Annotated in this window: 96 protein-coding genes, 1 tRNA gene and 1 pseudogene (1 of these 98 cut by a window edge); 54 read left to right on the forward strand and 44 right to left on the reverse strand. The window is 61.5% G+C overall.

The features are described 5' to 3' along the window. Nucleotides 1-499: 499 nt before the first annotated feature. The 6 genes from apbC (at nucleotide 500) to SJQ66_RS18905 (ending at nucleotide 10,476) form a co-directional block, all read left to right on the forward strand. Complete coding sequence (gene apbC / locus SJQ66_RS18880; protein ID WP_320535158.1) at nucleotides 500-1,618, forward strand: iron-sulfur cluster carrier protein ApbC; 1,119 nt, start codon at nucleotides 500-502, stop codon at nucleotides 1,616-1,618. 17 nt (nucleotides 1,619-1,635) lie between these two features. Further along, nucleotides 1,636-2,520, forward strand: coding sequence for a superoxide dismutase family protein (locus SJQ66_RS18885; protein ID WP_024902716.1), 885 nt, complete (start codon nucleotides 1,636-1,638; stop codon nucleotides 2,518-2,520). A gap of 148 nt (nucleotides 2,521-2,668) precedes the next feature. Further along, nucleotides 2,669-3,238 (forward strand): dCTP deaminase, encoded by a 570-nt coding sequence (gene dcd, locus SJQ66_RS18890; RefSeq protein ID WP_024902717.1) that lies wholly within the window; start codon nucleotides 2,669-2,671, stop codon nucleotides 3,236-3,238. A 283-nt stretch (nucleotides 3,239-3,521) separates the two neighbouring features. Beyond that, entirely contained in the window at nucleotides 3,522-5,789 is a 2,268-nt protein-coding gene (locus SJQ66_RS18895; protein ID WP_024902718.1) for an arginine/lysine/ornithine decarboxylase, read from the forward strand. A gap of 240 nt (nucleotides 5,790-6,029) precedes the next feature. Further along, nucleotides 6,030-8,747: a bifunctional lysylphosphatidylglycerol flippase/synthetase MprF gene (mprF, locus tag SJQ66_RS18900; RefSeq protein ID WP_407691549.1), complete on the forward strand. Its 2,718-nt coding sequence runs from the start codon at nucleotides 6,030-6,032 to the stop codon at nucleotides 8,745-8,747. Between the two features lie 85 nt (nucleotides 8,748-8,832). Continuing rightward, nucleotides 8,833-10,476, forward strand: a complete 1,644-nt coding sequence (locus tag SJQ66_RS18905; RefSeq protein WP_320535159.1) for a virulence factor family protein — start codon at nucleotides 8,833-8,835, stop codon at nucleotides 10,474-10,476. Nucleotides 10,477-10,563: 87 nt separating this feature from the next. Here SJQ66_RS18905 and SJQ66_RS18910 read toward each other — a convergent pair whose 3' ends face one another. Both SJQ66_RS18910 and argH read right to left on the reverse strand, forming a co-directional pair. Further along, nucleotides 10,564-12,345, reverse strand: coding sequence for a S8 family serine peptidase (locus SJQ66_RS18910; protein ID WP_024902722.1), 1,782 nt, complete (start codon nucleotides 12,343-12,345; stop codon nucleotides 10,564-10,566). A gap of 376 nt (nucleotides 12,346-12,721) precedes the next feature. Continuing rightward, complete coding sequence (argH, locus tag SJQ66_RS18915) at nucleotides 12,722-14,140, reverse strand: argininosuccinate lyase (RefSeq protein ID WP_024902723.1); 1,419 nt, start codon at nucleotides 14,138-14,140, stop codon at nucleotides 12,722-12,724. 554 nt (nucleotides 14,141-14,694) lie between these two features. Between argH and hemC the strand changes: the two genes are divergently transcribed. From hemC to ppa, 4 genes are all read left to right on the forward strand, one after another. Then, nucleotides 14,695-15,819, forward strand: coding sequence for a hydroxymethylbilane synthase (gene hemC, locus SJQ66_RS18920; RefSeq protein ID WP_024902724.1), 1,125 nt, complete (start codon nucleotides 14,695-14,697; stop codon nucleotides 15,817-15,819). After that, nucleotides 15,816-18,206, forward strand: coding sequence for a fused uroporphyrinogen-III synthase HemD/membrane protein HemX (gene hemDX / locus SJQ66_RS18925; protein ID WP_052738491.1), 2,391 nt, complete (start codon nucleotides 15,816-15,818; stop codon nucleotides 18,204-18,206). Before hemC ends, hemDX begins: the two co-directional genes overlap by 4 nt. Nucleotides 18,207-18,211: 5 nt before the next feature. Continuing rightward, on the forward strand, nucleotides 18,212-19,402 hold the full coding sequence (locus SJQ66_RS18930) for a heme biosynthesis HemY N-terminal domain-containing protein (protein ID WP_024902726.1): 1,191 nt from the start codon (nucleotides 18,212-18,214) through the stop codon (nucleotides 19,400-19,402). 88 nt (nucleotides 19,403-19,490) lie between these two features. Further along, nucleotides 19,491-20,021 (forward strand): inorganic diphosphatase, encoded by a 531-nt coding sequence (ppa, locus tag SJQ66_RS18935; RefSeq protein WP_046154149.1) that lies wholly within the window; start codon nucleotides 19,491-19,493, stop codon nucleotides 20,019-20,021. Between the two features lie 127 nt (nucleotides 20,022-20,148). On the opposite strand, the gene SJQ66_RS18940 is transcribed toward ppa, so the two are convergent. Then, nucleotides 20,149-21,258, reverse strand: coding sequence for an L-histidine N(alpha)-methyltransferase (locus tag SJQ66_RS18940; RefSeq protein ID WP_320535160.1), 1,110 nt, complete (start codon nucleotides 21,256-21,258; stop codon nucleotides 20,149-20,151). 262 nt (nucleotides 21,259-21,520) lie between these two features. Next, complete coding sequence (locus SJQ66_RS18945) at nucleotides 21,521-22,879, reverse strand: GNAT family N-acetyltransferase (RefSeq protein ID WP_320535161.1); 1,359 nt, start codon at nucleotides 22,877-22,879, stop codon at nucleotides 21,521-21,523. 123 nt (nucleotides 22,880-23,002) lie between these two features. On the opposite strand from SJQ66_RS18945, the gene SJQ66_RS18950 reads away from it, so the two are divergent. Further along, the gene (locus SJQ66_RS18950) at nucleotides 23,003-24,799 is read left to right on the forward strand and encodes an NAD+ synthase (protein ID WP_024902730.1); all 1,797 of its coding nucleotides are present in this window, start codon (nucleotides 23,003-23,005) and stop codon (nucleotides 24,797-24,799) included. 53 nt (nucleotides 24,800-24,852) lie between these two features. Next, on the forward strand, nucleotides 24,853-25,191 hold the full coding sequence (locus tag SJQ66_RS18955) for a P-II family nitrogen regulator (RefSeq protein WP_024902731.1): 339 nt from the start codon (nucleotides 24,853-24,855) through the stop codon (nucleotides 25,189-25,191). Here SJQ66_RS18955 and SJQ66_RS18960 read toward each other — a convergent pair whose 3' ends face one another. Both SJQ66_RS18960 and trxB read right to left on the reverse strand, forming a co-directional pair. Beyond that, nucleotides 25,192-25,872 carry a Smr/MutS family protein gene (locus SJQ66_RS18960; protein ID WP_320535162.1) on the reverse strand — a complete coding sequence of 227 codons (681 nt, stop codon included), beginning with the start codon at nucleotides 25,870-25,872 and terminating at the stop codon, nucleotides 25,192-25,194. It lies immediately after the preceding gene. Between the two features lie 10 nt (nucleotides 25,873-25,882). Then, nucleotides 25,883-26,860 carry a thioredoxin-disulfide reductase gene (gene trxB, locus SJQ66_RS18965; protein WP_024902733.1) on the reverse strand — a complete coding sequence of 326 codons (978 nt, stop codon included), beginning with the start codon at nucleotides 26,858-26,860 and terminating at the stop codon, nucleotides 25,883-25,885. Between the two features lie 553 nt (nucleotides 26,861-27,413). On the opposite strand from trxB, the gene SJQ66_RS18970 reads away from it, so the two are divergent. The 3 genes from SJQ66_RS18970 (at nucleotide 27,414) to SJQ66_RS18980 (ending at nucleotide 31,827) form a co-directional block, all read left to right on the forward strand. After that, a complete protein-coding gene (locus SJQ66_RS18970) occupies nucleotides 27,414-29,696 on the forward strand; it encodes a DNA translocase FtsK (RefSeq protein ID WP_407691562.1) in 2,283 nt (760 codons plus the stop codon). Nucleotides 29,697-29,758: 62 nt separating this feature from the next. Beyond that, a complete protein-coding gene (gene lolA, locus SJQ66_RS18975; RefSeq protein WP_253462795.1) occupies nucleotides 29,759-30,496 on the forward strand; it encodes an outer membrane lipoprotein chaperone LolA in 738 nt (245 codons plus the stop codon). 5 nt (nucleotides 30,497-30,501) lie between these two features. Beyond that, nucleotides 30,502-31,827, forward strand: coding sequence for a replication-associated recombination protein A (locus SJQ66_RS18980; RefSeq protein WP_024902736.1), 1,326 nt, complete (start codon nucleotides 30,502-30,504; stop codon nucleotides 31,825-31,827). Between the two features lie 303 nt (nucleotides 31,828-32,130). On the opposite strand, the gene SJQ66_RS18985 is transcribed toward SJQ66_RS18980, so the two are convergent. The 13 genes from SJQ66_RS18985 to SJQ66_RS19045 form a co-directional block, all read right to left on the reverse strand. Beyond that, on the reverse strand, nucleotides 32,131-32,445 hold the full coding sequence (locus SJQ66_RS18985; RefSeq protein WP_024902737.1) for a hypothetical protein: 315 nt from the start codon (nucleotides 32,443-32,445) through the stop codon (nucleotides 32,131-32,133). Nucleotides 32,446-33,101: 656 nt separating this feature from the next. Beyond that, entirely contained in the window at nucleotides 33,102-34,703 is a 1,602-nt protein-coding gene (locus SJQ66_RS18990; protein WP_024902739.1) for a class I adenylate-forming enzyme family protein, read from the reverse strand. Next, nucleotides 34,700-35,629 (reverse strand): VOC family protein, encoded by a 930-nt coding sequence (locus SJQ66_RS18995; protein ID WP_036008791.1) that lies wholly within the window; start codon nucleotides 35,627-35,629, stop codon nucleotides 34,700-34,702. The genes SJQ66_RS18990 and SJQ66_RS18995 overlap by 4 nt, the downstream gene beginning before the upstream one ends. A gap of 50 nt (nucleotides 35,630-35,679) precedes the next feature. Beyond that, complete coding sequence (locus SJQ66_RS19000; protein ID WP_024902741.1) at nucleotides 35,680-36,117, reverse strand: PaaI family thioesterase; 438 nt, start codon at nucleotides 36,115-36,117, stop codon at nucleotides 35,680-35,682. A gap of 124 nt (nucleotides 36,118-36,241) precedes the next feature. Then, nucleotides 36,242-37,243: a quinone oxidoreductase family protein gene (locus SJQ66_RS19005; RefSeq protein WP_176025953.1), complete on the reverse strand. Its 1,002-nt coding sequence runs from the start codon at nucleotides 37,241-37,243 to the stop codon at nucleotides 36,242-36,244. Between the two features lie 20 nt (nucleotides 37,244-37,263). Further along, complete coding sequence (locus SJQ66_RS19010) at nucleotides 37,264-38,325, reverse strand: ABC transporter substrate-binding protein (protein WP_081764837.1); 1,062 nt, start codon at nucleotides 38,323-38,325, stop codon at nucleotides 37,264-37,266. Between the two features lie 82 nt (nucleotides 38,326-38,407). Next, complete coding sequence (locus SJQ66_RS19015) at nucleotides 38,408-39,370, reverse strand: ABC transporter permease (RefSeq protein WP_320535163.1); 963 nt, start codon at nucleotides 39,368-39,370, stop codon at nucleotides 38,408-38,410. A gap of 2 nt (nucleotides 39,371-39,372) precedes the next feature. Then, on the reverse strand, nucleotides 39,373-40,212 hold the full coding sequence (locus SJQ66_RS19020; protein ID WP_024902745.1) for an ABC transporter ATP-binding protein: 840 nt from the start codon (nucleotides 40,210-40,212) through the stop codon (nucleotides 39,373-39,375). Further along, on the reverse strand, nucleotides 40,209-41,156 hold the full coding sequence (locus tag SJQ66_RS19025) for a GntR family transcriptional regulator (protein ID WP_236693442.1): 948 nt from the start codon (nucleotides 41,154-41,156) through the stop codon (nucleotides 40,209-40,211). Before SJQ66_RS19025 ends, SJQ66_RS19020 begins: the two co-directional genes overlap by 4 nt. 294 nt (nucleotides 41,157-41,450) lie before the next feature. Further along, entirely contained in the window at nucleotides 41,451-41,909 is a 459-nt protein-coding gene (locus tag SJQ66_RS19030) for an Lrp/AsnC family transcriptional regulator (protein ID WP_024902747.1), read from the reverse strand. Between the two features lie 83 nt (nucleotides 41,910-41,992). Further along, entirely contained in the window at nucleotides 41,993-43,525 is a 1,533-nt protein-coding gene (locus SJQ66_RS19035; protein WP_081764844.1) for an efflux transporter outer membrane subunit, read from the reverse strand. Between the two features lie 32 nt (nucleotides 43,526-43,557). Next, nucleotides 43,558-45,156: an MDR family MFS transporter gene (locus tag SJQ66_RS19040; RefSeq protein ID WP_024902749.1), complete on the reverse strand. Its 1,599-nt coding sequence runs from the start codon at nucleotides 45,154-45,156 to the stop codon at nucleotides 43,558-43,560. After that, nucleotides 45,149-46,432 (reverse strand): HlyD family secretion protein, encoded by a 1,284-nt coding sequence (locus tag SJQ66_RS19045; RefSeq protein ID WP_024902750.1) that lies wholly within the window; start codon nucleotides 46,430-46,432, stop codon nucleotides 45,149-45,151. Before SJQ66_RS19045 ends, SJQ66_RS19040 begins: the two co-directional genes overlap by 8 nt. Nucleotides 46,433-46,570: 138 nt before the next feature. Here SJQ66_RS19045 and SJQ66_RS19050 point away from each other — a divergent pair, with 138 nt between their 5' ends. The 3 genes from SJQ66_RS19050 to SJQ66_RS19060 all read left to right on the forward strand — a co-directional run bounded on the left by SJQ66_RS19050 (nucleotide 46,571) and on the right by SJQ66_RS19060 (nucleotide 49,147). Further along, complete coding sequence (locus SJQ66_RS19050; protein ID WP_186303509.1) at nucleotides 46,571-47,398, forward strand: CerR family C-terminal domain-containing protein; 828 nt, start codon at nucleotides 46,571-46,573, stop codon at nucleotides 47,396-47,398. Between the two features lie 205 nt (nucleotides 47,399-47,603). Continuing rightward, nucleotides 47,604-48,896 carry a serine--tRNA ligase gene (gene serS, locus SJQ66_RS19055; protein WP_320535164.1) on the forward strand — a complete coding sequence of 431 codons (1,293 nt, stop codon included), beginning with the start codon at nucleotides 47,604-47,606 and terminating at the stop codon, nucleotides 48,894-48,896. Nucleotides 48,897-49,057: 161 nt separating this feature from the next. Further along, a tRNA-Ser gene (locus tag SJQ66_RS19060) sits at nucleotides 49,058-49,147 on the forward strand. 147 nt (nucleotides 49,148-49,294) lie between these two features. Here SJQ66_RS19060 and SJQ66_RS19065 read toward each other — a convergent pair. The 3 genes from SJQ66_RS19065 to SJQ66_RS19075 form a co-directional block, all read right to left on the reverse strand. Next, nucleotides 49,295-50,329 carry a glycoside hydrolase family 191 protein gene (locus SJQ66_RS19065; protein WP_320535165.1) on the reverse strand — a complete coding sequence of 345 codons (1,035 nt, stop codon included), beginning with the start codon at nucleotides 50,327-50,329 and terminating at the stop codon, nucleotides 49,295-49,297. A gap of 370 nt (nucleotides 50,330-50,699) precedes the next feature. After that, nucleotides 50,700-51,857, reverse strand: a complete 1,158-nt coding sequence (locus tag SJQ66_RS19070) for a GAF domain-containing sensor histidine kinase (RefSeq protein WP_244141659.1) — start codon at nucleotides 51,855-51,857, stop codon at nucleotides 50,700-50,702. A gap of 242 nt (nucleotides 51,858-52,099) precedes the next feature. Continuing rightward, the gene (locus SJQ66_RS19075; protein WP_320535166.1) at nucleotides 52,100-53,002 is read right to left on the reverse strand and encodes a LysR substrate-binding domain-containing protein; all 903 of its coding nucleotides are present in this window, start codon (nucleotides 53,000-53,002) and stop codon (nucleotides 52,100-52,102) included. 239 nt (nucleotides 53,003-53,241) lie between these two features. On the opposite strand from SJQ66_RS19075, the gene SJQ66_RS19080 reads away from it, so the two are divergent. From SJQ66_RS19080 to SJQ66_RS19105, 6 genes are all read left to right on the forward strand, one after another. Further along, nucleotides 53,242-54,138: an ABC transporter permease gene (locus tag SJQ66_RS19080; RefSeq protein ID WP_096335538.1), complete on the forward strand. Its 897-nt coding sequence runs from the start codon at nucleotides 53,242-53,244 to the stop codon at nucleotides 54,136-54,138. A gap of 21 nt (nucleotides 54,139-54,159) precedes the next feature. Continuing rightward, a complete protein-coding gene (locus tag SJQ66_RS19085) occupies nucleotides 54,160-55,341 on the forward strand; it encodes an ABC transporter ATP-binding protein (protein WP_082102548.1) in 1,182 nt (393 codons plus the stop codon). A gap of 200 nt (nucleotides 55,342-55,541) precedes the next feature. Beyond that, complete coding sequence (locus SJQ66_RS19090) at nucleotides 55,542-56,579, forward strand: extracellular solute-binding protein (protein WP_320535348.1); 1,038 nt, start codon at nucleotides 55,542-55,544, stop codon at nucleotides 56,577-56,579. Nucleotides 56,580-56,593: 14 nt separating this feature from the next. Then, nucleotides 56,594-57,427, forward strand: coding sequence for an ABC transporter permease (locus SJQ66_RS19095; RefSeq protein WP_320535167.1), 834 nt, complete (start codon nucleotides 56,594-56,596; stop codon nucleotides 57,425-57,427). Between the two features lie 70 nt (nucleotides 57,428-57,497). Continuing rightward, a complete protein-coding gene (locus SJQ66_RS19100) occupies nucleotides 57,498-58,061 on the forward strand; it encodes an SLOG cluster 4 domain-containing protein (RefSeq protein WP_036008858.1) in 564 nt (187 codons plus the stop codon). Nucleotides 58,062-58,279: 218 nt separating this feature from the next. Continuing rightward, nucleotides 58,280-58,486 (forward strand): hypothetical protein, encoded by a 207-nt coding sequence (locus SJQ66_RS19105; protein ID WP_157684960.1) that lies wholly within the window; start codon nucleotides 58,280-58,282, stop codon nucleotides 58,484-58,486. Between the two features lie 9 nt (nucleotides 58,487-58,495). Here SJQ66_RS19105 and SJQ66_RS19110 read toward each other — a convergent pair whose 3' ends face one another. Next, the gene (locus SJQ66_RS19110) at nucleotides 58,496-59,389 is read right to left on the reverse strand and encodes a YihY/virulence factor BrkB family protein (RefSeq protein WP_320535168.1); all 894 of its coding nucleotides are present in this window, start codon (nucleotides 59,387-59,389) and stop codon (nucleotides 58,496-58,498) included. 156 nt (nucleotides 59,390-59,545) lie between these two features. On the opposite strand from SJQ66_RS19110, the gene SJQ66_RS19115 reads away from it, so the two are divergent. The 7 genes from SJQ66_RS19115 to SJQ66_RS19145 all read left to right on the forward strand — a co-directional run bounded on the left by SJQ66_RS19115 (nucleotide 59,546) and on the right by SJQ66_RS19145 (nucleotide 67,757). Further along, the gene (locus SJQ66_RS19115; protein ID WP_024902764.1) at nucleotides 59,546-60,241 is read left to right on the forward strand and encodes a GntR family transcriptional regulator; all 696 of its coding nucleotides are present in this window, start codon (nucleotides 59,546-59,548) and stop codon (nucleotides 60,239-60,241) included. 241 nt (nucleotides 60,242-60,482) lie between these two features. Next, complete coding sequence (locus SJQ66_RS19120; RefSeq protein WP_320535349.1) at nucleotides 60,483-61,781, forward strand: MFS transporter; 1,299 nt, start codon at nucleotides 60,483-60,485, stop codon at nucleotides 61,779-61,781. Nucleotides 61,782-61,908: 127 nt separating this feature from the next. Beyond that, a complete protein-coding gene (locus SJQ66_RS19125) occupies nucleotides 61,909-62,304 on the forward strand; it encodes an RcnB family protein (protein ID WP_024902766.1) in 396 nt (131 codons plus the stop codon). 52 nt (nucleotides 62,305-62,356) lie between these two features. Continuing rightward, nucleotides 62,357-63,766: an arsenic transporter gene (locus SJQ66_RS19130; RefSeq protein ID WP_036008800.1), complete on the forward strand. Its 1,410-nt coding sequence runs from the start codon at nucleotides 62,357-62,359 to the stop codon at nucleotides 63,764-63,766. A 369-nt stretch (nucleotides 63,767-64,135) separates the two neighbouring features. Then, on the forward strand, nucleotides 64,136-64,999 hold the full coding sequence (motA, locus tag SJQ66_RS19135) for a flagellar motor stator protein MotA (RefSeq protein ID WP_024902767.1): 864 nt from the start codon (nucleotides 64,136-64,138) through the stop codon (nucleotides 64,997-64,999). Further along, a complete protein-coding gene (motB, locus tag SJQ66_RS19140; RefSeq protein WP_253462800.1) occupies nucleotides 64,996-66,069 on the forward strand; it encodes a flagellar motor protein MotB in 1,074 nt (357 codons plus the stop codon). Before motA ends, motB begins: the two co-directional genes overlap by 4 nt. A gap of 185 nt (nucleotides 66,070-66,254) precedes the next feature. Beyond that, on the forward strand, nucleotides 66,255-67,757 hold the full coding sequence (locus SJQ66_RS19145; protein ID WP_024902769.1) for a YihY/virulence factor BrkB family protein: 1,503 nt from the start codon (nucleotides 66,255-66,257) through the stop codon (nucleotides 67,755-67,757). A gap of 117 nt (nucleotides 67,758-67,874) precedes the next feature. Here SJQ66_RS19145 and SJQ66_RS19150 read toward each other — a convergent pair whose 3' ends face one another. After that, nucleotides 67,875-68,171 (reverse strand): hypothetical protein, encoded by a 297-nt coding sequence (locus SJQ66_RS19150; protein WP_046152703.1) that lies wholly within the window; start codon nucleotides 68,169-68,171, stop codon nucleotides 67,875-67,877. 400 nt (nucleotides 68,172-68,571) lie between these two features. Here SJQ66_RS19150 and minC point away from each other — a divergent pair, with 400 nt between their 5' ends. From minC to minE, 3 genes are read left to right on the forward strand one after another with little or no spacing between them, the layout of a single operon-like run. Further along, complete coding sequence (gene minC, locus SJQ66_RS19155) at nucleotides 68,572-69,408, forward strand: septum site-determining protein MinC (protein WP_253462801.1); 837 nt, start codon at nucleotides 68,572-68,574, stop codon at nucleotides 69,406-69,408. 43 nt (nucleotides 69,409-69,451) lie between these two features. Then, nucleotides 69,452-70,267: a septum site-determining protein MinD gene (minD, locus tag SJQ66_RS19160; RefSeq protein WP_024902772.1), complete on the forward strand. Its 816-nt coding sequence runs from the start codon at nucleotides 69,452-69,454 to the stop codon at nucleotides 70,265-70,267. Nucleotides 70,268-70,276: 9 nt separating this feature from the next. Next, complete coding sequence (gene minE, locus SJQ66_RS19165) at nucleotides 70,277-70,531, forward strand: cell division topological specificity factor MinE (RefSeq protein ID WP_024902773.1); 255 nt, start codon at nucleotides 70,277-70,279, stop codon at nucleotides 70,529-70,531. Here the strand turns inward: minE and SJQ66_RS19170 are convergent. The 9 genes from SJQ66_RS19170 to SJQ66_RS19210 form a co-directional block, all read right to left on the reverse strand. After that, on the reverse strand, nucleotides 70,522-71,949 hold the full coding sequence (locus SJQ66_RS19170) for a chloride channel protein (protein WP_320535169.1): 1,428 nt from the start codon (nucleotides 71,947-71,949) through the stop codon (nucleotides 70,522-70,524). The two genes, minE and SJQ66_RS19170, sit on opposite strands and share 10 nt — an antisense overlap. 65 nt (nucleotides 71,950-72,014) lie before the next feature. Continuing rightward, on the reverse strand, nucleotides 72,015-73,943 hold the full coding sequence (locus SJQ66_RS19175) for a PglL family O-oligosaccharyltransferase (RefSeq protein ID WP_024902775.1): 1,929 nt from the start codon (nucleotides 73,941-73,943) through the stop codon (nucleotides 72,015-72,017). A gap of 182 nt (nucleotides 73,944-74,125) precedes the next feature. After that, complete coding sequence (locus SJQ66_RS19180; protein WP_157684961.1) at nucleotides 74,126-75,343, reverse strand: OpgC domain-containing protein; 1,218 nt, start codon at nucleotides 75,341-75,343, stop codon at nucleotides 74,126-74,128. A gap of 405 nt (nucleotides 75,344-75,748) precedes the next feature. Beyond that, the gene (moaC, locus tag SJQ66_RS19185) at nucleotides 75,749-76,189 is read right to left on the reverse strand and encodes a cyclic pyranopterin monophosphate synthase MoaC (RefSeq protein WP_320535350.1); all 441 of its coding nucleotides are present in this window, start codon (nucleotides 76,187-76,189) and stop codon (nucleotides 75,749-75,751) included. Nucleotides 76,190-76,388: 199 nt separating this feature from the next. Further along, a complete protein-coding gene (locus SJQ66_RS19190) occupies nucleotides 76,389-77,147 on the reverse strand; it encodes a DUF2946 family protein (RefSeq protein WP_320535170.1) in 759 nt (252 codons plus the stop codon). A 1-nt stretch (nucleotide 77,148) separates the two neighbouring features. Further along, on the reverse strand, nucleotides 77,149-78,291 hold the full coding sequence (locus SJQ66_RS19195; RefSeq protein WP_407691550.1) for a YheT family hydrolase: 1,143 nt from the start codon (nucleotides 78,289-78,291) through the stop codon (nucleotides 77,149-77,151). Then, on the reverse strand, nucleotides 78,209-78,649 hold the full coding sequence (locus SJQ66_RS19200) for a nuclear transport factor 2 family protein (protein WP_024902779.1): 441 nt from the start codon (nucleotides 78,647-78,649) through the stop codon (nucleotides 78,209-78,211). The genes SJQ66_RS19195 and SJQ66_RS19200 overlap by 83 nt, the downstream gene beginning before the upstream one ends. A gap of 57 nt (nucleotides 78,650-78,706) precedes the next feature. Continuing rightward, nucleotides 78,707-79,732, reverse strand: coding sequence for a lipopolysaccharide heptosyltransferase II (waaF, locus tag SJQ66_RS19205; protein ID WP_024902780.1), 1,026 nt, complete (start codon nucleotides 79,730-79,732; stop codon nucleotides 78,707-78,709). A 139-nt stretch (nucleotides 79,733-79,871) separates the two neighbouring features. Continuing rightward, nucleotides 79,872-80,066, reverse strand: coding sequence for a zinc-finger domain-containing protein (locus SJQ66_RS19210; protein WP_024902781.1), 195 nt, complete (start codon nucleotides 80,064-80,066; stop codon nucleotides 79,872-79,874). Between the two features lie 313 nt (nucleotides 80,067-80,379). Here SJQ66_RS19210 and SJQ66_RS19215 point away from each other — a divergent pair, with 313 nt between their 5' ends. The 6 genes from SJQ66_RS19215 (at nucleotide 80,380) to SJQ66_RS19240 (ending at nucleotide 87,378) form a co-directional block, all read left to right on the forward strand. Then, the gene (locus SJQ66_RS19215) at nucleotides 80,380-81,609 is read left to right on the forward strand and encodes a phosphoglycerate kinase (protein WP_320535172.1); all 1,230 of its coding nucleotides are present in this window, start codon (nucleotides 80,380-80,382) and stop codon (nucleotides 81,607-81,609) included. A gap of 126 nt (nucleotides 81,610-81,735) precedes the next feature. Further along, nucleotides 81,736-83,184, forward strand: a complete 1,449-nt coding sequence (gene pyk / locus SJQ66_RS19220; RefSeq protein WP_390173995.1) for a pyruvate kinase — start codon at nucleotides 81,736-81,738, stop codon at nucleotides 83,182-83,184. Nucleotides 83,185-83,306: 122 nt separating this feature from the next. Further along, nucleotides 83,307-84,371, forward strand: a complete 1,065-nt coding sequence (gene fba, locus SJQ66_RS19225) for a class II fructose-bisphosphate aldolase (RefSeq protein ID WP_024902784.1) — start codon at nucleotides 83,307-83,309, stop codon at nucleotides 84,369-84,371. A gap of 314 nt (nucleotides 84,372-84,685) precedes the next feature. Further along, nucleotides 84,686-85,579 carry a phosphoribosylaminoimidazolesuccinocarboxamide synthase gene (locus SJQ66_RS19230; protein WP_024902785.1) on the forward strand — a complete coding sequence of 298 codons (894 nt, stop codon included), beginning with the start codon at nucleotides 84,686-84,688 and terminating at the stop codon, nucleotides 85,577-85,579. Between the two features lie 36 nt (nucleotides 85,580-85,615). Beyond that, nucleotides 85,616-86,140, forward strand: coding sequence for a 5-(carboxyamino)imidazole ribonucleotide mutase (gene purE, locus SJQ66_RS19235; RefSeq protein WP_024902786.1), 525 nt, complete (start codon nucleotides 85,616-85,618; stop codon nucleotides 86,138-86,140). An 11-nt stretch (nucleotides 86,141-86,151) separates the two neighbouring features. Then, entirely contained in the window at nucleotides 86,152-87,378 is a 1,227-nt protein-coding gene (locus SJQ66_RS19240; protein WP_024902787.1) for a 5-(carboxyamino)imidazole ribonucleotide synthase, read from the forward strand. 59 nt (nucleotides 87,379-87,437) lie between these two features. Here the strand turns inward: SJQ66_RS19240 and dacB are convergent, their stop codons facing one another. Further along, nucleotides 87,438-89,183 carry a D-alanyl-D-alanine carboxypeptidase/D-alanyl-D-alanine endopeptidase gene (gene dacB, locus SJQ66_RS19245; RefSeq protein ID WP_320535173.1) on the reverse strand — a complete coding sequence of 582 codons (1,746 nt, stop codon included), beginning with the start codon at nucleotides 89,181-89,183 and terminating at the stop codon, nucleotides 87,438-87,440. 208 nt (nucleotides 89,184-89,391) lie between these two features. Here dacB and SJQ66_RS19250 point away from each other — a divergent pair, with 208 nt between their 5' ends. The 6 genes from SJQ66_RS19250 (at nucleotide 89,392) to SJQ66_RS19275 (ending at nucleotide 94,398) form a co-directional block, all read left to right on the forward strand. Further along, complete coding sequence (locus tag SJQ66_RS19250) at nucleotides 89,392-89,952, forward strand: nucleoside 2-deoxyribosyltransferase (protein ID WP_081764848.1); 561 nt, start codon at nucleotides 89,392-89,394, stop codon at nucleotides 89,950-89,952. Beyond that, on the forward strand, nucleotides 89,952-90,710 hold the full coding sequence (locus SJQ66_RS19255; RefSeq protein WP_082102551.1) for a response regulator: 759 nt from the start codon (nucleotides 89,952-89,954) through the stop codon (nucleotides 90,708-90,710). The genes SJQ66_RS19250 and SJQ66_RS19255 overlap by 1 nt, the downstream gene beginning before the upstream one ends. 7 nt (nucleotides 90,711-90,717) lie before the next feature. Beyond that, nucleotides 90,718-92,097 carry an ATP-binding protein gene (locus SJQ66_RS19260; RefSeq protein WP_046152754.1) on the forward strand — a complete coding sequence of 460 codons (1,380 nt, stop codon included), beginning with the start codon at nucleotides 90,718-90,720 and terminating at the stop codon, nucleotides 92,095-92,097. A gap of 121 nt (nucleotides 92,098-92,218) precedes the next feature. Further along, complete coding sequence (locus SJQ66_RS19265) at nucleotides 92,219-93,775, forward strand: DegQ family serine endoprotease (RefSeq protein ID WP_024902791.1); 1,557 nt, start codon at nucleotides 92,219-92,221, stop codon at nucleotides 93,773-93,775. A gap of 16 nt (nucleotides 93,776-93,791) precedes the next feature. Continuing rightward, the gene (locus SJQ66_RS19270; protein ID WP_260843803.1) at nucleotides 93,792-93,926 is read left to right on the forward strand and encodes a hypothetical protein; all 135 of its coding nucleotides are present in this window, start codon (nucleotides 93,792-93,794) and stop codon (nucleotides 93,924-93,926) included. A gap of 4 nt (nucleotides 93,927-93,930) precedes the next feature. Then, nucleotides 93,931-94,398: a carboxypeptidase-like regulatory domain-containing protein gene (locus SJQ66_RS19275; protein WP_024902792.1), complete on the forward strand. Its 468-nt coding sequence runs from the start codon at nucleotides 93,931-93,933 to the stop codon at nucleotides 94,396-94,398. A gap of 1 nt (nucleotide 94,399) precedes the next feature. Here the strand turns inward: SJQ66_RS19275 and SJQ66_RS19280 are convergent, their stop codons facing one another. Together SJQ66_RS19280 and SJQ66_RS19285 are read right to left on the reverse strand one after the other, a co-directional pair. After that, nucleotides 94,400-95,572: an XdhC family protein gene (locus SJQ66_RS19280; protein WP_320535174.1), complete on the reverse strand. Its 1,173-nt coding sequence runs from the start codon at nucleotides 95,570-95,572 to the stop codon at nucleotides 94,400-94,402. Nucleotides 95,573-95,774: 202 nt separating this feature from the next. Continuing rightward, nucleotides 95,775-96,443 carry a TetR family transcriptional regulator gene (locus SJQ66_RS19285; RefSeq protein ID WP_024902794.1) on the reverse strand — a complete coding sequence of 223 codons (669 nt, stop codon included), beginning with the start codon at nucleotides 96,441-96,443 and terminating at the stop codon, nucleotides 95,775-95,777. A gap of 434 nt (nucleotides 96,444-96,877) precedes the next feature. On the opposite strand from SJQ66_RS19285, the gene SJQ66_RS19290 reads away from it, so the two are divergent. The 4 genes from SJQ66_RS19290 to fghA all read left to right on the forward strand — a co-directional run bounded on the left by SJQ66_RS19290 (nucleotide 96,878) and on the right by fghA (nucleotide 104,034). Continuing rightward, nucleotides 96,878-98,182, forward strand: a complete 1,305-nt coding sequence (locus tag SJQ66_RS19290; protein ID WP_024902795.1) for an efflux RND transporter periplasmic adaptor subunit — start codon at nucleotides 96,878-96,880, stop codon at nucleotides 98,180-98,182. 19 nt (nucleotides 98,183-98,201) lie between these two features. Continuing rightward, a complete protein-coding gene (locus SJQ66_RS19295) occupies nucleotides 98,202-101,390 on the forward strand; it encodes an efflux RND transporter permease subunit (protein ID WP_024902796.1) in 3,189 nt (1,062 codons plus the stop codon). Between the two features lies 1 nt (nucleotide 101,391). Continuing rightward, on the forward strand, nucleotides 101,392-102,996 hold the full coding sequence (locus SJQ66_RS19300; protein ID WP_320535175.1) for an efflux transporter outer membrane subunit: 1,605 nt from the start codon (nucleotides 101,392-101,394) through the stop codon (nucleotides 102,994-102,996). A gap of 168 nt (nucleotides 102,997-103,164) precedes the next feature. Then, entirely contained in the window at nucleotides 103,165-104,034 is an 870-nt protein-coding gene (fghA, locus tag SJQ66_RS19305; protein ID WP_024902798.1) for an S-formylglutathione hydrolase, read from the forward strand. A gap of 43 nt (nucleotides 104,035-104,077) precedes the next feature. Here the strand turns inward: fghA and SJQ66_RS19310 are convergent, their stop codons facing one another. The 3 genes and pseudogenes from SJQ66_RS19310 to SJQ66_RS19320 form a co-directional block, all read right to left on the reverse strand. Further along, nucleotides 104,078-104,950 (reverse strand): metal ABC transporter permease, encoded by an 873-nt coding sequence (locus tag SJQ66_RS19310; protein ID WP_024902799.1) that lies wholly within the window; start codon nucleotides 104,948-104,950, stop codon nucleotides 104,078-104,080. Next, a pseudogene (locus SJQ66_RS19315) lies at nucleotides 104,949-105,761 on the reverse strand (metal ABC transporter ATP-binding protein); the annotation flags it as partial. The pseudogene SJQ66_RS19315 and the gene SJQ66_RS19310, both read right to left, overlap by 2 nt. Before the next feature lie 25 nt (nucleotides 105,762-105,786). Beyond that, nucleotides 105,787-106,686 carry a metal ABC transporter solute-binding protein, Zn/Mn family gene (locus tag SJQ66_RS19320; protein WP_390173996.1) on the reverse strand — a complete coding sequence of 300 codons (900 nt, stop codon included), beginning with the start codon at nucleotides 106,684-106,686 and terminating at the stop codon, nucleotides 105,787-105,789. A 314-nt stretch (nucleotides 106,687-107,000) separates the two neighbouring features. Here SJQ66_RS19320 and SJQ66_RS19325 point away from each other — a divergent pair, with 314 nt between their 5' ends. Continuing rightward, nucleotides 107,001-107,444, forward strand: coding sequence for an NUDIX hydrolase (locus tag SJQ66_RS19325; RefSeq protein ID WP_051504320.1), 444 nt, complete (start codon nucleotides 107,001-107,003; stop codon nucleotides 107,442-107,444). A gap of 7 nt (nucleotides 107,445-107,451) precedes the next feature. Here SJQ66_RS19325 and SJQ66_RS19330 read toward each other — a convergent pair whose 3' ends face one another. After that, nucleotides 107,452-107,703, reverse strand: coding sequence for a GlsB/YeaQ/YmgE family stress response membrane protein (locus SJQ66_RS19330; protein ID WP_024902803.1), 252 nt, complete (start codon nucleotides 107,701-107,703; stop codon nucleotides 107,452-107,454). Nucleotides 107,704-108,108: 405 nt separating this feature from the next. On the opposite strand from SJQ66_RS19330, the gene SJQ66_RS19335 reads away from it, so the two are divergent. Beyond that, nucleotides 108,109-109,383, forward strand: a complete 1,275-nt coding sequence (locus SJQ66_RS19335) for a hypothetical protein (protein ID WP_320535176.1) — start codon at nucleotides 108,109-108,111, stop codon at nucleotides 109,381-109,383. Nucleotides 109,384-109,393: 10 nt separating this feature from the next. Here SJQ66_RS19335 and SJQ66_RS19340 read toward each other — a convergent pair whose 3' ends face one another. Genes SJQ66_RS19340 through SJQ66_RS19355 form a run of 4 tightly spaced genes read right to left on the reverse strand, consistent with a single transcriptional unit; the run spans nucleotide 109,394 to nucleotide 114,273 of the window. Then, nucleotides 109,394-111,151, reverse strand: coding sequence for an ABC transporter permease (locus SJQ66_RS19340; RefSeq protein ID WP_253462809.1), 1,758 nt, complete (start codon nucleotides 111,149-111,151; stop codon nucleotides 109,394-109,396). Continuing rightward, entirely contained in the window at nucleotides 111,148-112,161 is a 1,014-nt protein-coding gene (locus tag SJQ66_RS19345; RefSeq protein WP_024902806.1) for an ABC transporter substrate-binding protein, read from the reverse strand. Before SJQ66_RS19345 ends, SJQ66_RS19340 begins: the two co-directional genes overlap by 4 nt. Then, nucleotides 112,158-113,102 (reverse strand): ABC transporter ATP-binding protein, encoded by a 945-nt coding sequence (locus SJQ66_RS19350; protein ID WP_253462811.1) that lies wholly within the window; start codon nucleotides 113,100-113,102, stop codon nucleotides 112,158-112,160. Before SJQ66_RS19350 ends, SJQ66_RS19345 begins: the two co-directional genes overlap by 4 nt. Continuing rightward, nucleotides 113,044-114,273 carry a porin gene (locus tag SJQ66_RS19355; RefSeq protein ID WP_253462813.1) on the reverse strand — a complete coding sequence of 410 codons (1,230 nt, stop codon included), beginning with the start codon at nucleotides 114,271-114,273 and terminating at the stop codon, nucleotides 113,044-113,046. The genes SJQ66_RS19350 and SJQ66_RS19355 overlap by 59 nt, the downstream gene beginning before the upstream one ends. Before the next feature lie 441 nt (nucleotides 114,274-114,714). Between SJQ66_RS19355 and groES the strand changes: the two genes are divergently transcribed. Together groES and groL are read left to right on the forward strand one after the other, a co-directional pair. Further along, nucleotides 114,715-115,005, forward strand: a complete 291-nt coding sequence (groES, locus tag SJQ66_RS19360) for a co-chaperone GroES (protein WP_024902809.1) — start codon at nucleotides 114,715-114,717, stop codon at nucleotides 115,003-115,005. A gap of 189 nt (nucleotides 115,006-115,194) precedes the next feature. Then, a protein-coding gene (gene groL / locus SJQ66_RS19365; RefSeq protein ID WP_024902810.1) for a chaperonin GroEL crosses the window boundary here: on the forward strand, nucleotides 115,195-115,343 show its 5' portion. It continues 1,501 nt past the right edge of the window; only the first 149 of its 1,650 coding nucleotides appear in the window; its start codon is at nucleotides 115,195-115,197; its stop codon lies off the right edge, out of view.

Here is a 115,343-nt window from a genome sequence, read left to right on the forward strand (position 1 = left end):
TGCTGGCAGGACGGACAGCCGCACGCCGCGGCGAGCTCCAGTGCGGTGAGCGGCGCGGTGCGGGGTGCCGGCCAGGGGTTGACGGGCGAGTAGGGTCTTGCGATTCATCTGAAACTCCTATTGCGGACACGGATACGATGGTCCTGGCAGCGCCAAGAACTGCGCGTTGCCAGGCAACGGAGCCGACTGCGCCATGATGCCGTCGGGCATGCCGCGCAGATCGGCTCGGAAAGAATGGCCGGCTCGACATACAATGCTGCGATCAACCGCGGACGCGAGGCTATGCGGTACATCGAGGGCGGCAACGGCCGCAAAGACGTCGGTTGCTTACCGGGTTTTCCTTACGGGGTCTATCAGACCTCGCACGCCCGATGCGCGACCATGTGCGTAGATGCGGCGGGCTTTTATCCTATCAGGAGCTTGCCGTGCTGCGCTTGCATATGCAATCGATGTAACAGTGCCTTGCAAAATAATCGCCGCGAGCAGGCAGGAGAACAGGATGGTGAACCAGCAAATCGTCGAGGCCGCCGTGGCGGCAGTGCTCGACCCTTATACCGGCGCGCCGCTCGGTGCGGCCAAGGCGGTGCGAGACGTCGTCGTCACCCCCGAGCGCATCACGCTGCGCGTCACGGTCGGCTATCCGTCCGTGTCGGCGGCGCCGACGCTGCGGGCACGCGTGGAGGACGCCGTGCGGGCGGCGATCCGGACGGCGGGAGGGGCTGACGGACAGGACGGCGCGTCGCCTGACGTGCAGGTGGCAATCGACCATAAGATTGTCGCGCACGCGGTGCAGAGGGGGGTGAAGCTGTTGCCGAACGTGAAGAACATCATCGCGGTGGCGTCCGGCAAAGGTGGCGTGGGCAAGAGTACGACGGCGGCAAATATCGCCTTGGCGTTGGTCGCCGACGGTGCGCGCGTAGGGGTGCTGGATGCGGACATTTATGGTCCGTCGCAGCCGTTGTTGCTGGGCATTTCGGGGAAGCCGGAGACGACCGATGGCAAATCGATGGAGCCCATGACCGGTCATGGCCTGCAAGTCAATTCGATCGGTTTCCTCGTGGCGCAGGATAACCCGATGGTCTGGCGTGGTCCGATGGTGTCGTCTGCGCTTGATCAGCTTTTGAACCAGACGAATTGGCAGGACCTCGACTACCTGATCGTCGATATGCCACCCGGTACCGGCGACATTCAGTTGACGCTGGCGCAGAAAGTGCCGGTGACGGGCGCGGTGATCGTCACCACGCCGCAAGACCTGGCGCTGCTGGATGCGCGCAAGGGGCTGAAAATGTTCGAGAAAGTGGGAATCCCCATCCTCGGCATCGTAGAAAACATGAGCATTCATGTATGCTCGAATTGCGGCCATGCCGAACCTATCTTCGGCAGCGGCGGGGCCGAGCGGATGTGTGGTGACTACAATGTGGATTTTCTCGGCGCGCTGCCGCTGGATATCGCCATCAGGCAGCAAGCCGACGCAGGCGTCCCGACGGTCGTGGCGGCGCCGGATGGTGCGATTGCCGGTGCGTATCGGGATATCGCGCGTCGGATAGCGGTGTCGGTTGCGGCGAAGCATCGCGACATGTCCGCGAAGTTCCCGACGATCGTCGTGCAGAATTCTTAGGCAGCAGGGGAGGATAGATGACCGAATGCAAGCAAGCGAACCGTGGCGATGATCTGCATGAAAGACGGCAGGTTGCGGCCCCGCTTGCAGGGTCGGATGCCTTGGCGGGCGTGCCGGCGAAGGGCGCGGCGATGAGGTCGGGTAGATGGTGGCGCCATGCGCGGGCGGCGTGCATGGCCGGCGCTGCCAGCGTGGCGCTCGGCGGGTGCGCCGTTTTTGTGACCCACCCCCTGCGCGCCGATGCGACATTGCGTCCCACGCCTGGGCATACGGCACGTGGCACGGTGGCGCTGACGCAGCGTCCCGAGGGCGTGCAGGTGACATACGACATCGTCGGGCTGACGCCGAACACCGCCCACGCGTTTGCCTTGCATCAGGGGGGCGATTGTGGCGGCCCCGACGCCGGTCACGTCGGGCCGCGTCTGGAGCTGGCCGATATCGTTCCGCCCGGCACGGCGCTGGCGCGCCAGCGGGAAAGCAGCGGCGGTGTCGGGTTGACCCGCGACGCGATCAGTCCCGCCTGGCAGGATGACGCGCTGACACGGATATGGGCGGATGCCACCGGCACGGCCGTGGGATTCTTCGTGCTGCCGGAGATGTCGTTGGACGGCCTGCGGTCCATTGTCGGACGGACCCTCGTCGTGCATGAGGGGTATGTCGATCGTGCGAGCCTTGCCGAGGAGCAGGCCAGGCAGCAGGCCGGCGACGCCGCGGAACGGTCGGCGGCGAAGCGGTCCGGAAAGCCCAGTGGCAAGAAAGGGGCGCCGTCATCCGGCAAACGCAAGCCGGGTGACGCGGATCTGCCGGGCGACTCTCCGGACAGCGTCCATCTGCGCTGGCCGGTACCACCCACGAAGGACCCGGCGGGAGGGGTGCTGGCCTGCGGCGTCGTGCATCGTTGAGCGGCCCGCGACACCGCAGTGGTTTGCGGGTATCTGCTCCCTCCCCCGCAAGCAACGTCTTTACCGCGTGGCAATCGAGTAGAATGCCGCTTTTATCGATCCTGCCGTGCGGTGCGTCCGCGCGGTTGCTCAAGACGCTTGCCCCGAGATGACGATTAAATCCGATAACTGGATTCGCCGCATGGCGGAATCCGACAAGATGATCGAGCCGTTCGAACCCGACCAAGTCAGGGTGGGCGAGCATGGCCAGAAGGTCGTGAGCTATGGCACGTCGAGCTACGGCTACGACATCCGTTGCGCTGACGAATTCAAGATTTTTACCAATATCAATTCGACGATCGTCGATCCGAAGAATTTCGACGAGAAGTCGTTCGTCGATTTCAAGGGCGATGTCTGTATCATCCCGCCGAATTCTTTCGCGCTGGCACGTACCGTCGAATATTTCCGCATCCCGCGTAACGTGCTGACGGTGTGCCTCGGCAAGTCGACCTATGCGCGTTGCGGCATCATCGTCAACGTGACGCCGTTCGAGCCGGAGTGGGAGGGGTATGTCACCCTCGAGTTTTCGAACACCACGCCGCTGCCGGCCAAGATCTACGCCAATGAGGGTGTGGCGCAAGTGCTGTTTTTTGAAAGCGACGAGGTCTGCCAGACTTCGTACCGGGATCGTGGCGGTAAATATCAGTCGCAGGTAGGCGTGACCCTGCCGAAGACCTGAGCGGCGTTGGTTTGGCCCGGAGCCGCCGGCACAGCCGAGACGGACGGCACCGGATCGATCCGGTGAACGGCGCGTGTCGTGGCACCCGCCCGGGCCGCATCGTGACATGGCTTTGCTTTTGTCGCACGGGCTTCACATTATTCGTCCAGGCTTTCTCGTTCTTATTTTCGTCGGGCGCACGTGGTGGCCGGGTTTCTTCGGTATGCCACGCTTTCCTTGACGCGTTTTTCGTCCATCCCGAGTGGCTTCGCTTGCCATCGGCGCTTTCGACGGAGTTCTCCGCATGAAATTTCGCTTTCCCGTCGTCATTATCGACGAGGACTTCCGTTCCGAGAACATCTCGGGTTCCGGCATCCGCTCGCTCGCCGAGGCGATTGAAAAAGAAGGCATGGAAGTACTCGGCCTCACCAGCTATGGCGACCTGACATCGTTTGCGCAGCAGGCGAGCCGGGCATCCTGCTTCATCCTGTCGATCGACGATGACGAATTTGGTCTGGTGGACGACAACGAGGCCGGCGAACTGGCGCACGCGATCGTCGCGTTACGTGCATTCGTGGATGCGGTGCGCCGTCGCAATGCGGACCTGCCGATTTTCCTGTATGGGGAAACGCGCACGTCGCGGCATATTCCGAACGATGTGTTGCGGGAGTTGCACGGCTTCATTCATATGTTCGAAGACACGCCGGAGTTCGTCGCGCGTCACATCATTCGCGAGGCGAAGACCTATCTCGACTCGCTGGCGCCGCCGTTTTTCCGTGCCCTTACGCATTACGCGGCCGATGGTTCCTATTCGTGGCACTGCCCGGGCCACTCGGGTGGCGTGGCATTCCTGAAGAGTCCGCTGGGGCAGATGTTCCACCAGTTCTTTGGTGAGAACATGCTGCGTTCGGACGTCTGCAACGCGGTGGACGAGCTTGGCCAGTTGCTGGATCACACCGGCCCGGTGGCACGCTCCGAGCAGAACGCCGCGCGGATCTTCTCGGCCGATCACCTGTTCTTCGTCACCAACGGCACCTCGACGTCGAACAAGATCGTCTGGCACGCCACCGTGGCGCCGGGCGACATCGTGCTGGTGGACCGTAACTGCCACAAGTCGATCCTCCATGCGATCACGATGACGGGTGCGATTCCGATTTTCCTGACGCCCACGCGGAACCACTACGGCTTGATCGGTCCGATTCCGCTCGACGAGTTCCGCCCGGAGAACATCCGCAAGAAGATCGAGGCGAATCCGTTCGCGCGCGAGGCCTTGCAGAAGAATCCGTCGATGAAGCCACGCATTCTGACGATCACACAGAGTACCTACGACGGGGTGGTGTACAACGTCGAGATGATCAAGGACCTGCTCGGCGATCTGGTGGATACGCTGCATTTCGACGAAGCCTGGCTGCCACACGCCGAATTCCACAGCTTCTATAAGAACATGCATGCAATGGGGCATGACCGGCCTCGTACGCGGGCGCTCGTGTTCGCCACGCATTCGACGCACAAACTGCTGGCCGGCATCTCGCAGGCCTCGCAGATCCTGGTGCAGGATTCGGCGCAGTCGACGTTCGACAAGCACCGCTTCAATGAAGCGTATCTGATGCACACGTCGACCAGCCCGAACTACGCGATCATCGCTTCGTGCGACGTGGCGGCCGCGATGATGGAAGCGCCGGGCGGCACCGCGTTGGTGGAGGAGTCGATCGCCGAAGCGTTGGACTTCCGTCGCGCCATGCGCAAGGTGGGACACGACTACGCCGAAGACTGGTGGTTCTCTGTATGGGGGCCGGACTCCCTTGCGAACGAAGGGATCGGCGACCGGGAGGAGTGGATGCTGCGCCCCGGTGATCGCTGGCATGGCTTCGGTAACCTGGCTGACGGTTTCAACATGTTGGACCCGATCAAGGCGACCATCGTCACGCCGGGCCTCGACATCGACGGCGAGTTCGGCGAAAGCGGCATCCCTGCCGCGATCGTGACCAAATATCTGGCCGAACACGGCATCATCGTCGAGAAGACCGGTTTGTATTCGTTCTTTATCATGTTCACCATCGGCATCACCAAGGGCCGCTGGAACAGCATGGTCACCGAGTTGCAGCAGTTCAAGGACGACTACGATGCGAACCAGCCATTGTGGCGTGTGCTGCCGGAGTTCGCGGCTCAATTCCCGCAATACGAGCGAGTAGGGCTGCGCGATCTGTGCAACCAGATCCACAGCGTCTATCGTGCGAACGATATCGCACGGGTGACCACGGAGATGTATCTGTCGAATATGGAGCCGGCGATGAAACCGGCAGATGCCTTCGCGAAACTGGCCCACCGGGAAATCGATCGGGTACCCATCGACGAATTGGACGGACGCGTTACCAGTATCCTGCTGACGCCGTATCCGCCGGGCATTCCGTTGCTGGTCCCCGGTGAGCGATTCAACAAGATCATCGTTCAGTACCTGAAGTTCGCACGCGATTTCAACGAGCGCTTTCCAGGCTTCCATACCGACATCCATGGTCTCGTCGGCGAGGTGATCAACGGTCGCATCGAATATTTCGTCGACTGCGTGCGTTGATCGTTTCGCACACTGCACCGTCGGCGCTACGCTGCGCCGATGTCTCTTACGACAGCGGCGCCGTGTCGTTTTTTCACCGCATCGGCATTGTCGTTCCCTTCGGAAATCCCATGCAAAACCCTGCCGCGCCGTGCGTTTTCCACACGCAGGCGCACCGCAGCGACGATCTTTGAGATACTTGTCTGAAATATTGATATTCGCGCCGGCGCCAGGCGCCGGTCTGCACCGCCTGGAACGACGATGAAATCGCCCGAAGACCTCACTGTTTCCGCGCGCGCCGCATGGCGCAAGCCATTCGTGTTCATGCACGGCTCGGCTCGGCGGTTCGTCGGTCCATTGGCGGCGTTGGCGCTTTGCGTGGTCTTGCTAGTGGTGTTCCAACATATCTTGCGGCGTGTCGACTACCCGCAGATCGTTCGCGAGCTCCGTGCACTGAGTCTGAATGTCTGGGCCGCCTCACTGGCTGCCACGGCGGTGAGTTATGTCGCGCTGGTGGCGCGCGATTGGGCAGGACTGCGCTACGTGGGCGCCACCGTCAGCCGCACGAACCTGTGGATCGGCGCGAGTGTCGGTTCCGCGCTTGGTAACGTGACCGGTTTCGGCGCATTGACGGGGGGCGCGGTACGCTTGCGCGTCTACGGGGCGAACGGCGTGCAGCCCGCCCAAGTTGGTCGCTTGACGGCGTTCACCAGCGTAACGCTGGCGCTGACCCTGGCAGTGATGACCGGTGCCGGCATGTGGTTCAGCGCGACCCACCTGGCACCGATGTTCCGTCTGCCGGCATGGATGCTCCGGATCATGGGCGGGATGATCGTGCTCGCCTTCGTCGCCTTGGTGATGGGCTGTGGCAAGGAAGCGCGGGCAGTGCGATTAGGCGCGACGCGCCGCACGGCCAACGCGGTCGAATTGGTGGGTGAGCCCATCGAGATCGTGGCGGGCTTCGATGGCGGCGCCGCACCCGCGGTCGCCTCGCCGGCGCCGTCATTGCCGCGCTGGATGCGATGGTTCAACGCGCTCGGCTTGTCGGTGCCGGCGCGTAATGTGTTGCTGGCGGAAATGGTGTTCTCGATCGCCGATGTCGTGACCGCCGGGCTCGCGCTATGGGTCATCTTGCCGCACGCCGATGTCGGCTTCATCAATTTCGTTGCGATTTATGCGGCCGCGCTACTGCTCGGCATGATCGGCCATACGCCGGGCGGTCTCGGTGTGTTCGAGGCCGCGATGGCTTTCGCGCTGGGCCGTAGTGTGCCGTTGTCGTCGATCGTCGGCGCGTTGCTGGCCTATCGGGTGATCTATTTCGTCCTGCCGCTGCTGCTTTCCGCGGCGCTGCTGGCGGTCTTCGAAGGGAGGATGCTGAAGTCGAAGCTGGCGCCGGTGCGAATCGGCTGGCTGGCCCCGGTGTTTCTCAGCACGCTGACATTCGCCGTCGGGAGCATGCTGGTGCTCTCGGGCGCGGTGCCGGCTTACAAGACGCGCTTGTCGGTGTTGAAGGACTGGTTGCCGCTCTGGGTGCTGGAAAGCTCGCAGATACTGGCCAGCTTGTTCGGCGTGTTGCTGCTGTTCGTCGCGCGGGGACTGTTGCGTCGGCTCGACGGTGCGTGGTGGCTCGCAACCATTATCGTGTCGATCAATCTCGCCTTGTCGGTAACGAAGGGGCTAGCGTTCTTCGAGGCCGGGGTGTTGCTGGTCATCCTCGCGTTGCTGCTCTTGTCGCGGCGGCAATTTAATCGATCGTCCTCGCTGTTCGCGGAGCGCTTCACGTTTGGCTGGATGGTGTCGGTCGGCATTGTCCTCGCGCTGTCCGTCTGGCTCATGTTTTATGCGTTCCGTAACGTGCCATACACGGACGACCTGTGGTCGGCTTTTGCGTTCGACGAACGCGCTCCGCGGGCATTACGGACCGTGCTGGGGGCGGTGCTACTTGCCGCGGCGTTGTCGGTCTGGCAATTGCTGCGGCCCGCGCGCGGCCGGTTTGTCGCGCCGCCGCTCTCGGATATCGCGGATGCGGGCCGCATCGTGCGCGCGCAGCCACGTAGTGATGCCGGCCTTGCCATGATGGGCGACAAGAGCTTTCTGTTTTCCAAGTCGCGAAAGGCCTTTCTGATGTATGCCAAGCGTGGCCGCACGTGGGCCGCGTTGCATGATCCGGTCGGGGCACGCGACGAATGGGCCGGGTTGATTCGCGAGTTCGTGGCGTTGGCGCATGCGCATGGTGGCCGCGCGGCGTTTTATCAGGTGCGGGCCGAGGCGCTGCCGTTGTATCTCGATGCGGGTCTGACGCTGGTCAAGCTCGGAGAGGAGGCGCAGATCGACCTGCATGCGTTCGAGATGACGGGACCGCATCGCGCCAATTTGCGTTATGCGATGAAGCGGGGTGAAAAAGATGGTCTTTCCATGCAAGTAGTGGACAAGGCGCACGTCCATGCGTTCGTGCCAACCTTGCGCCGTATCTCGGATACCTGGCTGGACAGCCGTTCGGCAAAAGAGAAGAGTTTTTCGGTCGCCGCGTTCACACCGGAATATCTGGCGTCGCAGAGCGTGATCGTAATTTCGCAAAATGGCCTGCCCGTGGCGTTCAGCACGTTCATGACGACCGATTTAAACGAAGAGGCGACCATCGGCGTCATGCGGCATTTGAATGAGGCTTCGCCGTACACGATGGAATACCTGTTCACGTCGCTGGCCTTGCATCTGAAAAAAGCGGGTCTGCGCACGTTGAGCCTCGGCATGTCGCCATTGTCCGGCATGACGCCCAGCCCGTTGGCCTCGCCGTGGTTCCGTCTGGGTGCACTGACGTGGCGATTCGGCGGGCGTTTTTACAACTTCCGCGGTTTGCGCGCGTTCAAGAACAAGTTCACGCCACAATGGGAGCCCCGTTATCTGGCCGCGTCGGGATCGGTGGGCGTGTTGTTTACGCTCGCGGACCTGTCGTTGCTCGCTGGCGGGTGGCGCTCCTGATCGCGGTGCGGCGCAAGGCACACACAGATACCATCACGCCGACGTTTGACGTTGGCATCATCTCCAGAAGGAACGAGGGTCGAGCATGAGCGGGGCAGAAGGTTGGCGCGCGGCGCCACAGCAGGCGGAAGAATATGCAGTACCTGTGGCAAGGAACGGTAGGGTGGGCCTGACAGCGGAATGGGCTGCCAACTGCGTCATCCACGCGCAGGATGGTATGTCTAGGCACGCCGTGCATCGCACACGCCATCCCATGAGGGTGGTGCGCGCGACGTGGTTGTCGGCGCTGCGTGGTGCGCTGCTCGGGTGGATCGTGTTTGCTGGGCCGGCGGCGATGGCGGCCGGCGGCCACGGCGGTGGCGGCCACGGTGGCGGTCCGGTTGGCATGCGTGCGGCGAAAACCACGACGCCGCCGAACAGCGCCTCCGCTCCGGTAGTGCCCCAACCCACTGCGACAGGAGAAAAAACCATTTCAGGCGGCTTGTTCGGCGACGTCACGTACTACGCGCCTGCCGGTTCACTACGCGGGTTCGTCGTGCTCTACTCCGGCAAGAGCGGCTGGCAAGCGTCGGATCGTGATGCGGCGCAAGCGCTCGCTAAAAACGGCGCGATGGTGGTGGGGGTGGACACACAGCGCTACGCCGCGCGTCTCTCTCACGAAAAAGAGGACGCAAGCGGTTGCCACTACCTGGTCGGCGATGCCGAGGCCGTCAGCCATCAATTGCAACGCGAGGCGCACTCGTCGCGTTATTTTTTGCCAATTCTTGCCGGTAGCGGGCAGGGCGCGCTAGTAGCCGAGCGTGCCTTGGGCCGTGCCCCGTCGAACACCTTGGCAGGTGCGATCGTGGTGGATCCGGATGGGACCTTGGACGCGCGCTTCGCCCCCTGCCCGAACGATCAGATGAAAGAGGGCAATGGTCCCAGCGGCTTCCTGAGCGCGGCGTCCACCAGCGGTGAAAGCGTCATGCCGGCAATTTCCACCGGGGGCCGGCCGTTGGTCACCAAGTATTTTCCGAAGGGAACGTCCGATGCCGATGTGATGAGCACGTTGGTGATCCCGCATCTGGCACAGACCGGCACGCCATCGAACGACGACGTATCCGATCTGCCGCTGGTGGCCATGCCCTCGTCGCAGCCGAGCGACCTGTTGGCGATTGTGATCTCGGGTGACGGCGGCTGGCGTGACCTCGATAAATCGGTGGCCGAGGCGATGCAGAAACGGGGCGTGAACGTGGTGGGTGTGGATGCGCTGCGCTACTTCTGGAGCGAGCATACCCCGGAGCAGACGGCGCATGATATTGCCCGGATCATCGAGGTGTATGGCAGGCGTTGGCACACCCAGCATGTGGCGTTGATAGGTTACTCTTTCGGCGCGGACGTGATGCCGTTTATGTATAACCGCTTGCCGTTGGAAGACAAGGTGCAGGTGTCGCTGATCGCGTTGATGGGTTTCTCGCCCAGGGCGGATTTCCAGATCCGCGTAACAGGCTGGCTGGGCATGCAGGCCAGCAGCAAGGCGTTGCCGACGCTTCCCGAGGCCGCGAAGATCCCCACACCGTTGCTGCAGTGTTTCTACGGTGTTGAGGAAGACGACACCGCCTGCCCGGAGCTGGCCAAGCGAGGTGTCAACGTGGTCAAGATGGAAGGCGGCCACCATTTCGGGGGCAGCTACGATGATTTGGCGTTGACGATCCTGAACCGCTGGAAGGCGCAGTTCAGCACGAAGTGACGATGCGATGGCGGGCACGTCGTGCCTGTCCGCCCGCCTTCAGCGTTTTAACGGCCCGTCACCGCGACGGATATCTCAGTCCCGCCCTCAGGTCCGTGACTGCCATGTTTGCGCAAGTTCGACCGCGCGGCGCGCATTGATGCGACCGTATCCGTAATAAGGACTGTGGCCGGTCGCATTGTACGTCACGCCGTCGGTTGCGTTACCGGGCGCGTCAATACGGTCGCATGCAGCAGCAAGAATACGGCGTAAGTCCTTTAGCGTCAGTTCATTTGCGATGGATAGAACCAACGCCGCCACGCCCGCTGCGCCGGGTGCGGCGCTCGATGTACCGCCGAAGTCGCTGCTGTACGCCGCAGTTATGCCGTTTCGCGTACCCAGTGTTACGGGTTGACTCCTGGCACCATTATGCCGTTGCGCGGCGCCAGGGAATTCGCTGCGGGTGATTGTCGGTGCCCAAATGCCGTAGGTACGCAGCGCTTGTCCACTCTGCCGCCGCTCCGGTAGTGTTGGTTGCTCGTCGTCACTCGGGAAGACGGCCAGCAGACGCGGACCGAAATTACTGTATTGCGATCGCTGCCCGTGCTCGTTGCAGGCTCCGATTGAGAACACCGCGGGATGGTTGTCCATTGCGTTTTTGTCAATGCAGCTGTTCGAGTTGCCCGACGCAAAAAAAATGGCGCACCCGAGTCCGCGGCGGCCCTTGGTCGTGGCGTGGTGGATAGCCTCGCGGAAGTAGGATGCCAATGGCGGCAAGCGCACATAGTGATCTGGGTCGTGTGGGTTCGACCAATAACCTGTAGGTATTCCCCAGGAGCAAACAATGACGTCTGCGCCGTGATCCGCCGCCCAGGCGAACGCACGTGCGCCGCCGAGATCGGATTCAAAGCCCCATTTCAATGGCATCAGCTTCGCATCGGGTGCGACGCCGCACGCACCATGCACGCCCGATGCACATGCAACCCCTGCTACTTGTGTGCCATGTGAGTGGCCTGGCGAAGTTGGCCTGACCTCCGCATGCTCATCGTACTCCGCGAAAGTTTGCGGTGCGACGAGTTTTTCCCAACTGCCGGCGAATTCCGGGTGGTCGATGTCGAAGCCGTCATCAATGACGGCGATGGTGATTCCCTTCCCCGTCGCTATGAGGTGTGCATCGACGACGTTCGCGCTGTTATCAATCGTAATGTCAGCCGCGTATTGGGTTTTTCTGAGGTGCCACTGTCGGCGGTCGATGATGCGTTCGCCTTGTGACGGCGGCCATTCTTCGAGGGTGTGCGGGGTGGCAGGGGTTTCGGCATGGACTTTACGACCACTTTCCATTCGCGATAGAGGCCAAAGCAAATCAGGGGTCGCGTACTCGATTTCCTCGTCGTTCAGTAATGTAAGCGCGATATCGAAAACCGCTTTGGGCGAGCCGATGGCACGGCCGGAGAAACCATTCGGGCTAAATGCCTCCGTGCGTATGTCGCTCAGTCCCGCTTCACGAAGATAGGCCGTCGCGGCCTCTTCGGCCCGCGCCGTTCTGAATTTGACGAAGATCGCGCCGGAGTAACGCGGCGGTTGCCCGCTCTGTGAGTCCACCAGCGCCCGAGCGACAAATGCCACCTCAGGCCAGTCAGCGATGATTTGCTTGGCCTGGGTCAGGCTGGATGCCGAGCCTGGCGCGAGTTCGACCAGAAATGTATTCGGCATACCCGTACGATCCTCATCCGCATCACGCATTCGGAAAGGCCATGGACCAGAGTCGATGCGCAAAAGCAAGGCGGCATTTTGGGCTGGCGCGCATCCCACGATCAGCAGCGTGTTGCTTTTTTCCAGATATAAGCAGCCTTCGTCTTTGCTACCCAAATAAACCGGGATTTTTTCCATCTATGTCTCTCCTTGTGCATGCACCACGCTAATGTGGGAGCATCGGCCTGGTGCCGATTTGGCCGGCATTGGCCCACGTTCATTGGCGCGCTCTTGCACCGTCCTTGCATTTGAGGCACGGACTTCTCAAGCGCGGGTCGAATCGAACATCGGAAGAATTATAAATAGGATTACGAAATAAAAATGGTGTCAAAAGGCGGGTACGGGTCTGATTCCGTGGCGAGGTGAGAGGGCCTGTCCGTTGCTGAAAGCGGATGGGCGTCCGCCATCAAAAGATTTCCAGGCGATCAAGCGTGCGTTGCGTGTTGCGCCTGCCGCATCGCGCGGCCTGGGCGCCATGTGCTGCGAGAATATGGCCGGCGAGCGCAGCGCGTGCTCAGTCTTTCGCGTTCAGCGCCGCGCGCGCCTGGGCCGCTGCTGCCCTGACCTGTTCTGGCGCGGTCCCGCCGGGATGATTCCGCGCGGAGACCGAGCCTTCCAGCGTCAAATACTGTGGCACGTCGTCGCCGAGCAAATGGGCGACGGCGGGCAGTTCGGTACGCCATTCGGCCACGGACAAGTCGCCCAGATCACAGCCCCGGTCGACACAGATTCGCACCGCGTGCGCCACGGCTTCGTGTGCATCGCGGAACGGCAGGCCACGCTTGACCAGGTAATCGGCTAGATCGGTTGCCGTCGAGAAACCTTGTGCGGCGGCGTGACGCATGGCGTCGGCCTTGACGGTGATGCCGGCAGCCATTTCAGCGAAGATCCGCAACGTGTCGACAACGGTGTCGACGGTGTCGAACAGGGGTTCCTTGTCTTCTTGATTGTCCTTGTTGTACGCCAAGGGCTGCCCTTTCATCAGCGTCAGCAAACCCATCAGGTGGCCGGTGACGCGACCGGTCTTGCCGCGCGCCAATTCCGGCACGTCCGGGTTCTTCTTCTGCGGCATGATCGACGACCCGGTGCAGAAGCGGTCGGCAATATCGATAAAGCCGATACGCGGACTGATCCACAGCACCAGCTCTTCCGAGAAGCGCGAGACGTGCGTCATCACCAATGCCGAGGCGGCGGTGAATTCGATGGCGAAGTCACGGTCCGAGACGGCGTCGAGTGAGTTGGCGCAGATGCCGTCGAAACCGAGTTGCGCGGCCACGAAGTCGCGATCGATCGGGTAAGTCGTGCCGGCCAGAGCCGCCGCGCCCAGGGGCAGACGATTGACGCGCTTGCGGCAGTCGCGCATCCGCTCGGTATCGCGGGTGAACATCTCGACATAGGCCAGCAGGTGATGGCCGAACGTGACCGGCTGAGCGACCTGCAAGTGGGTGAAGCCGGGCATGATCGTGTCGGCGTGTTGCGTCGCGAGATCGATCAATGCGGCGCGCAGCGCGCCGAGCAGGTCGATGATCGTGTCGATCTCCCCGCGCAGCCACAGGCGGATGTCGGTGGCGACCTGGTCATTGCGTGAACGACCGGTGTGCAGGCGCTTACCTGCATCGCCGATCAACGCCACCAGGCGCGCCTCGATGTTCAAATGCACGTCTTCGAGATCCAGCTCCCACGTGAATTCGTCACGCTCGATCTCGCCGCGAATCTGGGCCATACCGCGCTCGATGGCTGCCAAGTCTTCCTGGCCGATGATCTGCTGCCTGGCGAGCATGGTCGCGTGTGCGATCGAACCGGCGATGTCGACCAGGGCCAGGCGCTTGTCGAAAAAGACCGATGACGTGTAGCGCTTGACCAGATCGGACATCGGTTCGTTGAAGCGCGCGGACCACGCTTCGGCTTTCTTGGCAAATTGGGAGGTGGTCATGGCGGCGGCAGGTTTGTTCTAGCGGGGGCGCGGCGAGGCGCGGCGACCGCGGTTACGATAAGCGGAAATACGGGGAGATCGGGCGGGTTCGAGCCGGATCATTTCATTGCGGAAGCAAGCAAAAACCGTCCACGATAAAGCGGGCCATTATAGCAAGCAAGGCAGATGGCGAAAATCGCATTTTGTTGTGAAAAGAGAGGGTGATAAGGGGAGGCAGTGGCATTCCCTAACGCACTTCGGGTCAATGAACTGAAAACCTTGCTTTTGCGAACGAACCGACGCGCTCGACGTGCGCCAATCCTGGTAGCGGTTCGTTCGTTATACGTGCCGCGCGCAAGTTGCCGGGCGGCGCGTGTGCCCGTGCTACCATGCGGGACGTAGCGCGCAGGTCGTCCACGCCCATTCGGCGGGCCTTCTGCGACTTTTATGTTGTCAATCGTGTAGTCAGATCGCCCGTTCGGCGTGGGGGCGCAACGCATCGCATCGGCAAATTGGCCCCTGCGTTGACCCGGCGGTATTGTCCGGACATGTCCTCCTGCCGTGGCGCCAAGTTGATGAATGTCTCTTCTTCCTTGTTCGATGGTGCGTCCGCGCAACCACCCGCCAGCCTGACCATCGCGTCGCGCGAAAGCCGACTGGCGATGTGGCAGGCCGAATATGTCCAAGCCGCGTTGCGCGCGCTCTATCCGGCATGCGATGTCCGTATCCTCGGGATGACCACGCGCGGCGACCAGATTCTGGATCGTACCCTGTCCAAGGTGGGCGGCAAGGGCCTGTTCGTCAAGGAGCTGGAGGCCGCGCTGTACGCGGGCCGCGCCGATCTCGCCGTCCATTGCGTCAAGGATGTGCCCATGCAATTGCCGGACGGTTTTCTGATGACGGCGGTCATGGCGCGCGAGGATCCGCGCGATGCGTTGGTGGCGCGCCAGGGGACGATGTTGACCGCACTGGGCGATCTGCCGCCGGGTGCGGTGGTCGGCACGTCCAGCTTGCGCCGGGAGTCGATGATCCGCGCCCGTTATCCCCATCTTTGCGTGGCGAGCCTGCGCGGTAACCTCGACACCCGCCTGGCCAAACTCGATCGCGGCGATTACGCGGCAATCATCCTGGCCGCGGCCGGTCTGAAGCGGCTGGGCATGGCGCATCGGATCAGTGCGCTGCTCGACACGGACACGAGTTTGCCGGCCGTCGGGCAAGGTGCGCTATGTATCGAGATTGCAGCGGCCCGCCCGGACCTGTCGCGTTGGCTGGCGCCGTTGCATCACGCGCCGACGGCGTCGGCCGTGCAAGCCGAACGGATCGTCTCGCGGATGCTCGGTGGCAGTTGCGAAGTGCCGATCGCGGCCTTTGCGCGCTGGTCCGATGCCACGGACGCCGAAACCGGTTCCGGAGGGGGGCAGGGTAGCTTGCAACTACGGGCGCGTGTTGCCATGCCCGACGGGTCGCGCGCCTTGCACGCGCAGGGCGAGGGTGCGGCGACGACGCCGGACGCGGCCGAATCGATTGGCCGACATGTCGCGGAATCGCTGATCCAGCAGGGCGCGCTGGAAATCGTCAATGCGCTGGTATCCGCGGGTGGTGATCGGAATCCGTCCGCGCCGCCCGCCGCCGGACACCGTGCCGTCGGTGGCGACGTCAAGGACGCCGATACGGACGGCAAAACGGATCCCGGCGTGTGAGTACGCCGCGCGATCTCCCCGTGACCGAGCCCGCGGCATCCGCCGTGCCGGAAGGGCCTGTCGCCGATAACCGTGCCGTGAACGCCGCATCGCCGATTTTCACGGCAATCCTGACGCGGCCAGCGGGTCAATCGGCTCCGCTGGCGAAGCGATTGACCGACGGTGGTGTGCCCTCGATCGATTTTCCGTTGATCGGGATATTGCCGGCCGAGGATACCGCGCCGTTACAGGCGGTGCTGGCCGCGGTTGAAGCGTCGCCGATTGCGTATCGGCTGATCTTCTTTGTATCACCGAATGCCGTCACGCACGCGTTTGCCTATGCTGCCTCGCAAGGGGTCGATCTGGCGCGGATATGGGCATTGCAGGCGGCCTCGGCATCACCATCCTTAGCCAATGACGATGGCGATGGCGACGATCCGATGCAGGGTGTCCAGCACGCCAATGCCAATACTTCCCTGACGTCTCCCGCCACCGAACGGGGCGTCGCGCCAGCATCCGTGTCATCGGCCGTACGCCACCCTGCGTTCACCGGAGCGCCGTGGATAGCCGCTGTCGGCCCTGGCACGCTCATGGCATTGGCTCATCACGGTATTCACGCGAGCAGCCATCGACTGGTGTCCCCAGATGGCGCGGAAGGCGTCATGCGCGCGATGCGCGAGGGCGACCCGGCGCAGGTGACTGATGCGGTGCGTTTTGATTCCGAGGCCCTTGTCGCCGCCCTCGACGCTGTCGTGCCGCGCACCGCTTGGCGGGGCGAGCGCGTCCTGATTCTGCGAGGCGATGGTGGCCGGGAGTGGTTTGCCGACCTGTTACGCGAGGCCGGTGCACAAGTGGATGTCGTGTGCGCGTATCGCCGGATGCTCCCGGCGCCGGATGCCGCGGCGTGGCGGCCGATCGAAACATTGGTGGATGGCGATGCGCCCGCTGCCTGGGTCATGGGCAGCTCGGAGGCGGTACGTAACCTGCGCGCACTGGCGGAAGCGCGGTTTGGCGAGGGCGAGCGCCTGCGCGCATTGCTGCATATGCCGGTGCTGGCGCCGCATCCTCGAATCGCCCACGCAGCCGAACGCGCGGGTTTTGATACGATATGGCATTCCGATGCGGGCGATCTGAACCTGGCCCGCGCGATTTTCGCGGCCTCCGAACGACTGACAAAAAAGCAGAACACCGACGGCATGACAGAAGAGAACACAGGTAATACGGCCGCTCCTGCGGCCCACTCCCCAGGCACGGCGTCCCCGGCGGGTACGACCTCGGCCCAGCGGCCAAGCGCGCCCTACGTGGCTGGTGCCAGCCCGGCCATCCCGCATTCCCGCCATGCCGGCATGATCGGTTCGCTATGGCTGGTGGTCATCCTGGCGGTTTCCGCGGGAGCGGCGGGCGGCTGGTGGCTGAACGCACGTTTCAACCATGAGCTGGACGCGTTGCGGATACGTCAGACCTCCGGTGACCAGGCGCTTGCCGACGCGCGCGAAAAAAGTGCGCAGTCGCTCCTCGCGGCCCACCAATTGGACAACGCGTTCGCGGCATTGTCGGGCAGGATAAATGACACCCAGACGCAGCAGCAGGCGTTGCGGCAGATGTATCAGGACCTGGCGCGTAACCGTGACGACTGGGTGATGACGCAGGCCGCGCAGACGTTGTCCAGTGCCAACCAGCAACTGCAATTGACCGGCGACGTGCATATGGCGTTGTACGCATTGCAGAACGCGGACACGGAATTGTCGACCAGCAGTGCGCCGCAAGTGCTCGACGTGCGCCGTGCAATTGCTGCCGACATCGACAAGTTGAAGGCCGTGCAGGTGGTGGATGTACCCGGTCTCGCGCTGCGATTGGATCAGGCTATCGCGAAAGTCGACGACTTGCCGTTGTCAGGGGATGTGTCGCCCCGTGCGGACGCATCGGCAACCGCGGCCGTCGCGGCATCGGGTGTCACGGCCGCCGCGGCATCAAGCGCATCGGACACCGGGATAGCGCCTTGGTATAAAGGCGGCGTGTTCACTGCCGCTTACTGGCGCGCGGCATGGGCGACGCTGACGCATCGCGCCAGCGACTCCGCATCGCGGATGGTGACGGTCCGCCGTATCGATCGGTCGAACGCCGACGCGATGTTGATCGCCCCTGATCAGGACGCCTATCTGCGGCAGAACGTCACGCTGCGGCTGCTGTCCGCGCGCCTGTCATTACTGTCGCGCAACGAGGCATCGATGCAGTCCGATCTTGCGGCCGCGGATGACGCGCTTGCCAGGTATTTCGACCCGTCGTCGCCGAGCGTCGGACAGGTCCGGGAAACGATCGCGAGCGTGCGCGGCGCGGCACGGCACGTGGATATCCCCACCCTGGACGGCAGCCTGCAGGCCTTGCGTCAGAACATGTCGCGGGGCTGACCACGATGACGCTCAAGGGATTGATCTGGATCGCGGCGTTGTTTGTCATTGCCGTCGGGGTGGCGTTGGCGGGGCATGCCCAGCAGGGGCATGTGATTCTGCTGTATCCGCCCTATCGGCTCGACATGACGCTGCATGTATTGATCGGCGCCGTATTCGCATTGTTTGTCGCGCTGTATGTCGTCATCCGCCTGTTCCGCAGTGTCTGGAAAATGCCAGAGCGTTTCGCCGGTTTCCGGTCGCGTTCACGCACCTCAAAGGCGAATGCGGCGTTGCGTGAGGCGATTGCGCATTTCCACTCGGGACGATTCTCGCGTGCCGAGAAATCGGCTCGCAGCGCGGCTGCCATTCGCGAGAACACCGACAGCGCCGGACTGATCGGTGCGTTGGCGGCCCACAGGATGCGCGAAACGGTACGGCGAGATGCATGGCTGGACAGCATCAAGGGTAACGCATGGTGGGACGCCAAGCTGCTGGCACTGGCCGAGATGCAGGAGGACGCGCATGACCCGCAAGCCGCGCTGGTCTCGCTGAATGCATTGGAAGTGCAGGGTGCGCGTCGCTTGCGGGCACAACAGCTGGCGCTTCGCGCGCATCGCGATCTGCATCATTGGGATGACGTGTTGCGCATCGTCAAATTGCTGGAAAAGCGCGAGGCCATCGATGAAGCCAGCGCATCGCAGCTCAGACGGCAAGCGGCGGAACACGTGCTGCGTGAACGCAAGCATGATGCCGGCAAGCTGCTGGAGGGCTGGAAGAGCCTGCCTTCGAACACGCGCCTTGCGCCGCGTGTGGCGGACCTGGCCGCCGAGCTATTGCTCGAACTCGATCGGGCCGACGATGCACGGCGGATTGTCGAGCAGGCATTGGCCGAGCATTGGGATGGCAAGCTGGTGCGCCGCTACGGCAGCTGCGGTGGCTCAGATCCGCTGCCGGCGATCCAGCGGGCGGAGACGTGGCAAAGTGCGCATCCCAACGACCCGGACCTGAGTTTTGCGCTGGGTGCCTTGTGTATCCAGCAGCGTTTGTGGGGCAAGGCGCAATCGTTCCTGGAAAGCGCGCTGAAACATGCCGATCATCCGGCAACGACGGTTCGAACGCATCGCTTGCTTGGCGACATGTATGAATCGCTCGGTGATGCCGACAATGCCGCGAGGCATTACCGGGAAAGCGCCCGGGCGTTTGATTTACACTAATGGCCATTGGCGTGGCGCTGCGTCGTGGGTTGCACGCCGCGCCAGCCCCTTTATTTCGAATCAACCTGATCAACACTGAGAGTGCGCTATGAGTTTCAATGACGTCCCGGCGGGCAAGGACCCCCAGAACAATGATTTCAACGTGATCATCGAAATCCCGGCGCAAAGCGATCCGGTCAAGTATGAAGCCGACAAGGAGACGGGCCTGCTGTTCGTCGATCGTTTTATCGGCACCGGCATGCGCTACCCGGCGAACTACGGCTACATCCCGCAGACGCTGGCTGGCGACGGCGACCCGGTGGACGTGCTGGTGATTACGCCGTTTCCGCTGCTGGCCGGTTCGGTCGTGCGCGCGCGCGCGGTCGGCATGCTGAATATGACGGATGAGTCCGGCGTGGATGCGAAGCTGGTCGCGGTCGCGCATGACAAGATCTGCCCGGCGACGTCGGATATCAAGACGATTGACGATGTGCCGGCGTATTTGAAGGACCAGATCAAGCACTTCTTCGAAAACTACAAGGCGCTGGAAAAGGGCAAGTGGGTCAAGGTGGAAGGGTGGGAAGGGCAGGACAAGGCCCAGAAGGAAATAACCGAAGGGCTGGCCGCGTACAAGAAGTAAATAGGCCCTCGCCACCAGGCGAGCGCGTTCGTCAGCCTGCGCCGCTTACCCACGACCGACACCGACACCGCAAAGGCGCATATCAATGCCGGTTTGCGGTGTTTTTTTTGACGTTCAACGGTGGCGATCAGTCTGGCGCTTGCCCCGGAGGAGGCACGTAAAAAAAGGTGTCCGTGAATCCGGTCTCGGGATCACGCCACTCGGCAAGCACGCCAAAACCTGCCTCACGTCCCATGGCGGCGATACTGCCTGCTCCGAACTTCACGCTATGCGCCATGTTCAAGCGCTCGCCTTCCTCGATGACTAGCGTCGCGCCAGCTTTACGGAGCGACACGTACTGCGTGGAACGCGCGACCAGTGCGGGTTCCACGATGGCAAGGTTGTATGGGAGCGGGCCCGCAAGCGATTTAGCGCTCACCGTATAGTCGAATGAGGTCAAATCAAAATCACCGTCCAAGGCGCGATTGACGAAATTCAGCGCATTCTTGCCAAACGCGGCTTCAATCCCGAGCGCGTCGTTGTACTGGTGCGTTGTCTCGGTATGAGAATGGATACCCTCCGTGCCGATCAATAGCGCATCGCCCGGACGCATCTGCTCGCGGACTTCTGCCAGGAACGGAACGATCGCATCGGCATCGAATTCTGAAATCGCACTGTTCAGGAATAGAGATAGCAGTGGCGCGTCGTCGGGCCTGATTTCGCTGATCATGCGCAACGCGGGGAGATAAGTGGTTTCGAATGGAATCACCTCCACGGCGTGCAGGTTAGCCATCGTCACGGTGCATTGACGCAACGCCTCCTCCGAAATATCGACGGCGAACAATGTCGTGGACATCTTTGTCGCGATGGCTTCGACGATGACGCGTGTCTTCTGTCCCGAGCCACACCTGAGATCCGCGATATGGCATTGCAAGATCGGTGCGCGGGAAATGCTTTGACTGACGGGCAAGCACTGTCGGCTTTGTGCCCATGCAACGATATGCGCGACGTGCGCTTGAAGGATGGCATTTTCCGCGCGGAATTGATGATTTTCGGGAATCAGCGTGAGGGCATGGTGGAGCGTGGATCCGAGCCCATCGTAGAGTGCGAACGCGGGAATGCAACGGCGGCCGCGCTGCTGTATCGCCGCGAGCAATGCCGCTTCCTGGTCATCGAGATACACAGGCGGCGCTGGATGCGTGCCTTGCACGCCGTCCGTCTCGATGTTCGTTACGTATGCGTCTACCGGTGCAAGCATGTCTGACTCCTTTCGATATCGGATTCGCAAGGTTGCGCGTCTCATCAGTCGCAATGGCACGCTGAAATTGGCAGGATCAATCCGCTTTCGATAGTAGGAGTCGTACCAAACCACCTCCAAAAAGACATGCGTTGCACGTCACGCGCTTTCGGCGTGCCCCGTCACGATATGGCGGCCCCTCTTTAAAACACGACGCTGACGCAGCGCAGGCGCGACAATGTACGTCGCCAGCGAGGGAAAAAGATCGTGGTGCCGTTTCGTGCTATGTCCGCTGTTTGAAGGGATCATGTTCGCGCAGCTCGTCGACGTAGTTACCGATGCCTGCCGTCTCACGCGCGAGGAAGTGGGCCACGGCATCGGAAAACGAAGGGTGCGCCAGCCAGTGCGCCGAGCGTGTCACGGTCGGCAGGAAGCCGCGTGCCATCTTGTGCTCTCCCTGGGCACCCCCTTCGAATACCGCGATCCCTTCATCGATGCAGAACGACAATGGCTGGTAATACGCGGTCTCAAAATGCAGGCAGTCGATATGTTCGATTGCGCCCCAATAGCGTCCATATAGCGTGCCGCGCGGTGCGGTTGTCTTCGTCGTGCCTGTCGTTGCCGGGGCGTCCGCGGTGCGTGTGGACGCGGCGCCGGTATCCGTATCGGCAACGTCACTTGTCCCGCCGATCGATCGGTCGTACACCAGCAGAGAGCTGGCCACCGGCCTTCCTTCCTTCTCGGCAATCACCAGCAGCAAATTTTCTGGCATCGTTTCCGCGATCGACTCGAAGAATGCCAGGTTCAGATAGGGTGTCGAGTGATGTTCGCGGTAGGTGTGCCGATAGCATCGATTGAAAAATCGCCAGTCTTCCGGTGTTGCATCCTCGCCGCGAACGCGTCGGAACGTCACCCCGGCCTCTTCGACGCGCCGTCGCTCGGCGCGGATGTTCTTGCGTTTTTTCTGGTTTAGCGTGGCAAGGAAATCGTCAAATGAGGTATAGCCGGCGTTCAGCCAATGAAACTGCACCGCGGTCCGCGCCATCATCCCGGCATTATCTAGCAGGTTGGCTTCGTGTTCGGTCGGGTAGAGCACATGCAACGACGACAGGCCGGATTGCTTTGCAAACGCAACCAGCACCTGTGCCAGCGCGAAGCGCGCGGTATCGTCCTCGGCCAGCAGGCGTGTGCCGCTCACCGGCGTGAACGGCACCGCGCACAGCAGCTTTGGATAATATGCCTGGCCATGCTGCTCGTAGGCATTTGCCCAGGCCCAATCGAACACATATTCGCCATAGGAATGCGATTTGAGGTACAACGGCGCAGCCGCGACAAGCCGTTCACCGGGGCCTGGCGGGGCTTCCGAGGAACTGACCGTATGTTCGGTGTCGGCATCGCTGCCGTCGGCCGCCTCGTTTTCTAGGGGCGGGGTTGCCGTTGTCACGACGGCATCGTCACGCCACAAGGTGACAAAACGCGGCGCCCAGCCCGTCTCGTCGGTCGCGCAGCCGGTGGCCGTCAACGCCGACAGGAAGGCGTGTTTCAGGAAAGGTGTGGGCCGCGGCTGGCGCGCCAGTAGCGCGTCCCAGGCTGCGGCGTTGATTTCGGCGGGCAGGGCCGCAATGCGCATGCGATAATTCATCGAAATCCGTTCATGATCACAGGACGATCCAGACCGTGCGGCGTGCGAGACGATGCTCGTCTTCGCAGGACGCCGCGGAGAGAACACGATACCGCACGGTGCACTGTCAAAACGGCCGAACCCATGCCCATCCGAATCGCGCTTGCGCAAATCAATACGACTGTCGGTGATTTTTCCGGCAATACCGAGAAAATCGTTGCCGCGGCCCGCGACGCGCACGCCCAGGGTGCGCGCGTCTTCGTGACGCCGGAACTCGCGTTGGCCGGCTATCCGCCGGAAGATTTGCTGCTACGTCCGGCATTTTTCGCTGCCAGCCAGAAAGCGCTGACGGCGTTGTGCCATGCGTTGCGGCCGTTGACGGGACTCTACGTGGTTGTCGGGCACCCGTTCCGCAGAAATCCTAACGCAAATGCGGCCGGCGTGCCGGCCGCGGCGCGGGCACCGGACGGGGCGGCAAACTATGACCGCCACGACAACCTGAATCGCGCCACGCACGACGCCCCGCCGAATCTGGCGCCGATCGACCGCAGCCTGCCGCCACGCGATACCTTCAATGCGGCCTCCCTGATCGTCGACGGCGAGATTATCGGTACGTATTTGAAGCAGGAATTGCCGAACGGCGAGGTGTTCGATGAAAAGCGTTATTTTGCTTCTGACCCCACGCCGTTCGTCTTCGAGGTCGATCGTGTGCGATTTGGCGTGATCATCTGCGAAGATGCCTGGCACCGTAGCGCCGCGCTGCTGGCGCAGGCGCAGGGAGCGCAGGTACTGCTGGTGCCGAACGCGTCGCCTTATCATCTCGACAAGGGTGATACGCGCGTGCAGATCGTCCGGGAACGCATTCGGGAAAGCGGTTTGCCGGTTGTCTACGTGAACGCGGTAGGTGGACAGGACGAGTTGGTCTTCGACGGCGGTTCCTTCGTACTGGACGGCAGCGGGGAGCGCGTCGCACAGTTGCCGCAATTCGAGGAAAAGCTCGGCCTGGTCGACTTCGAGGTCGGCGAGGGCGTGCCGGTGGCCGCGCCGGGTGCCACGTTGGCACGTGCCGAATCGATCGAGGCGCAGGTCTATCGTGCGCTCGTATTGGGCGTGCGCGACTATATTGGCAAGAATGGCTTCCCCGGCGCGATCATTGGCTTGTCCGGCGGCGTCGACTCGGCGCTGGTGCTGGCGGTGGCCTGCGATGCGCTGGGTGCGGATCGGGTACGCGCGGTGATGATGCCGTCGCGCTACACCGCGGATATCTCGCTGGTGGATGCGAAAGACATGGCGGCGCGGGTGGGCGTGCGTTATGACATCGTCGAGATCGCGCCGATGTTCCAGGCCTTCGAAGGGGCGCTGGCAAGCGAATTTGCCGGGTTGCCGCTTGACGCGACCGAGGAGAATATCCAGGCACGTATCCGCGGTACGCTATTGATGGCGTTGTCGAACAAGTTCGGTTCGATTGTCCTGACCACCGGCAACAAAAGTGAAATGGCAGTGGGCTACTGCACGCTCTACGGCGACATGGCCGGCGGTTTCGCCGTGATCAAGGATATTGCAAAGACATTGGTTTACCGTTTGTGCCAGTGGCGTAATGGCACAGACGTATTCCGCACCCGCGACATCATCCCGGAGCGTATCCTGACCCGCGCGCCATCGGCTGAGTTGCGCGAGAATCAGACGGACCAGGACAGCCTTCCGCCGTACGAGACGCTGGATGCGATCATGCGGATGTATATGGAAGAAGATCGCGCACCGGAGGATATCGTCGCTGCCGGGTACGCGGCCGAAGACGTGAACCGCATCGTGCGCTTGATCAAGATCAACGAATACAAACGCCGGCAGGCGCCCATCGGTGTGCGCGTGACGCCACGCGCATTTGGCCGCGATTGGCGTTATCCGGTGACGTCGCGTTACGTAGATCGCGTGCCCGTGTGAAAACACGTCACGCCACAAAACCCTATTAGACAGAGAGCGATCAAGGAGGCGTTATGAAACAAATCACTGCAATCATCAAACCGTTCAAGCTCGATGAAGTCCGCGAAGCACTGGCTGCCGTAGGTGTAACCGGGCTGACCGTGACGGAAGTGAAGGGCTTTGGCCGTCAGAAGGGGCACACGGAACTCTATCGTGGTGCCGAGTATGTCGTGGATTTCCTGCCGAAGAACAAGGTCGAAGTGGTCGTGTCGGATGCGCAGGTGGATGCGGTGCTGGATGCGGTAGTCGCCGCGGCGCGCACGGGCAAGATCGGTGACGGCAAGATTTTTGTCAGCCCGGTTGACCGCGCAATCCGGATCCGGACTGGCGAAGAGGACGAAGACGCCGTCTGATCACAGGCACTGGCGCTGCGTTTGTAGCAACACCAGCAGGGCGCCGGCGCCCCCATCGCGCTCGCGCGCTTCAACAAAAGCCATCACTTCGTTTTTCTGCGTCAACCAGCTCCTCACCCGTCCTTTCAAGACGGGCTCCCGATTGACCGATCCCAAGCCCTTGCCATGGATCACGCGCACGCAGCGCAGACCACGTTTTGCGGCGTCGCGAAGAAACAGCGCCATCGCATCGCGTGCCTCGTCGGTGCGATAGCCATGTAGATCAATCTGGGCTTGGACCACCCAGTGCCCCCGCCGCAGTTTCCGGACGACTTCCTGACCTACGCCGTGGCGCTTGAACGACAGTCTGTCGTCGATATCGACAAGCACGTCCGGGTCGTAGGCATCGGACAATGCCTCGCGCATGACCTCCCGCTCGTTTTCCCGCGTCTTCAGCGGTAGCGGCAACGGTCGCGGTGCAAACGGCATGACGCGTTCGGGAGCCGTCATCGGCGCCACCTTACCAACCGTGCGCCGGAAGAGGTCGGCATCGGCCATTGCCTGCGCCGCGCGCTCGGCGGCCTCAAGGCGCGCACGCTCGCGGGCGATCGCGGCATCGGCGAGCGCCCGCCGCAGTCCTGCCAGTTCAGCCCATTCGGCAAAACTGGCGGAAGCATCCGCCTGGGCAGGCTTGCGTGCCATGATGCCGCACTTACCAGGCCTGCAGGCTTTCCGTCGCTTCCGGATCTTCCAGGAAGCGCTGAGCGTCGAGTGCCGCCATGCACCCCGTGGCGGCGCTGGTGATTGCCTGACGGTAGACGTGGTCTTGCACGTCGCCCGCCGCGAACACGCCTGGGACGCTGGTGGCCGTGGCGTAGTTGCGCGTGTTCTTGCCGGTGATGATGTAGCCGCCATGCTCCATTTCAACCTGGCCGGCGAACAGGTCCGTGTTGGGCTTGTGGCCGATTGCGACAAACAGGCCATCGACGGTCAGCGCCTTGACCGCACCGCCGTTATGCCTGACTTTCAGGCCCGTCACGCCGGACGGGTCTCCCACGACTTCCTCCAGCGTATGGTCGAACAGGATCTCGACCTTGCCTTCTGCGACCTTCTGCATCAAACGGTCCACCAGGATCGGCTCCGCGCGGAATTTGTCACGGCGATGAATGACGGTGACCTTGCTGGCGATGCCGCTCAGGTACAGCGCCTCTTCCACCGCCGTATTGCCGCCGCCGATCACCGCGCAGGGCTTGCCTTTGTAGAAAAATCCGTCACAGGTCGCGCAGGCCGAGACACCCTTGCCCATGAACGCCGTTTCGGACTCGAGACCCAGGTATTGCGCCGATGCGCCGGTCGCCAGGATCAACGCATCCGCCGTGTATTCGCCCGAGTCACCCAACAGGCGGAAAGGTCGCTCATTGAGCTTCGCGGTGTGAATGTGGTCAAAGACGATTTCCGTGTTGAAGCGCTCGGCGTGTTCAAGGAACCGTTGCATCAGTTCCGGGCCTTGGACGCCGCTGGGGTCGGCCGGCCAGTTTTCCACGTCGGTGGTCGTCATCAATTGACCGCCCTGAGCCATGCCGGTGATCAGCAGCGGTGACAAGTTGGCTCGCGCAGCGTACACCGCCGCGGTATAGCCAGCCGGTCCGGAGCCGAGAATCAGGACTTTTGCGTGTTTCTTGTCGGACATGACAGTGATTCCTATTGAGTGCCGTTGCCACAGATATCGGTATGATACCTGGGGCCGTGCGATCCGTTTTCAATCCCTGGCCTTATGTGGCGGTTTCCACCTCGCCGCGCCGTTTCACCGTGCGGTGACGGTGGGACAGCAGTAACGGTGCGGTCTGAGACCTCGCGGACACGGCCAACCCGTCCGACGCTAGGACAAAGACGATTCGCCGACAAAGTGTTACAAAACGGTGGTGTCTTGCCATTACATGCTTCGGCGCGCGCTCACGTAGGGACTGTTATTGAAAAAGGTCAGGAAAAACAACGTGTAACGCTCTTGTTTCGTATCCTGACGCGACCATTGGAGGCACCGTCCCGCGCCGTTTGCCACGCGGTGTGCGTGGTTTGCCGTACGCTTTGCGTCCATCGCCGGACCGGGCAGGATAAAATGACTACGCCGGAAGGATGGCGCGGGCCTCATGGCCGCCGGCATGCCACCGCGCACCCCCGACAGATTGATTGGATAAATGGCGAAAACCACCTTTACACCCGGCGCGCCTGCGTTACCGCATCGGATGTCGCGGCTCATCACCGAGATCCGCTGGCTGATTCAGGTCGCCGTCTCGATTTTCCTGCTGCTGTCTTTGCTCAGCTATGACCGGCGCGATCCGGCATGGACGCATGCGGCCCATGTCGACCACATTGCAAATTGGGGCGGCCGCGTGGGCGCGTGGACTGCCGACATGTTGCTCTTGTTGTTTGGTGTGTCCGCCTACTGGCTGCTGCTGTATGTTGCACGCCGCGTGGCGTTGAACTACCGACGTATCAGTGGCCATCCGCTGATCGTGTCCGCGTCCACCGCCGATGATCCGGCGGCACACGAACATGGCCGGATCGGCCCGATTGCCGAGGTGCTGGCGTTTGCGCTGGTCGTGCTGTCCAGCGTGGGGCTGGAAGCCATGCGGATGTGGTCGCTGACGATCCAGTTGCCACGTGCACCGGGTGGCGTGCTTGGCGACGTTGTTGCGCACGCGGTGCAGGGCGCGCTGGGTTTTACCGGCGGCACGCTGGCGCTATTGCTGATGCTGGCCATCGGTTTGTCGCTGTTCTTTCAGTTTTCCTGGCTGAGCGTTTGCGAGCGCGTGGGCGGTGCCATTATCTCCGGCGTCACGTTGGCGCGCTTGCGCCACGAGGCCGGGCGCGACCGCAAGGCGGGCGAGGTTGCCGCGACGCGTCGCGAGGACAAGGTCGTACGCAGCCGGGCGAAGGTGGAGGAGCACGAGCCGATTCAGATCGTGCCGCCGGCACCCGCGCCGCGCTCGGAGCGGGCGGAGCGGGAAAAACAGGTGCCTCTGTTCACCGATCTGCCGGGCGACGGCACGTTGCCCGCCCTGGCGTTGCTGGACGCACCACAGGCCGCGCAAGAGACTGTGTCGGATGACACGCTCGAATACACGTCCCGGTTGATTGAAAAGAAGTTGAAGGACTTCGGTATCGAGGCCGCGGTGATGGCGGCCTATCCCGGTCCGGTGGTGACGCGTTATGAAATCGAACCGGCCACGGGCGTCAAGGGCAGCCAGATCGTCAATTTGGCGAAGGATCTGGCGCGCTCGCTCTCGCTGACATCGATTCGCGTGGTCGAGACGATCCCGGGCAAGAATTTCATGGCCCTTGAGTTGCCGAACTCGCGTCGGCAGACCGTGCGTCTGTCCGAAATCCTGGGCTCCGACGTCTACAATGCCGCCGGATCAATGTTGACGATGGGCCTGGGCAAGGATATCGGTGGCAAGCCGGTGGTCGCCGATCTGGCGAAAATGCCTCACTTGCTGGTGGCCGGCACGACTGGCTCAGGGAAGTCGGTCGGGATCAATGCGATGATCCTGTCGCTGCTCTACAAAGCCAGTGCCGATCAGGTGCGAATGATCCTGATCGATCCGAAGATGCTGGAAATGAGCATCTACGAAGGCATTCCCCATTTGCTTTGTCCGGTGGTCACCGATATGAGCCAGGCCGGTCATGCGCTGAACTGGACGGTGGCGGAGATGGAGCGCCGCTACAAGCTGATGAGCAAGCTCGGCGTGCGTAATCTCGCCGGCTACAACAACAAGATCGACGAAGCGGACAAGAAGGGCGAGAAGATCGGGAATCCGTTCTCGCTGACGCCCGATGCACCCGAACCGTTGTCGAAGTTGCCGTCGATCGTCGTCGTTATCGACGAACTCGCTGACCTGATGATGGTCGTTGGCAAGAAGGTGGAAGAGTTGATCGCCCGGATCGCGCAGAAGGCGCGGGCGGCCGGCATTCACTTGATCCTGGCGACGCAGCGGCCGTCCGTCGATGTCATCACGGGTTTGATCAAGGCGAACGTGCCTACCCGCATTGCGTTCCAGGTGTCGTCGAAGATCGACTCCCGTACGATCCTGGACCAGCAGGGCGCCGACACGCTGCTCGGAATGGGCGATATGCTGTATCTGCCACCCGGATCGGGCTTGCCGGTGCGCGTGCATGGCGCATTTGTTTCCGATGAGGAAGTGCATCGCGTGGTCGATGATTTGAAGGCGCGGGGCGGCGAGCCGAACTATATCGAAGGCATCCTCGAAGGCGGTGTGGCCGGTGGCGGCGAAGGCGGGGAGGGCGGTGAAGGAGGCGATGCCGAAGCCGATCCGCTGTACGACCAGGCGGTCGAAATCGTGCTGAAGAATCGCCGCGCGTCGATTTCGCTGGTGCAGCGCCACTTGCGCATCGGCTATAACCGGGCTGCCCGCTTGCTGGAGCAGATGGAACAATCCGGCATGGTGTCGGCCATGGGCTCGAACGGCAACCGGGAAATCCTGGTCCCGCACCGGGAGGCGGATTAAGGCGGGATGGAAAGCGGGCATTCGCTCCGGGAAAGACAGAGACAATAGAGGAGCACATGACGATGGCGAACAAACGACGGGTTTTCCGCGGTGCCGTGCGCACTACTGCCGCGCTGCTGTTCAGCGGCGCATTGATGGGCCTGGCACCTGGCCTCGCCACGGTCGCCAGGGCGAACGGTGTCGACGAACTCCATACCTTCGTCTCGCAGGTCAAATCGGCCAGCGGCGAATTCACGCAACGCCAGTTGAAGCCTGTCAAGGGCAGTGGCGCGAAGACCGCGGCGGCGCAGTCGACCGGTCAAGGTACGGTACAGGCTGGCGGTGACGTGTTGGAACCGGCGGGGTCGTCGAGCGGCACGTTTACGTTTGCCCGTCCAGGCAAGTTCATCTGGGAATACCAGCAACCGTACCAGCAATTGCTGCAGGCGGACGGAAAGACGTTGTATGTCTATGACAAGGATCTGGCGCAGGTGACCGAGCGCACGCTCGGCAGTGCGCTCGGCGCCAGCCCGGCAGCTATCCTTTTTGGTAGCAATGACCTCGACAAGAACTTCACCGTTAACGACGGCGGCTCGAAGGGCGGGATGGACTGGGTCGAACTCGTGCCGAAGACCAAGGACACGCAATTCAAGCGCATCGGTATCGGCTTTCAAAAAGGACGCCTGAACGCGATGGAGCTGTATGACGTCTTTGGCAACGTGACGCTGTTGTCGTTCCAGAACCTGAAAGAGAATCCGTCGCTGAAGGCCGATGCGTTTTCCTTCGTGGTGCCAAAGGGTGCCGACGTGATCAAGGGCTGATCCGAATGGCCACGCCGGACCTGTTCTCCGCCACGCCGCGCCGCCCGCTGGCGGAAGCATTGCGACCGGGGCAGCTGAGCGATGTGGTGGGCCAGCGGCATCTGCTCGGGGAAGGCAAGCCGTTGCAGCTTGCCTTCGCGGCGGGCAAGCCGCATTCGATGATCCTGTGGGGACCACCCGGTGTCGGTAAGACGACACTGGCGCGGTTGACCGCCCAGGCATTCGACTGCGAATTCATCGCATTGTCGGCGGTGCTTGGTGGTGTCAAGGATATCCGCGAGTCAATGGACCGGGCGCAGCAGACGCTCGACCGTAGCGGTCGACATACGATCCTGTTCGTTGACGAAATCCATCGTTTCAATAAGGCACAGCAGGATGCGCTATTGCCGTTCGTCGAGTCGGGCCTGGTCACGTTTATCGGCGCGACGACGGAGAATCCCAGTTTCGAAGTGAATTCGGCGCTGCTGTCCCGAGCGCAGGTCTATGTGCTCAAGTCACTGGACGAAGACGAGCTGCGCGAACTATTGCGCCGTGCGCAGGGTATCGCGTTGCAGGACCTGACCTTCGACGACAAGGCGATCGAGACATTGATTGGGTACGCCGATGGCGATGCGCGCCGGTTTCTGAACCTGCTGGAGCAGGCGCAGACCGCGGCGCTGTCGACGAAGCGGCAGCATATCGATGCGGCATTCGTGTCCAGCGCGATGACGCTGAACACGCGACGCTTCGACAAGGGCGGCGAGAATTTCTATGACCAGATATCGGCGCTGCATAAATCGGTGCGTGGGTCGCATCCGGACGCGGCCTTGTATTGGTTCTGCCGGATGATCGACGGTGGTGCCGATCCTAAATATCTCGCGCGCCGGATTATCCGGATGGCGTGGGAAGATATTGGCCTTGCCGACCCGCGCGCGGTGCAACTGGCCAATGATGCCGCGGAGACGTTCGAGCGACTGGGATCGCCGGAAGGCGAGCTGGCGCTGGGGCAGGCGGTGATGTATCTCGCCTGCGCCGCGAAGAGTAATGCGGGCTACAACGCGTTCAATCAAGCGATGGCATTCGTCAAGCAGGACAAGACGCGAGAGGTGCCGATCCACCTGCGCAACGCGCCAACCAAGCTGATGAAGGAACTAGGGTACGGGCACGCCTACCGTTACGCACATGATGAACCCCACGCGTACGCTGCCGGGGAAACCTACTTGCCCGAAGACATGCCCGAGCCGGGTTGGTACCAACCGGTACCGCGGGGTCTGGAGACCAAGATCATCGATAAGCTGGCCTGGTTGCGCAGCCTGGATGACGCTGCCAGGGATGACGGCGAGACGTCGTGATCTGGTGGCGGACATGTTGGTGGCTGCACGGCTTCTGTTACAGCCGACGGCGGCATGGTATTTATCCGTAGCCCCTGTATGCCGTCATAGGCAATCAGGGGGAGCATGATCGGATCTGCCGTTTGGTCGCCTCGACCATTCTGTACGAAACCGCATCGACCAAGTGACGGTCGCCTACCGATAGAGATACGGCTGGTGCGCATACCGTGGGGCGATATCGCTTAAGTAAGTCCAATGCGTGGCGGAACGCAAACGCATCGCACGGATGTGATGCGTTTACATTCTTCGGATTGCTTCAGGGATTCAATTGACCCACGTATTATCGCGTCGCGATGTGCGCCAGGAGGCCGTGCTCACGCCTTCATGGTGACGTAGCGTCTCGGCTAACGCCTGCAATTGCGCGTCTTGGCTCGGGCGGCAGCGGATCAAGGCGGCCAGTGACGCGCATGCGTCCGCCGTACCGCGGTTGACGATGACCTGATTGGCATCCAGACCGATTTCGCGCAACGCGTTGAACAAGTGCTTGCGCACGATGTTCAGCGCGTCGATGGAACATACCAGGCTCAGTTCATGAGCATGGCGGCGAGCATGCAACGGACGTTCAATGGCGATTTGCATGTTTCAACTCCTTCCGGCACGCCGCTAGGACGTGTCGTGATGCTGCCCATACCGGCTTACACGGACCTTCCGTGAACCTGCATGACGTTGGCGTCCACGCAAAAGCAGCCTCGGTATCATCCGTCACGGCGATCGTTGGGATGGCGTGTCAGCCTGATCGGCGTTACCGCATCGCAAAATCACGCCACAACGGCCGAACCGTTTGCGCGAATACCCCGGCGCACGCAGCGTACGGGCATCGATTCAAATAAAGGGAGCGAGTCGTACAGCCGCACACCAGGACGCTGTCCGGGCATCGCTGCCTGTCATCACAAGAAAATGCGATGCGGCAAAACGAACGAAGCCGAGGAGCGAAGCGGTAACACCATGGTGACGCGGCTGTGGCGCGCTGACCCGTCTAAACGACGAATCAGCTCTGGCCGACAAGGAGACGCGGCGGTAGCGCTGATTCGTCAGTGTTTGCCGGCCGATGCCGGCGTGTGACTATGAGAGTCACTGTCCACTGAGAATCTCCAAGAATGAAAGTACCGCTATGGTAGCGAAAAAACATCAGTCCTGTCAATGTGATAGGACCACCGATGTAAGTAAATGTACGGTTTGCGAGACAACGATCTCCCGCCCGCGACGCAGCATATCGACTGCGTCGTCGGCGCGGGTCAGGAAGCAGGTGCGAGCGCTTGTTTGCGGGCTTCATCGAGCAGCGCGCGACGATCGATTTTGTTGGTGGAGGCAAGCGGCAAGGCATCCACGAATACGACCTGACGCGGGTGCTGATAGGCGGGGGCATGGGCCAGCGCATGTTGCTTGACCGCTTCGGCGGTCAGCGCCGGGTCCGCGCGAACGATAAACGCGACCGGTTTCGTGCCCTTGATCTCGTCATCCACCGGCACCACGGCAGCTTGCTGGACGCCAGGGTGGGTTTCCAGCATGCGCTCGACTTCACTAGGGAAGATGTTTTCGCCTCCGGAGACGAACATGTCGTCAGCGCGCCCTACGAACAGATGAAAGCCGTCCCGGTCGCGCTGGAAGACATCACCGGTAATGTAGTACCCATCCGCGGTGAAGGGGGGCGCCAAGTCGGGGCGCTGGTGATATCCCTGCATGATGCCCGGGCTGGCTATTTGCAGCACGCCCTCCGTGATGGCGGGATCACTGTCGCTGGTCATGCCATCGGCCGTGGCAAGCCGGACCTTGACGGCCGGATGCGGGACGCCGACGGCGAGAGGCGGAGTGCGCAGTCCGTCTGGATGCGGGCCGAAGACGACGGGGCCGCCTTCCGTGGTGCCATAGGCGTTGATGATGCGCGCGTTCGGCAACAATTCGGCCGTGCGTGCCAGAAGGCTCGCGCTGACCGGCGCGGAACCCATCCGGATCACGCGTACCGATGACAGGTCTGCCTGCGCCAACGCGTCATGTTCACGTAGCATCATGGCGATCATCGGTGGCACCGCCGTAAGCCAGGTGCAGCGATAGCGGGTGATCGCGGCAATGTAGCGCGTGGCCTTGAATTGTGGCAGCAACACCGCCGTCGCCCCTGCCGCCACTGTCAGCATGGCCAGCGCCAGGGCGTTCATGTGATACAGCGGTGCGGCAATTAACACGCGGTCGCCCGTCAGCGGGTCCGCGGCAAGTCGCGTGCGCACCACCCACGCATGACTTGCATGCGTGAGTTTTACCCCCTTCGGTTTGCCGCTGGAACCCGATGTGTACAACAACATCGCCACGTCGTCCTCGCGCTGCGTGACGCGCGGCGGCATGGCGGCGAAGGCCTGCCCGGCGTTCGATGTATCGATCGCAGAGGGGGCCGTAGCGGTGTTTTGCTTTAACCATCCGCCGAAGGCGGCTGGATGGTCGTCGGGCGCATCCAGCACGACGACCGGGAGAGCGGCGGGCACGGATGCCACGTGGGCGCTGTCGCAGAATACGCGCACGGCCCCGGCGTCCTGCAACACATAGGCGATCAATGCGTCCGGGAATTTGAAGTTCACCGGCACCGCCACGCCACCGGCGCGCATGGTGCCCAGTAGCGTGGCCACATAGTCGATCGAGTTCGCCGCAACCACGGCAACCCGCTCGCCATGCCGCAGTCCGTCCGCCAATAATCGCTGCGCGATGCACTCGGTGAGGGTCTCGAAGTCGGCGAATGTGATCTCCCGCGCCTGCATGTGCGCATCCAGGCCGATGAACGCAATGTCGTCGGGCTTCCATGCGGCATGACCGCGCAAGAAAGCGACGTTGCCGAGATTGTCCGTGGTCATTTTTGAAACTCCAGCAACGTCGAGAAAGCCGGTAAGGCGACCACTACCCGGCATGCGGCGTCGGCGTGTGCGCTGTGTAAATCTTCTATGGACAAGCCATCGATAAAAAAAGGCAGGCCGGCCGCCTGCGCGCGCCGGGCCAGCGTGATGGGCGCCTCGGCGTGAAACGTGATGGCACCGAAGAAACCGGGACGCAAGGCGCTCGGGTCCTCGGGCAGGTGCCGCGCCGCGCCGGGCATCGGCGCCAGCGTGGGCGCGTATTGCGCGACATCACCAAAGCGCATGGCGAAGCTTCCTGGATCGGTCACACGGATCAGAAAGGCGGCATCCGAGGTCATCGACCGGGATGATGCTGAATCGGCATGGACGCGCGTCTCGATATTCCCGCCGAGCTGCGTATATTGTCGACGCAGGGCGGCCGGGTCGTGACCGACCACCGTCAGTGCGATGATGCGTTGCACGCCATTTTCGTGCGTGAGCCACTGTGACCGCCAGACCAGTTCCGGGGTCAGATGCTGGCAATAATAGACCCGTCCCGCATCTACCTGTCCGGGCTGAAGACGCACCGTCACGAAGGTCGCGTCACGGTGCAGCCCATCAATCTCAACCGGCCGTGAAAACCGCTGAACAGGCCCGAGCGTGAAGCCGTGGGCGGCGACATCGCTTGCGGTACGTTCCGGCGCATCGGTCTGGAACACCAGTCCATCGATGCCGAACGGACTCGACAGCACTTCGTCCCGCAAGTTACCGGCGTCGGTCGGCAGGCCTATCAATTCGAGGTAGTGATTGTCGAACATCACCAGATGATTGATCGAACCCAATGTATGGCGTCCGCGCGGGGTGAGCGTAAAGCCCAATGCTGCGCATTGGGCCGCTGCGTCATCGGTGTGGAAGCGCGTGTTGATGACAAGATGGTCGAGTTGCATCGCGATCTCGCTTCGTGCGGTGAGAGGAGGAGCAGGTTGAAGGTGGTGAATCAGGTCGCGGGCTTGGCGGCCGGAGCGGATGCGGTCGAATACACGCCCCGGCCGCTGGCGCAGAGCTTGCCGTCGGTGTCGAAGATTTGCGCCTCGGCAACGGACAGCGTGGCACCGAATTTGATCACCTTGCCGCGGGCGATCAGATCACCGGGCATCGCTGCGCGATGATAATCAACACGCAGGTCGACGGTGGGCACGCCCCGGCCGGTTTTGGAGACAAGCGCCCAGTCGGCCGTCAGGTCGACCAACGTCGCCAAAATGCCGCCATGCGTGTAGCGCTTGTCGGGGTTCACCACCCATTCCTCACGCCATTGCGCCTTGATCTCGATTTCGCCGTCGGCGACGGACAGCACTTCCAGGCCGAGCCATTGGTGAAACGGACCACGACGGAGCTTTTCCGTGATGGCTTCCTTCGACAGAATCGTGTCGCTCATGATGATGGTTTCCGGTTACGCTGACTGAAACGTCGTCCCCGCGTGACCGCGCTCGAAAAGCGCGTCAAATAGGGTTGCGGGGGCGTGAGGAGAATGAAAAGGCGGGAGGGTCCGATGCGCCAGCTTACGGGGCGATCACGACCTTGCCGAGCACTTCACGGTCGCGGATCAGCCGCAGGCCTTCCGCCGCCTCTTCCAGCGGCAGCACGCGATCAATGGCCGGCTTTAACGTGCCCGCGGCAATCATGTCCATCAGTGCCGACAGGTTGTCGTCGTAGAAGCTATTGGATCCGATCACTTTCAGCTCGAAACTCCAGATGTAGCGCAGGTCTTCCTTCGGGTCGTAGCCGGCGGTCGCGCCGCAGACCAGCAATGTGCCGCCACGCTTGATGCACTTGAGCGACGGCACCCAGGTATCGCCACCGGTAAAATTGATCACCACGTCCACGCCGCCTTCATTACTTCGGCGCTGTGGCTTGCCGAACTGGCTGATGGCCCATTTCGAGAAATCGGTGTCGCGGTAGTTGAGCACATGATCGGCACCCATCGCCTTAAGCGCCGCGGCCTTTTCGTCGCTGCCGGCACAGGCGATCACTTCGGCGCCTAGTTGCTTCGCAAGCATGACGCAGGCACTTCCCACGCCACCACTTGCACCCAGGACCAGCACTTTGTCACCCGCCTTCACGGTATTGTGTGTGATCAGCATCCGGTGCGCGGTGCCGTAGGCCACCGGCAGCGATGCCGCGTCTTCGAACGACACGCCATCCGGCATTGCGATCAACTGCGGCACCGACACCAGGCAGTATTCCGCCATGCCGCCGTCGAGCATCTCGCCCATCAGACCTTTGCCCGGATAGAGCGGATTGACGAGCACGCGTTGTCCGACTTTCCAGCCTTGCACATCGCTTCCTAGTGCGACGATCTCGCCTGCCATGTCCAGGCCGATGACAACCGGAAACGGCACCTTGATGCCAGGCATGCCTTGTACCGTGAACACGTCGTGATAGTTGAAAGACGACGCCTTCACGCGGATCACGACATGCCCGTCGGTGGCGCGCGGGGTGGCGATTGTCTGGACGGCCAGGGTGTCAAGGTCACCGTGTCCGTGCAACACCAGCGCGCGCATCGTGTCTTGTGGGGGAGCGGTCATTGTGCGATCTCCTTGATCGATTTCGATTGTTCATAAGGGCCGGTCACGAACAGGTTGTCCGGCAACGTTCCCTTGAGGATGCCGCTGCTGACAAACAGCGCATTTTCGCGTTTCAGTGTTTCGATGTCTGATGGCTCGAACGCCGCGCGGTTCATATTGCGCCATTGCGCGGCGTAGACCTTGGCGTCTTCGGGTGGCAGGTTCGCGGTCTTCTGCAGGATCAGCGCGACGTCATCCGGATGCGTGGCGCCCCAGGCCAATGTGTCGCGCATTGCGGCGATGATCTTCGCGACCTGGTCCGGGCGTTGTGCGATCAAGTCGCCGCGCACCGCGCCGACGCCGATATACGGCACTGCATCGGTCTTCGTGTACTTGCGCCACTCCCCGGAGAAGGTGCCCAATTGGCGCACCTTCAATTCATGCAACTGTGCAATGGTCACCGAGCGCAGCGCGGCGCCATCGACTTGTTTCTGTACGAGGAATTGCGCGAGCCGTGATTCATTGCCGCCTACTAGCGAGAAGTCCGTCGGCCGGATACCGTAGTTGCCGGCGAGTACGGCTTGTGCGATCGAGGCAACCGAACTGCCTGCAGGTGACATACCGATCTTCTTGCCCCTGAATTCGGACAGCGACTTGATCGGAGAATCCTCGGGGACGACGAATTGCACGTCGGCAGGTTGCGTGGCCAGGAAAATCTTTACCGGCACGCCTTCGGAGGCCGTGGCGAAGACGCTCGCGGCCGCGGCGCCGAAAGCCAAGTCTATGGCGTCGGCGGCCAGCGCACGCGTTGGCGCGTTGACGTCCGAGAAGCGAACGAACGTTGCATCCACGCCATGCGCCTTTAGGTAGCCCTTGGCTTCCAATACCGCGCCAAAACCAAGGCTGACGCCACTGGTCCAATAGCCGATCCGTACCGGGGCGGCATGTGCCTGCATCGGCGCGGCGAGCATCGTCAATACCGTGGCGCATACGCCCACCAGCACTGCGGCACGACGGCCGATACGAAGACGAAGAGGAGAAGTGGGGTGGCCTTTGCGGCGCGGCAGGATCGATCGCATGACGGTGACCTTTATGTGATGGAGGGGTGAGCGCGTGGTACCGACAATGCGTGCACCGTGGCGCTGCGGGGTGCCTCCGGGTTCAGGCAACTTTCTTCCAGCGGAACAGATAGCGTTCGAGTGGCTTGAGGATGCCGCTTTCCAGCAGCAGCATCAGGACGACCAGCGTGATGGTCCAGGCAAAGACCTGATCGGTCTGGACCAGGTCGGCGGCTTGCTTGAGCCGATAGCCGATGCCGTCCGACGCCCCCAGCGTTTCAGCGACGAGCGACACGCGCCAGCCGAAGCCGAATGCCAGGCGCGCGCCGGAGAAAAAGTAGGGCAGGATCGACGGCAGGTATACCTTGTACAGAATGGCGATGCGAGACATCCGGAAGCTGCGCGCCAGTTCGACGTAATCGGATTGCACCGTCTGCGCGCCTTGCCAGACGTTGGTGAGTATCAAGGGCATCGCCGTCATGAAGACGACGAAGATCGTCGTGCCGTTCGAGATGCCGAACCAGATAATGGCGAAGATGGCCCAGATCGCCGATGAAACCGTGTTCATCACGGCGAGAATCGGTTCGAAGAAACGTGCGAGCGCACGGCTGGCACCCAAGGCAATGCCGATGGGTGTCCCGAGTGCCGTTGCCAGCAGGAAGCCGCCGCACACGCGATATAGCGTGATCGCGAGGTCATGACCGAATGTGTCGGTGTGCCACAGTGTGAGCATCGCCGCCCCCACGCGCAAAGGCGACGGCAGGACGAAGGAAGGCATGCGTAGCGATGCACACCACCAGAGCGCCAGCAGTATCGCGACGAACGCCATTCGTTGCAGCACCAGCCCTTGCCAACTGCCGTGGCGACGGGCGTCCGCGCGGGCGCGCCGACGGGAGGTCGTCGACTGTGCCGAGGTGGTGGCAGGGCCTGCGTTTACCCATTGCGCTCGCTTGTCATCCGCTTCGTTGACGGTGAGATGGGGATCATCACGGCTATCGGATGTCGGGGACGATAATAGTAAGGATGACGAATCAGAATTATCGGGGCGTACCGGAGGTAGTCCCATGCTCAAATCTCCAGACGCAATGCACGGATGACTTCGGCAACCACGGGCGAGGTGGCGTTTCGCGGGGCCGATAGTGTGTTGTGGTGGATTGCCTTGATGCGACCCGGATGCGCGGTCAGAACGACGATACGGTTTGCCAGGACAACTGCTTCCTCCACATCGTGCGTGACGAAAAGCACGGTCGTACCCTGCATCGCTTGAATACGCAGCACTTCCTGATGCATCGAGGTCCGCGTTTGCGGATCGAGTTTTGAAAACGGCTCGTCCATCAACAGGATCGAGGGGGCGACCACAAGGCTGCGCGCCAACGCTGCACGGCTACGCATGCCACCGGACATCTCGTGCGGATAGGCATCGCCGGCGTGCTGCAGACCGACGAGGGTTAACGCCGCCTCGGCGCGAGCACGTCGGGAGGCCTTGTCGAGGCGCTGTGCTTCCAAGCCGAACGCGACGTTATCGCGGGCGGTGCGCCATGGCAGCAGGCGGTCGTCCTGGAACATATAGGCGATTTCGCGCCATCGATCGACGCGTGCGGATGCGATGCCGTCATAGGCCAGCGTCCCGCCATCCGGCGCCAGCAAACCCGCGACGATGTTCAGCAACGTGCTTTTGCCGCTGCCCGACGCGCCCAGCAAGGCGACGATCTCGCCCTTGCCAACATCCAGATCGATGTCCGACAGAACCGTCATATCCCCGAACCGCTTACCCACGCGGCGCAGTGACAAAGCCGGTGTGGCATCGGATGACTTCCCGATCTCAGAAGGCACTGGCGTCGCATCGACCGGGCGCGTCGTGGCGCGCCCGGTCGATGCGATCGGCGCGATGCCGCCCGTGACGCTCATGCCCGGGCTCTGGCGAACGGCGTGACGTCGTGGGTCGGCACGGGATGCGGCGCGTGGGGCGCGGCATCGTTTGCCGCGTGCTGCGCCGGTTGCGTCAGCTCGACCTCGGCAACCTTGGCGTGTGCAGCTTGCGTGGCGCGGCGATTGCCGCCGCGTGGCGTCGGCACCGTGGCGCCTGCCTGTGACAAGCTGGCGTAGACCTTTTCCATCGTCATCGCCCGGAACGTCTCGATGTGTCGCCGTGCGATCAATTCCGCACGTTTGCCATCGCCCGCGATAAAAGCATCGATCATTGCATTGTGATCGTGCTTGATCTCAGGTTTGGTCTGTTGTACCCCAAAGCCCAGCGCCACCAGCCGCGACATTTCATCCATCAGCCCCGACAGGGTCCTCAGCAGGCGCTGGTTGCCACTTGCGGCGGCGATGGCGAGATGGAATTCCTTGTTGGCATCGAGAAATACATCTATTTGCTCGGGTAACGGCACCGGATGCTTTACGCGGCATGCCGCCTCCAGGCGGCGCAGCAGATCGATGTCCACTCGACCGACGGCCAGGCGTGCGGCCAGCGGTTCCAGCTCCTCGCGAATCGAGAAGACTTCCTCGACATCCTTCAGCGTGATAGGGGCGACGCGATAGCCCTGGCGCGGCAGCGATTTGACGAATCCCTCATGGACGAGACGCACCAGGGCGATTCGGCAACTGTTCTTGCCGATGTTATAGACCTGCATCAACTCCGGCTCCGTGATGGTGCTGGAGGGCATCAGTCGGCACGCGATGATGTCGGCGCGCAAACGCGCATAGGCATCGTCGCCACGGCTTAGCGAGGCATCCGGCACGCTGGCGCCGAACGGACGCGGCAGTGAGTGCGCTGCGGCGTCCATCGTATCCGGCGACGCAGGGGTCTGTGGCGAATGGGAGTCTATTGCGGCGTCTGCATGAGGCATGGCTGTCTCCGTGAGCGGCTTACAAGTCCGTCTTGCGAGGCGTTGGGAAACCCTATTAAGACGCACAAAATTAGCGTCGGCAACAAATAAAAAAAGATATCAATTGCCGTGATGCGTTATATACGCCAATAGTTGTAAGCTGCTCAGAAGCTCAGTTTAGAGAGATCACGACGCAAGCGTGCCCTGAAAATGCCATGGGATAAGGGGAGCAGCCGGTACCGTGACACCGGCTGCAAGCTGACAGGCGAGTAGGCAAACGCGCCCTGCGGAGAATGGGAGGGGGCGCCGTATGTCTCAGAGGCCGGGGAGCGGCAATTCGGTGGTGTACTTCAGTTGCTCCATCGCGAAACTCGCGGTGACGTCCGACAGCGGAATCTGGGCGATAAGCCTTTGGTAGACCCGGTCATAACCGGTGATGTCGGGAACGACGACGCGCAACATGTAATCGTACGCACCGCTCATCCGATAAAACTCCACCACTTCGGGGATGGCCTGTACGACCGCCTTGAAGTGATGAAACCATTCTTTGGAGTGGTTGCTGGTCTTCACTTGAACGAAGACCGTCACGCCCACCCCGAGCTTCACGGCATTCAGCAAGGCGACGCGTTTGAGGATATAGCCTTCTTTTTCCAGACGTTGCACGCGGCGCCAGCAAGGCGTAGTCGTCAGGTTCACCGCTTCGGCCAGCTCATTGACAGGTGTGGTGGCATCCTGCTGCAATCGCGCCAGCAATTTGCGATCTATTGCGTCCAGCGTGGTGGTGTCTTCCATGGCAAGTCCAAGATCGGGCCGTTGCGGCCCTATCCGCAGATGGTAGAGCGTTCGCTTGTCGCCGTCTAATGGGCGTTCCAGCCCAGGCCGAGGCTTTTCTGGATCGTGACGAAGTCCTGTACCAGTTGGGCCTTGCCGGACACGGTGTCACGCTCCGCCGACAGACGGGTGCGTTCGGCGTCAAGCCAGTCGATCATGCTTGCGGCGCCTGCGCGATAACGTTGTTCCACCAAGGTGGCGGACCGCGTGGCGGACGCCTGTACCGCCATCAACTGCACGACATTTTCGCGTTGGTGACCGTAGCGGGACAGGGCGGTATCCGCGTCGCGCAATGCCTCGAGGACGGCCTTGCGGTAATCGGCCTCGGCGGCATCACGTTGCGCTTCAGCCGAATGCACGGACGCCGCGGTCCGTCCGAAATCGAGGACGTTCCACGAGAGGTAGGGCACGCCAAGCCAAGCGGCATTGCTCTTGCGGAACAAATGCGCCGGCTGTGTCCCGCTGAAGCCGAGGTCGCCATACAGGGTCAGCTTGGGAAAGAATGCTGCCTTCTGTTGTCCAATCTGCGCGGTGGCTTCGGCCAATTTCCGCTCCGCGGCGCGGATATCGGGACGCCGCTGCAGCATCGCCGTGGGATCGCCGATCGCGACTTCCGCAGGGACAGCGGGCAGGGGGGCTGACGGTGATAATTCGGCATCCAACGCGCCGGGCTCCATCCCGCATAGCACCGCAAGGCGATCAAGGGACTCACCCAGGTCGGCGTTGATCGGTGCGATGGAGGCGCGGGTCGTGTCCACTTGCGTGCGCGTGCGTTCGACATCCACGTCGCCCGCCGTGCCCCGGTCGCGGCGCTGCTGGGTGAGATCGAGGATTTTCTGTTCCGCCGTTGCCGATTGATTCGCGAGCGTGATCCGCTGTTGCTGTGCTCGCAGATCGATATATGCTTGTGCCACTTCAGCGGCCAGCGATACATGGGCGTCGGCCAGGTTGGCCTCGCTTACCTGTGCATCGGCGCCGGCCGCCTCGATGGCTCGGCGCGTTCCGCCGAACAGATCGATTTCCCAGCTGGCCAGGAAGGACGCGGAGAAATTCTGTATAGGACCGCTCCCCCCCAACAGGTTGCCGAGGCTATCGGGGCGGCGCGCCCGGATCACGGTGCCGCTACCGCTGACTTTCGGCAGTTCGTTGGCCTGTTCTTTCGACAGCGCGGCACGCGAGGCGCGCAAGCGGGCTTCCGCTGCCTGAATGTCAGGGTTGTGTGCCAGCGCCCGGTCGATGAGGCTGTTCAGTTCGGCATCGTTCAGCGTGGTCCACCATCGAGAGATGCCCGGAGAGGTGGCAATACCCGTGTCTGGCGTGCGGCGGAATGCGTTTGCCTTCAGCGTATCGGGGGCGGCATTGGGTGCGCCTTTGTAGTCCGGTCCGACCGTGCAGCCGGTCAATCCCAGCGCGGTAAGCACAGCGACGGTCACCAAGGCGCCTGCAAACCGGCGGGATGGCCGTGGCCGCGGCGCGATGAACGCGGTTTGCGATATACGCAGCAGCGATGACAGGTTGGTCGGCGTCGCCGTGGCGGAAGAGGAGCGGGTGGAAGTCATGCGGCCGATATCAAATAAAGCGTTCACGGTGATCAATGCCCACCCGAGGAAGCACCGCCGAAGCCGCGCGGAGACCGAAGGAATAAGGCCAGGGGGATGCAGATCAACAGCGCGATTGCCAGCAGGAAGAAGGTTTCCGCATACGTCATCACGGTAGCCTGCACATGAATCTGCTGCGCGAATTGGCTGAGCGCCTGCATGTGGGCATGCGCGGCGTCACTGCCTTGGGCCATGAAACTGGCGGCGTTGCCGTCGATGCGCGCATTGGCCAGCACTGAATTGTTCGTCACGGCTTCGCGCAGGATGTTGTCATGCAGTACGGTGCGGCGATCCAGGAAAATGCCGATCAATGCAAGGCCCACCGAGCCGCCGAGGTTGCGGGCCATGTTGTACATGCCGGACGCTTCGCCGGCCTGTTCTCTCGTCACCGCTGCCATCGCCGCCTGGTTCAAGGGCATTAGTGCCAGCATCTGCCCGAAACCGCGCATCAACTGCGAGTAGGTAAAGTCATGGCCCACGCTTTGCGCTGTCAACGACGTATCCATCAGGCAACTGATGCCGAACAATATGACGCCCGTCATGACGAGCCAACGGGCGTCGATCGCACCGAGTATCCGGGGCAATACCGGCATGAGGAGGAAGGCCGGCAGTCCCGAGACCAACAATACGACCCCGGACTGTTCCGCGTTGTACCCTGCCACACCGGATAGAAACTGCGGCAGCAGATAGGCGACGCAATACAGACCCATGCCGACGGCGAACACGATCAGGATGACGCTGGCGTAGCGGAGATTGCGAAACAACGACAGACGCAACATCGGTTCCCGTGCGACGAATTGCGAGATGGCGATCAGGATCATGCCCACCACCGTGACGATCGTCAGCGTCGTGATCATCTGTGATTCGAACCAGCGATTACGCTGGCCCTCCTCCAGCACCACGGTCAGTGAACTTAAGCCGATGGACAGGCCGACGATGCCCAGCCAATCCGCGCTGAAGAAACGCGACCAGTGTGGTTTCTCCGGCGGCAGGCCGACCCATAGCAGTACCAGCAACGCGATGCAGACGGGGATGTTGATGTAGAAGCACCATGCCCAGTTGATGTTCTCCGCCAACCAACCGCCCGCCACCGGCCCGAGCAAGGGGCCCAGCAGCACGATGAGGCCGAAGATGGACATGCCGACAGGCATCTGCTTCGGTGGCAGGCGCATCCGGATGATCATCTGCGCGGTGGGAATCAAGGCCCCGCCGGCGAAGCCCTGGCCGAGCCGTCCAACGATGATCTGCGGCAAGTTTTGCGAAAGGCCGCAGAAGATCGAGAACACGGTAAACAACGCGGCCGTGCCGAGCAGGAAATTACGCAGACCGAAGACGCGGGTGAGCCAGGCAGCCAGCGGAATCATCACGATTTCCGACATCAGATAGGCGGTCGAAATCCAGGTGCCTTCAGTGCCGGTGGCGCCAATTTCGCCTTGGATCTGCGGCAACGCCGAGTTCGTGATCGAGATATCCAGCGTGGCCATCAACGCCCCCAACGCGCCGGCGAACACGGCAACCCAGTCCGCGGTGGAGGCGCGACGGTTGTCGTCGTCGATCGACGCGGTGGGGCGCGAGGAGAGGGTTTCAGCCATGATTCGCCGCCGGGGAGGCTGCCGGTGCGGATGCGGCGTTCGCGGATGAGCTGACGCGCGATGTCGCGGCGCCGGATGCGACGCCAGACGTCGCCGGCGACGAGCTGGCGCTATCGCCCACGGCGTCGCTGGAGGATTGCGCGCCTTGCGATTGCGATTGTTGTGGCGTGACGCTGGTGTCCACATCGACGGTCACGGACATGCCGGGCAACAGCAGGCTGCGCGTCTGCTTGTCGGTATCCAGGCGGATGCGTACCGGCACACGTTGCACGATCTTCGTGAAGTTGCCCGTTGCATTTTCTGGCGGCAGCAGGGCGAACTCGGATCCGGTGCCCGGCGCGAAACTGTCCACCACACCGCGCAGGTCGACGCCAGGCATGGCATCCACGTGCAGTTTAGCCGGCTGTCCAACGCGCATGTCGCTCAGTTGCGTTTCCTTGTAGTTCGCCACCAGGTAGATCTGCTCGACAGGCACGACAGTCATCGTCTTCGTTCCTGGCTGCAAGTATTGTCCAACGCGCACGGTGCGGTCGCCAATCCGGCCGTCGATCGGGCTGCGGACGATCGTGTCATCCAGGTTCAAGGCCGAATCGCGTGCGCTTGCCTGGCTTGCTTCCATCTGCGCCTTGGCTTGCGCGATCTGGGCGCGCATCGAGGCGATTTGCGCCTCGGCGGCTTTCACCGCCGCAAGGTTCGCGCGGTAAGTCGCCCGGGCCTGGTCGCGGGTATTGCGCAGATCCGCGACGCGCTCGCTGGTTTCGGCACCCGTCGCGGCCAGCGGTGCGTAGCGGTCATATTCGCGCGCCGCGTGGTCATAATTGATTCGCGATGCCTCGGCTTGCGCCCTGGCTTGTTCGATGCTCGCTTCCTGCTGCGTGATATCGGCTTGTGCCCTGACGATATCCGCCTGGCGCGCATCGATCGTCGCCTTGGCCTGGTCCAGCGAGGCCTGGTACTGGCGTGTGTCGAGTTTCAACAGGGCTTGCCCCGCCTTGACGGTGGCGTTGTCTGGAACATATACCTGCAGGACGTAGCCGGAAACCTTCGGCGAGATGGTGACGCTGTCCGCGCGCAGATAGGCGTCATCGGTTGATTCGATAAAACGACCCACCAGCCACCAGTGCGCGCCCCACGCCACGCCGACCAGTACCGCGACGATCAGCAGTCCCAGCAGGACACGGGTCCGGCGCTTATTGTTTTTCGGCTCGGTCGTGTTGCCGGGTGCAGATTGTCCGTTCGGACCGCCGCTTGACTGCGGCGTAGTGCTTGTCGCCACGCTTGGCTCCAAATTATTCCAGTAGGCATAATTATTCCGTTTGGAAGAATTGTGTCAAGTGGTATTATTTGAATCGGTCCAACAAACGACATGCATAGAGTGGTCACCAAGGTACCTCGCAAATCGACGCCCCGCGGCTTGGCGAAGCAACCCGCGCTGTCCGCCGCGTCCTCGAAGAAAGTCGCGCGAGCCGCGTCGGCGTCGTCGCGCGCCATGCCAACAAAAGCCACACGCACGGCCGAGGTGGCGGAAGATAAACGGCTAAGGCATCCGCCTGGTGGCGGATACGCGCGGGGCGAGGAGACCCGATTGCGGATCATCGAGGCGGCCATTGGCGTATTTGGCGAGCGCGGATTCGATGCCGCCACGACACGTGAGATTGCGCAAAGAGCGGGCGTCAACCCGCCTGCGTTGCAGTACTACTTCGAGAACAAGGACGGTGTTTATCGGGCTTGCGCTGAGCACATGGCCTCCACGTCGCGCGCACGTTTCGACCCTGTGCTGGCGCGCGTGGAGGCGGCGTTGAAGGCCGGTATCACGGAAGAGGAGGCGATTGATCTGTTTTGCGATCTGCTCGACGTGTTGGTCGAGCATTTGCTCAACTCGACCGATTACCGAAGTCGTCACCTGTTCATGGCACGCGTGCAAAGCGGCCATGCGCCCGATGAAGGCATCGAGGCCCTGCGCAGGAAGGTCGGTCATCCGATCAATCGCGCCGCCACCGCGTTGCTTTCCCGGCTTAGCGGCCTGTCATCCGACGATGTCGCGTTGCGGATGAAATCGTTGATGCTGTTTGGCCAGGTGTTCGTGTTTCACGTTGCCAGGCCCATGGCGTTGCATCTGATGAAATGGAGCGATTTCGATGCCGACAGCATCGCCGCCGTGAAAAAGATGGTGCGCGAGCAGACCGCCACTACGTTGCGCGGCTGGTTGACCGAATTGCGCGATACGCCGGCAAAGAAATAGGTCTTTCGTGGGCGCATTCCACGATGGTGGGTGGGACTTCGCCATATTGCCGCGCTTTGTCACGCCCTCGGCAACGCCGCTGCGGTAAAATCGCGGCTTACGCGATGCTGATCAGCCCGTGCTGACACGCAGGGGGCATGGACATCGACCTCCTGGCGCTGGCGGCATCGTAACCGAATCACGTACTTGCGTCTCAGACAGCCTCATGCTCGACATCCAACAGTTTCGCAAAGACATCGACGGTGTGGCCAAACGCCTTGCCGATCGCGGATACACCCTGGACGTTGCCGCGTTCAACGCCGTGGAAGCGGAGCGCCGCACGATCCAGACCCGTACCGAAGAGCTGCAGGCGCGCCGAAATACCGCGTCGAAGCAGATTGGCATCATGAAGCGCAATGGCGAGGACACCAGTGCGCTGATGGACGAGATGGGCGGCATTGGCGAAGCGCTGAAAGCCTCTGAAGTGAAGCTGGAAGACATCCGTACACGGATGGAAGCGCTGCTGATGGAGGTACCGAATCTGGCTGCGGCGGATGTGCCGGTGGGGACGGATGAAACGCAAAACGTGGAAGTGCGGCGCGTGGGTACGGTGCCCCGCTTTGATTTTGCGGTCAAGGATCATGTAGACGTTGGCGGGCCGTTAGGTCTGGATTTCGAGACCGGGGCGAAGCTATCCGGCGCGCGCTTCACTGTCCTGCGTGGTCAGATCGCGCGCCTGCATCGCGCGCTGGCCCAGTTCATGTTGAACACGCACACTGGCGCGCACGGTTACGAAGAGGCATACACGCCTTACATCGTCAATGACGACGTGCTGCGTGGTACTGGTCAGTTGCCCAAGTTCGCCGACGACATGTTCAAGGTGCAGAAGGGGGGCGACGAAACGAAAGCGACGCAGTACCTGATCTCCACGTCGGAAATCACGCTGACCAACACGGTGCGTGAGAGCATCGTGGAGCTCGCCCGGTTGCCGATCAAGATGACGGCGCACTCGCCGTGTTTTCGTTCGGAAGCGGGTGCGTACGGCCGCGATACGCGGGGCATGATCCGCCAGCACCAGTTCGACAAGGTGGAGATGGTCCAAATCGTCGAGCCGTCAACGTCTTATGCGGCGTTGGACGAAATGGTGGGACACGCCGAGACGATTCTGCAGAAGCTGGGTCTTGCTTACCGCGTGGTATTACTGTGCACGGGCGACATGGGGTTCTCGGCGGCGAAAACGTATGACCTGGAAGTGTGGCTGCCGGCGCAGAACACGTATCGCGAAATCTCGAGTTGCTCGAACACCGAGGCCTTCCAGGCGCGCAGGATGCAGGCACGTTTCCGGAATGCGGACAAGAAGGTCGAGTTGTTGCACACGTTGAACGGCTCCGGCCTGGCCGTGGGCCGGACGCTGGTAGCGGTGTTGGAAAACTACCAGAATGTCGATGGCAGCGTGACGGTGCCGGAGGTGCTGCGTCCGTACATGGGCGGTGTGGAAGTGCTGCGTCCGGGCACGTGATCGGTGCCCGTGACGAGACCTCGACGCTGATAAAAAGCTTGGCAAGCCTGAAAACCTCACCTATAATCTTTCTTCTTCGCGATTCGACCTGCGGAGCGCTGGCGGAAAAGCAAAGCATCACCATCGATGGGGTGTGGCGCAACCGGCAGAGGTAGCAAGCAGGAGAGGTGGCAGAGTGGTCGAATGTACCTGACTCGAAATCAGGCGTACGTGCAAACGTACCGTGGGTTCGAATCCCACCCTCTCCGCCAAACGAAATCAAGCACTTAGCTTGTGAAAAAGCCACCGTTCCGCGGTGGCTTTTTTTTTGCCCTAGTGGATAACTATCCGCCACAATCTCAGACTCTTCGGTTTTTCCCTATCTGTGGCGAAGTGCGCAACGTAGGCCGGCCCTGCCATCAAAAACCCCAGTAGCACACGACATTCAGCCCGGAGCTTTTATCCGATGCATACGGCACGAATCCCTTTGCGCGGCTTCGCGCGTAATCCGTCTGTGCGCTAGCGGTTTGCGAGCAACTGCCGACGTAGTCCAATGTGGCGATCCAGAATGGATGCCCGCGTGGCGTCAATTGCATTGCCTGCCATGCGAGTAGTTGTGATTCGGCGCTTGCGTCATAGGACGGGGCATACACCGATTCGTGTGACACCCCGTCGAGCAAGCTCGCAAACGACACACCACCGGTTGTCCCCAATCGGGTCGTCGTGCTGGTGGCGTTCTGCATCACAATAACTAGCGAGGGATACTTCTCACGTAATTTTCTTACAAGGTCCAGGCCGCCTTGCGCGCATGTTGCATCGCACGGGCCGTTTTGCGTAGCCGTACCATGCTCGACAATTTCCATGTTATCCAGGAAGAAGCCATCCGCACCCTGTGCCACCAGTCTTGGAGCAACATAATTGACGATCAGGTTTTGATAATCCGTGTTGGACGGATTCATCCATGTTTCATTGGCATAGCCCGAATACGGACCGATTTGCGCCGCGGTGTTGTTGCCGCACCCGATGAAACCTGACGGGTTTGTTGACCAGTAGCTACGGAACGATTCACAGGAACCAACGTTCAAATAGCTTAAAACGAGATTCGTGCCGCCGTTCTTTAGCGTTGCCACATCTGTTGTGGAGAAGTTGGCCAAATCGGGATCAAGATCGAGATCCATGATGTGGAAGGTAGCGGCAACCGTCGCCAAGCTCCCCATCGTGCTTGCCTGTCCGTAGTATGACAACCAGGGGGATCCTGCCACCGTCGCACTCAGGGTTCCGGGTAACGCGGCGTTGCTTGATGTCGCGCTGTTGGCGGACGTGTCGTTATCCGTGTTATTACTGCCACCGCCGCACGCCGTAACCATCAGCGTGGTGCAGGCCGCGATCCACGTGACTATCGCAGCGCGCCATCGCGTGCCTGTCGGCGTAGACACGGTGTCAAGGGGTTTCACTGCTGATATTGCTTGCTCTCCCGGGTGGTACCGTTTCCGCGTATTTGCCCGCGGTTTTAGCGCAACCCCGTGCGACTGCCATTTTCCTGAAAATAATTGCATGGTGCGGTTCGCGGTTTCGGTCTTGCGGTGAGATAAATGAACCCTTTAATCATGCAAGAATCATACCGTTGCTTTCAGGACGCAGGCGATAACGTGCGCACCAAATGCCAAATTATATTGACGAACGCAACATCTTGGATTGAAGCGGCTGTATGAATCGTGCGTTGGAATGTGTCGTTCCGTAAAGTACGATGACTGCCCGATATGGCGTCGGCGACAATGCCCGACGTGTCGATGCAAGACAAGATGGCAAACGAGACAACCATTATTATCGCGGCGTCGTGGGAATCCGCGCGGTAAAGCACGTTCCATCCACCACACTCGATGTCACATCGAGTATGCCGCCATGCGCTTCAACGATCTGCTTGCAAATGAACAGGCCGAGACCCAGTCCACCACCCGGCGCGCTTGATGCGGGTCGCCAATACGGTTCGAATACCCTGGCCAGCGTATCAGGTGAAATTGGCGTGCCATGATTGGTGACGCGAATAACGATATCCGTGGCAAGACGGCATACCTGTACCGTGATCGGATGTTCCGTTGCGCCGTGCGTCAACGCATTGCCAAGCAGGTTGGACAATAATTGTTGCAGGCGCCCAAGGTCGGCGCGGACTGCCGTGATGCTCTCGATATCGCATACGACGTTACGCCCCGGGTTCGCATCGCGCAATTCATCGATTGCGGACTGCAGATGGCCGCCGAGGTCGTCGACCGTCTGCAGCGACAACGATAAACCGCCACCCAAACGACCGCGCGCGAAATCCATGACGTCATCAATCAGGCGGGCCATCCGCGTGACCGTACGCTTTAATCGTTGCCCCGCGGTGACCAATTCCGGATCCGGCCGAATTAACAACATCTGCGCGGTGGCGTTCACAGCAGATAACGGGTTGCGCAGATCGTGGCCGAGCACGGCAATGAATTGCTCTCGCAGCGCCGCCGTTTCCCGTTCGCTGCTAAGCAGCGCCTCGGTCGATATCTGGCGTCGTTCATTGTCCAACTGCATGGCAAGCAAGCTTGCAAACACTTCGAACATCCGAATGACACGTGGCGAAGAAACCTGTGCCGGTCTGGCGTCGATCGCGCATAGATTGCCGAAGTATTCGCCGTTCGGCAATATGATCGGCACAGAGATATAGCTCTCTAGCCCATAGATCGCCGAGGTGTGGTGATCGCGGTAGATCAGGTCTTCGCTAAAACGGTCGACAACGATTGGCGCGCGCGCCGCGCGTGATTCGTAGCAGAGCGTGGTCTGCAGTTCGAGCTGGCCGCCCGCCTTCAAACCGAAGTTGATCTTGTCGTGGACCGCACATGCGGTCCAGCTGCTGTCACTGACACGGGCAATCGCGGCGAAACCCATGCCCGTTTCGTCGCAGATGATTTTCAGAATCGACGGTACGGCGCTGATGCGGCCTACCGCTGCCATATCTCTCGCCAGTTTATCCGGTGAGTCCGCAGTTACTGAAATATCATGCATCGCGTCCCTGTCTGGTTGCCCCTGCTTGTCCGTGCGCGATCAGGCGGGCACTGTAATCGGACCTGCCCGGCATTGGCAGCATTTGCCCTCCGACGCCGCATCGCTCCATGTAATAAACATGACGTCACCCCCCGCTGGCATAAGCATGCATCCGCGCAATGATACTGCAACGCCGGGATGGCTCATTCATTTCATGCCGCCGAGGTGGTTCGTGCCTCGGCGATCAGCCAGTCACGGAAACGCCGAAGGCCCGGACGCCAGGACAGACGGTCCGGCGGGTAACACAGATAGTGCCCGTCGTCGACATCGATTCCCACGTCAAACGGTTCGATCAGGGACCCGCCAGCCAGATTATCCCGAATTAAAAATGCCGGGATCAATGCCAGACCCAAGCCGGCCTGCGCCGCCTGGATCAGAGTCGCATACTGTTCAAATCGCGGCCCGGTCATCGCACGCATCTGATGCAAATCGTATTGTCGCGCCCATTTGCCCCAGGCGGTTTCGGCCTGGCTATGAATCAGCCGTGGGGCCGCCGCCACGTCGCCAACGTGGCGTAACCGGAATCGATCTCGAAAATCTGGCGCGCAGACGACGATAAAGCGGCGTCCATCGATATATTCGCTTGTCACCCCTTCCCATTTGCCGTTGCCGTATCGAATCGCGGCGTCCAGGTCTTGCCCAAATGGATCGCCATGCGCGAGATGCCTGGCGAAACTCAACGTCACACCGGGCGCGCAGGCGAGAAAGGCTGGCAAGCGCGGCGCCAGCCATTTGCTTGTGAATGTGGGAACGCTGGCGATCGTCAACAGTTCGCCTTCGCCTCGCGCGGCCAATAGCTCGACCGATGCGTTGCCGATGTTTCGTAACGGCTCCGATACACGGGCGAGATACAGTGCACCGGACCGTGTCAAAGTCAGTTGACGGCCGTTGCGGATAAACAGGTTCGCTCCGAAAAACGATTCCAGATTCGCAATTTGCCGGCTGATCGCACTGGGCGTATGGCCCAGTTCACGCGCCGCATGGCTGAAGTTCAAGTGCTTGGCGGATATGGTAAAAGCCAGTAATTCGGCCATGTTCGGATAGTGATGTTTCATCGTCGATCCGCGTTGTCGAAGGGTGGTGCTGTGCGAAACACGCACAGCACCGTGCCTGCTTTGTAGGTTATTTTCATGACGATGTCATGTCGATTGCCGACACTGCACGGGTTGATTCTTCAAACGACCTGCCCCCCCCCGCCATGGCCCCAACTCCCATCATCACCGCTGCTCGGCAACACCGGCATGCGTCTTTGCGAATGGGCAAGTTCGCAATTGGTTCAAGCGACGCGGTTTCGATGGCACCGAACTGCAAGGCTCATGCGCGACCGGGCCGGGGCGCGCCGTCGCGCATTTTCCTAGCGCTGTTTCTGCTCTATTTGCTGTTGCCGATGGTGCTGGTACTCATCGGCGCGTTCGGCAGGAGTTGGACAAACACCTTATTGCCTTCAGGCATCACGTTGGACGGATTTCGCGCACTGCTCGATGACACAAGCTTTCGTCGTGCATTCAATGTCAGTTTGATCGTGGCGTTAAGTTGTTGTGTGGTCACCGCATTGATCGGTGTACCGCTGGCTTATGCATTGCATCATGGCGCGCAGGCGGGACATCGTCTGGTATCGCTGTTGGTGCGCATGATTAGCCTGCTGCCCATCGGTGTTCCAGCACTGACGCTAGGCTTCGGTTATGTCGCGGTGTTCAGCGATGACCCGATGCCATGGATTGGTTCATTGCCGCTGCTAGTGGCGGCACATGTGGTGTTGACGCTGCCGTACCTGACACAAACGTTGCTCGGCGACTTGCGCCATCTCGGCATCGAAACGCTTGAGACCTGCGCGGCCACCTTGGGGGCAACGCCGTGGCGCCAATTCACGTCCGTCACGTTGCCGTGCCTGCGTCATAGCATCGTTTCCGGACTGGTCATGGTGGCCGCGCTATCGATTGGCGAATTTCAAATATCAAACCTGATTGCAGGGTTTCGGTATCGCAATTATCCCGTCGTGCTGCTGCAAGCCTTCTACGGCGCGACCGGACTCGCGTGCGCGGCCACCGTCGTGCTGTTGTGTCTCGCCGTGGCGGCGACATTGCTTTCGACCGTCGCCGCCGGACGGGAGCGTGCCGCCAATCGGGTCGACCAGGTGAACGACGAGGCGCCGGGTGCATTGCACGATGCCGGCTCAGGCGCCGTACGTTGAACAGGATTTATGGAAACCATCATGTCATCTCAAGCCGTCTCGCCGTCGCTTAATAGCGCTGTCGCGGACAACGTATCGTCGGGCCTCGCGTTCGAGGCGGTCAGCTATCACTATCCCGACAGCGAGCACGGTATCGAGGAGGTGTCATTCCATGTGCCCCAGGGTGAGCTGCTAGCGGTCATTGGTCGCAGTGGTTCCGGCAAGTCGACCATCCTGCGATTGACCGCCGGTTTGCTGACGGGACAACAGGGGGTAATCACCATCGCAGGCCGGGACATCGGTCAGACGCCAGTGTGGCAGCGGGAAGTGGGGATGGTATTTCAGCAGTACGCCTTGTTTCCCCATCTGAACGTGCTGGATAACGTGGCCTATGGTTTGAAGATGCGCGGTGTCGGTGCCGCGGCACGTTGCACACAGGCCCTGGCAATGCTGGAACGCGTTGGCCTGGAAGCGTATGCGCGGCAGCGTCCGGTTGCATTGTCGGGTGGTCAGCAGCAACGCGTTGCGCTGGCACGTGCACTCGTTATCGCGCCGCGGGTCCTGCTGCTCGATGAACCGCTTGGCGCGTTGGATGCGGGCATTCGTCACCAACTACGAGATGAAATTCGAGGTTTGCAGCGCGCGGTGGGTGCTACCACGTTGCTGGTGACGCACGACCAGGAGGAAGCGCTCAGCATGGCCGATCGTATTGCCGTGGTGGATGGCGGACGTATCTTGCAGGTGGATACGCCGCACGCGCTTTACACCCGCCCGTCGAGCGCCGCGGTTGCCCGCTTCGTCGGTCAGGCAAGTGTGCTGAGCGGCCGTGTCCATGTGCATGGGCAAGTGGATGTCGGGTTCGGATTCTGGTTTGCCGATACGGGTCGGTTCCCGCCCGGTGCGCTGGTCGACGTGGTTGTCCGGCCCGAGCACGTCCTGCCGGATCCGCGTCGGCAGGGCATCAACGTGGTCGATGGGTGTTGTACCAATATGCGCTACCTCGGGGCCGCATGCCGGTACGACTTTATTCCGGAGCAGGGCATGCAAGTATTGTTGTGCGAAGCGAGTGCCGCCAGCATGCCGTTCGATCGGCTACCGAATGGTGTCAGCGATTCACGCCTGCCGCAGTCCGTGTCGATCGCGCCAGAGGCCATTCGCGTGCTGCCGCGCGCTGTTGCGGGCAGGGCCGTACCGTCCGCCTCCATGTCGACGTTTGCAACATGAGGTCAACGCGCGCGTGTCGTGTCGTCGCCGTTTCATCGATCTGCTAGTGCGCTCACTCCCCCATTTTTCCTCTTTTTTAAAATTAAGACATGAACAAGGCAACGACTTCCGATTCGTATTCCTATGTAAATCGTCGTCCATTCCTGCGTCGCGCCGCCGGTGCATTGGCGATGTCGCTTGCCGGCGTGGCGTGGTGGTCGATGGCCGCGCATGCGGCCGTTGCGGCACCCACCGCGCCGGCGACGGAACTGTATCCGGGCGAGGCCACCCTCTATTCAAAGGCCGCTGAGGAAGGCATGGTGGTGTCATTCGATACGGGGCCGGAGTGGGCAAATTGGAAGGCGCTGTTCGCGGAGTTCAAGCGCCGATATCCGAAGGTCGAGATCACGTACAACGATATCGGTTCAGCCAACACCGTGGTGGCGTTGGACAAGGCGCGCCGCCGTCCGCAGGCGGATACCGCGTATTACTTCGCCGCGTCCGCCCTGGATGCGGTAAAGGCGGATGTGGTCGCGCCATTCAAGCCAGTCAACTTCGACAAGCTGCCAGATGTGTTTCGTGATCCCCAGGGCAGGTGGTTCGCGATTCATTCGCTGAATGTTGCATTGCTTGTCAATCGTAAGCTGGTCAAGGACGTTCCGCGAGGTTGGAATGACTTATTGAAGCCGGAGTACAAGAATGCGGTCGTCTACCTGGATCCGCGCTCGACGGGGCAGGGGCAGGTTGCCGTGTTCGCTGCCGCGTACGCATATGGCGGCAGCGTCGATAATCCGAAACCGGGCACTGACTACTTCGGCAAATTGAAGCAAGCGGGGAATGTCTTGCGTGTGGAGGGCACCACACCCTATGCAAAATTCCTGAAAGGCGAGATCCCGATCCCGATCGGATACGAGAATGACGGCCTGAAAGCGAAGTACACCGATGGCATGGGTGATGCCGTGGAGGTGGTGATTCCGAAAGAGGCGTCCGTATCGGCGCCTTATGCGATCAGTTTGGTAAAGAACGCGCCGGACCCTTACGCTGCGCGGTTGTGGATGAATCTGATCATGAGCAATGTCGGACAGGCCTTGTTTGCGCAAGGCTATGTGCGACCCTCGGTTCCCAATGTCGCGCTGTCGGACGATATCCGCGCGAAAATGCCCGATGCACCGCAAGTGCATCCCCTGGATGTGTCGAAGGCGGCGGCGCAGAAGGCCAATGTCGATAAGTGGTGGGCGCAGGCCGCGCTCGCGAATTGAGCCCGGGTGCATCGATGAAGACTACGGGCCTCGGCACCACGGGTATCGTTCGACGATGGGGCGTCGTGCCTGCTGCCTTGATGTTGCTTGTATTCCTGATCCTGCCGATCGGGTCGCTGGTCTTGGCTGCCACGCAAGGGCACGGTGCCGCGTTTGTCGATGTGTTCCGCGATCCGCTTGTGCTTCTTGCGCTGGGTCAGTCTTTGCTGCTGGCTACGGCTGCAGGGACGGTATCGGTCGCGGTAGGTTTGCCATTGGCCGCCTGCCTTGCATCGATGTCCGTAAATCGTCGTCGTCTGCTGATGGCCGTTCTCGGCGTGCCCTTGGCGTTCTCCGGGTTGGTGGTCGCCTACGGTTTTATCTTGTCCTTCGGACGCGCTGGTTTTGTGACCTCCTTGCTGGCGATGGCCGGTGCCGACCCGGCCCGCGTGGGTGCCTGGATCTATAGTGCCGCCGGACTTGTCGTCGCGTACGCCTATTACCTCATACCCCGGGTGGCGTTGTTGCTTTACCCAACGGTGGCGAATCTGGATCGTCGCCCTTTGGATGCCGCGATGACGTTAGGCGCGCCGCCATGGCGCGCGTTGCTGGATGTGGCATTGCGCGAGCTGTGGCCGTCAATCCTGGGTGCATGGTGTCTGGTGACATCGATCGCGGTGGGAACGTATGGCACCGCACTCGCGTTAGCGGGTACGCAGATCACGATTCTGCCGTTGCTGATGTATATGAAACTTTCGGATGGACAGACGGATTTCTCTCAGGTCGCGGCGTTGTCCCTGGTGCTGATGGCGGTCTGCATGTGCGTCCTTGCTATTGGAGAAAGCGTTGCGAGACGACCCCACGCCTGAAAAGGTCAAGGACGCGGTGCAGTCTGGTGAAGCGCCAGGCGCATTCATCGAGGTGCCGCTACCGGCGCCGCTGCGGCATTTGAGCGAAGCGGCGCGGCATGCGCTCCATGCGTTGCGCGCCCGGCAGCAAGGTCTCGGCGTGGCGCTGCCGCACACGATGCCCTTGGCGCTGATCGGTCCGCGCGAGGCGAGCGATTCGCATAGAGCGCATGCGACATTGCTCGGTGCCGCGTGCGGGTTTGCTGGGTTGCCGGTACTGTGTGGTGGCAAGTCCGGCGTGATGGAAGCGGGCGCCGCCGGGGTGCGTTCGGCGGATGGCATTGTGGTGGGATTGCTGCCGGAGGACACTGCCGACGCCGCCAATCCGTATCTTAGTGTCGCGTTGCCCACCGGACTTGGCATCACCCGGAATGCATTGATCGCGCGGGCCGCATTGTGCCTGGTCGCGGTGGGGGGAGGCTTGGGGACGCTGTCCGAGATGGCGCTCGGTCTGCAATGGGGCAAGCGCGTATGCACGCTCGACGGGGCACCCCAGATAGAGGGAGTCGAGCGCTTTGATAAAGCGGACGCATTGATCGCGCGTTTGATGATGGATCTCGCGAACGCGCCCCGCAATGTGGCCGTACTGGATTAACCGACGATTTTTCTTCCTCGTTCGCTTCTTTTCATACGGGAGACTGAGCCGAAGTGAATGCCCCTCGCTTCCAAAGAAGCCGAGATGTTGCCTTTGACATACGCATGTCATCTGAAACAACTACTTACAGGGTTTTCACTGGCTAACTTGACACTTCAATTTTGTTACGATTGGTACGGTCAAAGATAGGGTCGCGTGTCGGCCAATAGGATCTCACCATGAACGACTCAATGTTCTCACGTCTGATGAAGCGCGTTTTCGCGGGCGAGTACGCTGCTATGCAGCGCGAACATGACATCGATATCACGGCGTTTCCGCTACAGCCTACGTCCGTGCCGATGGTCTCCACCCTGTCCGCGCCCCTGGTTCAGCGTGCCGCGGTTGGGCAGGTGCACCCGTCACAGCGCGCCACCACCGCGCATTGACACAATTAGTTAGCGCGATAACGCCGGTTCGCTGGCGAATCGTCCGTCGAGTCGTTCGAACTCGGCAATGATCTGCGCGCCGAATAGCAGCAAGGTGGCGAGCGCTTCCAGGCTAAACAAGACGACAATCGAAGTCGTCAGCGAGCCATATACGACGCTGACCTGCGACAACGTCGCGAAATACCACACCAGAAAGTGCCGGGTGATTTCCCACAAGATGGCCGCGATGATCGCGCCTAGCAGGGCGTCGTTGAAGAAAGGCCTTCGCGCGGGCAGTACAAGGTAGATCGCTGTCAGCACACATACTTCCCCGCCCAGCCCCAGCAGGTAGAGTGTGGTGCGCGTCGCCCCACCCAGCGGGATGTGATACCCCAACAGTTCCACGCCATTCGCGCCAATTGCTTCCAGGCCACTGGAAACAAACGTAATGATCAAGACACCTGCCCCCAGGCAAATACTGCAGAAATAGGGCAGCAATGCCGACATTACGGCATGACGACGCTGCACCGTGACACGGTGTGTGAAGATCACTGCCATCGCTTTTTCCAAGACGGTGAAGGCGAGTGAACTGAAGAAAATCATCGTTGCAAGCAGCAGCCAGCCTAGCACCCCCCGATGCTGTACAAAGGCGTCGAGTTCGCGGACGACCGCGCGCGCCTGGCCCGGCACCAGCCATTCCAGCAAATGCCGCAGCGTATCGAGCAGCATCGCGCGCGGGACAAAGTGCGACAGGCCGATAACGATCAGGATCATCAGCGGCACGATCGACAGCAGTGCGTAGTAGGCGACCGCGCCTGCCAGCAGCAGCCCCTGGTTATCCTTGAAATGCCTTGCGGCGTCCCAGGCGAACCGCACCGGATGCCGACCGACTCGTCGCAAATTGGTTCCCAGGCGCGTAAGCATCGCTGCCTCCGATGGGGATGGGGTGAGGCCACCAGCGCAATACGCGTGCCTGCGCACGCGCGACGAGAACGCGAGGAGAAATGGCGTTGCATAACAAGAATGCAATCACACTAATGTGGTATTCTATTCTGGTATACCAATATGGAATGCAATGTGATGCACCAGTCAGATCTTATTTTTGAGAAATTGCGCGAGATGATCCTGACGCTTGCGTTGCGGCCCGGGGAGCAACTCTCCGAGCGCACGCTTGAGGCGCAGCTCGATGGATCGCGAACGCCCATTCGTGCCGCGTTGATGCGTCTCGAAAATGAGGATCTGGTCCAACGAGACACGCGGGGGTGGCGCGTGACGCCCATCGATACCGGTGAGCTGACGTTGCTATCCGAATATCGCGAAGCCATCGAAGTGACTGGTGTACGTGCAGCGTGCGAACGCGCGACGGATCAGGACGTCGCCGCGGTCATCGTGCGTCTCGACCGGGTCCGCGATATCTGCAATGCGATCGAACCGGCTGAACAGTGGCGTGATCAATGGCATCGCGCAGGCACGGACTTTCACATCGAACTGGCCCGTTTGAGTGGCAATCCTTTTATCGTGAAATCCATCGAGCGAGTCATGACCCGTCTGGCGCGGGTGCGATGGCTCGAAGTATCCACCCCGGCACGTCGTGAACAAAGCTGGCAGGAGCACAAGGCCATTGTTACTTTGATTCAGGCCCGACGTGCGGATGACGCGGCACAGGCCGCTTCGCGGCACATCCGTGATACGCATGACCGATTATTGCGGTCGCTGCGTGAAGATCGTCAGTATCTGCGTGCACAAGGCCTTGCTGTCGACGACACGCTACGCTGAAGCAAAAATTGCATCGCGGTTCGGCATGACCTGTCGCAACTGATCACGCCGTTCCGGATCTCTCTCACTTGCTGATTATGGCGTCCGCATCGCGGATGTCCTCGAACAGGATAAATACATCGTGTCCCGCAACACTCCCTTGTCCCAGGGATCTTCTGCTTTACCGCCAGCCGATAGCGCCGCGTCGACGAACCTTTCCGTCAATGGTCGGTGCGTATCGGTCGATGCTCCGACCGGTTCGATAGCGCATACACCGGTCGAGCCTCCGGGAGAGACTTTCAATCCGGCATGGCGCCGCAATCTGGCGGTCTGCGTGTTCGGCTCGTTCACGACGCTGATCGCAATGACGTTGCTGCTGCCGTTCCTGCCATTGTATGTCCAGGAGCTCGGCGTGCAGGAACCTGCGGCCATTGCGCGGTGGTCGGGCCTGGCGTTTGGCGCGACCTTCTTTGGTGCTGCGGTGTTGTCGCCGGTGTGGGGGCATTTGGCTGACAAATACGGCCGCAAGCTGATGATGATCCGCGCCAGCCTCGGGATGGCGATCACCATGTCCTTGCTTGGCATGGTGCACGACGTTTGGCAACTGACGGGCCTGCGGCTGCTGGCCGGCATTCTTGGAGGCTATGCCTCCGGCTCGATGATCCTGGTGGCAACCCAAACGCCGAAGGCGCGCGTGGGGTGGGCTCTCGGTACGCTTTCGTCGGGCATCATGTTTGGCAATCTGGTCGGGCCGCTGATTGGAGGGGTGCTGCCAAAATGGATTGGCATCCGTTGGACGTTTATTGCCGCGGGTGGCGTCATCTTTATCGCGTTCCTCGCCACCACTTTTCTGATCAAGGAAGATCCACAGCGACGAAAGCCGAAGGCGGGTAAGGAAACGGTGGAGTCTGGCGATCAGACACGACTGGCGCACCGCAAGGAGGGATGGGCGGCCATCCCGCAAAAGGGGCCCGTGGTGGCAATGCTTGTAACCGGGATGTTGCTGATGTTCGCGAATATGTCGATTGAACCGATCATCACGTTATTCGTCGCGCAACTGGTGGATACGTCACAGGTGACGGTCGTGTCCGGGCTGACGATGTCCGCCGCGGCGTTGGGCAGCGTCCTGTCGGCGTCGCGCCTTGGCAAGCTCGCGGACCGCGTTGGCCACTGGCGCGTGATCATCGGTTGCATGACCGCCGCTGCGATCCTGCTCGTACCGCAGGCTTTCGTGCAGACGGCGTGGCAACTGGTACTGCTGCGCTTCATGATGGGCTTGGCGCTTGGAGGCTTGCTGCCGTGCGTCGCCAGCGTGATTCGACATCGTGTGCCCGCGCATGTGGCAGGCAGCATGCTGGGCTATTCGACATCGTCGCAATACGCCGGGCAAGTCACCGGGCCGCTGGCGGGAGGCCTGATCGGCGGAGCATTGGGCATGCGTTCCGTGTTCCTGGGAACCGCCGCACTGATGGCAGTGAGCGCCGCCATGAATGTGTTCTTGTCAAAACGCTATGCATTGCCGGTGCCCGCATCGGCGCGAGAAGACGTGGCATCGCCATGACGCGGGACCGTCTTCGGTGAGGCCAGGCGCAATGCGTCGCTGTTACATCTGTGACCGCCACTGTAAGGCAAGTCATCCCGAAATAGGCGATCATGTTCACACATGAACAAGATGCAAGGAGCGGAACATGAAATCGAAAGCCATCGCGTTGTTGCTGGCATCGGCTCTCGCGGGTACGTCGGTGGGCGCCTTCGCGCAAAGTGGTCCGGGACCGGACGATCATCGCGGACCGGACCAACATGGTGGCCCGGGACACGCCGGTCCTCAAGGCGGCCCGGATGGTGGCCCGAGAATGCACGCGGATGATCACGGTGGCCGGGGTCCGGTGCCGCACAGCGATTGGCGTCGCGGCCAACGTTTGCCGGACGATTACCGGGGCGATCGCTATGTTATCAACGACTGGCATGCGCACGGTCTGCGCCAGCCACCGCGTGGCTATCAATGGCGTCAGATCAATGGTGACTATGTACTCGTCGCCGTGGCGACGGGCGTTATCTCCAGCATTATTCTCTCGACGCACTAACCCGGGAACACCGCGTGATGCGATTGGCGACATGGTTTCATAAGGGAGTTGCATGCCGACCAGTGTGATCTGGTGTGTGATCGTATTGTCGATCGTTGGTGTGATGACGAGACCGCTGCGTTTGCCCGAGGCCGTATTTGCGTTGGGCGGCGCGGCGGTTTTGTGCTTGGGCGGCGCGCTTTCCTGGCCGATGGCGGGACAGGCCGTGCTAAAAGGCATGGACGTGTACCTGTTCCTGACAGGCATGATGCTGGTTTCCGAGATAGCGCGACAGACCGGTGTGTTCGACTTCGTTGCCGAGCACGCGGCGCGACGCGCGCGCGGTAGCGCTTACCGTCTGCTATGGCTGGTGTACGCCGTGGGGGTTGTGGTCACGGCACTAATGTCGAACGATGCGACCGCCGTCGTATTGACGCCTGCCGTGCTTGCCGCCACGCGCGCGTCAAAGGTCCGCGAGCCGCTGCCCTATCTGTACGCCTGCGCCTTTGTCGCCAATGCGGCGAGTTTCGTCTTGCCCATCGCCAATCCGGCGAACCTCGTTGTCTTTCAAAATCACATGCCGCCGCTGGGAGCCTGGCTGGTACGCTTTGCCTTGCCGTCGCTGCTGTCGATTGGTCTGACCTATGGCGCATTGCGCTTCACGCAACGCGTGGCATTGCGTAATGCATTCAGCGATAACGCGGAACGACCCGGGCGAGACAGCAAGAGAAATCGGTCGCAGGGCGTAATGGCAGGCAATGACGCCAGCAAGCCGGATACCGGGGCGCGGGATGCGCCAGGACAGACCCTGTCCGTGACTGGCCGCTGGGCCGTGGCCGGCATTGCCGCCCTGGTTGTCGTCATGCTGACGGCTTCGGCGTGCGACGTCGAACTTGGCGCCCCCACGGCAGCCTGCGGTTGCCTCGTGCTGGCAATCGTGACGCTCGCGGCACGAAAGCGTCGCCCTGGCGGCGACGCCGATCCATTCCGTGTCACCGACGTACTGCGAGGTGTGTCCTGGGGCGTGTTGCCGTTAGTGGCAGGGCTTTTTGTGCTGGTGGAAGCATTGGCGCAGACCGGTGTATTGCACGTTGCGGGAACGTGGCTGAAACAGCGGGTACAAGACGGATCGCTGTCAAATCAGGCGGTGGTGGCGGCCGGTGCGGGTATCGTCACGGCATTGCTCGGCAATGTCGTCAATAATCTCCCGGCCGGTCTCGTCGCCGGAACCGTTCTGGGTCAGGCGCACGCGCCAACCCTGATCGCAAGCGCGGTGGCAATCGGTATCGATCTGGGGCCGAACCTATCGGTCACAGGCTCGCTCGCGACGTTGCTCTGGCTGACTGCGTTGCGACGCGAAGGATTGCATGTGAGCGCCTGGTCTTTTCTGCGCGTCGGGGCGGTCGTGATGATCCCCGCGTTACTGGCCGCGCTGGCCGGTCTCGTGCTGCAGGATATTCTGGTTAGCGTGCTGACGGCCTGAGTTTTTCTTTCGTGGCTGTGTCCGTTTTTGCATCCACAGTGCGAACCTGAGGCCCCATGCCAGGCAGGTGTCCATCGGGCGGTTGTGGCGTTTGCATGTGAGACTCTCATCCGGAGCACCCCCAGGCAATATGATTGTCTAGGCATTTCACACCCCATTGCGAAAAACCCGTGAATTATTAATGGCCGAAGTCATTTTTTGCAGCCATTTAAGAATGCCGGGATTATAAAAAATACATTAAATTCAATGTATTAGTGATTGCTTTGGCAGCATGGCACGGCAGCGGTCGCACTCAAGTTTTGCCCTTTCCGGTCGTAATCCGAGTATCAAGGCGTTGCCTGAATCCTTTTTGCTTTGGAAGGTGCATGAATGTTTGTGATCATTGGAATGGTCCTTGTCGTCGGCTGCGTAGTTGGCAGTTTCATCGGTGCGGGTGGGCACATCGCTGCACTGATCCAGCCGCTGGAGCTGCTCTGCATCCTGGGCGCGGCGAGCGGTGCTTTCGTCATCTCCAATCCAGGCAAGACGATCAAGGCGACGCTGGGTGCGCTGCCAAAAGCATTCAAGGGCAATGCGTTTACGAAGGAACGTTATGTTCAGTTGATTTCCTTGCTGTATGAATTGCTGCAGAAGGCACGTAAGGACGGCATGATCGCGCTTGAAGCGGATGTCGAATCACCCGACACCAGCCCGATCTTTCAGAAATATTCAGACGTGGTGGCAGATCACCATTTGCTCGATTTCATCATCGACTATCTACGCATGATGTCATCGGGAAACCTGACCGTGCACGAGATCCAGGACTTGATGGACGCGGAAATGGAGACGCACCACAACGAAGCCGCCGTGCCCGGTGGCGCGTTGCAGGGCATGGCGGACGGCTTGCCGGCCTTCGGCATCGTCGCGGCGGTGATGGGCGTGGTCCACACGATGGGTTCGGTTGGTGCGCCGCCCGCCGTATTGGGAGAGTTGATCGCCGGCGCGTTGGTGGGCACGTTCCTCGGGATTTTGATGGCGTATGGTTTTATCGGACCGCTGGCGACCCTGATCAATACGAAAGCAAAGGAAGAGGGCAAGCCGTACGAGTGCGTGAAGTGCGTGCTGCTGGCTTCGCTCGGTGGCTACGCGCCCAGCATCGCGGTGGAATTTGGTCGCAAGGTGCTGTTCACGCACGACCGCCCGTCTTTCAATGAACTGGAAGAAGCGGTCAAGGCGACCAAGGGGCCGCGATGAGCGACGATAAGGATCGGGTCTCGCTCACCATTATTCGTCGCAAGTCGAAGGGACATCACGGTGGTCATCACGGCGGTGCCTGGAAAATCGCCTACGCCGACTTCGTGACGGCGATGATGGCCTTCTTCCTGCTGATGTGGCTGCTCGGCTCCACGACGAAGGGCGAAAAGGCCGGGATCGCAGACTATTTCAATACGCCGCTGCGCGTGGCGTTGACCGGAGGATCCTACTCGGGAGGCGCCACGTCGATCCTGAACGGCGGTGGTGCGGACATGACGAAGAGCAACATCGGCGACGTCAAGCATGAGGATCCCGTGAAATCGAAAGCCAAGCCCTCATCGCCGCTCGATGAGAAGAAACAGCAGACGAAGGCCGACGACTTGCGCAAGCTGAGCGCATTGAAGCAGAAGATCGAGCAGCTGATTGATCAGAACATCAAGCTCAAGCCATTCAAGAACCAGATTCGACTCGACATCACCAGTGAAGGCCTCCGCATTCAGATCACCGATGCACAGAATCGTCCGATGTTTGCGTCGGGCAGCTCGGTGCTGGCACCGTACACGAAGTCGATTCTCGATGAGATTGGTGTGGCGCTAAACGACGTGGAAAATCGCGTATCGGTTGCCGGGCATACCGATTCAGCGCCTTATAGTGGTGGCGAAAAAGGCTATTCGAACTGGGAGCTGTCCAGCGAGCGTGCCAACGCCGCCCGGCGCGAGCTGATTGCCGGCGGAATGAACGAACGCAAGGTCATCCAGGTGCGAGGGCTGGCGGATGCGTTGCCGCTGGATTTGAAGGACCCGGCCGCACCGATGAACCGGCGAATCAGTATTCTTGTGCTGAACCACGAAAGCCTGGCCGCGTTCCTGCGCGATGGCGGACGGATGGATGTCGGTAACGGCGAAGAAGCGGCCGATATGATCGGTGCATCGGGTACGCCGTCACCGAATACGAAGTCGGCCATGACACCCGGCGAGGAAGCGTCGGTAACCCCCGCGCAGGAGATGCATGCCGTGACCACGATGCCCCCGGCTGGCAGTGCGCCGGCTGCGCCGCATGCCGGGTCGTAGGTTTCTCACTAAGCACTGACGAGCGTCGGCGCGCCGCCAGCACCGATTCTTGCAACCGATCCCGCCCGGGAACGAGAAATGCTCACTGCTCCAGCGAACTTTTTTGCTTCGCAGGGCCGGATCGATTTGCGACATGGGCACGCTCCCGCGTCTGACGGCCCGGTTTGTTTCCAGGGGCCGTCGCCATGTCCGCAGTTGATACCACATCCATCACGCAAGCATTGAAAAAGGACGGTTCCAGGACCATTTCGGTCTCCATGCGTGCCGCCAAGCGCTTCAGTGCCGATAAATGTCCGACGCTGGCCGCCGGAATCGCATTCTACTCGGCCTTTTCGCTTGCACCGATGTTGCTGATGGTCATCGCCGTTGCCGGATGGTTCTATGGCGCGGAGGCGGCGCGCGGGCAACTGTTTTCCAGGGTGCAGGGTTTTCTGGGGGCGGACGCCGCCGCCGCTATTCAGTCCATTGTCGAACACGCGCATCGTCAGGGCGGCGGCGGCTTCGCCGCCATCTTGTCGGTGCTCCTGTTGATCGTTGGCGCCTCGGCCACCTTCTCGTCGCTGAATACGGCTTTCGATGTCGTTTTGCCAATGCCGGTCAATACTTCTCGTTCCACCGTCGTGCAGATGGTGCGCACGCGCCTGGTGTCGTTCAGCCTGGTGCTCGGCGTGGCTTTCTTGCTGATCGTGTCGCTGGTCCTGGATACCGCGATCACATATATCGGCTCGGTCCTATGGCAGAACACCCCTTTCGTGTTTTTCGGCAATCTGGTGCAGACGCTCGTCAGCTTCGTGATCCTGGTGGCGGCGTTCGGCGCGCTGATCAAGTTCCTGCCCGATGCGTCGTCCCTCGTGGCCTGGCGGGATGCGGCATGGGGTGGTGCCGTTTCCGCAGTGCTGTTTAGCATCGGCAAGAAGTTGTTCGCGCTGTATTTGGCGCATGCAGGCACGGCGAGTGCGTTTGGCGCCGCGGGATCACTGGCGGTGTTATTGATGTGGCTTTATTTTTCCGCGGCGGTTTTGCTATTGGGCGCGGAGATCGCAGCGGTGCGAGGCGGATTCGATCGGGGTGAGGCAGAGGCTGACGAGCAGGCTTCTGGCGGAGCCGTATCCCCCGTGGCACGCATCAAGGCGAAGGGCGCACGCCAGAATGTGACAGCGCGTGCGCGCCAAGTCATGGGCATGGCACCGTCGCGTGACATCCTTGATCGATCCATGTCGCCGCCTGTCGACGCGCCTGCGTCAGCTCGCACGGCTTCCCGGCCACGCTCCTGCACTCGGGGCGAGGTCCGCGCGGCCGTCGATCGGGCAATCGCTCGCTCGCGCCATCCGGTCTTACTACGCGTCGCCGTGCAATCAGCACCATGGGTGTTACAAGCGATAACGCTTCTGTTGCCGACGCGCCGCCGCGTGGATGAGTTGGCGCGATCTTCTTCGGAGACGATACCGATAGGGCGCGGGTCTGCAGCGACGCCTCGCGCCAAGCGTGCGCAGCGGCTTGGCGCGCTGTTCATGCGCCGGCCAAGGCCAGTGCCAGTACCAGTGAAGCGTGGCGTCACGCGTGTGACAGGACCGGGCTCCCCGTATGGTCGGGTGGCATCTCGTACCCGCCATCCGATTGCCGCGGCCTTATTTGCTGCAGTGACAGGCTTGGCAATCGCGGCGTTGGCGAATCGCGAAAAAAAATAATAGGAAACGACTGCGCGATCGGCAGGCACCGATCGCGATCCCAACGTCGACAAAGCGAAGTGGGCGTCGTTCGACGATGATCGCCGGTCACGCCGCAGCGCATCTCGAACGGCTCGTTCAGTAAGCGATCAGGTTACCCAAAATCAGCGCCGCGAGCACGAGCCAGATGATGCCACCAATAAAGCTGCGGGCGAGCAACGACCGCACTCCGGCGACAAGGAACAGCACCCCTACCACCAGAAACAGAATATTGACGGCGGACGCATGGATACCCAATGCATCCGCGAAGCCGTGGGTGAATTCATGCAGGGCGTGCCCGAGCCCGCCAACCGTGGCGGTCAGCAGATGGACAATCGTCCGCAAGATGCTGCCGAGCAGGTTGCCCAGCCATTCAAAGAAGTTTCCGGATTGCATCGGGATACCGTAGGCGCCGGCCAGCGAGTCATGTGGCGACGCGCTATTCGACTGAGTTTTTTTATCTATCTTACCCGTATCAGACGCGGAAGCTGCAACCTCGTGTAAAAGCAAGCGCGAACAGGGATTGCCTTCGGTGACGGCTTGGCCTGGGACGTTCCCCCGTTTACCGCGCCCGGCCCTTGCACGCCGGGGTTTGCTGATTTTCCTGAAACGGCCCTGTGGTGCGCCTTTCAGGGTCTTCCTGCGCTATGGTAAGTCTCGAATGACGGAACTTTACGCCAAGTGTGCTCTATTAAAATGAAAAGAAATCGTTACAACGCTCGACCGACGGGGACATGCCTGTAAAATACGCGAAACTTTTGTCACAAACCCGTGACTGCAGCTTCGTCAGTAATCTATGTCGCTCAAAAAAACGCCGTTTTTCGAATTGCGAAGCGGTACCGTCGATCTGTTGCATTTCGTGATGAAGACCGCCGATGTTGGGGCGCTGCGTGCCGAATTGGCGCGTCGCTTCGAATCGACGCCTGCATTTTTTGCCGGTGAGTCGGTCGCGGTGGACGTCCGGCGCCTTGAGACGCCGGTATCCGGCCTTGATCTGGCGCAGATTGAAGCGCTGTTGACCGAATTCCGCATGCGCACGGCCGGTGTCGTGATCGACACGCAAGACAGCCTGCAGCGTGCCTGGGCCGAGCGCCAACAGGCGCCGGTCCTGGAGTCGCGGGACCGCGGTCGCAGCGGTGACGCCATTGACGATGCGTCGAGCGCGTCATCGGCGGCGGTGACGCACGCTACGGAAACGCCGGCAACGGCCGGCAAGGGCGGGGCGGCAGGCAACGAATCCGGTCTTGATGCCGCGGCGGTAACAAGCCCTGCGTCAGGTAGCGTGCCGCCTAAGGCTGCCCCTACATTGATTATCGATCGGCCACTGCGTTCTGGCCAACGTATCTACGCCGAAGGCGATCTGGTCATTCTTGGGCAGGTCAGCAACGGTGCGGAAGTGATTGCCGAGGGCAATATCCATGTGTATGCACCGTTGCGTGGTCGGGCCTTGGCCGGCGTGCACGGCAACCATGCGGCGCGGATCTTCTGTACCTGCCTGGAACCGGAGCTGATTTCGATCGCCGGTATTTATCGGACCACCGAGAATCCGTTGGCGGTGGACGTGCAAGGCAAGCCGGTGCAAGTTCGCCTGGACGACGAAAAATTGATCTTCGAACCCTTGCGGCTGACCTGACGGCGCAACCGGTTCATCTCTTTACATTAGGTGGCGAAAGCGTATGGCAAAAATTATCGTGGTGACTTCGGGCAAAGGGGGCGTGGGTAAGACCACGACCAGCGCGAGCTTTGCATCAGGCCTGGCGTTGCGGGGTCATAAGACCGCCGTCATCGACTTCGATGTCGGCCTGCGAAACCTGGATTTGATCATGGGTTGCGAGCGCCGCGTGGTGTACGACCTGATCAATGTGATCCAGGGTGAAGCCAATCTGAATCAAGCGCTGATCAAGGACAAGAAGTGCGAGAACTTGTTCATCCTGCCTGCGTCGCAAACGCGTGACAAGGACGCACTGACGCAGGAAGGCGTGGAAAAGGTCATCAATGACCTGATCGACATGAAGTTCGACTACATCGTCTGCGATTCGCCTGCCGGTATCGAATCGGGCGCACTGATGGCGATGTACTTCGCCGACGAAGCGCTGATCGTGACGAATCCCGAAGTGTCGTCGGTGCGGGATTCGGATCGCATCCTTGGCATTCTGTCCTCGAAGACGCGTCGTGCCAAAGAAGGCAAGGAGCCGATCAAGGAGCACTTGTTGATCACGCGTTACAACCCGAAACGCGTCAATGAAGGTGAAATGCTGTCACTGACCGATATCCAGGAAATCCTGCGCATTCCGTTGATCGGCGTGGTGCCGGAGTCTGAATCCGTGTTGCAAGCGTCGAATCAGGGCTTGCCGGCCGTGCATATCGAAGGCAGTGATGTCTCCGAGGCATACAAGGACGTGATCAGCCGCTTCCTGGGCGAGACAAAGGAGCTGCGCTTCACGGAGTACACGAAGCCGGGAATTTTACAACGCCTTTTCGGCAACAAGTAAGGAGACGATATGTCGTTTCTTTCTTTTTTGCTGGGCGAAAAGAAAAAAACCGCAGCCGTTGCAAAAGAGCGGCTGCAACTGATCATTGCGCATGAGCGCGGCAGCGACAAGCCACCGGCGGATTATCTCCCGGCACTGCAGAAGGAGCTTGTCGAGGTAATCCGCAAATACGTGAAGATTGGCGACGACGATATCAAGCTGCACGTCGAGCATCAGGGCAACCTGGAAGTGCTCGAAGTGAAGATTGAAATTCCTCAGACCTGAGGCGTCGACGGTTTTTCTGCCTGACCGGCGCCATCGGTACGATCGACGTGCCGGGACGGCGGTACGTCATGGACGGCGGCCGCAGTCGCACTTTCCGCGGTCGGCGGCGGTGCGGACAAGGCCGGGGTTGCAGCATACCGGTGCGCCAGTGTTTCATAGAACGGTGGTGCGAACAGCTTGGACACGCGGCTGGCCAGCAGGGACGTCACCATCAACGAAATCACCAACGCATGGCCGTTGATCATTTCCATCACGATCACAAACGCCGTGATCGGGGCCTGCGTCACTGCCGCGAGATAGCCCACCATGCCGAGCGCAATCAGCAACGGGATCGACAGGCTATGGAAAACCTCATGCAGCACCGTGCCGAAACCGGCGCCGATGGCGAGCGACGGCGCGAAAATGCCACCCGGAATGCCGGGCAGGTAGGACGCCACCATCGATGCGATCTTCAGGAACGGATACAGCGGCGACAGCGACTGTCGACCATCCAACGCCGCATGCGCTTCCGCATAGCCGCTACCGAAGCTGGCACCAACCGACACCAACCCTAATACCGCGACGACAAGACCGCATAATGCGCCGAACAGCACCGGTCGCTCAGCACGCATACGCGCGATCGGTGCTGGAATCCAGCGCGCGCTGTTGATGATCAACCAGCAGAATGCGCCGCCGGCAATACCGGTGAGTATGGCAACGGCGATGCAAGCCAGGATCATGATCTTCGGAAAGTCGGTGCGGACCTCGATCGTGCCAAAGTACGTGTAGTTGCCGTTGATGCCAAGCGCGACGATACCGGCAAAGATGATGGCCGTTATGACCACGCCGCTCGCGCGCTGTTCGAAATTCCGCGCCAATTCCTCAATGGCGAAGACGATGCCGGCGAGTGGCGTATTGAAGGCCGCGGACAGACCCGCGGCGGCACCGGCCAGTGCAAGCTGCCGCTCCAGTGCAATCGACGATTCCTTATAGAAACGGCGTAACTGGTACATCAACGCCGCCCCCACCTGTACCGTGGGTCCTTCTCGCCCGATCGTAAAGCCGCCGAGGATGGCGATGAAGGAAACCCCGATTTTGCCGATGATGATTCGTGGCGTAAGTAAGGACTTACCAAGTGATGCATCCATATGCAACATCGCGATCACCTGCGGGATGCCGCTGCCTTCAGACCCCTTGAAGAAAGTACGCGTGATCCAGACGCAGGCCGCCCCCACTGCCGGCGTGACGATAAGCGGCGCCCAGAAAAACGACTCGCGCACATTGCTGAAGAGCGAGAAACCGTAGTCGATCAGCTTGGCATAGCCAACGGCGATCAGGCCTGCGACGATGGCCCCCATCCAGATAATGCCGTAGTCGTGCCAGAGCCGACGCGCGCGATGCGCGGTGCGGGAGGGGAGTGAGGAAAAGGTGGGTGGCATCGGTGACGATTCAAGTGCGCAACCCAAAGTATAGCGCGCGCCTATCATGGCGCGCCTATGAGGGCTTATTCGTCCTCGTCGTCGGGCGTGGCGGCGGCGCCTTCAGGGACGCCGTACAAGGCGTGTAATTGCGCGCTGAATCCCGCCAGTTCGTTTGGCCGCTGTGCGCAAAGGCCGTAGAGCAATTTCAATTGGGCAGGCCAGTCGTGCAGTGATTCGGCGAAGATTTTCAGGCGTACGACCTGATCCAGCGCGGCGTTGTTGTCGCCGGCGAGAGCGAGCAGGATCGCATAGCGCCGCAATACCACTTCGCCGGGCAATAGGGCGATTGCTTTACGATGGGCGTCGAGCTTCGCATCGATGGCGGCCCGGTCCAGTGGCAGGAGGGTGCTAAGGCCGAATTGCCCCCATGCGCCGAAGATCCACGCCGGATCACTGCGATATTGCTGTTCCGGTGCGTTGCCGTAATACAGCGTCTCGGCGCGATGATAATCCGCCAGGACCGGATAGATCATTGCGGCACCGGCGGCGGTGACTACGGCATAGCTGGCAACACTGGCAGGCACGGGGATGCGACGCAAGGCGCGTGTCTCCAGCAACCCGAACAAGAACGCCGCAGGCAGCAAAAAGAACAGATATTGCTGTGGATACTCGACGAGTGCGTGCATGCCCAGGACGCCAAGCATCGCCAGGCCGAACAGCCGCGATTGCACGTCGCCACGATCGGTGAACAGCGCGCCGAGGTTGCGCCATAACCAGCATACGAAACCGAGCGCCACGATCAGGCAGCCGATCAGACCTGTCTTGGCCAGGAGGTCGATGACGATGTCATGGGAGTTGTTGGCGATTTCGACATGACCAAGCTGTTCGACGTACTCGTATTGGAATCGCGGAAATTCCCCCCAGCCCACCCCCAGTAGCGGATGTGTGCGGAACATCGTCCAGCCGTATTTCCACAGGGCGAGCCGCGGCGAGATCTGCCCGGCATCCTGAAAGCGCGACGAGGCCGACTCGTCCAGATGCCACCCATAGAACGTATTGAGCTTGCGCACCATGACGTTGACCACGGCAAAGACGAGCAAGGTCAGTACCGGCACGAGCCAGCGCCTTGCGCGCATCCACTTGCTATCGTCGCCCTTGCCGGTGGTATCGCGCAGAAAACCATCGCTGCCGAGCGTCACGCGCGACAAGGCGGCAGTGCGCGCCGCCGCGCAGGCCATCAGCACGGCCGCAAGCAATATCACGGCAACTTGCAGCCATGGTGTTCGTGACACGGTGAGTGCCAGCCCGAACGAATACACCGCTGCCAGTACGATCCAGACGGGCAGCGCCAGACGTCGGGTCTGCACGAGATAGACGGATGCCGCCAACGCAAACGAGATATAGGTCGCCAAATGATTGGCCTGCGCCATATTGCCGAACGGTCTGCGGTTCGTCGTCACGTTATAGGAGACGACGAACGGTGCGAAAGTACGCTCGGCATGGAACAGCTGCACACACTGACAGAACACCGCAAAGCAGCCACCCGCGAGCAGCGCCCAGGCAATCCAGGTTGCAATCTGCGTTCGCCACGCAAGACGTTCGGTCCAGTACCCCGCGTGCATGGCCAACGCCGCCAGCAGCAGGCTGCATGCACCCAGCACATTCATCGACGGCTGCGCGGTGGGCAGTACCATCGTCTGTATAAGCAGCACACAGGCGAGACCGATCGGGACGAGCGCGACGATCGGTGATCCGGGCCGTATCTCCGCCGCCGATGATTGGCGGCTGGCTTGCCACGTCATCAGGCCCACCATCGCGGCGAGGCCGACGTAGAGGCAATATGCCGCGTATTCGGCATAGAACGTCGGAATGGGGTAAGTGTGTCCGACGACCGCGTAGGGAACGAGCCAGGCGCACACCAGTACGACGAGGCAGGCGAACGGAAGCGTGGGCGCGGAGGTCCAGGAACGGGGGGAGAAGGCGGATCCGCTACGCGAAATCGAAATCGGCATCGAAATAAGAAATGGTCACGGCAACCGGCGACTATACACAAAGATAGTTGGCCTGTGACCGATGTACCCCTGTTTGGGGCATGCTTCGACGCAAAAGCCCCGTTTTTTGCGCCGCAACGGATAGATTGGGTGATAAGGGCCGACGCGAACGGGTGCCCGTGTGGGACCTGTCTCGGCTGGGGTCAGTTGCGCACTGCTGCCGACGTACGCTGTGGTCCGCCCGACGGCACCCTTGCGCCGGCAGTACGTGAAGCCGCCGGTTTGCGGCCGCGCTTCTTCAGTGATGCGGCGATCCAGGCCACGCTGAGCAGCAGTACGGTGGCGAGGATGTCGTCGCAGCTCCCCACCAGCCAGGGCTGTGCCGCGGCAAAGGGACGGGACAGGGCGTCCATCGAGACCGATATGCAGGCGCCCGCCACAAAGCATGGCAGGCTGTGCTGGCCAGTCCGCACTAGCGCCGGGAGGGCTGCCGCGGCGCGCCCTGCCCAGCCGCGAGCGGTGATCCAGCTCGCGCACCAGGCCAGGGCCGCAAAATTCAAAAGACGGCTCAATGCGAGGTTTTGCTTGTCATAGCCCGGAGTGGGCGCGGACAGAAGAAAAATGTGCCAGATCGCAAAACCGACGACGGCGACGACGGCAATCCGCGTCAGCATGCCGCCCCACGGTGTAGCCAACACTTCCGCATCAACGGGCTTCAGACGGAAGATAGCCCCTGAAACAAACATCAATTGCCAGGCAAACGGGTTAAACGGCCAGCCTTCCGGGTAGGCCGTGGGCAATCCGGCGGCCAATATCGGGGCCAGTGCCCAGATGCCAATACTGATCACCAACGTCAACCAGGGCGCGCGCCGCGCCAAGGCCAGTACGGCAGGGGCTGACAAGGCAAACAACAAATACATCGGCAAGACGGAAGACAAGAAAGGTTGCCTGCGCAAGCTCGCGATATCCAGCAACATCCCGAGCGGGCGCCTCATGAAAGTTCCGGCTTCGGTTGCCAGTACTTCGGGCGTATCGAGCTTGAGGCCGTGGAACAGCATGCCAAGCACGAGCATCATGGCAGCCAGCAACAGGAAGGCGCGATAGATTTCGACACCACGCTTTAAAAAGCGCTGCGCTGCGGCGCGCTCACCTTGCCGGTCCATGATCGCGGTATAGGCGGCTGCTACCGAATACCCGCCTACAAACACGAACATCTCGGCGGCATCGCAGAAGGCATAGTTATGCAACGTGACCTTCGACACCAGACTTTGCGGGATGTGGTCGAGCATGATGACGACCAAGGCAAGGCCACGAAAGAAATCGACTTCTATACTGCGCCGACTGCCGACCGCACGTGGCGCGGCCGGGCTCGTGGAGGAGGGGCTATTGGTCAACGCGGCGGCGTTGCTGCTGCTTGTCATGCTTGTCTCCGTTCCGCCGCCTCGACACACGCCCCGTGTTAAGAGACGTTCCACGATGACAAGCGAGATTCTGCGTGTGTCCGCGTAAGCCATGGTTGCGCCCATTTTGCGCTCGCGCTCACCCGAAATTATTTTTCCGTTTTACGCAAGGTTACGACCATGCTTTATTGGCGCCTTTACAAGGGTAGGAACGAACTGTATGGGGGTCAACCCGAATTTTCTCCGGGTAACAAAGGGTTACGATTTTCCAGGCTTTGCGCGCTTTTCGCGTGAGATATCAGTAATATCCATGCAAATGGCGAGCGTGTCATACCGTGGAATCGGTCTGGAGATCCGGTAAATCGTTCCCGTCATACACGGATGGCGCAGGGAGCGTGCCAGCGGCCGGGGAGGGCGTATCCCGGGTCAACCTGTCGAGGAGACCCAGTCGCCGGACTTGCCGCCGTGCTTTTCCAGGAGCCGCACATCGGTGATCGTCATGCCCCGATCCACGGCCTTGCACATGTCGTAAATCGTCAGCAAGCCAACCTGAACCGCGGTCAGTGCTTCCATCTCCACGCCTGTGCGACCGGTTGTTTCCGCGCGGACCGTGCAATGCACGCCTGGGAGGGTGGCGTCGAGCACGAAGTCGGCGGCAACCCGGGTCAACGCGAGCGGGTGGCATAAGGGGATCAGGTCGGCGGTGCGTTTCGATCCCTGAATGGCGGCAATGCGCGCGATGCCGATGACGTCACCCTTGCCTGCCGCGCCTCGCGCGATCAAATCGAGTGTCTCCGGCAGCATTACGATGCTGCCGCGTGCGACCGCGATACGTCGGGTTTCCGCTTTTGAGCCGACGTCGACCATATGTGCCTGTCCGGCGGCGTCGAAGTGCGTAAGGGTCGACGTCCCGGACGTTTCGGAAGGCGCCGCGGCCGTGCGGTCAGACGTGGCGGCGGTTGCAATGACGGATACGCCTTTCTGGGTCATCGGTTCGGTAGGCATGCGAGGATGGGATATCGGTGGCTGGGAGGCGGTGCCAGATGGCGTGCCGTGCGCTGATCGGTCATATCACCGGACGGCGGCAGAAGGCGAAGCGCGCGGCAACGGCTTCGGTGGCGATGACATGGCATGGTAGCGGGGAGGCGATTCCCGGCCAACGTAGCGAGGTGCCTTCATTGGCACCGAACCGTGGATCATCTGGCGCCGGTACAGGCGTTTGCGTGGGTTCCATGATTTCCAGCAATGCGGCTATCTGGTGCGCCGTCTCAGGAAACAACGTCAGGAAGAGATCTAGATCCTGATCGTACAGCAAGGCGACCGTATCGCTGACAATGTGACTGCGTGAAGCCTCGGTGGCATTTGTCGCATCACGCCACGATGCCGCATCCGTTGCGTTCGTCTCTCCACGTTGTCCTGAAAACAAAATACTCCCTTGATCATCGCACCAGCACGCATGAGGCATGAACGGCAGTGCGCATTGGTCGATCAGCACCGGCAGCCGGGCGCCATCCGCCGAGGCGTGCTCTATGCACCTGTCATTGGTGCCGTGGTGCAGTCTGACTACCAGTGGCGTGTAATCGAGGTCGACGAACACGCGCTGTGGGCCGTTTTGGAAGAACCACCGCCCCTCGGCATCGGACGTGTAGTTCCGAGCGATGAACGCGTTCAGGGCGGCATGGCGAATGGGCTCGCCGGGTTCACCGGCGGCTTGGCATGCTTCATCGCGCATCCGGAAGCGCCCGCGTCGGTCCAACGCCAGCCAGCCCGTGCAAGCGGGGACGTCTGGCCATTTCGCCATGGCTTCTTTCACGATCCGGTCCATATCAACGCTCCTCGTGTTTGCCCAGGAATCCCAGCACGCAGCGGGCCAGCCAGCTATCCGTGGTTGTGTCGCCGCGCGCGGTGAAGCCGACATGACCGCCGCGATCCGGCTGCATCAACGTCACGGCGCGCGAGACTTCCGCTGGACCGGGAAGCGCCCAACGCGGTAAAAAAGGATCGTTGCGCGCGTTCAGGACCAGCGTAGGGACGTGAATCGCCGGCAGGACCGGCTTCGAAGAGGCGCGGTGCCAATAGTCGTCCGCATCGCGATAACCATGCAACGGCGCGGTGACGACGTTGTCGAATGCATGCAGGTTTTGCGCGGCTTGCATCTTTTCCAGCGCGAACAGACGTGGGAATTGCTGCCATTTCGTGGCCGACTTTTGCTTCAATGTCTGCAGGAAATGGCGGGTGTAGATCTGATTGAAACCCTGCGCGAGCGAATGTCCCCCTGCCGCCAGGTCCAAGGGGGCCGAGATCGCGGCTGCCGCGCGGACACGTCGATGTGCCGATTGTCCCTGCTCGCCGAGCCATCGCAGCAATGCATTGCCGCCCAACGACACACCGGCGGCATGCATCGGCACCCCCGGCGGCAAGACGCCCGCAAGCCGATCGAGAATCCAATCAATCTCGGCTGCGTCACCGGAGTGGTAGAAGCGGGGGGCAAGGTTCATCTCGCCGCTGCAACTGCGGAAGTGGGGAATTACCGCACGCCAGCCACGGCGTAATGCAGCGGAGGCCAGTGCACGGGCGTAATGGCTGTCCGAGCTGCCTTCCAGCCCATGAAACAGAACCAGAAGGGGACGCTTGTCCTGAAAGCTCGGCGCGGCGGGCGGCGAGCCATTCGGTATGGATGTGGCCAACGGGATGGGCGCGTCCCCATCGGCCCAGTCCAAGTCGATGAAATCGCCGTCTGGCGTGGTCCAGCGTTCGCGTCGATACGGTACCGCGGCTTTCGGTAGACAGAGCGACGGTATGATCGTCTGCGCATGACCACCTAACAGCCAGGGAGGTGGGCGCGGCGCGGTGCGTGCGGTTGCGGCGTCAAACGCCGCGGTGGTGTCAGTGGAGCGGGCCACGCCGGCTGCGGGACTTGGCGGCAAACTGACGTGCGGTGTCTTCCGGCATGGTGCTGGCGTGGACATGCGCGATCTTCCATCGGCCATGCTCGTGGACCATCACATACGTCGTGAACACCATCGACTCGGCCTCGCCGGGGCCACGATGGACCTCCGCGGCAGCATAGACGACGGTTCCCACGCTGTCATAGACGCGGACATCGAGGGCTTCGATATTCTTGCGACCCTGGTTGAACTGCAACGCATAGCCGGAGCGGATTTTCTCCAGTCCGTGCAAGTGCGCGCCGTCAGCCTGGATGCAGGAGACGAATTCCTCGTCGATCCAAAGCTGCATCACCGCTTCGAGATTACGCTCGGCAACGGCGGCATAGTAGGCGTTCAGCGTGTCGGCGGCGGCTTCGAACAGTCTGGCGAATCGTGGCATCGTGGCTCGTCGGGATTGGAATCGAGAGAAACGCGTCGCTACGGCGCGTTGCGGCACTCAGCGATGCTGGGCGAGTTGCTGGCGTGCGCTTTCGAAAACCTGCTCGGGCGCGAGTTCCCGCAGGCAATGGAGATGGCCGAGCGGACATTCGCGCTGGAAGCAGGGACTGCATTCCAAATGGAGCCATTGTACCTGTGCCGTGTCGGACAGAGGCGGGGTGTGGCGCGGATCGGTCGATCCATACAGCGCCACCAAGGGTCGGCGCAGCGCCGCCGCCACATGCATCAGTCCGGAATCATTGCTGACGACCAGCGCCGCGCGGGCGATCAACGCCGCGGCTTCGCCCAACGCCGTCTGTCCGCACAAGTTCCGCACGAACGGTGCGCCGTCGGCAATGGCCTGTGCGACCGGCCCATCCTTGCGGGCACCCAGGGCGACAAACTGCGCATACGGAAACGATTGACGTAGCAATTGTGCCAATCGGGCAAAGTGTTCCGGGGGCCAGCGTTTGGCCGGACCGTACTCGGCGCCGGGACAGAAGGCGATCAATGGCACCCGGTTATCCAGCGTAAACCGATGCGAGACACGCGTGCTTTCGTTCAAGTCGCTTTCGAGTCGCGGTATTGGCAACGTGTCCGATAACGTCGCACCGGGGGCATACGCCAGCGCCACGTAATGCGGCACCATGGGTGGCCGTTCCCGCTTTGACGGCTGTGCGTGCATCACGTTCAGCAAACCATAGCGGTACTCGCCGCGATAGCCAATACGCAACCGGATGCCTGCCATCCATGGAATCAGCGCCGATTTCAATGAGTTCGGCAGGATGTAGGCGGCGTCATAGCCGATATCCCGTAGTTCCTGCGCCAGCGCCCGGCGTTGCCACAGTTGCAGCTTGCCATGCCCGAGTTCAGTGGTATGCACGGTCTGGATTTCCGGCATCCTTTCCAATACCGGCGCGACGCCGCCGGGCGCCACGGCATCGATCTGCAGCCGAGGGTGCAGACGCTTCAACACGGTGAACAAAGGTTGGGCCATCAACGCATCGCCTATCCAGTTCGGGGCGATGACGAGCGCGCGACGCATCAGCTAGCAATCCATCTCAAATAAAAAACCGCCACGCGGCGGGGTTCGCTTCGCGCAGCTCTTGTGGGGGCGACGGGATAAGACCGGCAGCGGGGTAAGCGTTGGATGAGTGTCACCATCGCGGTGTCGGCGCCGGGGCTCAATGCCCGTGTACGACCTCGCCGTCCCGCAACTTGTAGCGCGTGCTGCAGTACGGGCATTTGGTCTCCCCATGCGTGACATCGATGAAAACGCGCGGATGCGCATTCCAGCGTGTCATTTCCGGATTCGGGCAATACACGGGGAGGTCTTTTGCGCGGACCTCTATCAGCGGCATCTCTTTTACGTTCGACATCGTACGGCCAATCTGGAAGTTGCGGATAAGGGAAGCGTCCGGGCTATTGTAATTCACACGGCGTCCGAGCGGGGCGGCGCGGGGCCGCAGATGTGTCCGGTTGTATCGATCTGCCGCGTGCCGGACACATCGCGGTAGAATAATCGACGGTAAGCACCTCCAAGACGCGGTCCAACGCGCCGCGCGGCCTCGGCTGCCCCGGCGCGCGCACGGTAGCGGCGGTGCCGGCACGCTGTCGGCCGGTACCATCCGGCGACGTGGGATCGCCCGCAAAATCATATCGAGATTACATCGAGCACGCGAGACACCCTACATGACGTCCAACACTCCCGAAAACGCTTCCGCCGCCCACACCACTGTCCACCGCCTCGACGACCTGATTGCCGCCAAGCAATTGGCCGGAAAGCGTGTATTCATCCGCGCCGACCTGAACGTGCCGCAGGATGATCACGGCAACATCACCGAGGACACGCGGATCAAGGCATCGGTGCCGGCGATCAAGGCAGCGCTGGAGGCGGGCGCCGCGGTGATGGTGACCTCGCATCTGGGCCGTCCGACCGAAGGACAGTTCAAGCCGGAAGACTCGCTGGCGCCGGTCGGCAAGCGGTTGGCGGAATTGCTCGGCTGTGACGTGCCGCTGGTGCAGAACTGGGTTGAAAAGGGCGTCGATGTGGCGCCTGGCCATGTCGTGCTGCTTGAAAACTGCCGCGTGAACGTGGGCGAGAAGAAGGATTCGGACGCGCTCTCCAAGCAAATCGCATCGATGATCGACGTCTATGTCAACGATGCATTCGGCACCGCCCACCGCGCGGAAGCCACCACGCATGGCGTGGCCAAATACGCGCCGGTGGCGGTGGCCGGTCCGTTGCTGGCGCAGGAACTGGATGCGTTGGGTAAGGCCTTGCATGCACCCAAGCGCCCGCTGGTAGCCATTGTGGCGGGCTCGAAGGTGTCGAGCAAATTGACGATTTTGAAATCACTGGCCGCGAAGGTCGATCAGTTGATCGTGGGTGGCGGCATTGCCAATACGTTCATGCTCGCGTCCGGTCTGCCGATCGGTAAATCGCTGGCCGAGCCGGATCTGGTCGACGAAGCGAAGCAAATTATCGAGATGATGCGGGAGCGCGGTGCCCAGGTGCCAATCCCGACGGACGTCGTGACCGCAACCGAATTCAGCGCATCCGCTAAGGCGACGGTCAAGGCCGCGGCCGATGTCGCGGCGGATGACATGATCCTGGACATCGGCCCCGATACGGCAAAGGCTCTGGCCGAGCAGTTGAAATCCGCTGGCACGATCGTCTGGAACGGTCCGGTGGGCGTTTTCGAATTCGACGCATTCGGGAATGGCACGAAAACGTTGGCGCAGGCGATTGCCGCGTCCGACGGTTTTTCGATTGCGGGCGGTGGTGACACCCTTGCCGCGATTGCCAAATATGGTATCGCCGACAAGGTTGGCTATATCTCGACCGGCGGCGGGGCTTTCCTTGAGTTCCTCGAAGGCAAGACCTTGCCGGCGGTGGCCGTTCTTGCATCGAGGGCTTGAGCCATGACGACGACGGGAAACAACGACCGCAAGCACGCTGCCTCCACGCCACAGCAGGGTACCGAGACCGCCGGAACGGGGCCAGGGCCGGCGCCGGCGCATTTCATCGCGCCGCCCGGGGTGCCGATGGAGCCAGTCCACACACTGAAGCGGGCGACGAAGATCGTCGCCACGCTCGGCCCGTCGTCGGACGACGAAGAAACGCTGACGCGGATGGTCCACGCCGGCATGAACGTCGCGCGTCTGAATTTTTCGCATGGCACCGCGGACGACCACCGGCATCGCGCGGACCGGGTCCGCGCCGCCGCCCGTGCCTGCGGCCGGGAAGTGGCGATCATGGCTGACCTGCAAGGGCCGAAGATCCGCGTGGGAAAGTTTGCAAATGGCAAGACGACGTTGCGCCCTGGGCAGTCATTCATCCTCGATGCCAATTGCAAGGTAGGAGACGATGAGCGCGTCGGCCTCGATTATCCCGATCTACCGCGGGATCTGTCGCCGAACGATGTCTTGCTATTGAACGACGGCTTGATCGTCCTGGTGGTCGAGAAGGTGGTGGGCGAGGAAATCCATACGCGCGTGCGCATTGGCGGCGACCTATCGAATAACAAGGGCATCAACCGGCAGGGTGGTGGCTTGTCCGCACCGGCGTTGACGGCGAAGGACATGGACGATATCCGCACCGCGATGGCCATTCAAGCCGACTATATCGCCGTGTCGTTCCCGAAAAGCGCGGCCGACATGACGATGGCCCGGCAACTGGCCACCGTTGCCGGCGCCGAGTACGGCATCAAGCCACGGATGATCGCGAAAATCGAGCGGGCCGAGGCGATTCCGGCGCTGGAAGAAATCCTGGAGGCATCCGACGGCATCATGGTGGCGCGCGGTGACCTGGCGGTGGAAGTGGGCAATGCCGCGGTACCGGCGTTGCAAAAGCGGATGATTCGCATGGCGCGCGACGCGAACCGCGTCGTCATTACCGCCACGCAAATGATGGAGTCGATGATCAACGCGCCGGTACCCACGCGCGCCGAGGTTTCCGATGTTGCCAATGCGGTCCTGGACGGTACCGATGCGGTGATGTTGTCAGCCGAAACGGCGGCGGGGCGCTATCCGGTGGAGACGATCGAAACGATGGCCGCCATCTGCTGTGAGGCGGAGAAGACACAGGAAGTGGCTTTTGATCGTGATATCGTAGACCGCACATTTACGCGGATCGACCAGTCGATCGCGATTGGCGCCATGTTCACGGCCTACCATCTTGAGGCAAAGGCGATCGTCGCGCTGACCGAATCCGGTGCCACCGCCCTCTGGATGAGCCGGCATTGGACGCAAGTACCGATTTATGCGCTGACGCCGCGGATCAGGGCGGAGCGCGCGATGGCGCTGTACCGCAACGTGACGCCGCTGGCGATGGAGACGGGGGACAATCGCGACGAGGTTCTTGCTGATGCAATTAAAACCTTGGTCGATCACGGTCATGCCAGTGCTGGAGACCGGGTGGTGTTGACGATCGGTTCGCCGATGGGACAGCCCGGCGGCACGAACGCATTGAAGATCGTCACGGTGGGCGAATAGCGCCGCGTTGCAGGCGATTCGCCGTACGGGGGACGCTGTCGGTCAGGGGTGGCCGCTTGCGTCTCAAACCGGCATGCCCTTAGTCCCCACGCAAAGATTTTATATAAAGAAAGGAGAAAACCATGCCCATCGTTTCGATGCGCCAACTTCTGGACCACGCCGCTGAAAACGGTTACGGCCTGCCGGCTTTCAACGTGAACAATCTGGAACAGGTCCAGGCGATCATGGAAGCGGCCAATGCCGTGAATGCCCCGGTGATCATGCAAGCGTCAGCGGGTGCGCGGAAATACGCTGGCGAAGCGTTCCTGCGTCATTTGATCGAAGCGGCGGTGGAAGCTTATCCGCATCTGCCGGTGGTGATGCACCAGGACCACGGCCAATCGCCGGCGGTCTGCATGGCGGCCATTCGCAGCGGCTTTTCCAGCGTCATGATGGACGGTTCCCTGGAAGCTGACGGCAAGACGGTCGCGTCCTACGAGTACAACGTGGAAACCTCGCGCAAGGTGGTCGAACTGGCGCACTCGATCGGCGTAACGGTGGAAGCGGAGCTGGGCGTGCTCGGTTCGTTGGAAACGATGAAGGGGGACAAGGAAGACGGTCACGGTGCAGAAGGCACGATGACGCGCGAGCAGTTGCTGACTGATCCGGAGCAGGCCGCGGACTTCGTGCGCCAGACCGGTTGCGACGCGCTGGCAATCGCCATTGGTACGTCGCACGGTGCATATAAGTTCACGAAGAAGCCCACGGGCGATATTTTGTCGATCTCGCGCATCAAGGAAATTCATCGCCGGATTCCGAATACGCATTTGGTCATGCATGGTTCGTCGTCGGTGCCTCAGGAGTTGCTCGCGGAAATTCGCGAATTCGGCGGCGATATGAAGGAAACGTACGGCGTGCCGGTCGAGGAAATCCAGGAAGGCATCAAGAACGGCGTGCGCAAGATCAATATCGATACGGACCTGCGCCTGGCGATCACCGGTGCACTGCGTCGGTTCTTCGTGGAAAACCCGTCGAAGTTCGACCCGCGCGATTACCTGAAGCCGGCACGGAATGCGGCGATGCAAGTTTGTAAAGACCGCTTTATCGCATTTGGTTGCGAAGGACAGGCCGGCAAGATTAAGCCGATCTCGCTGGAGAAGATGGCCGAGCGGTATAAGGCAGGTGAGTTGAATCAAGTGGTGAATTAAACAAGTCTGGATGCGGGACGCGGGGATCGTCTCGCGTCAAGGCCGGTGGCACGGCCTGTTCACGCGCTCACCGTTTCCACGTCGCCCCTTGCGGATTGGCTGCCAAGCCCATTGCGTCAGGGGCGTTTGCTTAATGATAAGAGAAGGGGGAGCGGCGACATCCCGACGTCGCCTGCCGCACTGTGGCGCACAGGTCGCAGTTTCCCCCCGGCCGCCACATTTTCATCCCCCCCTCCTCAAAAGTATTAAAATGCTGGGTTTTCTCCCTTGGGCAGCCCGTCAGGCGGCCCACGCCGCCTTCAGGAAGGACCCCCATGCCATCGACGCTCTACGAATCGACAATCCGCTCACTGCCGCTGTTAGGTCGTGGCAAGGTCCGCGAAAACTACGCGGTTGGCGACGACAAGCTGTTGATCGTCACGTCTGACCGGTTGTCGGCATTCGACGTCGTCATGGGTGAGCCAATCCCGGCCAAGGGCCGCGTGCTCAACCAATTGTCCGATTTCTGGTTCGCCAAGCTCGGCCATATCGTTCCAAATCACCTGACCGGTATCGCGCCGGAGTCGGTTGTTTCCGCCGACGAAGTCGACCAGGTCGCCGGTCGCGCCGTTGTCGCACGCCGCTTGAAGCCGATTCTGATCGAAGCGGTGGTAAGGGGCTATCTGGCCGGTAGTGGCTGGAAGGAATACCAGGCCGACCAGTCGGTCTGCGGCGTCAAGCTGCCGGCCGGTCTGCGCAATGCAGAAAAACTGCCGCAGCCCATCTTCACGCCGGCTGCCAAGGCCGAGCTCGGTGAACACGACGAAAACATCACTTTCGATGATGCCGCAAAACGTGTGGGCGCCGGCATCGCGGAGCAGATCCGTGACATCTCCATCAAGCTGTACACGGAAGCGTCGGCATTCGCCGCCACACGCGGCATCATCATCGCCGACACCAAGTTCGAATTTGGTCTCGACGATGCCGGCAACATTGTCCTGATGGACGAAGTGCTGACCGCGGACTCCTCGCGTTTCTGGCCCGCTGATGAATATCAGGTGGGATCGAATCCGCCTTCCTTCGACAAGCAATTCGTCCGTGACTGGCTTGAAACGCAGCCGTGGGGCAAGACCGCGCCAGCGCCGGCGTTGCCGGCCGATGTGATCGCGAAGACATCGGAGAAGTACATCGAGGCGTTGACCCGTGTGACCGGCCAGCCGCTGCGCTGATCCTCGACGCCTGACTTTTACAGAGTGACTGCCGCAATGAGCGAACAAGAAACAGCCAAGCCGCCGGTAATCGGCGTCGTGATGGGTTCCAATTCCGATTGGGACGTGATGCGTCACGCGGTGGCGGTGTTGAAGGAATTCGGCATTGCCCACGAGGCGAAGGTCGTCTCCGCGCATCGGATGCCGGACGAGATGTTCGCCTACGCCGAGAGCGCCCGCGCCCGTGGTCTGCGCGCGATCATTGCCGGCGCCGGCGGTGCTGCCCATCTGCCGGGCATGCTGGCGGCAAAGACGACGGTGCCGGTGCTGGGCGTGCCGGTGGCGAGCAAATACCTGCGTGGCGTGGACTCGCTGCACTCGATCGTGCAGATGCCCAAGGGCGTGCCCGTGGCTACGTTTGCCATCGGCGAAGCCGGCGCCGCAAACGCCGCGCTGTTCGCGGTGGCGCTGCTGGCCGCGGGTGCGCCGGACGTGCAGGAACAACTGGAAGCGTTTCGCGTGAAGCAGCGCAAGGTGGCGGAGGCCATGACGCTGCCGCTGGACGAGGACGCGGCATCGTGAGCGCCGCCGGAATGCAGGACGGCACGCAAGATCGTAAGCCGTATCCCAAGGTACTCCCTGGCGCATGGCTCGGCGTGCTGGGCGGCGGCCAGTTAGGCCGCATGTTCTGCCACGCCGCGCAAGCGATGGGTTACAAGGTCGCCGTGCTTGAACCCGATGCGACCAGCCCCGCCGGCATGGTGGCGGATCGCCACATTCAAGCCGCTTATGACGATCCCACCGCGCTGGCCACGCTTGCGCAATTGTGCGAAGCGGTGACCACCGAATTCGAAAATGTCCCGGCCGCGGCGCTGGACAAACTCGCCGAGACGGTGCGTGTCAGCCCCCCCGGCCGTGCTGTCGCCATCGCGCAGGACCGTATCGCGGAAAAGCAGTTCCTGGCGCAATGCGTCGGTGTTGCTCCCCACTTGGTGATCGAGTCGCAGGCCGCGTTGGATGCGTTGGACGACGGCGCTTTCACCGGTGTACTGCCGGGTATCTTGAAAACCGCCCGCATGGGGTATGACGGCAAGGGGCAGGTCCGCGTGGAAAGCGTCCGCGAAGCGCGGGAGGCATTCGCCGGATTGGGTGGCACCGCCTGCATCCTGGAGAAACGCCTGTCTCTGGACTACGAAGTATCGGCACTGGTCGCGCGTGGCGCCGACGGCGAGACGGTGGTGTATCCCATCGCGCAAAACACGCACATCGACGGCATTCTTGCAGAGACCGTCGTGCCGGCGCCCAGTCTGGATTTGATGCATGGCCTGCATCAGGCCCGTTTGGCCGCGCAGGTCGCCGATCAAGCACGGACGATCGTCACGGCGCTCGGCTATGTCGGCGTGTTGTGCATCGAGTTTTTCGTCCTGACAGACGGCACGCTGGTGGCCAATGAAATGGCGCCACGTCCGCATAACTCCGGTCATTACACGATCGATGCCTGCGTGACGAGTCAATTCGAGCAGCAGGTCCGTGCAATGACGGGGTTGCCGCTGGGAGATACCCGCCAGCATTCCCCTGCCGTGATGCTGAATGTACTGGGTGACATCTGGTTTCAGGGGGCGGATGCCGATGTGGCGCGTACGCCCCCTTGGGACATGATCGTCGCGCTGCCGGAGGTACATATCCATCTCTACGGCAAGGAGCAGGCGCGCAAGGGCCGCAAGATGGGCCATGTCACAGTGACCGGGCCCGACGCCGCCACTGCGAAACAGCGTGCCCGTCAGGTCGCGCAGGACTTGGGGCTGCCGGCCATCTCCTGAATCGGCGGCGCGTGTGCCTTGCGCGCGCCGCACGTTTGAAACCGCGGCGCGGCTGCCAGTCAGCCCGGCAGGTTATACACCCAGTCCAGCAGCGCATCGTGCGCCGCGCCGCCCAGCGATGAGCGCGGGTCGTTGATGAAGCTGACGACCAGATAAGGATGCCCGTTTGCGGCAAACACGTAGCCCGCGATCGCACGGACATTCGACAGCGTCCCCGTCTTGATCTGCGCATGGCCGGCGATGGGGCTATGCACCAGGCGATGCCGCATCGTGCCATCCACGCCTACCGTCGGTAGCGAGTCGATCAGCGGTTGGGCGACCGGGCTATGGAACGCCGATTGCAGCATCTCGCCCATCGTTTCCGTACTGATCCGCGCATCGCGCGCGAGCCCCGACCCGTTATCGACAACGATGCCGTCGTCCCCGATCTTGCTGCGACGTAACCAGCGCTTGACGGCGATATCCGCGCCCTCCAACGTTGCCGGTGGCTTGTACGCCACGGCGCCGATGGTGAGATAGATATTGCGGGCCATCGTGTTGTTGCTGACCTTGTTCATGCTCTTGACGATGTCGGTCAGCGGCGGGCTTTGGTGGGCCGCAATGCGACGAGCCGCCACGGGAATCGTCGCTTCACGAATCGAACCGTTGAACGTGCCGCCCGCTTGTTGCCACAAGGCGAGGAAACCGCCCGAGAAGAAGCGCGTATGGTCCATCACCGCGATGTTGTTCTGCATCGGACCGCATCGCAAGGACAGCGGGCCTTCGAAGCTGACGTTCAACGTGCCATCGGGGCCATTGCTGATATGCGGCTGGGCGGCGGCGGTACTGCGGCACGGTCCGCGGAAAGGCCGGATATTATTGGTCACGCGCAATTGCGAGAGCGGTGGCGTGATCGTGACCTGAGCATGGCCATCGACATCTGGATCGACATTGATCGTCAGCGATTTGAACGCGTACAACAAGGCGTCCGGGCCAACGTTGTACGGCGCATCGGTCGAATCGTCGATGATGTCCGCGCTGGCCGTCGACGGATCGAAGTAGTTCTTGTCCAGCACCAGATCGCCGTTGATGCGAGTGATCCCGGCGGCGCGGATCTGGTTGATCAGGTCCGTCAGCTGTTCGGGGACCAGAAACGGGTCGCCCGTGCCCTCGATATACAGATTGCCGTTCAGTACGCCGTTCTGGATCGGACCATCAACGAACGCCGATGTCGTCCAGCGGAAATTCGCACCCAGCAAGGACAAGGCGGCATAGGTCGTCAGCGTTTTCATGGTCGATGCCGGGGCCATCGGACGCTGCGTGTTGTAGTCGAGCACCCGTTGGTCGGTGTCCAGCCTGATCACCAGGGCGCTGATCGACGACACCGGGAGGTGACCTAATGCCAGACCGCGCATGACAGTGGGCGGTAACGGGCCGGCCGGCACCTCGATGCGCTTGCCACGGGCGGACACACTGGTTGCGCGTGCATTCAGTCGCGCCGTGGATTCCGCCGCCGCGGCACGTGCCTTCGGCGACGGTTGATCCGCACGTCGGGCCCGGGCGCGTCCGGTGGTACGGCGCTTCTTGGCGGCGTCCTCATTCGTGGCCACGCGAACGATATGCGCGCCGTGGTCCGAATTCGCATGCGCGACAACGCGATGGATAGCCGCGTGCCGGGCAGCGCCGGGTATGGTACCGCCCGAGGAGGGCGTTTCGGCATGGGCGATGGGCACGGTCAGCGTGACGCAGGCCAGGGCAAGCGCCGTGAGCGCGGAGGCGGTGACAGTAAAAAAGTGGGAAGGCGACAAACCGGAAAAACGCAGCACGTAAGATCGACTCGATTGAAAGGACCGGCGGCATGCGGCGGTCGGAAACGGGAGCGGACATTGTAGACATAAGTTGCCGTCGCTTGCTTACATGTGGCTTGCTCGTAGTCCGCATTTCGCCTCCTTTCGTGACATTTCGTTATGGCTTTGCGCTTTGTCGCAGCGGTCACGCTACACTTCCCACTTCGTCCGCCAGTCCGACATCGCCATGACCGCCTCTTTGAAACTCTATCTGGCCGGGCCCGATGTTTTCTTTCGGGATCCGGTGGAACGGGGCCGACATCTGCGCGCGCGTTGCGCCGCGCATGGTTTCGATGGGCATTTCCCACTTGATGCGGACAACCCGAAACCATTGCCGCCCACGCCCGCCAGTGCCATGGCGATCTACCGCGCCAATATCGCCTTGCTTCGCACGTGCAACGCAGTGATGGCGAACCTGCAGGACTTTCGCGGTCACGAGCCGGATTCCGGTACGGTTTTCGAAGTAGGTTACGCGGTGGCGCTGGGGTTGCCTGTGTGGGGCTATGGCGCGCCGCGTACCCCGATTACCGGACAGGTGCCACACGATGCCGCGGGGCGCGACGCACGGGATTGGCAGGTGGAAGATTTCGCGTTGCCGCGCAACCTGATGTTGGCGAGCGCGATCCGCGTGATCGACGGGGATGTGGACGACTGCCTGATCGACATGCGTGCCGTGCTGATGGATTGCACCGTGCCTTTCACGCCTGGATGGATTCGCGCCCGCCACGATGCGACAGGAGGGGAATGATGCGGATCTTGCTGGTGGAAGACGATCGTATGATTGCGGATGGTGTTCGCAAGGCATTGCGTGCCGACGGTTGGGCAACCGATTGGGTTGCCGATGGTGCCGCGGCGTTGTCGGCACTGGGGCTTGAACAGTACGACCTCGTGCTGCTGGATCTGGGGCTGCCCAAGCGTGACGGCCTGGACGTGTTGCGCAGTCTGCGCGCGTCCGGGAACAAGGTCCCGGTGTTGATTTGCACGGCCCGCGACGCGGTTGCGGATCGCGTCAGCGGGCTGGACGCCGGTGCCGATGATTATCTCGTCAAGCCGTTCGATCTCGATGAGTTGGCCGCTCGCATGCGTGCGTTATTTCGGCGTCAGGCCGGGCGGGGTGATCCGGTCATGCGTTTTGGTGCGCTGACGATCGATCCGACCACCCGCGAAGTGGCGGTCGACGGTGTCACCGTGGCGCTTTCCGCGCGTGAATATGCGCTGCTCGAAGCCTTGGCGGCACGGCCTGGAGCCGTGTTGTCCAAGGCGCAGCTCGAGGAGAAGATCTATGGTTGGGGCGAGGAAATCGGCAGCAACGCGGTGGAGGTATATGTGCACGCCCTCCGCAAGAAACTGGGTGCTGATTTTATCCGAACCGTGCGCGGGCTGGGCTATCTGATCCCGCGCCAGGGTGCGGACGGTACCGGGGCAGGCCGTGTCGCCACCGCACCGGACGTGGGCAAGGGACCGCACCGCGACGGCGATACCACGCGCCACGATGGTGGGGAATAAGCATCCGATGCGATCGATCCGACGGATTCTGTTGTTCTGGTTGCTGGGCATCGTCATGCTCGGCATCGTGTTGGCTGGCGTCCTGATCTATCGGCAAGCGCAGGCCGAGGCCAACGCGCTGTTCGACTACCAGTTGCAGCAGACCGCGGCGGCGCTGCCATCGGAACCGTTTTCGTCGGTGCTTGGGAACAACGCGGTCAGCAGCGACGGCGTGGTGATCCAGATCTGGAGCCGCGATGGCGCGCAGCTTTATTACTCGCATCCGCGCTCGCCACTGGCGCCTCGCGCTGAGCTCGGGTTTTCCACCGAACACACCCCCAGCGGCGATTGGCGCGTCTATAGCGCCATCGTCGGCGACAACGTGGTGCAACTAGCGCAGCCCATGGCGGTACGCAGCCTCCTGGCCGCTGAAACGGCTTGGCGCACCGTCTGGCCCTTAGTCGTGCTGCTGCCCGTCATGGGCATTGCCGTCTGGCTGAGCGTGGGGCGCGGCTTACGGCCGTTGTCCCGTTTGGCGAAGGTGTTGGAAGCACGCAAGCCAGAGGCGGTCGATCCGTTGTCCGAGCGAAAATTGCCGCCGGAGATCCGTCCAGTGGTACAGGCATTGAACGGTTTGCTACAGCGGCTCAACGTGGCGTTCGACAACCAGAAAGCCTTCGTCGCCGATGCGGCGCATGAATTGCGGACCCCGCTGGCAGCGTTACGGATACAGACCCAACTGCTCGAACGCGCGGACGACGACGTGTCGCGGCGGGAAGCACTGGCTGACCTGAAACACGGAGTGGAAAGGGCGACGCGCCTGCTGGAGCAGTTGCTGTTGCTCGCGCGTTCGGACATGCCGACGCGGGGCATCGATGCCGCCGAGCAAAACGCGGCGGTGCTGCCCGATAGCGGCGCATTGCCTGCACTGGGCACCCCGTCGCATCCGGACCTACGTGTCCTGGCGGAATCGTGCGTTGGCCTGCTGGCGCCGCTCGCCATCGATAAGGGCGTGGATTTGGGGCTGGCGGAGGCGCAGAGCGTTCGAATCATCGGGGATGCCGATGACTGGCGCGTGCTGATTGGCAATCTGCTCGACAATGCGGTCAAGTACACGCCGAGCGGAGGCCGGGTCGATGTATCGCTCGGACCTGGGGACGAGGGCGCCTGGCTGGAAATCGTCGATACCGGCCCCGGCATCGCGGATGCGGAAAAAACACGCGTCTTCGATCGCTTCTATCGATCACCGGACGCCATGCAGGCGGATAATCCGATGAATCCCCAGGGTAGCGGACTGGGGCTCGCCATCGTCAAGCGCATTGCGGACCGCTATGGCGCGACGGTTACCCTCGCGGACCGCGCGCCCAATGGGCTGCGCGTCCGGCTGCACATACCAACATCGGCGTGAATCGTCTCAACTTCCCGGTCATTCACTGTTTCTCCTACCTTACTTAAGATCCATTTAAGCGCTTGCCCGTACGCTTCTAAACAAGCGAAGTACATGCTCAATGGAACGAGGGGAGTCGACGATGAAGGAACGGACATTCAAACGCACCGCACTGGCTAGCGTACTCACGTTGGCAGTGGCAGGCGGCTATCTTGCCGGCACGCATCACTACGAAACCGATTTTGTCGAGCCTGCGCATGCGGCGCCTAGCGCCCCTGTGACCTTACCGGCACCCGCGGCGCCGACGGCCCAGACGCCGAGCGAGCCGCCGCTGATGCCGGCGGAAGCGGCACGGCGCACCGGCGTGCCTGATTTTTCCGGATTGGCCGAGACCTACAGTCCGGCGGTCGTGAACATCAGCGCAAAGCATGAGGTACGGGCATCGTCGCGTCGCGGGCAGTCGCAGCAACAGTTGCCGATCAGCCCCGATGATCCGTTCTATCAGTTCTTTAAGCATTTTTACGGTGATCTGCCGAATCAGCAGCAGGACGAACCAAGCATGAGTTTGGGTTCCGGCTTCATCGTCAATTCGAACGGGTATATCCTCACCAATGCCCACGTGGTTGACGGTGCGAATGTCGTGACGGTGAAGTTGACAGACAAACGTGAGTTCCGCGCAAAGGTGGTCGGCGTGGACAAACCCACGGACGTCGCCGTGCTGAAGATCGACGCAACGAACTTGCCGATCGTGAAGATCGGGGACCCGAACAAGAGCAAGGTGGGCCAGTGGGTGGTCGCCATCGGCTCGCCGTACGGTTTCATCAACACGGTAACCTCGGGGATCATCAGCGCCAAGTCGCGCTCGCTGCCTGATGACACGTATGTGCCGTTCATTCAGACCGATGTGCCGGTGAATCCGGGTAATTCCGGCGGCCCGCTGTTCAACCTCGATGGTGAGGTCATTGGTATCAACTCGATGATCTATAGCCAGACCGGTGGTTTCCAGGGGCTGTCGTTCGCGATCCCGATCGACGTGGCGATGAAGGTCGAGGAAGCCCTGGTGAAGGACGGTCATGTCAGCCGTGGCCGGATCGGTGTGACGATTCAGGAAATGAACCAGACGCTCGCAAATTCGTTCGGTCTACCGAATTCGAACGGCGCGCTGGTGGCGTCGGTAGAGCCGGGTGGTCCCGCTGCAAAGGCAGGCATCAAGCCGGGCGATGTCATTCTGTCGGTCAACGGCCATGAGGTGGAGGATTCGACTGCCGTGCCGGGTGAAGTGGCGAACATCGCTCCTGGCGCGCATGCCACCATCGTCGTCTGGCGCGACAAGGCGCGCAAGACGATTGATGTGACCGTCGGCAAGTTGGGAGCCAAGGATGCCGAATCGAAGTCGACCGCTGGTACCGACCAGCCGCAAGGACGCCTGGGTGTGTCGGTCCGGCCGTTGACACCGCAGGAACGCGATCAGGCGCAGGTGAGCGGTGGCCTGCTGGTGCAGCAAGCGGTAGGTGCGGCGGAGAATGCCGGCATTCAACCGGGTGACGTGATCCTGTCCATCAATGGGTCTCCTGTGACCACGGTGGCACAGCTCCGTGAACGGATTGCCCGGGCGGGCAACAGCGTGGCGTTATTGATTCAACGGGACGATTCGCAGATCTTTGTCCCGGTTGACCTGGGCGCGGCAGGCAATAACTGATGTAGCGTCGTATGTCGTGGGCGTGTCCAAAGTGGATGCGCCCGCTTTCCTCGATATCGTCCTGGCATTGGTCTTGCATGGGGAAGCGGCTGTCCATCTGGCCGCGGCGGTTTGCCGGCATGCGGCCCACGCCACCAATAAAGGAGAATAAACACATGGCTGAACAGAGAAAAATGGCTGCCCCTGCCTGGATGAAGGGTGTGGGCGCATTGGCCATCTCGCTGGCCGCCACGCTGTCGGTATTGTCGCCGGTGGTCCATGCGCAATCGGCCGATCAAGGCAGCTTGCCGGCCGCCGCGCAGCAAGGCGACGTGACGTTCCTGTCCGGGGGCGTGGGGAAAGACGAATCCGATGCGATCAAGAAAGCATCGGCGCACTGGCCGCTGTCATTGACCTTTATCGGCGGAGACCGTAACTTTGTTGCCGACGTTGCAGTGAAAATTACCGATGCGAAGGGCGGGACCGTTCTCGAAACCTCCGCCAAGGGCCCTTATATGCTGGTACGCCTGCGCCCTGGTCATTACACGGTTCACGCGACGTATTCAGGCAAGGAGCAAACTCGCGCGGTCAATGTGACGGACAAGGGTCACGCGCGCGCCAGCTTTAGTTGGAAACACCAGTAAGTCATCTTGACCCGGTTGAGTCAGTATCGTCCGGCCGCATCGAAGCGCACGCCGCACCGTTGATTTCGGGCTCGTCACAAGTTGCATATGGCACCTTTGCGCGGGCCCGAATCGCATGCGACTGCAGGACCGGAACGTTATGACGAAACGCCGTGACTTCGGCCAGGATCGAGACGGCAATTTCAGCCGGAGTCTGCGCGCCGAGATAGAGGCCAACCGGCGAGTGCAACGTCGCCAGCTGTGCCGGTGTCACATCGAACAGCGCCAGGCGCGCGATCCGCTGGTCGCGGTGACGACGTGAACCGATCGCTCCGACGTAGAATGCCTCGGATTGCAGCGCGTCGATCAACGCCAGATCGTCGAGTTTCGGATCATGTGTCAAGGCGATGACCGCGGTACGCGCGTCCATGCCCATTCCCAGCACCACATCATCCGGCATCGCACGCGTTAGCATCACGCCCGGCACGTCCCATGAACCGGCATGGTGTTCTCGAGGCTCGCAGACGATGACGTTATAGCCAAGTGGGATGGCCATGCGAGCAAGATGCGCCGAGATCTCACCGGCGCCGATCAGCACCATGCGATAAGCGGCGCCATGCAAGGTTGTCAACGTTTCCCCATTAAAAGCGAAATCGCCTGTCTGGGCGTGTCGGGCGGCGTGCTTTTCGATGTCCGGTGCACTGTCTCGTAATGTCACCGCACCGGTGCGCATGTCCAGGTCGCGATATAGCACGGTGCGTCGAAACGATAGCGCCGCAGTGGCCGCCGAGGCTATTTCATCGATGGTGCGAGGTGGTGCGGACTGGCGTAATGCGTCGATCAGTGTCGCGAGCAGGCTGCGTTCCGTCACCGGCTCCAGCACCAATTCCAGCGTGCCCCCGCACGGCAATCCGAAGCGCCGTGCCTCTTCGGCATGGACGCCGTAGGTCACTATCGATGGCAGACCGTTCTCTGCGCACAACATGCCTTGCACGGCACGATCCGCGAGATCATCTTCGATGCAGCCACCAGAGACGGAGCCAGTGATCACCCCATCATCGCGGATGGCGACCATTGATCCCGGCGGCCGGGGTGCCGATCCCCACGTCCGCACAACCGTGCCCAAAACCACCCTACGGCCGTCGACACGCCATTGTTCCGCAGTCTCGATGACGCTCAGATCGACATTGTCCATTCGAAGACTCCGCATCTATCGTGAAGTGAGGGTTGCGGCCGACCGGTGGGCCGGTCCGGGGCGACCGGCCCAAGTATCGGCGTGAAGCCGTTGCCGTCCATGGCGAATACAAGCCGACATGCAGAGCAACTTTCGCGCCCGCCACTAGGTGGAACCATCCGCACGACCCGCTTCCGCCATCTTGCGGCAACCGGCCGACGCGTCAGCGGGGTCCCACGTCCAGCGTTTCCAACTGACTCGGACGTAGCAATGCCGGGGAGCAGCGCAACATATCCAGGAAGCTGTCAATGAGTCGCTGTGCGTCGTTGAGCAGGGTGCACGTGCTGTAGCCTGCGACATGATCGGTCAGTGCGCCAAGAATGAGCGAATGAAGAAAATTTGCGGCAAACGTGGTGTCCAATGTGTTCGGTAATTGACCTTTAGCGATCGCATTGGCTATCGCGCGCTGCAACACGTCTACCGTCCGCTTCACGTTGTCCCGCTTGCGGTCGATCACCGGTTGCATGTCGACCGTATGTTCCCACTTCAACAGCATGATTTCGATCACGGTGCACCGCCGCGGATTGTGGGCGATATCCAGCAGGCATTTAACGAGGATGGTGCGTAGCCGCCCGAGCGGGTCCGGCTCGCGGGCATCGATCGATTCCGCCATCAGTTCATCCATTGGCAGCAGTTCGCGATCCACCATCGCGACAAACAATTCGCACTTATTTTTGAAATGCCAGTAGATTGCTCCACGGGTCAGTTCGGCTGCGGTGGCGATGTCCGCCAGCGACGTATGCGCCACGCCACGCTCTGAAAACATGCGTTCCGCGGTATCGAGGATGAGGTTGCGGGTTTCCAGCGCTTCTTCTTTCGTTCTTCTGGCCATGTCGCGCCTGCGCGGGTCTTGAAAAAGGGGAGAGGATAGGAAATGGTCGAGGAGTCTTGCCCTTGCGCCGGCGATAGTCTCTACCACGCTTCCGAATGCACGTCCTGCGGCGTTTTGCCACCAGGAATTAAATGCACTGTAATACCTACATTACTGAATGTATATATAATAGCATCCACTTCGCGACGAGACATCTGTTTTGAAAGCGTTTTTTAAAATTACGATGCCGCCGCGCCTGGCCTGGGTAAGTGAGGAATTGCTTACAAAGTCAGAATGGAGAGGATGAAAACCCTGATATTAATAGGGTCATGGGCGTAGTCATGCCGAGATCTGCGAAAGCCAGTAGGCTCTCACGCGATAGATCGGTAAGGCCGCTATGTTGGCGGCGACAGAAAAGCGGTTTTTAAGAACATTTTTTAGGCAGAGGTCGTTCCATGCGCGTTGATCGGGTCAAGTACCGTCTTATTTGCGCCGCTTCGGGGGCAATAATGCTCACGCTCGCTGCGTGCGGGAAGAAGGAGCAACCGCCCGGCGCCGGTGGGCAGCAACCGCCGACGCAAGTTGGTGTGATAACGGTTCAGCCGCAGGCCGTTGCGGTCAACACGGAATTGCCGGGTCGCGCGTCGTCGTACCTGGTGGCCGAGGTCCATGCGCGCGTGGACGGCATCGTGTTGAAGCGTTATTTCCAGCAAGGCGCGGAAGTGAAAGCCGGTCAGATCCTTTTCCAGATCGATCCCGCTCCATATCAGGCTTCGCTGATGAGCGCGAAGGCCACGTTGGCAAAGGCGGAAGCGACGTTGCGCTCGGCCCAGGCACAAGCCGATCGTTATAAGACACTTGTTGCTGCAAATGCGGTCAGCAAGCAGCAATACGACGATGCATTGGCGACTTTGGGCTCGGACAAGGCCGATGTCGAGTCCGGTCGCGCGTCCGTGCGTACCGCGGAAATCAACCTGGGTTATTGCACGGTCCGTGCGCCGATCAGTGGCCGCATTGGTTCGGCATTGGTGACCGAGGGTGCGTACGTGCAAGGCAGCGCCGCCACGAACATGGCGCTGGTGCAGCAAATCTCTCCGGTGTACATCGACCTGACGCAGTCGAGCGACCAATTACTGCGCCTGCGTCGCAGTATCGAAACCGGTGCGCTGAAGGAAGCCGGCGCAAATGCGGCGAAGGTCCAGGTCGTGCTGTCGGATGGCACTACGCTACCGGACGTCGGCAAGCTCGAATTCACCGACGTGTCGGTGGATCAAGGCACCGGTACGACCACGGTCCGCGCGGTATTTCCGAATGTGAAGCGCGATCTTTTGCCGGGCATGTTCGTCCGCGCACGTATTCAGCAGGCGATCAACGACAACGCCTTCGTCGTGCCGATGCAGGGCGTCACGCATGACCAGAAGGGCGCGCCGATCGCGATGGTCGTGGATGCGAACAACAAGGTGCAGATGCGTCCGTTGCAAACGTCGCAGGCATTGGGTTCATCGTGGGTGGTGACCGGTGGTTTGCAAGCGGGTGATCGCGTCATTGTGGAAGGTACGCAGAAGGTCCAGCCGGGCGCGACGGTGCAGCCGGTGGATGCGAAGCTGCCGCCGGCATCGAAGGATCTGGAAGACACGAGTGGTGCAATGGGTGGCAAGGACGGCGCCGCCGCCATGGCCGCTTCGAGCGTCATTGTCACGTCGCCGGCCTCGGGTGCATCGTCTGCCGCACCGGCATCCGCCGCGTCCGAAGCAAAGTAAAGACAGGGGCTGACCCAATATGGCAAAGTTTTTTATCGATCGCCCCATCTTTGCGTGGGTGATCGCAATCGTGTTGATGATCGCGGGGATCATCTCCATCATGCGGTTGCCAATCTCGCAATACCCGACCATCGCACCGCCCGCGGTGCAATTGTCGGTGACCTATCCGGGCGCGTCCGCGCAGACGGTCGAAGACACGGTGACCCAGGTCATCGAGCAGCAGATGAACGGTATCGACAATCTGCTGTACATGTCGTCGACGAGCGACAACTCCGGTAGCGCCACCATCACATTGACCTTTGCGGCTGGTACGAACCCGGACATCGCGCAGGTCCAGGTACAGAATAAGCTGTCCCTGGCAACGCCGTTGCTGCCGCAGGAAGTGCAGCAACAGGGTATCAAGGTCGTGAAGTCCAGCAGCAGCTTCTTGCTGGTGATGGCCTTCGTGTCCGAAGACGGGTCGATGAACAAGACCGACTTGACGAACTACGTCGCGTCGAACATTCAGGACCCGGTCAGCCGTGTGAACGGGGTGGGCCAGGTGCAGTTGTTCGGCTCGCAGTATTCGATGCGGATCTGGCTGGACCCGAACAAGTTGAACAGTTTCGGGCTGACGCCGGTTGACGTGAAGACGGCGCTGACCAATCAGAACGTACAGATTGCTTCCGGCCAGCTCGGCGGTACGCCGTCGGTCCCGGGTCAGCAATTGACCGCGGCCATCACGGAAAGTGTCCGTCTGCAAACGCCGCAGCAGTTCCGCGACATTATCCTGAAGACCTCGACTAATGGTGCGACGGTGCGTCTGGGCGACGTCGCGACGATTGGCCTCGGTTCGGAAAACTACAACTTCAACACGAAGTACAACGGTCAGCCGACCGCTGGCTTTGGTATTCAGCTCGCCACCGGTGCAAATGCCCTGGATACGGCGCAGGCAGTGCGTGACCGCGTGCAGGAGCTGTCGGCGTACTTCCCGCACGGGATGGTGGTCAAGTATCCCTACGACACCACGCCGTTCGTGAAGCTGTCGATCGAGGAAGTCGTCAAGACCCTGCTGGAAGGTATCGTCCTGGTGTTTCTGGTCATGTACCTGTTCCTGCAAAACATCCGCGCCACGATCATTCCGACGATCGCGGTGCCGGTGGTGCTGTTGGGCACGTTCGCGATCATGCAGGCGGTGGGGTTCTCGATCAATACGCTCTCGATGTTCGGGATGGTGCTGGCCATTGGTCTGCTCGTCGATGATGCGATCGTGGTGGTGGAGAACGTCGAGCGGGTGATGGCCGAGGAAGGCCTTGGACCGAAAGAGGCCACGCGCAAGGCAATGGATCAGATCACCGGCGCGTTGGTGGGCGTGGCGCTGGTGTTGGCCGCGGTGTTCGTGCCGATGGCGTTCTCGTCCGGGTCCGTGGGCGCGATTTATCGGCAGTTCTCGCTGACGATTGTCTCCGCGATGGGCCTGTCCGTCCTGGTGGCATTGATCCTGACGCCGGCGCTGTGCGCCACGATTCTCAAGCCGGTGAAGAAGGATCATGAAAAGAAGACCGGGTTCTTCGGCTGGTTCAACCGCAACTTCAACCGTAGCCGTGACGGCACGATCGTCGGCGTCAAGCACATCATCCGCCGTTCGGGTTTCTATTTCGTCCTGTACGCGTTGATCTGCGCCGTGGTCGGCCTGCTGTTCTGGAAGTTGCCGACATCGTTCCTGCCGGAAGAAGACCAGGGCTCGATGTTCGTGATCATCCAGACGCCGCCGGGCTCCACGCAGGAGCGTACGGAAGGCGTACTGAAGCAAGTGTCGGATTACTACCTGAAGAACGAAAAAGACACTGTCGAATCGGTGTTCACCGTCAACGGCTTCAGCTTCGCCGGTCGGGGCCAGAACTCGGGTCTCGCCTTCGTTCGCTTACGTGACTGGAGTGATCGCAAGACCGCAAATCAATCGATCCAGGCATTGATTGGCCGCTCGTTCATGCACTTCTCGCAAGTGAAGGACGCGATGATCTTCCCGATCAACCCGCCGTCGATTCCGGAACTGGGGACCGGCGCGGGCTTCGACTTCGAACTCGTCGACCAGGCGGCGTTGGGGCACACGGCATTGATCGCCGCGCGTAATCAGTTGCTGGGCATGGCGAGCCAGAGTCCGATCCTGACGCGCGTACGTCCGAACGGTCTCGACGACGCACCGGCCTACAAGGTGGACATCGACAAGGACAAGGCCAGCGCGTTAGGTCTGTCGCTGTCGGACATCGACCAGACGTTGTCGATCGCGTGGGCGTCCTCGTACGTCAACGACTTTATCGATCATGGTCGGGTGAAGAAGGTCTACCTGCAGGGCGCGGCGCCGTTCCGAATGAATCCGGAAGACATCAATGCCTGGTATGTCCGCAACACCGCGGGAACGATGGTGCCGTTCTCGTCGTTTGCGGCGGGGCACTGGACGTATGGTCCGCAGAAGCTTGAACGGTACAACGGCGTCTCGGCGGTCGAAATCCAGGGTGAAGCCGCACCAGGCTACAGCTCGGGTCAGGCCATGGCGGAAATGGAGAAGCTCGCCGCGAAGCTGCCTACGGGAATCGGCTACCAATGGACCGGTCTGTCGTTCCAGGAGAAGGCGTCCGGTTCGCAGGCACCGATGCTGTATGCACTGTCCGTGCTGATCGTGTTCCTGTGTCTGGCGGCATTGTATGAGAGCTGGTCGATTCCGTTCTCGGTGATCCTGGTGGTGCCGCTCGGTATCCTCGGGGCGCTGATCGCCACGACGCTACGTGGCCTGGAAAGTGATGTGTACTTCCAGGTAGGGTTGTTGACCACCGTGGGTCTGGCGGCGAAGAACGCGATTCTAATCGTCGAGTTCGCGAAGGATCTGCATGAAGAGGGTATGAGCATTGTCGATGCAGCCATCGAAGCCGTGCGCCTGCGGGTCCGACCGATCGTGATGACGTCGATGGCCTTCATCCTGGGCGTGTTGCCGCTGGCCATCAGTAGCGGGGCCGGTTCCGGGAGCCAGCACTCGATCGGTACGGGCGTGATTGGCGGGATGTTGACGGCGATCTTCCTGGCCGTGCCGCTGGTGCCGATGTTCTACGTGGTGATCGCAGGGCGGTTCTCCGAGCATGAAAAGGTGCATCGCGCGGCGGGTACGAGCGGCGGCACGCACGATGTCGACAACCGCAAGGCCGAGCCGATCGACCGTAAGGATGAACACTGATATGAAGAAACAACAATCGTGGGCGGGGCAGTCGGCGGTGGATGCGCGCGCCGGACGCGCCTCGCGTGGCGCGCGGCGCTGGCCGGCGTCCGTCGTGTCGGTGCTGGCGGTCGCGGTACTCGGCGCCTGTAACCTGACGCCTAAGTATCATCAGCCTGCCGCGCCCGTGCCGTCGGGCTATCCCACCGGTGACGCGTATGACACGCAGCCGACGTCACAGTCGGCGACGCAGGTTCCCGCCGCGGATCTCGGTTGGAACGAGTTCTTCACGGACCCGCAACTGAAGGTGTTGATCGGGATGGCGCTGAAGAACAACCGCGACTTGCGCGTGGCGGCGTTGAACGTGGCGGCGGCGCGTGAGCAATATCGCGTCGAGCGTGCCTCGCTGTTCCCGACGCTGAGCGCCACCGGGAGCGGTACGCGTACGCGGACGCCAGCGGATTTGACGTACGTCCGCCAGCCGACCGTGAGCGGCACGTATCAAGCGCTCGGCAGCGCGCAGTGGGAACTGGATTTCTTCGGCCGCATTCGCAGTCTGAGCAATGCGTCGCTGCAGACGTACTTCGCCACGGCGCAGGCGCGCAAGGCGACCGAGATTTCGCTGATCTCGCAAGTGGCCGTGCAATATCTGACGGTACGGGCGTATGACGCGCAGTTGGTGGTGACGCAGAACACGTTGAAGACGGCCGGTGAATCGTATCGGATCTCGAAGCTGCAATTCGACAATGGCGTGGGCAGCGCGCTGGACCTGAAGCAATCGGAAGGCGTTGTCGATCAAGCGCAGGCCAATCTGCAGTCGCAGATGCGGTCGAAGGCGCAAGCGTTGAACCAACTGCAATTGCTGGTTGGCGCGCCGTTGCCGACGGACCTGCCGGACCCGTTGCCGCTCGACAAGCAGGGTATCATCGCCGATATCCCGGCCGGGTTGCCATCGGACCTGCTGACACGTCGTCCGGACATCGTCGAAGCCGAGAACAAGCTGTTGTCGCAGAATGCCAATATCGGCGCGGCGCGTGCGGCATTCTTCCCGCAAATCTCGTTGACCGGTTCCGCCGGCGCGGCGAGCGCCTCGCTTGGCCGTTTGCTGAAGCCAGGCCAGGCGTACTGGAGCTGGGGCCCGCAGATCTCGTTGCCGATTTTCTCGGGTGGCGAGAATCGGGCGAACTTGCGTTACTCGGAGGCCGAGAAAAACATTGCGGTCGCCAATTACGAGAAGGCGATCCAGACGGCGTTCCAGGAAGTCTCGGACGGTTTGGCAGCGCGCGGCACGTATGACCAGCAGATCGACGCGTTGCAACGGTATGTCGCGTCGCAGCAGACCCGGCTGGACCTGTCGAATCTGCGCTACAAGAGCGGCACCGACAGCTATCTGGATGTGCTGACCGCGCAAACGGACCTGTACACGGCGCAGCAGACCTTGGTCAGCGCCCAGCAAGCCCGTGAAACCAATCTGGTGCAGCTGTATCAGTACCTGGGCGGCGGCTGGTTGGCGCATACGGGTGACACACCACGTGATGCCGATGTCGATCCGGATTGGGGCGTCGACAGGTACGGTAACCCGCTGAAGCAAGCGGATGCCAAGCAAGGTCAGCCCAACGCGAAGTAAGATAACACCAGCGCGATATCGGCGCGGTTTACGGCGCCTCGCTGGCGGCATCCCCGATGCCGATGTGCCTGGCACCTCCGATCCGCAATGGTTCTTCAGCCCGTGTCACGCAAGTGGGACGGGCTGTTTTGCTTTCTGGCGTGCAAGAAAACGAGGTCCCTGATGACGATGAAACTGCTTTCGCAACACCGCGCTTTTGGCGGCGTCCAGCGCTTCTACGAACACGATGCCGCCGCGATTGGTCTGCCGATGCGCTTCTCCGTCTTTTTGCCGCCTTCGGTGGCCGGGATCGATACCGACGGGGCGGTCCGCGGTGATAAGGTCCCGGCCTTGTTCTATCTCGCGGGGCTGACATGCACCGAGGAAACGTTCCCGACCAAGGCTGCCGCGCAACAATACGCGGCGCATCATGGGCTGGCGTTGATCGCACCGGATACGAGTCCTCGTGGCGCGAACCTGCCGGGGGAGAGTGATGCGTGGGACTTCGGTGTTGGAGCGGGTTTCTATCTGAATGCCACCGTGGCCCCGTGGGCATCGCACTACCAGATGTACCGGTATATCGTCGAGGAACTGACGGCGTTGGTGACTGCGGAACTCCCGGTGGATCCGGCGCGTTTCGGGATCATGGGACATTCGATGGGTGGTCACGGCGCCCTGGTGCTGGGTTTGCGGAACCCGGAACGATTTCGATCGATTTCGGCCTTTGCACCCATTGCGGCACCCAGTCATTGTGCATGGGGTGAAAAAGCCTTCAAGGGTTATCTCGGCGACGATCGCGCCGCCTGGGCCGCGTATGACGCCACCGCGCTGATCGAGCAGGGCAAGCGTAGCGCGAACGACGCACCAATCCTGATCGATCAGGGGCTATCGGACAAGTTTCTGATGGATGGACAGTTGTTACCGGAGCGCTTCGAGCGCGCCTGCAGTGTCGGAGGCCAGGCCTTGACGCTGCGTCGGCAGCCCGGATACGACCACGGCTATTACTTCATCGCGTCGTTCATCGGCGACCATGTCGCGCATCACGCCGCGCTACTGTAGCGGGCGACGGGCGAAGGAGTGGCGTCCGGGTATGGTGCACGAATCAATGCGTGTGATGGTGGGCATCCGCGCCTGGCACGTGCGCATGCGCCCCGCCTTCAGTCGCCGGACTAACGGCGGCGCGGGCGTCTCGCACTTTGGCGATCAACACGCTGCCCAGGTACATCATGCCGCTGAGCGTCGTGATCCAGAAGCTGGTCGGCCAGTCCGTGTAGTAGGCCAACGTGATCCCGGCCCAGGCGCTCGCGAGCGCCAGCACCGTCGCCAATGCAATGCCTCGGCCCAGGCGGGCCGTCAACAACTGTGCCGCCGCTGCGGGACTCACCATCAGCGTGAAGATCAGCAAAACGCCGACGATCTGCGTTGCCAGCGCGGTGGCCAGCGCGACGATGCCGAGAAACAGCATCGACATCCCCCGCAACGAGACGCCCTTGGCTTCCGCCAGTTCCGGTTGCAGCGTCGCGAAAACCAGTCGACGTGAGATCATGGCCAGTGCGGCCAAGGTCACTACGCCGAGCAAGGCGAGGGCCAGTAAGGTCCGGTCGTCGACGCCGAGCACATTGCCGAACAATAGTGCGGTGACCTGGCCAGCGTACGATGAGAAAAACCGCATGAACAGCATGCCGGTTCCAAGCGAGAGCGCCAGAATAGTACCGATGGCGACATCCCGTCCCGACAGCTTTTCGCCCAGCGCGCCCATTCCCACGCCAGCCAGCAGCGTAAAGCCAACGATGCCCGTGAGCGGTGACAGCCCGAGCAGGACGGCGCCGGTGGCACCTGTGAAGCCGACGTGCGCGAGCGCGTGCCCGGCGAAGGTCTGGCCCCGCAGTACGAGAAAGTAACCGACCACGCCCGCCACCACCGCGACGATTCCCGCTGCCGCGAAGGCATGGCGCATGAAATCAAACTCAAGCATGGTGATGCACGTCCTTTTCCATCAACTGACTGCCTGACATCACGAAAATGCGGCCATTGAGTCGCAGCACGTCGATGGGGGCGCCGTACAGGCGACTGAGGATAGGCGCCGTGATCACGTCCTCGACCGTGCCCAGCGCGGCCCCGCCGTTGCCGAGGTAGAGCACGCGATCGATGGCGCCGAGTAGCGGATTCAGTTCGTGCGCGGTGAATAGCGTCGTGATGCCCAGTGACCGGGTGACATCGGTGACGAGATCGACAACCGATTGCTGCCGATGCGGATCGAGGCTGATCAACGGTTCGTCCAGCAACAGGATGCGCGGCTTGCCGATCAGGCATTGCGCCAGCAGCAGGCGTTGCCGCTCGCCGCCCGACATATCGCCGATCGCACGGTCGGCCAATTGGCGCGCGCCGACGATGTCCAGCGCCTCGTCCACCGCTTGACGCTGCGCGTCGGCATGGCGTCCGCGCCCGAAAAGCGCGGCCGGGGAAGGCCAGCCCCACCGTTGGCCTTCGACGACACAGGCCACGAAGTCCCGCCCGGAGATGCGTTGGGCCGCCTGCATGGCCCGGACCTGCGGCATGTAACCAATGCTGGATAATCCTGCCGCCACCGGCTTTCCGAACAATGCGATGCTGCCCGACGTGGCGGGAACCAGGCCGAGCAGGGCACGCATCAACGTCGTCTTGCCGGCGCCGTTCGGGCCGAGCACGCCGATAAATTCTCCTGGTGCGATCGACAACGACACGTCGTCGAGGACGCGCCTGCCCGCCAGGGTGATGCTCAGATGATCGATGCCTATCGCCGGCACGCCGACGCTGTGTCCTGCTTCCATATCACGGCGCGTGTTTCAGCGCATTGTCCAACGCGTTTAATTGATTCAGCATCCACTGCACATAGCTGACGCCGGGCGGTTCGGTCTCCGTGACCGGCACCACCGGTACGCCGGCCTGCTTCGCCACCTGCAACAGGCGACGGCTCATCTGGTCGGACGTCTGCGCATTGTAGAGCAACACCTTGGTCTGCTTCGATTTCAACCCTTGTTCGAAACGCGCCACATCGCTGGCGGCCGGCTCTGTTTCGTTCATCACCGCAAGTTGGAAATGCTGATCCTGCATGTCGAGACCCACGGCTTGCGCCATATAGCCGAAGACCGGCTCGGTCGCGCTGACCTTGATGCCTGCGTACTTGGCCCGCATTGCCGCAACCTTCGTGGCGATGGCTTGCTGGGCATCGAGCGTCTGTTGCAGGCGTTGCGCGTACTCCGCCGCATGCGTGGCGTCATGCGCTTGCAGGTAGGCGGTGATTGCCTTCGCGACGGCGGGCATCGTGGCGGGGTCGTACCAAAGGTGTGGATTATCGCCTGCTTGCTTGCCCAGCAGATCGGCCGCGACGATCGACTGGCGCGCGGCGCGCGGTGACGCTGACAGGAGCTTCTGCATCCATGGATCGTAGTCGATGCCGTTGTAGACGACGAGATCGGCCGACGACAAGGCGCGGGCCACCGCCGGGCTCGCCTCGAAGCTGTGCGGGTCCTGATTCGGATTCGACAGAATACTATCCACCCGAACATGGGTGCCGCCGAGCGACCGTACCAGGTTGCCGTAAAAGTTCTCCGCCGCCACGACTCGCAGCGGCGCGGCCGGCGTGTGGGTGCCGGCGTCCGTCGACGCCGTAAGCGGCGCGGCCGGTGCGGCAACGGCACTGCGCGACGGCAGTGCGGCGCATACGGTCATGCCCAACAAGGTGCAAAGGATGGCGGAACGCTGCGCGCGCGTTTTGGCACGCGAACAGACGGAAGAAGTGGAGTTCGGCAACGTCATGGTTGTGGAGCGGAGGCGGGGTCGACGGGCATCGCGTCAGGGCGACGGGGATAGTAAGTGTAATAATATATCATAACTGCCTTGCGGTCTTATCCGTGCTTCGCCCTGTCTGAGAGTTCGGCGCAAAATGGGCGCCGCGCGGCGTTGTTGCGTAGACTTTGCCTGTGCGATATGCCACCGATCGGTGCGATCCAACGATAAGGCGAGGGGGAGCGGTGCGAAAGACGATGTCGGCGGGCGTATTGTTGCTCAACGAGCGCTCTGAAATCCTGTTATGTCACGCGACCGAAACCAACCATTGGGACATTCCGAAGGGGATGGCCGATCCGGGGGAAACGCCTCAGGAGGGCGCCTTGCGCGAGCTGCGCGAGGAGACGGGAATTGTATTGGATGGGGGCGGACTGACCGATCTTGGCGTGTTCGCCTATCGCAGCGATAAATCGCTTCATCTCTTTGCGCAACGCGTCGACACCCGCCTTATCGACGTCGCCGCGTGCGTGTGCACTTCGTTGTTTCCCAGTCGGCGGAACGGCGCGATGATTCCCGAAATGGACGCGTTCGCGTGGATCGCCTTGGGGGACGTGCCCCGCTATACGGGGCGCAATATGTCCCGGGTGCTACGCGAGGACGTGCAGTTGACCGCACTTTATGCGCGGCTGGCGTCACGCTGATGGTCGCTCAGGTGCGCCGACGGACCACGCCATAGATGACCAGCAACACGATGGCGCCAACGATGGAGGCAATCCATCCCGCACCCTGTCCCGGTGCGTACCAATGCAAGGCGCGGCCGACATATCCCGCCAGCAGCGACCCGGCGACGCCGAGAATGATCGTCCAGAAAATGCCCATCTTGTCGTCACCTGGCTTCAATGCACGGGCGAGCAGACCGACAACCAGGCCGATGATCACGGTACCAATGAATGAAAACATGACGTCGCGGCTCCTTCTTATTTAGGGTTCTCTCTATCTTGCCATAAGCGTTGGCGCCCGGCGCGGTGTCTTCGCGCCAAGATGCTATTGCATCGCATCGTGCAAGCATGCCGGTCCCCATCCACCGGGTGCGAGTAGTAGGGCAAAATCCCATACGACTTACGAACTTTCGTACTCATCCTGCGTCGTTGATCTGCCTACAATAGGAGGATGTCAAGTTGATAAGGATAACGAATGAGTAAGGCATTGCAAATGATTGTTCAAGGGTCCGCCGCGCCGTTTGACGGAATCAGGAAAAACCGCTTGCCCATTCGTCATCTGCTCGCCTGATCGACTGGTGCATGTCATGTGTGCACCACCCCGCGCGTTCGCGCGTGTATCACCTGTATCGAGGAGGCGAACCACATGCCGACGGTAACGATTTTATTTGGCGGCCGTTCCGTGGAATGGCGAGCATCGTGCCAGGGATACGACCATCTTCGAGAGGCCCTGCGTTGTGCCGCGCCGACCGATATCGTCGTGAACACCGTCATCCTGATAGCGCCCGATGGCACGATCAGGATGGAAAACCCCACCTCGCATGACACGCTGCCTGTCGCCGCGCACTTGCTGAGGATGGGCCGCACTGTCAGCGCTTCGGAGTGCATGAGCATGTTGATCGATGGCGGCAGCATCGTGTTTTCGTTGTTGCAGGCACAGGACGGCGAAGACGGCACCTTTCAAGGATTGGCGCGTTTTTTCGATTTCCCCGACAACCGGAGTTCCACGCTGACAGCGGCCTTGGCGTTCGATCTCTACGCGCAGGCGGCGGTCGTGCAGCAGGTGGCGGGCGACTTGCTGATGACGGTGCCAACGGTGCTCGCCAATATCGGGGATCCTGATGCCGCCTATCAAGCGGCACGGGAACGGTTCGGCGCGACACCGGTGCTGCTGCGTCCGAACGCGGCCGGCGCGGGTTTCCAGGTTCGGGGGCTGCCATTCGTGACCGCGGACGAGACCGCCCGTTTTGCGGCGGAGATCTCGCCCTATGACGATCACTTTCTGGTGCAGCAATGTGTCGGTGGCATACCGCTTTCTGTGGGCATCGTGTTTCGTGATGGCAGATGGACCATGCTGCCGATCTGTGCCGGTGCCGACGTCAGGCACAACGATGGCGTGCGGCTGGCCGCCGACGGCGCGCATGGTGCCATGGCCCGGCGCGTGTTGACGGGGCCGCGGCAGGGTGGCGTGTCGGAGGACGTGTCCGGCAATGCTGGTGGCAAGGACAGTCGAGGGGCGCCGGCATCGGTTCATGGCCGGGAGCCCATTGTCTTGCGGCAGGAGTACGTGACTGAGCCTCGGGATAGCGGGGCCGTTGCACCCGCCGCCACCGCCGTCCCGTTGTCGGCGGCGGTCATGCAACGGGTGGATGCCGCGGCGCGCCGGCTGGCGAGGACGTTTCGTGACGAGAGCTATTACCAGATCGACATGATTGCCACGGGGTGGGACGAGGTCTATTTCTCGGCGATCGCGACGCGCCCTTCTTTGCGTCGTGATGGCCCGTTCGCCTGGATGTTATCGGCAGCGGGGTTGACGCCCGTTGACCTGATCCGCATTGAACATGCGAACTATGCCGCGTCGCGCGCGTTTCGGCACAAACGTTTTGCGCGGATCGCGGAGTGGGTCGCGGTGCATGGGTGACGCCATCACATCATCCATCGCGCGACGGCGTCAACCTCGATGCCAGGCTTAACAGCGCCGCGGACACGAGAATCGATACCAGTCCCATGGCCATGCCGTCACCGATCGATCCTTGTTCGAACTGTCGCCAGACAAAGATCGATACGGTCTGCAGTCCGCTGGGCGCCAGCAGCAATGATGTCACCAGCTCGCGCGACGCGATGGCGAAGACGATCATCGATGCCGCCACCAAGGACGGCGCGACCAACGGCAGCGTGATGCGCCATGCGGCGTGTGCGGCCGTTGCGCCATGCACGCGTGCGGCGGCTTCCAGCGATGCTCCTGATTGCCGGAGTGCCGTTCCCGCGTACCGTACCGGATAGGGCAGCATCAGGCAGCTATAAGACAGCAGCAGGATGAACCAGGTGCCGTACGGGGTGGCCGGCCAGAACCGTTGATTCCACGCCAGGATCAATCCGACCGCCACTACCACGCCGGGTAATGCATGCGGCAACAAGCTCAAGGCATCCAGTGTCGCGCGACCGCGCAATGTCGAACGTACGGCATACCAAGCGCAGGCCAGTCCCAATACCGCGGTCACCACCGAGGTTGCGGCAGCGAGGCCGGCGCTGGTGAGGATCGCCGATAAGCCGTCTTCCCCTTGTGAAAACAGGATGGCAAAATGGGCCAGCGTCAGATTGGACAACTGCAACCCACCGGACAGCGTACGCGATACCGCGGTGGCCAGGATCGCGCCGAGCGGCGCCGCGGTGGCGCATGCCGCGCATGACGCGAAGAGGATCGTCACCGGCCAACGCCATGCCCCGAGCGTGCGCACGGCAACGCTCACGGGCTTGCCGTTCTCGACGGAAACGTCTCGCCTGGACAGCGTTCGTTGCTGAAGCGTGAATGCGCCGATGGCCAATCCCGCCAACAGCAGCGACAGCACCGAGGCACCGGGTAGATCGATCGGCCAGTCGGAAAAGCGCGATTCGATCGCCGTCACCAACACACCGACACCGGCACGTGCTCCCAGGGCCGCGGGTGCGCCGAACTCTTCCACGGACATCGTGAAGGCCAGTAGTGCGCTGGCGGCGATTGCCGGCAGCGCCAACGGCAGCGTGACATGCCGGAATGCCCGCGAAGGCGATGCGCCGTGGACCCGCGCGACATCGGCGAGACGACCGCCGATCTGCGCGAAGGCACGCGAAACGGCGAAATAGACAACCGGGAAGGTGGTCATCGTCATCACGAATACCATGCCGGTGAACGAAAACAGGGCGTCACCCGGATGCAGCCCGGTCAGTTGCTGCAGATAGCCCGCTGGCTGCAGCAACAGCATCCAACTGAGCGCGGCAAGATAGGGTGGTATCAGAAATGGCATCAGGAACAGCACGTCCCAGACACGTGCGAATGGCAATGCGAAAAGACCGCGGACGGCGCCCAATACCGTACCGAGCACCGTGGCGGCAACGGCGACTGTGACGCCAAGGCGTATCGTCGTGCCGAGCAGGACCCAGGTTTGCAGCGCGCCGAGAGTGGACGGCAACGCGCCGAACGGATGCGTGAGCCGACCGTCGGCGAGCGACGGAAAGATCGCCTGTAGCACGATGAACGCCATCGGCAACGCCACAATGACCAGCAAGACCAGCCATAACAATGCAGGTGCGGCGCCTACCATTCTCGCGGCGATACGTTGCCATGCACGGGGGGTACCGCGCGCTGCATCATGGATATCATTTTCGTCACCGGCGCTGCCACGCGCCTGCGTATGCTCGATGCGGCTCACGGCTGGCCGAACAAGGTCTTGAAGCGTGCGAGCACATCAATGCGGTTGTCATGGCCCGCGTTGCCGTCTTGCGGTAGCAGACGCAGGTCGTTGAACGATGCGCGCTTCAGCAGGATGTCGGTACGGGCCGGGATCAGCCAGGCATCGCCTACCGCCTGCTGACCTTCTTTCGATAACACGTAGTCGATAAAGGCGCGTGCTTCGGACTGATGCGTGGACGATTTCAGGACCATCATCGGACGGGGCGCGATCACGGTGCCACTGGATGGGAAGATCACCTTGACCGATTCTCCCTGTGCCGCGGCCGCGTAAGCGACGTAGTCGACCGCACCGAACACGGCTGCCTTTGCGCCTTGCAACACGGGGTTCAGCGCCTGCGCATTCGGTCCGGATACCTGCATGCCATTCTGTTTCAGCGCCGTGAACAATTGCCAGGCGTTGTCGCCAAGGCGGCGTTGCAAGCCGAGCAGCAAATCAGCCGATGCGCCCGATAGGGCCGGGTCCGGCATGGTGACCTTGTCATGGAAGGCAGGTTGCGTCAGGTCACGCCAGTCCTTGGGTTCCGGTGTCCCGCTCCGGCTGTTCCAGACGATGCCGAGCGCGGAGATGCCTTGCGCAACGTACGTTGCGGTCTTGAACGGCGCCGGGACCGCGTCGGCTTCATGGCTGCCTGGCGTTTGCCACGGGGCGAGCCAACCACGGGCGTCGAGATCATGGGCGGCGTCCCACGACGCGGAAATCAGCACATCAGCGCGCGGATTGGCCTGCTCGGCTTCCAGCCGTGCCATGACCTTGCCGGTGGTGGCCTGGAACAGATCCACCTTGATCCCAGTCTTCTTTTCAAAGCCGACGGCCAGCTTGCGGCTTAATGTGCCGGGGCCGGCGGTGTAGACCGTAATGGCATGTGTATCGGCATGTGCCGGCGCGGCGGAGGAAGCAAGCAGCATTGTCACAATAGGAAAGAGTGCGTGGCTGGTGAACAGTGTAACCAGCGCGGAACGGATCGTCATGATGGCAAGCTTAAAGGGGGGGCGTGTTCGACGTCACCCGGTGTTTCCACGGGAGAATCGGGACGCACCATATTGATGGAGTCGATACGGCCATGTGCGAGGGTGGCAATACGATCAGCCAGCGCATGCGCTTCTTGCGGATCGTGGGTAACGTAGACCGCCGTGGTGCCAAGTTGCCGCAACATCGTGCCGATGTCTTCGCACAGGCGGGCGCGCAGATCGCGATCGAGATTCGATAGCGGTTCGTCGAACAGCAGCACGTCCGGTGCGGCGACGATCGCGCGGGCCAGGGCGACGCGTTGTTGTTGACCGCCAGACAGCGCCTGCGGGCGACGATCGGCAAGGTGCGCGAGGCCGACCATCGCCAATGCTTCATTGACCCGTTCCCGGCGCGCGGCACGAGCGATGCCACGCATCTCCAATGGAAAAGATACATTGCCTGCCACGGTCATATGTGGCCACAGCGCATAATCCTGGAACACCATGCCAAGGGAACGGTCCTCGGGGGCCATCCATGCGTCGCGTGGAACATCGCGCCGTGCCACGGGGGCATCTCCGGCGCGCGTGATAACCATGCCGCCACCGACACGCGTTGCGCCTGTCGCGACGAGACGATCGCCAAAACGGATCGCCCCGCAGGTCGGCCGCAACAGTCCGGCCAACAGTTTGAGCAATGTGCTCTTGCCGCAGCCGGATGGACCCAGCAGCGCCATCGTCGTGCCGGCGGGAACACATAACGTCAGGTCGTCCAGTACCCACGCGCTATCGCTTTCGCGGGTGGATGCCGGTATGAACGCATGACTGAGCTGGTCGATGTGAATCGCCACACTGGCGCCGCGAGGACGTGCGGTGGAGACGGACGGTGAATCGCCGGCCGCCATGTCAGAAGCGATGCCGGATGCCGACCATCGTCCCGAACTGGTTGCTGCCCGCGACGACATCGGTCCCGAAGCCGTTCAGGCCGAGATTCGAGCCGTGCCGGTTCAGCACATAGCCGACGTTGATATAGACGTCGGTCCGCTTCGAGAAGAAGTAGTCGCTGCTGACCTGGAACGACCACGGATCGCGATTCGTATCCTTGAAATCCTGATACATCGCGGTCGCTGCCAGTTCCAAGGCCGGGTTCAGCCTGTAGGTGGCACCTAGCCAGTAGAAATTCGAGATTTCCGACTGGGTGGTGGTCAGCGTTGTAAGGTGCGTTGCTCGGCCATCGCGGTAACGCCAGCCGCCTGACACTTCAACGGAAGCGAACGTGTATTTGGCGGCCAAGGCGACCGCGCGATTCAGGTTGCCCTCGTAGCCACCGACCTTCGCCGTGGTGGCGGCGTTGAGCGCGGTCGATCCGCCGTTCTTCTGGTCATAGGCCAGCACCGCGTTGAAAGGGCCGCCGCGGTATTCGATACCCGCTTCGAGCACCTGCGCCCGGCGATTGTCGCCCGGCGTGGCGCTGCCGAAGCTTACGTCGTCATACCCTTTCGAATACTGCGCCAACACATGGAATGCGCCAAATGCGTTCTCATAGCGCACGGTGTTGTCGAGGCGGTCCGAGAAGATTGGGTCCTGCATCTTGACCGCATAGACGGCGTTGCCGAGCGGGTTGTACTTGCTGACCCAGTCCAGGAAAATGCCGCCCTGGCGACCCAATGTGAAGCGGCCGTAGGTCTTGTTCGACAGGCCCACGTAAGCGAGGCGACCGAATTCACGGCTGCCTTGCAGTGTCTTGCCGCTTGTGGCATCGAAGCCGTTTTCGAGCAGGAACAGCGCCTGGGTACCGCCGCCCAGGTCTTCGGTGCCTTTGATGCCCCAGCGGGAGCCGGACATATTGCCGGACGTGGCGCGTACGACGTTTTGCTTACTGCCGGTGGTGGTGCTTGCCGCGGACGTCAGGAACTCGGCGCCCGAGTCGATGATGCCGTACAGCGTCACATTGGATGCGGCACGGGCTTGGGGAACGGCAAGACACGCTAGGGAAACGAGGGTGGCGAGCGTCGTGCGCATGGCACGGATGGAAGCCTTGGCGGTAAGGCAGGTCGCGACGGGTGCGTCGCAAACAGCGAAGGTCGCTGCGTCGGGCGTGCAGATGCCCTCCGCGTGCGTGCGGATCGTTTTCATTTCAGCTCAGGTCCTCTATGGGATTCGATTGAGCTTGCAATGTAATAAATCGAGATGACTGGCGCGTGACAGAGCGGGAGACGCATGCCCATGGCCCCTGACTATGGTGTTAAGGCCTGCGCGGCCCTGCCATTCGGTCAGGTTTTCCCGGAAATTGCATCTGCTGCCTTGAAATTGCCATAGCTCACCCCTATACTTAGCACTCGTTGGCGGAGAGTGCTAACAGTTCTCTTGGAGTTCGCCGGGAAAGGCCTGAGAAGGCCGTCCAGCGGGGTTCCGGGGCTATTAACACGGTGACGGGCTGCGTTAAGTGCAGTGATTGTCCCGCCACGGCTGCCTGTTTCAGGTGGCGCGGAGTCAACCGGGTGACGACGCGGATGCGTCGCACCACGCGCGATTTACCTCGTGGTCATGTCCTGTTTTGAATTGAAAGGAGTGTGTATGAACCTGCGTCCCTTGCACGATCGCGTCATCGTCAAGCGTCTCGACCAAGAAACCAAGACGGCTTCGGGTATCGTTTTGCCGGATTCGGCTGCGGAAAAGCCGGACCAAGGTGAAATCCTGGCTGTCGGCCCGGGCAAACGTGATGATAAGGGCGTACAGAATGCGCTCGACGTCAAGGTTGGTGATCGCGTGCTGTTCGGTAAGTACGCTGGCCAGACCGTCAAGGTCGATGGTCAAGAGCTGCTGGTGATGCGTGAAGAAGACATCATGGCAGTCGTGAACAAGTAAAGGCGCGTTCCGCGCTGTTCTTCACGTCCGGTCCGCCTTCGAGCGGCGATGGACGTGGGCGGTGCGACGCACCGGCATGGTTGCGCGAGAGGCGTCCGACGCCTCGAAAAGGGGTGATGAGCCCGCGCCGCGTCGTGCCGGCATCCTGTTGTTCGACAAATGCACAAAGTATTCTAGGAGTTTCAGAACATGGCAGCTAAAGAAGTCGCTTTTGGTGATTCGCCGCGCGCGAAGATGGTCGAAGGGATCAACATCCTGGCCAATGCAGTAAAGGTCACGCTGGGCCCGAAGGGCCGTTTCGTGGTGCTGGAGCGCAGCTTCGGCGGCCCGACGGTTAC

This window comes from Robbsia andropogonis (genome assembly GCF_034047095.1).
GTDB classification, from domain to species: Bacteria; Pseudomonadota; Gammaproteobacteria; order Burkholderiales; family Burkholderiaceae; genus Robbsia; species Robbsia andropogonis.

What these genes read in the sequence shown, in the direction of transcription:
- apbC (WP_320535158.1), top strand. Translation starts at nt 500, where the DNA reads ATGGTGAACCAGCAAATCGTCGAGGCCGCCGTGGCGGCAGTGCTCGAC.
- SJQ66_RS18885 (WP_024902716.1), top strand. Translation starts at nt 1,636, where the DNA reads ATGACCGAATGCAAGCAAGCGAACCGTGGCGATGATCTGCATGAAAGA.
- dcd (WP_024902717.1), top strand. Translation starts at nt 2,669, where the DNA reads ATGACGATTAAATCCGATAACTGGATTCGCCGCATGGCGGAATCCGAC.
- SJQ66_RS18895 (WP_024902718.1), top strand. Translation starts at nt 3,522, where the DNA reads ATGAAATTTCGCTTTCCCGTCGTCATTATCGACGAGGACTTCCGTTCC.
- mprF (WP_407691549.1), top strand. Translation starts at nt 6,030, where the DNA reads ATGAAATCGCCCGAAGACCTCACTGTTTCCGCGCGCGCCGCATGGCGC.
- SJQ66_RS18905 (WP_320535159.1), top strand. Translation starts at nt 8,833, where the DNA reads ATGAGCGGGGCAGAAGGTTGGCGCGCGGCGCCACAGCAGGCGGAAGAA.
- SJQ66_RS18910 (WP_024902722.1), bottom strand. Translation starts at nt 12,345, where the DNA reads ATGGAAAAAATCCCGGTTTATTTGGGTAGCAAAGACGAAGGCTGCTTA.
- argH (WP_024902723.1), bottom strand. Translation starts at nt 14,140, where the DNA reads ATGACCACCTCCCAATTTGCCAAGAAAGCCGAAGCGTGGTCCGCGCGC.
- hemC (WP_024902724.1), top strand. Translation starts at nt 14,695, where the DNA reads ATGAATGTCTCTTCTTCCTTGTTCGATGGTGCGTCCGCGCAACCACCC.
- SJQ66_RS18930 (WP_024902726.1), top strand. Translation starts at nt 18,212, where the DNA reads ATGACGCTCAAGGGATTGATCTGGATCGCGGCGTTGTTTGTCATTGCC.
- ppa (WP_046154149.1), top strand. Translation starts at nt 19,491, where the DNA reads ATGAGTTTCAATGACGTCCCGGCGGGCAAGGACCCCCAGAACAATGAT.
- SJQ66_RS18940 (WP_320535160.1), bottom strand. Translation starts at nt 21,258, where the DNA reads ATGCTTGCACCGGTAGACGCATACGTAACGAACATCGAGACGGACGGC.
- SJQ66_RS18945 (WP_320535161.1), bottom strand. Translation starts at nt 22,879, where the DNA reads ATGAATTATCGCATGCGCATTGCGGCCCTGCCCGCCGAAATCAACGCC.
- SJQ66_RS18950 (WP_024902730.1), top strand. Translation starts at nt 23,003, where the DNA reads ATGCCCATCCGAATCGCGCTTGCGCAAATCAATACGACTGTCGGTGAT.
- SJQ66_RS18955 (WP_024902731.1), top strand. Translation starts at nt 24,853, where the DNA reads ATGAAACAAATCACTGCAATCATCAAACCGTTCAAGCTCGATGAAGTC.
- SJQ66_RS18960 (WP_320535162.1), bottom strand. Translation starts at nt 25,872, where the DNA reads ATGGCACGCAAGCCTGCCCAGGCGGATGCTTCCGCCAGTTTTGCCGAA.
- trxB (WP_024902733.1), bottom strand. Translation starts at nt 26,860, where the DNA reads ATGTCCGACAAGAAACACGCAAAAGTCCTGATTCTCGGCTCCGGACCG.
- SJQ66_RS18970 (WP_407691562.1), top strand. Translation starts at nt 27,414, where the DNA reads ATGTCGCGGCTCATCACCGAGATCCGCTGGCTGATTCAGGTCGCCGTC.
- lolA (WP_253462795.1), top strand. Translation starts at nt 29,759, where the DNA reads ATGGCGAACAAACGACGGGTTTTCCGCGGTGCCGTGCGCACTACTGCC.
- SJQ66_RS18980 (WP_024902736.1), top strand. Translation starts at nt 30,502, where the DNA reads ATGGCCACGCCGGACCTGTTCTCCGCCACGCCGCGCCGCCCGCTGGCG.
- SJQ66_RS18985 (WP_024902737.1), bottom strand. Translation starts at nt 32,445, where the DNA reads ATGCAAATCGCCATTGAACGTCCGTTGCATGCTCGCCGCCATGCTCAT.
- SJQ66_RS18990 (WP_024902739.1), bottom strand. Translation starts at nt 34,703, where the DNA reads ATGACCACGGACAATCTCGGCAACGTCGCTTTCTTGCGCGGTCATGCC.
- SJQ66_RS18995 (WP_036008791.1), bottom strand. Translation starts at nt 35,629, where the DNA reads ATGCAACTCGACCATCTTGTCATCAACACGCGCTTCCACACCGATGAC.
- SJQ66_RS19000 (WP_024902741.1), bottom strand. Translation starts at nt 36,117, where the DNA reads ATGAGCGACACGATTCTGTCGAAGGAAGCCATCACGGAAAAGCTCCGT.
- SJQ66_RS19005 (WP_176025953.1), bottom strand. Translation starts at nt 37,243, where the DNA reads ATGCGCGCGCTGGTGTTGCACGGACACGGTGACCTTGACACCCTGGCC.
- SJQ66_RS19010 (WP_081764837.1), bottom strand. Translation starts at nt 38,325, where the DNA reads ATGCGATCGATCCTGCCGCGCCGCAAAGGCCACCCCACTTCTCCTCTT.
- SJQ66_RS19015 (WP_320535163.1), bottom strand. Translation starts at nt 39,370, where the DNA reads ATGGGACTACCTCCGGTACGCCCCGATAATTCTGATTCGTCATCCTTA.
- SJQ66_RS19020 (WP_024902745.1), bottom strand. Translation starts at nt 40,212, where the DNA reads ATGAGCGTCACGGGCGGCATCGCGCCGATCGCATCGACCGGGCGCGCC.
- SJQ66_RS19025 (WP_236693442.1), bottom strand. Translation starts at nt 41,156, where the DNA reads ATGCCTCATGCAGACGCCGCAATAGACTCCCATTCGCCACAGACCCCT.
- SJQ66_RS19035 (WP_081764844.1), bottom strand. Translation starts at nt 43,525, where the DNA reads ATGACTTCCACCCGCTCCTCTTCCGCCACGGCGACGCCGACCAACCTG.
- SJQ66_RS19040 (WP_024902749.1), bottom strand. Translation starts at nt 45,156, where the DNA reads ATGGCTGAAACCCTCTCCTCGCGCCCCACCGCGTCGATCGACGACGAC.
- serS (WP_320535164.1), top strand. Translation starts at nt 47,604, where the DNA reads ATGCTCGACATCCAACAGTTTCGCAAAGACATCGACGGTGTGGCCAAA.
- SJQ66_RS19070 (WP_244141659.1), bottom strand. Translation starts at nt 51,857, where the DNA reads ATGGCAGCGGTAGGCCGCATCAGCGCCGTACCGTCGATTCTGAAAATC.
- SJQ66_RS19075 (WP_320535166.1), bottom strand. Translation starts at nt 53,002, where the DNA reads ATGAAACATCACTATCCGAACATGGCCGAATTACTGGCTTTTACCATA.
- SJQ66_RS19080 (WP_096335538.1), top strand. Translation starts at nt 53,242, where the DNA reads ATGGCACCGAACTGCAAGGCTCATGCGCGACCGGGCCGGGGCGCGCCG.
- SJQ66_RS19085 (WP_082102548.1), top strand. Translation starts at nt 54,160, where the DNA reads ATGTCATCTCAAGCCGTCTCGCCGTCGCTTAATAGCGCTGTCGCGGAC.
- SJQ66_RS19090 (WP_320535348.1), top strand. Translation starts at nt 55,542, where the DNA reads ATGGCCGCGCATGCGGCCGTTGCGGCACCCACCGCGCCGGCGACGGAA.
- SJQ66_RS19095 (WP_320535167.1), top strand. Translation starts at nt 56,594, where the DNA reads ATGAAGACTACGGGCCTCGGCACCACGGGTATCGTTCGACGATGGGGC.
- SJQ66_RS19105 (WP_157684960.1), top strand. Translation starts at nt 58,280, where the DNA reads ATGAACGACTCAATGTTCTCACGTCTGATGAAGCGCGTTTTCGCGGGC.
- SJQ66_RS19110 (WP_320535168.1), bottom strand. Translation starts at nt 59,389, where the DNA reads ATGCTTACGCGCCTGGGAACCAATTTGCGACGAGTCGGTCGGCATCCG.
- SJQ66_RS19115 (WP_024902764.1), top strand. Translation starts at nt 59,546, where the DNA reads ATGCACCAGTCAGATCTTATTTTTGAGAAATTGCGCGAGATGATCCTG.
- SJQ66_RS19125 (WP_024902766.1), top strand. Translation starts at nt 61,909, where the DNA reads ATGAAATCGAAAGCCATCGCGTTGTTGCTGGCATCGGCTCTCGCGGGT.
- SJQ66_RS19130 (WP_036008800.1), top strand. Translation starts at nt 62,357, where the DNA reads ATGCCGACCAGTGTGATCTGGTGTGTGATCGTATTGTCGATCGTTGGT.
- motA (WP_024902767.1), top strand. Translation starts at nt 64,136, where the DNA reads ATGTTTGTGATCATTGGAATGGTCCTTGTCGTCGGCTGCGTAGTTGGC.
- motB (WP_253462800.1), top strand. Translation starts at nt 64,996, where the DNA reads ATGAGCGACGATAAGGATCGGGTCTCGCTCACCATTATTCGTCGCAAG.
- SJQ66_RS19145 (WP_024902769.1), top strand. Translation starts at nt 66,255, where the DNA reads ATGTCCGCAGTTGATACCACATCCATCACGCAAGCATTGAAAAAGGAC.
- SJQ66_RS19150 (WP_046152703.1), bottom strand. Translation starts at nt 68,171, where the DNA reads ATGCAATCCGGAAACTTCTTTGAATGGCTGGGCAACCTGCTCGGCAGC.
- minC (WP_253462801.1), top strand. Translation starts at nt 68,572, where the DNA reads ATGTCGCTCAAAAAAACGCCGTTTTTCGAATTGCGAAGCGGTACCGTC.
- minD (WP_024902772.1), top strand. Translation starts at nt 69,452, where the DNA reads ATGGCAAAAATTATCGTGGTGACTTCGGGCAAAGGGGGCGTGGGTAAG.
- minE (WP_024902773.1), top strand. Translation starts at nt 70,277, where the DNA reads ATGTCGTTTCTTTCTTTTTTGCTGGGCGAAAAGAAAAAAACCGCAGCC.
- SJQ66_RS19170 (WP_320535169.1), bottom strand. Translation starts at nt 71,949, where the DNA reads ATGCCACCCACCTTTTCCTCACTCCCCTCCCGCACCGCGCATCGCGCG.
- SJQ66_RS19175 (WP_024902775.1), bottom strand. Translation starts at nt 73,943, where the DNA reads ATGCCGATTTCGATTTCGCGTAGCGGATCCGCCTTCTCCCCCCGTTCC.
- SJQ66_RS19180 (WP_157684961.1), bottom strand. Translation starts at nt 75,343, where the DNA reads ATGACAAGCAGCAGCAACGCCGCCGCGTTGACCAATAGCCCCTCCTCC.
- moaC (WP_320535350.1), bottom strand. Translation starts at nt 76,189, where the DNA reads ATGGTCGACGTCGGCTCAAAAGCGGAAACCCGACGTATCGCGGTCGCA.
- SJQ66_RS19190 (WP_320535170.1), bottom strand. Translation starts at nt 77,147, where the DNA reads ATGGACCGGATCGTGAAAGAAGCCATGGCGAAATGGCCAGACGTCCCC.
- SJQ66_RS19195 (WP_407691550.1), bottom strand. Translation starts at nt 78,291, where the DNA reads ATGTCCACGCCAGCACCATGCCGGAAGACACCGCACGTCAGTTTGCCG.
- SJQ66_RS19200 (WP_024902779.1), bottom strand. Translation starts at nt 78,649, where the DNA reads ATGCCACGATTCGCCAGACTGTTCGAAGCCGCCGCCGACACGCTGAAC.
- waaF (WP_024902780.1), bottom strand. Translation starts at nt 79,732, where the DNA reads ATGCGTCGCGCGCTCGTCATCGCCCCGAACTGGATAGGCGATGCGTTG.
- SJQ66_RS19210 (WP_024902781.1), bottom strand. Translation starts at nt 80,066, where the DNA reads ATGTCGAACGTAAAAGAGATGCCGCTGATAGAGGTCCGCGCAAAAGAC.
- SJQ66_RS19215 (WP_320535172.1), top strand. Translation starts at nt 80,380, where the DNA reads ATGACGTCCAACACTCCCGAAAACGCTTCCGCCGCCCACACCACTGTC.
- pyk (WP_390173995.1), top strand. Translation starts at nt 81,736, where the DNA reads ATGGAGCCAGTCCACACACTGAAGCGGGCGACGAAGATCGTCGCCACG.
- fba (WP_024902784.1), top strand. Translation starts at nt 83,307, where the DNA reads ATGCCCATCGTTTCGATGCGCCAACTTCTGGACCACGCCGCTGAAAAC.
- SJQ66_RS19230 (WP_024902785.1), top strand. Translation starts at nt 84,686, where the DNA reads ATGCCATCGACGCTCTACGAATCGACAATCCGCTCACTGCCGCTGTTA.
- purE (WP_024902786.1), top strand. Translation starts at nt 85,616, where the DNA reads ATGAGCGAACAAGAAACAGCCAAGCCGCCGGTAATCGGCGTCGTGATG.
- SJQ66_RS19240 (WP_024902787.1), top strand. Translation starts at nt 86,152, where the DNA reads ATGCAGGACGGCACGCAAGATCGTAAGCCGTATCCCAAGGTACTCCCT.
- SJQ66_RS19250 (WP_081764848.1), top strand. Translation starts at nt 89,392, where the DNA reads ATGACCGCCTCTTTGAAACTCTATCTGGCCGGGCCCGATGTTTTCTTT.
- SJQ66_RS19255 (WP_082102551.1), top strand. Translation starts at nt 89,952, where the DNA reads ATGCGGATCTTGCTGGTGGAAGACGATCGTATGATTGCGGATGGTGTT.
- SJQ66_RS19260 (WP_046152754.1), top strand. Translation starts at nt 90,718, where the DNA reads ATGCGATCGATCCGACGGATTCTGTTGTTCTGGTTGCTGGGCATCGTC.
- SJQ66_RS19265 (WP_024902791.1), top strand. Translation starts at nt 92,219, where the DNA reads ATGAAGGAACGGACATTCAAACGCACCGCACTGGCTAGCGTACTCACG.
- SJQ66_RS19275 (WP_024902792.1), top strand. Translation starts at nt 93,931, where the DNA reads ATGGCTGAACAGAGAAAAATGGCTGCCCCTGCCTGGATGAAGGGTGTG.
- SJQ66_RS19280 (WP_320535174.1), bottom strand. Translation starts at nt 95,572, where the DNA reads ATGGACAATGTCGATCTGAGCGTCATCGAGACTGCGGAACAATGGCGT.
- SJQ66_RS19285 (WP_024902794.1), bottom strand. Translation starts at nt 96,443, where the DNA reads ATGGCCAGAAGAACGAAAGAAGAAGCGCTGGAAACCCGCAACCTCATC.
- SJQ66_RS19290 (WP_024902795.1), top strand. Translation starts at nt 96,878, where the DNA reads ATGCGCGTTGATCGGGTCAAGTACCGTCTTATTTGCGCCGCTTCGGGG.
- SJQ66_RS19295 (WP_024902796.1), top strand. Translation starts at nt 98,202, where the DNA reads ATGGCAAAGTTTTTTATCGATCGCCCCATCTTTGCGTGGGTGATCGCA.
- SJQ66_RS19300 (WP_320535175.1), top strand. Translation starts at nt 101,392, where the DNA reads ATGAAGAAACAACAATCGTGGGCGGGGCAGTCGGCGGTGGATGCGCGC.
- fghA (WP_024902798.1), top strand. Translation starts at nt 103,165, where the DNA reads ATGAAACTGCTTTCGCAACACCGCGCTTTTGGCGGCGTCCAGCGCTTC.
- SJQ66_RS19310 (WP_024902799.1), bottom strand. Translation starts at nt 104,950, where the DNA reads ATGCTTGAGTTTGATTTCATGCGCCATGCCTTCGCGGCAGCGGGAATC.
- SJQ66_RS19320 (WP_390173996.1), bottom strand. Translation starts at nt 106,686, where the DNA reads ATGACCGTATGCGCCGCACTGCCGTCGCGCAGTGCCGTTGCCGCACCG.
- SJQ66_RS19325 (WP_051504320.1), top strand. Translation starts at nt 107,001, where the DNA reads ATGTCGGCGGGCGTATTGTTGCTCAACGAGCGCTCTGAAATCCTGTTA.
- SJQ66_RS19330 (WP_024902803.1), bottom strand. Translation starts at nt 107,703, where the DNA reads ATGTTTTCATTCATTGGTACCGTGATCATCGGCCTGGTTGTCGGTCTG.
- SJQ66_RS19335 (WP_320535176.1), top strand. Translation starts at nt 108,109, where the DNA reads ATGCCGACGGTAACGATTTTATTTGGCGGCCGTTCCGTGGAATGGCGA.
- SJQ66_RS19345 (WP_024902806.1), bottom strand. Translation starts at nt 112,161, where the DNA reads ATGACGATCCGTTCCGCGCTGGTTACACTGTTCACCAGCCACGCACTC.
- SJQ66_RS19350 (WP_253462811.1), bottom strand. Translation starts at nt 113,102, where the DNA reads ATGTCGTCGCGGGCAGCAACCAGTTCGGGACGATGGTCGGCATCCGGC.
- SJQ66_RS19355 (WP_253462813.1), bottom strand. Translation starts at nt 114,273, where the DNA reads ATGAAAACGATCCGCACGCACGCGGAGGGCATCTGCACGCCCGACGCA.
- groES (WP_024902809.1), top strand. Translation starts at nt 114,715, where the DNA reads ATGAACCTGCGTCCCTTGCACGATCGCGTCATCGTCAAGCGTCTCGAC.